The sequence below is a fragment of the Paenibacillus sp. MMO-177 genome (assembly GCF_037147795.1).
Lineage (GTDB): Bacteria > Bacillota > Bacilli > Paenibacillales > Paenibacillaceae > Pristimantibacillus.
In genome coordinates, this window is sequence record NZ_JBBCUR010000002.1 from 173015 (window position 1) to 288357 (window position 115343).

Below are 115343 nucleotides of genomic sequence, written 5' to 3' on the forward strand. Positions count from 1 at the left end.
ACTTGGATGGCGGCGTACGGTCTGCTGAACGGATTAAATGAAGTACGCGAAGTCGTCGAACATCCTGTTTACGGCGCGCATCTGCGCGAGGTTGTTTTTAAGGAGATTGTGCCATCCGTTCCGCTTCCGGAAGCGGAGATGAAGGTATATGCCGAGCAGGTAATCGAACGGTTCGCCAATCCTTATGTCAGGCATAAGCTGACGGATATTGCGATGAACAGTCTGTCCAAATTCAAGGTGCGCCTGCTGCCTACTTTAACGGCTTATTATGAGCGCACGGGCGATTTTCCGCCGTTTACCGTGAGGGCGTTTGCCTCCTTGCTTAAGCTGTACCGTGTAAGGCCTTCGGAGGGAGGCGGTTATGCCGGCAGCCGTCTGGATGGCAGCCAGCTGCTCATTCGCGACGATGCGGCTATGCTTGCGGAGCTCGCCTCCCTTTGGAGCAAGGCGGATCACGGCGAACTTAGCTTGAAAGAGCTGCTCGAGGAAGTTCTCGGCCGCGACGCATGGTGGGGAACGGACTTAAACGGTTTTACAGGTCTGGCGGACCGGTTAAGGGCCGAATATGCTCAATTGGAGGAACAAGCATGAGGAATGCAACGATCACTAACGCGACGCTGCTTCATCCGCAGGACGATGTAGTTATCGCTTTGAGGGATATCGAACCGGGGGAAATCGTCAGATGGCCTTCGGCCGACGGCAGCGAGCAATCGGCTGCGGTGGACGAGGCGGTGCCGCGCGGGCATAAAATTATGATTAAATCCGTTGAGGCCGGGGATCACGTTCATAAGTTCGGCTACTCGATTGGGATTGCCAAAGAGGATATAACGCCCGGCAGCTGGGTTCATACGCATAATCTCCGTACCGGATTAGGAGAAGTTCTGGAGTATGAATACAAGCCTAAGGCGGATTCGGTTAGGGCAGTGGTCAGTCCGTCTTGGCCTTCGACTTTCAAAGGTTATATTCGGGAAGACGGCGAGATCGGGATCCGGAATGAAATCTGGATTATCAACACGGTAGGCTGCATTAACAAAACCTGTGAGACGCTGGCCAAGCTTGCCGGACGACAGTTCGAAGGGCAAGGAATTGACGGCGTGTACCATTTTCCGCATCCGTACGGCTGCTCCCAGCTTGGCGATGATTTGACGGCGACGCAGAAGCTGCTATCCGCGCTTGTTCGGCACGGAAATGCGGCAGGCGTGCTTGTCATCGGACTCGGCTGCGAGAATAACCAGATTGAAGCCTTTAAGAAGGCGATTGGTGATTATAATCCGAACCGCGTCAAGTTCCTGAAATCCCAAGAGGTGGAGGATGAGCTGGAGGAAGGGCTGAAGCTCATCGAAGAGCTGGTCGAGTATGCTGGCGGATTTAAGCGTCAGGAGCTGCCTCTTGCGAAGCTGCGAATTGGCCTGAAATGCGGCGGTTCGGACGGGTTTTCCGGCATTACCGCGAACCCTCTCGTGGGCCGCATCGCAGATGCGATTACGGCATCGGGCGGTACGGCGCTGCTGACGGAAGTACCGGAGATGTTTGGCGCGGAGACGATTCTGATGGACCGCGCGGCGGATGAGCAGGTTTTCAATGGGATTGTTAACCTGGTTAATGACTTTAAGGGTTATTTTATCCGTCATGGGCAAGAGATCTATGAGAATCCTTCACCTGGCAATAAGGACGGCGGGATTACGACGCTTGAAGAGAAATCGCTTGGGTGCACGCAAAAGGGCGGCCATGCAACGGTAACCGACGTTCTCCCGTACGGGGAACCGTCGAGAAAACCGGGCCTCAACCTTGTTCAGGCGCCGGGCAACGACTTGGTATCGGTTACGGCATTATCCGCTGCAGGCGCTCATATCGTGTTGTTTACTACGGGACGCGGCACTCCTTTCGGCGGACCGGTGCCAACGGTCAAGATTGCGACAAATACCCAGCTCGCGGAACGGAAGAAGAACTGGATCGATTTCAACGCGGGTCAGCTGATTGAAGGCAAGCGGATGGAGGAGCTTCAGGAAGAGCTGCTTCATCAGATTGTCGAGCTAGCTTCTGGGGAGCGGGAGACGAACAACGAGCGTAACGGCTTCCGCGAGATTGCGATTTTCAAAGACGGCGTAATTCTATAGTTATTTCATGAACCGGGCTGCCGCTTAAACGGAGGGCCCGGTTTTCCGTTTTGAAGGCGGGTTGGAAGTCATGTATACTAGTAGGCACTTGCATATGATATTAGGGAGGCCTATTACGATGAGTCAGCGTTACCGCATTACTAGATCTTTGAAGGAAACAGGCAACGTACAAGATATGACGTTAGAGGAATGCAAGCTGTTGTTTGCGTCCAAGCCGGATTTCGAATACACCTCGGTCTTTACCGTAAAAGGCCCGGAGAGCACGATGTCCATTGATGGCGATTTCTTTATGTGGAGCTATGGGGAGCTTAAGATTCCTTTCCGGCTGTACAGCGGCGATCTCTATGTGGCAGTAAGCAATGAGGCGGTAGTTCCGAAAATGATAGAAATTGCAAGCGAGCTTGAAGCGGATATTGTGGAAGGTTAAATGAGCTAACAAAAAACCAACTCCTGTGCGGAGTTGGTTTTTTGTTGATTCAAGCTTGCGCATCGCCAACATAACGGTTACGGGCAGCACCCATGCCAAAGATAAAGATAAGCAGACTCGCGGCAATAAGCATGCCAATCGATACCGTCCAGTGATGGGTCATGTCGTGGATCATCCCGAATACTAACGGGCCGATAGCCGCCAGCAGGTAACCGACCGATTGCGCCATCCCAGACAGTTGTGCCGCGGCATGGGAAGTACGGGTACGCAGGGTGAAAAATAACATAGCGAGACTAAACGAGCCCGCGCCGGCAATCCCGATGAGCACCGACCATAACGGAACTAGTCCGTTACCGTCCAACATCAGTCCGCCTATGCCAACCAGGTACAGCATCGTTGTAATAATCACGAGTACGCGTTGGCTCTTCATCCGGCTTGCAATGATCGGAATGACAAACGTAAACGGCAGCATAGAGAACTGGATAAGCGACAGCATCCAGCCGGCCGTATCGCTTGTCATGCCGCGGCTGTTCAAGATTTCCGGAAGCCAGGCGACGAGATTGTAGAAGATAAAGGATTGCAGGCCCATAAATAAAGTAACCTGCCAAGCGAGAGAAGAACGCCAAGGTTTAGCTTCGCCTGCAGCAGAATTTGCTTGGGAAACCGCGGCAGCCGCCTGCCTTGTTTGGCTCATTCGAGGCAGCCAAAAGATGATGCCCACGGCGGTCAATACGAGCCAGCAGCTTAAAGCGCCTTGCCAGCCAAACCCCGCATCGCGGGCAAGCGGAACGCTAATGCCGGACGCGAGCGCGCCGCATAGGTTCATCGATACCGAATATATACCGGTCATTAAGCCGATTTTGTTGGAGAAATCTCTTTTTACAAGGCTAGGAATGAGTACGTTGCAGACGGCAATGGACAAGCCGATCAGAATCGTCCCGCCAAACAAGGCAAAGGAGCTTGAGATGGAACGGCATAACGTACCGATCCCGATAAAGATCAAAGCGAGAAAAATAACGCGTTCGACTCCGTAACGCCGGGCAAGCTGCGGGGCGAAGGGAGACATAAACGTAAAGGCGAGCAAAGGAACGGTTGTCAAAAGGCCGGCAACGGAATTGGAAATCCCGGTCGATTCGCGGATGTAGCTGACTAACGGTCCAACCGACGTAATAGGCGCCCTAAGATTGGCGGCTACGAAAATAATGCTTAAAGCGAGCAGCAGACCGGATGCTTTCTTAAGGTCAGCTTTCGCTATTTTGCTGATTTGTTCCATGTTGGTCTTGTCCTCCGGTGATGTCTTCATTCCGAACATACTGCTGTGTTTCTCCAATGTATTGCTGAACCATCTCTACTGCTTTGGCGCTGTCCTGATCCCTAATCGCCTGCAGCAGCTGTGCGTGGTTATCATAAAAGCCGTGGAACCGGTCCCTGTTAAACATGTCCACTAGAATAGGCGGCACGCTGTCCGATATATAGTCGTAAAGCTCGATAAGCAGCCCGTTGCGGGAGGAAGCGAATATGGCGAGATGGAACTCCATATCCCAATGGGCATAACCGTCGGCATCCGCCTTATGAATAGCCTCTTTACTCTGTTCCAGGCAATAAGCCATCCGCTCTAAATCCTCCTCATCCCGCCGCTGGGCGGAAAGACTCGCGGCTTCTTTTTCCAAGGCATGCCGGACCTCTAACGTTTCCAGCCAGCTGGATCGTTGGATCCGCTTCTTTAGTACGGGTCCAAGCGCGCTGGAAGAGCTCACATACGTTCCGTCTCCTTGTCTTGTTTTGAGTAATCCGGCATGGGTTAAGGCGCGGATCGCTTCGCGCAAGGTGTTGCGGCTGACTTGCAGCTGCTCCATTAGCTCAGGCTCCGGGGGGACTTTTGTGCCAACCGCCCATTGACCTGAAGCAATGAGGCCCTCGATCTGTTCCGCTACTTGTTCAACCAATGTTAGTCGCTTTGTTTGCTTCAGCATAGAGTATCTCCTTTTCAAACGTTCAAACGTAGGATGTTTGGTTATTTTACACCAGGAGAAGTCAGTTTGCAATAAAAAAAGACCATTTCCCGGCAGGGGAAACGGTCTGGCCTTTAATGAATTCTCGTAAGCTTCTCCGGGTTGGAGATGGCGTACACGGAACGAATTTTACCCGCTTTTTCATCGGGCTCGAAGAGATAGACTTTAACGGGCTTGTTATCCTGGATTTGCAACAGCCCTTGCTGTCCGCTAATGAGTACAGGCTGCCAGCTTCCTTCAAAGGCACCTTTCCTGGCAATACCCTCGATAAAAGCAATAATTCTATGAGGACCTATGATCGGATTAAGAGCAGAGCGTACGATACCTCCGCCATCGGTCAACATGACCGCATCATCGGTGAGAAGGTGGATGAAGCTGTCCAGCCGTCCGGTGTAAATCGCTTCGGAGAAGGACTGAACGAATCGGGTCATATTTTCATCCAGTGCTGCCTTATTTTCCTCGGCTAGTGAGGAAGAATGTCCGATCTTGGCAGAAGCGCGGCTGAAGATTTTCCGGCAAGCCGCTTCGGATTTTTCCAGCATGGCGGCGATTTCCGGATAGTCATAGCCGAAGGATTCCCGCAGGACAAATACGGCCCGTTCGGGCGGCGTGCAATTCTGAAGCAGAACAAGAAGGGCATAACCAAGCTGTTCATGCTGAATAACATTGTCAAGCGGCGAAGATTCCGGATTTCCTTCACTGACCGGCTCGGGCAGCCATGGTCCCGGATAGCTTTCGCGTTTGCGCGGAGCAGATTTCATCACATTTAAGACGCGGTTGGTGAGGAGCTTGACCAGATACGCTTTTGGGTGCGAAATGTCGATGCCATCAAGCTTGCTGACGGCAACGAACACATCCTGGACCGCGTCTTCGGCTTCATTCATCGATCCCAGCATCCGATAGGCGATTGAAGTAAGCAGCGTTTTATATTCCCGGTATAGCTGTTCAATATCCAAAGCGGTATCGCTAGCCGTCAAGATCTATCAACCTCCAAAATTTAACTATTATGATCATAGCGTAACGAACAGCAAGAAACCACCCTCATCCTGAGGAGTGGTTTCTTTGGCTTATGGCGGCAGCGCTTATCTCTCGAAGCAGCCAGGGAACATGCCTGTTGCAATCGCTACGCGGTTCCAGCTGTTAATTGCGTTAATGGCTAAGAGAAGCCCCACGTATTCTTCTTCGGTAAAATGCTTGCGGACCTCTGCGTACAGATCCTGCGGCACACCGGCATTCGATATAAGCGTTACAGCTTCCGTAAGAGCAAGCGCGGCACGTTCCCGCTCCGTAAATTGCGGAGCTTCCTTCCATACCGCAACCAGGTTGATCCGTTGCTCGGATTCGCCAAGTTTACGGGCATCGGCCGTGTGCATATCGAGACAGAACGCACAGCCGTTAATTTGGGAAGAGCGAATTTTGATCAATTCATACAGTGTTTGATCGGGATTCAACTGTTTAGCTGTGCCTTCGAGTTTCAGTAACGCTTGAAAAGCGGCCTGGTTAGCAGAACGATAATCCATACGTATTTTCATGATAGTTTTCCTCCATTTATCTCGAATGATGTTGGTTTCGATATCTAAGACAATTAAGTGGCCGGATTTGTGACAGGCGGGGAGAAAAAGATTTATTTATTTTGTTCCTCTTCCTCGAAATGATGGGCGGGGCGGGGCGGGGCGATGGGATAAATAAGAGGAAAAAACCGTGCTGGAGATGGTGGATCGGAGTGTGGGGCGGGCCGTTGGGCCAAATAAGAGGAAAAAACCGTGCTGCAGATGGTGGATTGGAGTGTGGGGCGGGCCGATGGGCCAAATAAGAGGAAAAAACCGTGTTGCAGACGGTGGATCGGAGTGTGGGGCGGGCCGATGGGCCAAATAAGAGGAAAAAACCGTGCTGCAGACGATAGATCATGGAGCGTGACGGGGTAGCGTGGCAAATAAGAGGAAAAAAACGTGCTGCAGACGGTGGATCGGAGTGTGGGGCGGGCCGATGGGCCAAATAAGAGGAAAAAACCGTGCTGCAGATGGTGGATCGGAGTGTGGGGCGGGCCGATGGGCCAAATAAGAGGAAAAAAACGTGCTGCAGACGGTAAACCATGGAGTGTGCAGGAACGGGACAGGTAGCGAGTTGCCCCTTTTGCGGCTCTTTATAAAAAATGCATTGACTTTCATCGCCAACCCGGAATACAATAGCACCAGTCATTTAGTAAATTAGTAAATTAGTAAACAAGTGAGTATAATCCGCCGATTAAACAAAATCATGAGGAAATTCGGAGCGAATGCTTCTAATCAAATGGCCCAATTATCGATAAACAATCAGAAAGAGGTGAGGACAGCAGCTTCCGTCGTATCGATACAATGACACTGCGGGATTATCACAACGTTCCTGCCGCCATTCAAAAAATCTTACTATTCACGAGGTATTTATTATGTTTTCCAATCGTTATGTTCGAACGATCATTTGTTCCCGGGTGCTGCTGCATCTCGGAATTTGGATTCGGAATTACGCGGTACTGCTGTATGTTACGGATCTGACCCATAACAATCCGCTTTATGTCTCGCTTATTTCGGTAGCGGAATTTGCGCCGATCTTCCTGTTCGCCTTGGTTGGAGGGACCTTTGCCGACAGATGGCAGCCAAAACGGACGATGGCAGGAAGCGATCTGCTCTCAGCGATCTCCGTTGGAGCTGTACTGTTTGCTCTAATAAATGGAGGTTGGATAGCCCTTTTGCTCGGCTCTTTTATTTCTGCGAGCCTGTCGCAATTTTCCCAGCCTTCCGCCATGAAGCTGTATAAACGTCATGTTCCGGAAGAACGGCTGCAGGGCGTGATGGCGATGTCCCAAACGCTCGCTGCGGTGTTTATGGTTCTTGGGCCGGTTATCGGCACGCTTATTTTTCTTAAGCTTGGCATTCATGTCTCCCTTATTTTGACGGCTGTCTTATTCCTCGGATCTTCGGTTATTCTGACAACGCTGCCCCGGGACGCAAGCGAACAGCAGACCAGCCTCAAATCCAGCTTTATGAACGAGCTGTCAGCAGGGATAAAATACGTCTGGTCGAATCAGGCTCTTCGAACCTTATGCCTTTGCTTCGCGGTGGTTGGATTTGCTTCCGGTCTGACGCAGCCGCTCCAAATCTTCATTGTGGTGGAGCAGCTTGGCCAAACGAAGACCTTTTTGCAATGGCTGGTAATGACAAACGGTGCAGCCATGTTGATTGGCGGCGCCGCGATTATGGGCATATCGAGAAAAGTAAAGCCGCAGCGGTTGTTTATCGCCGGCCTGCTCATTACAGCAATCTGCACGATCGGAATCGGAGCATCTACGATGATTTGGCTGACCATTCTCTTATTGATCGTAAGCGGATTTGTATATCCTGCCATTCAAGGGGGCATTCAAACGCTTATCGTGAAAAATACGGAGATGGCCTATATGGGCCGGGTATCCGGAGCGATTATGCCCGTTTTTATGGGAATGATGGTTATCGGCATGTCTCTATCCGGCTATTTAAAGGGCGCCTTTTCTTTGCTGGCTGTCTATGCTCTTAGCGGAGTGATCATTATTGCAGGCACTTTGCTGATGTTGAGACTTAGAGAGAAACAACCGGGCAGATAGATCGGAGAGTCCCGCACATAAATTCCTCATAAGCGTGCAAATTAAGGAAATCCAAATGCCGTTTGAGAGGAGCATCAACTTGACGTACCATAAAGAGCTGCCGCAGTTCCCCGAATCTTATTGGACAGCATCCCAGCATGAAAAGGGCAAATTTCCGAAGCTTGAGCAGAATGCGGAAGCCGATGTTGTTGTAGTAGGCGGCGGGATATCCGGTATAACAACAGCCTATTTGTTGAGTCAGGAGGGGCTTCGCGTTGCGTTGGTGGAAGCCGGGGAGATTCTGAACGGAACCACTGCCCACACCACCGCGAAAATAACAGCGCAGCATGATCTGATCTATGACGAGCTCATTCGCTCGGAAGGGAAAGAAAAAGCTTCTCTATATTACCGGGCCGCGAAAGACGCCATGCATTTTATCCAGGAGACAATCGAAAAGCATCAGATTGAGTGCGGTTATTCCGAACAAGACGCTTATGTCTACACCCACCATGTCGATTATGTCGTCAAGGTGGTAAATGAAGCGAAGGCTTACCAAGAACTAGGTATTCCCGGGGCATATCTGGATAAGGTTCCTCTTAACCTGCCTCTCTTTGGAGCCGTGCGGATGGATGGTCAAGCGCAGTTTCACCCGCTCAATTATTTATTGAAGCTTGTTCAGGAATTTCTGAAGGCCGGCGGCAAAATCTATGAACAGACGACCGCCGTAGACGTGGAGCATGTGGATACGCCAAAAGTCATGACTAGCGACGGACATCGGATTAGCTGCAAATACGTGGTTTCCTGTACCCATTTTCCGTTTTACGACGGCCAAGGCTTTTATTTTGCAAGAATGCATGCGGACCGCTCTTATGTACTTGGCTTACTGGTGGAAGACGAGTATCCGGGCGGCATGTATCTGAGTGCCGAGGATCCGAAGCGTTCCGTACGTTATGCTCCGCTCCCTGACGGGAATAAGCTGATTATTCTAGGCGGACAGAGCCATAAGACGGGACAAGGGATCTGCACGATTAACCATTACGACGAGCTGCGGAGATTCGCGGAGAATCAGTTCAAGGTCAAAGAAATTTCCTATCGCTGGTCTGCTCAAGATCTTGTTACGGGAGACAAAATACCGTTTATCGGGCGAGTTACGGCGGCTCATCCGGACGTCTTTATTGCAACGGGCTTCCGTAAATGGGGGATGACGAACGGTACCGCGGCTGCCCTTATTATCCGGGATCTTATTCTGGAGAGGGATAATCCGTATTTGGAACTGTTCACGCCATCCCGGTCACTGTCGTGGAAGACAGTTGGCAAGCTCATCTCGGATAACGCGGATGTTGCGAAGCATTTGATTGGAGGCAAGCTGGAGTATGTCAAGAAACGTCCGGAGCAGCTTGAGAAGGACGAAGGCAGCGTTGTTCAAATACACGGTCGCCGTGCAGGTGGATACCGGGATAAGGACGGTCAACTCTTTCTCGTCGATACGACCTGCACGCATATGGGCTGCGAGGTGGAATGGAACAACGGGGAACGGACCTGGGATTGCCCTTGCCATGGCTCGCGCTTCTCGATTACCGGCGAAGTCATCGAAGGACCGGCCGAAAAGCCTTTGGTACGCCTTTGATACAAACGAAAACCAGCTCTAATTCCTTGTCAAGGGAAGAGGGCTGGTTTTTTCGTGTTGTCTATTTGTCTGCAATAAAAGTAGCGCAGAGGTGCTCGAGTATCTCATTCGGAGTATAGCCGCGAACCTCCCGCTGGAACAGATAAGATTCGCTGCTTACGCCATTCAATAACATATCCGCTCGGAAGACGCTGTTTGGCTCTGACTTACCTGAAGCGGTAAGCATCTCGTCAAACAGCTGAACCAGGATCTCGTGCAGCTCGTGGTAGAGAGGGCCTTTCGTTCGGGTGCTTGGCCGGTTGGTGGAGGAGGAATCCTCTACGCCGCGCAGCAGCTGGGATTTCTTTTCCCGAAACTTGATAAACAAGCCAAGAATGCCTTTCAGCCGGGAGCTTGGGGGATCTGCTTGATTATCTTCCAGGTAAGCGTAAATATCCTCAAACAGAATGACCAGATTGTCTTTCATGAGATCCAGACAAAGCTCGCTCTTATTGCGGTACCGGCGGTATAAGGTGCCCGGTCCGATCTGTGCTTCGGCCGCTATCTGGTTCATGCTGACCTGTTCCACGCCATGCTGTTCGAACAATTGAAGAGCCGCATTTAGTATACGCTGACGGTTCTCGGCAGCATCCCGGCGTTCGGGCTTGGGAGGGAGACTCGTTGATTCTTCATTCATGACCGGATCACTTCCTATCTGCAAAAAATGATTTAGGCTCGGTTGACAAACGGAGAGTTCTCCGTTTAATATCAAGAGGAGAGCTCTCCGCTTAATATTATCATACCTGTAAGGAGTGTGTACAACCAATGTTGAACACGAAACGAAGCGCATTCGTAATCATGGACTTGCAGAACGGAATTGTATCCCGGTTTGCAGATAACATGGAGGTTATTCAACCTTTTCAGAAAGCTTTAGAGGCTGCGCGGAAACACGGGATCCCGGTTATTTTTGTCCGTGTTGGCTTTAATGAAGGATATCCGGAAGCAAGCCCCCGCAATAAGTCATTTTCGGTGGTTGCGCAGCGCGGCGGCATGACGATCCATGACGAAGCCACGCAGATTCACGAATCGGTGAAGCCATTGCCAGGTGAACCCGTTGTAACGAAGTTCCGGATCAGCGCTTTTGCCGGAAGCAATCTGGAGGTTATTCTTCGCGCGAAGCAAATCGAGAATCTCATTCTCTGCGGTATCTCGACAAGCGGAGTCGTGCTTTCCACGGTGCGCGAGGCAGCAGACAAGGATTATGCCATTACCGTATTGAAGGATGCTTGTCTGGATGCGGATCCCGAAGTACACCGCGTCCTTACCGAGAAGGTGTTCCCGCGTCAAGCGGACGTTAAGACGGTGGATGACTGGATTGAAGCCTTGGCTTAGAACATCAGGAGTCACAGGAATGAAGGAGGATGACAGGTATGCCGATTTGGAAAAGAAACCTGTTCGTCTGTTGGTTTGGCGTATTCGTCGCAAGCATCGGCATGAGTCAGATTGCCCCGGTATTGCCTTTGTACATTAATCATCTGCACGTTTCCGATACCCGATTGGTAGAGCAGTATTCCGGTTTAGCGTTTGGGATCACCTTTATTCTGTCCGCCGTGTTTTCCCCGATATGGGGAATCGCAGCGGACAAATACGGGCGGAAGCCGATGCTGCTGCGGGCAAGTCTCGGGATGGCAATCGTCATTTTTAGCATGGGCTTTGCCCAAAATGTATATGAGCTGATTGGCCTTCGCCTGCTGCAGGGGATCATAACCGGATACGCCTCGGCATGCACGGCGCTAATTGCAACGCAGACCGATAAGGCCCATGCCGGCTGGGCGCTCGGAACCTTGTCTACGGCGGGAATTGCGGGTTCCTTGTTAGGTCCGTCCATCGGCGGTTTTATCGAATTGCATTTCGGCATGCGGAATGTGTTCTTTATTACCGGAGCGCTTTTATTGTTTGCTTTTATCACAACCTTGCTGTTTGTTAAAGAGAAATTCACACGTGTTGATAAGAAAGCTCAGAAAATGAAGGAAGTCTGGGGCAGCATCCCCGAGAAGAACCTGACGATCACTTTGTTCGTGACGTATTTTGCCTTGACGCTTGCCATGTATTCCATTGAGCCGGTCTTAACCGTGTATGTAACAAGCTTAACGAGCAATACCGAGCATGTTGCCTTGCTAGCCGGGTTTATATTCTCCGCGTCCGGGCTGGCCAACATGATCGCCGCGCCAAGGCTCGGCAGACTTTCGGATAAGATTGGCGCTCACAAGGTGATGCTTATCGCTTTGATTGTCGCGGGACTGTTGTTTATACCGCAGGCATTGGTCCATCAGCCTTGGGAGCTTATGGTGCTTCGGTTCTTGCTGGGGCTGGCGGCAGGGGGACTAAATCCATCTGTTAATATCTTGATCAAAAAAATTACGCCGGATGCTCTCACGGGCAGAGTGTTTGGTTTTACGATGTCGGCGGGTTACCTTGGCATCTTTATCGGTTCGATTCTAGGTGGGCAAATATCGGCTTGGTTAGGCATACGGGCGGTCTTTTTAACAACGGGAGCCGTCCTGCTGCTGAATGCCTTGTGGGTCTACGCGAAAGCGTACAAGAAGCTTGATCTCAAAGCGGCCGAAAGCCGTTAATTTTTTTGTGAAAATGGGTTTACCTCGGATTCGTTTTTTGTTATTATAACTGCAATATGAAATGCAATGACGAGACGAGTAGGTAAATCAATTCTTTTCCAGAGAGCTCCGGCATGCTGAAAAGGAGTAAAGAATTATTTATTGAAGAAAGACTCTGAGCAGCGCATCGGAACCGGCAAGGGCGGGGATGGTGTGACAGGAGCTCCTGTTATAGAGCTAGAGTATAAGCATTCGATTGCAATGCCGTACTTGAAGAGGCTGATATGGCGACATATCCGCGAATTTAGGGTGGTACCACGGGTATTCAAATCTCGTCCCTGAGACTACGGTCTTGGGGGTGGGATTTTTTTATTTTCGCAGCAAGCAAAGGGATTTATACCGCATACATGTAAGGTATAAGGTACGGCATACAAAATCAGACTGAGAGGATTTGAAGAACAAATGTCACAAAAACTTAAAGTTGGTATCGTTGGTGGAACAGGCATGGTTGGCCAGCGCTTCGTGCAATTGCTGGATCAGCATCCTTGGTTTGAAGTAACGGTTATTGCCGCAAGCGCAGGCTCGGCAGGCAAAACGTATGTTGAATCTGTTCAGAACAGATGGAAGCTTGACACTCCAATCCCTGAAGCGGTTAAAAATATCGTGGTACAAGACGCTTCGAAGGTCGAAGAGGTTGCTGCAGGCGTAGATTTCGTATTCTGCGCGGTAGATATGCCGAAGAAAGAGATTCAGGCGCTCGAAGAGGCTTACGCGAAGACAGGTACGCCGGTCGTGTCCAACAACTCGGCTCATCGCTGGACGGCGGACGTTCCTATGGTTATTCCTGAGATCAATCCTGAACATCTTGAAGTCATTGAGGCACAAAGAAAACGTCTGGGCACAACAACCGGCTTTATTGCGGTAAAACCGAACTGCTCGATTCAAAGTTATGTGCCGGCGCTTCATGCTTTGCGCGAATTCAAGCCAACAACGGTTGTAGCTTCGACGTATCAAGCGATCTCCGGCGCAGGCAAGAACTTTACCGACTGGCCGGAAATGCTGGATAACGTCATTCCGTATATCGGCGGCGAAGAAGAGAAGAGCGAGCAGGAGCCGCTCCGCATTTGGGGCAGCGTCGAGAACGGCGAAGTCGTGAAAGCAAGCGCTCCGCTGATTACAACGCAATGTATCCGCGTTCCGGTGACGGACGGACACCTTGCTACCGTGTTCGTAAACTTCGAGAACAAACCGTCGAAGGAAGAAATCCTTGCGCGCTGGTCCGAGTACAAAGGCCGTCCGCAAGAGCTGGGTCTGCCAAGCGCGCCGAAGCAATTCATTACGTACTTCGAAGAAGAGAACAGACCGCAAACGAAGCTTGACCGCGACATTGAAAAAGGCATGGGGGTCTCTGCCGGCCGTCTGCGCGAAGATTCCCTGTACGATTTCAAATTCGTGGGTCTGTCGCATAACACGCTCCGCGGTGCAGCGGGCGGTGCCGTATTGATCGCCGAACTGCTCAAAGCGGAAGGTTATATCCAACCGAAATAATAGAGATGATTGCAGCAAGCTCCCCCAGAATCGCTGGTAAGGAGCTTGCTGTTTTGCTTTCTTAGAGAAGGAGGAGAATAACGAATGAAATGTGCTGTTTTGGATGATTACCAGAACGTTGCCTTGAGCATGGCCGATTGGTCTTCCGTTCAGGAACGTGTTGAGGTTAGGGTATACAATCATCATTTCGAAGATCAAGATGAGCTTGTTAACGCCATACAGGATTGCGAGATTGTTGTCATCATGCGGGAAAGAACGCCATTCCGCAAGGAGCTAATGCAGCGTCTTCCCAACCTGAAGCTTCTTGTAACAAGCGGTATGCGCAACGCTTCTATTGATCTGTCGGCAGCCGCAGAACAAGGGATTACGGTATGCGGGACAAAAGGGGGAGGAGAGGGCACTACGGAGCTGACCTGGGCGCTTATTCTTGGTCTCGCCAGAAAGCTGGTGCCGGAGAATGAAGCGGTCAGAAACGGCGGCTGGCAAAGCACGATTGGCGTCGATCTTCACGGCAAAAGGCTTGGATTGCTGGGACTTGGCCATATCGGAACCAACGTAGCAAGGATCGGACAAGCGTTTGGCATGGAGGTGATGGCGTGGAGCCAGAACCTGACCGCCGAGAGAGCGGCAGCAGCGGGCGTTACGCAGGCCGCTTCCAAGGAAGAACTGCTGGAGAGCAGCGATATCGTATCGATCCACTTGGTGTTAGGAGATCGTACTCGCGGTTTGATCGGCGAAAAAGAGCTTGAGCGGATGCGGCCGACAGCCTTTCTCATTAACACCTCACGCGGCCCTATTATTGATCGTGATGCCTTGCTGGAAGCTCTTCGCAGCGGCACAATCGCCGGAGCCGGAATCGACGTATTCGAGCGGGAACCGCTGCCTCAAGACGATCCATTCCGCTCGCTGCCGAACGTCCTTGCAACCCCGCATATCGGTTACGTAACGGAAGCGGCGTACCGCGGTTTCTACAAGGGCATCGTAGAAGATATCGAAGCGTATTTGGCCGGTTCGCCGGTACACGTTCTAGAACCTCGTTTTTAAAGTTTTTAATAGTAAGCCTACCCAGTTTATAGGGTAGGCTTTTTTTCTTCTCCCCATCTAGGTTAAGGCAAACGGAGCATTCAAATGATTCTGTAGAAGCGAAGCATATGCTCCAAGGAATCCCCGAGCAATGGCGATCGGAAGAACATTTGAAGGCGCAGTTTGCTCCTTAGCCTAATCCTACCTTTCATGAATAATATTTCACTAAATGGAAGAAAATTAGAAAACCTACTAAATCGGGCAGTAAGGAGATGACGATTATGGCAAATGACGCGAAAGACAAACCAAACCAGCCGCAGGACGAATCGCGCAGAAGGTTCCTTAAATATTCCGGTACGGCTCTTGGCGGGGTAGTGCTTGGCGGGGTCATCGGAGGACTTGTAGGGTCGAATCTGAAACAGACGGGGAAGGAAGTAACTCCGGAACCCGGCAAGTCGGGAACAGCACCTGAGGATAAAGACTATAACCAGGCGTTAATGTTCTTCAACCAGAATCAGTTCCTTACGGCGGAAGCTGCTGCAGAGCGGCTTTTCCCTAAAGATGATCTGGGACCCGGAGCGAAAGAACTCGGGGTAGCCTTTTATATCGACCACCAGATGGCAAGTGCCTACGGCACCAATGCCAGGGACTATATGCAACCGCCTTATTATAAAGCGGAAGCCACGCAGGGCTATCAGCTGGTTTTTAAACGTAGAGAGCTTATTGCGCTTGGGCTTGACGCAATGAATGACTACAGCTTTACGAAACATCAGAAGCCATTTGTGGAAATCACGCCGGAAGAGCAGGATGCGGTGCTGACGGCTTTCGAAACGGATAAGACGGAAATCAAGGATATTCCTGCCTCCAACTTTTTTGCTATGTTCCTTAATCTGACGCTCGAGGGAGCTTACTCTGACCCGCTTTACGGCGGCAATCGGAATATGGCGGGCTGGAAGATGAGAAATTTCCCTGGCAACCAGATGAGCTATACCGATTACATCGAAAAAGAAGAGTTTGTAAAAATGGAACCATTAAGCTTGCATGATCATCTTGAGCTTGGGTAGATAAGGGGTGAAGCAAAATGGCAACTAAACTTCCAAAGGTTCCCGTTGTAATTGTCGGGATGGGCTGGGTTGGCGGCATTATCGCTTCGGAGCTGACGAAAGCCGGTATTTCAGTTGTAGGTCTGGAGCGGGGCAAAAGCCGGGATACGCAAGATTATTACCATGTTCACGACGAGCTCCGCTATGCCTCGCGTTATGAGCTGATGCAGGATTTGTCCAAAGAAACGGTCTCCTTCCGCAACACAATAAAAATGAGAGCGTTGCCGATGCGGACGTACGGGTCGTTCTTGCTGGGCGAAGGTTTGGGTGGCGCAGGGGTTCACTGGAACGGTCAATACTACCGGTTCCTGCCTTACGACTTTGAAATTTACAGCAAGACGGTCGAGCGTTACGGCAAGAAGAAGATTCCGGAGAACATGACGATTCGGGACTGGGGCATTACGTATGAGGAGCTTGAGCCGTATTTCGTGAAATACGAGCAGATGGCGGGCATTTCCGGCGAGTCGGAACTGCCTCCGAATATCGGGAAGATGTCCAAGCCATTCGCAACAGGTCCGATGAAAAAGTCTCCGGGCATGAAGCTGTTTGAAGATGCTGCCAAAAAGCTTGGCTACCATCCATATGTTATTCCTTCGGCCAACTTGTCCGAGCCTTACAAAAATCCGGATGGCGTAGAGAGAGCGCCATGCCAATATTGCGGGTATTGCGAACGGTTTGGCTGTGAATACGGCGCAAAGGCGGACCCGGTTGTTACCGTCCTTCCCGTTGCCAAGCAAACGGGCAAGCTAGATCTTCGCATACATTCCAATGTGACACAAATCATTCACGACGGCAAGAAAGCAACCGGTGTTACCTACGTACATACGCCAACCGGAGAAGAGTACACGCAGCCAGCCGACGTCGTTATTCTCGCAAGTTATCTCTTCTCGAATGTAAGGCTCCTTCTGCTTTCCAAGCTAGGCAAGCCATATAATCCCGATACGGATACGGGTGCCGTCGGCCGGAACTATGCCTATCAAGTAAATGGTGCCAGCACCAGCGCCTTCTACGAGGACCGCGAATTCAACCTGGCAATGGGTGCCGGGGCTCTCGGTAGCAGTATCGATGATTTCAATGGCGATAACTTTGATCATAGCGATCTAAAATTTTTGCACGGCGCGAATATCAGGTTCACGCAGACGGGGCTGAGGCCGATTCAGTATCAGCCGGTTCCGGCAGGTACGCCGAAATGGGGAGCCGAGTTCAAGAAAGCGACGATTCATAACTCGAACCGTGTGTTATCGGTTACGGGACAAGGCGCAAGCATGCCGAACCGTTATCATTATCTGGACCTTGATCCGGAGTACAAGGACGCTTTTGGCTTGCCGCTTATCCGGATGACTTTTGATTTCGAAGATCAGGATCGCGAGCTTGTGAAGTTCATTGCCCAGAAAACGAAGGAAATAGCGGATCAGATGGGCGGAACCAAGACGGAGATCCATGACTCGATCAAGCAATACAATATCGTTCCTTATCAGTCTACCCATAACACGGGCGGAACGATTATGGGATCTGATCCCAAAACTTCCGTCGTTAATAACTATCTGCAAATGTGGGATGCGGAAAATGTTTTCATCTGCGGAGCTTCCAATTTCCCGCATAACAGCGGATACAATCCGACGGCTACCGTTGGCGCATTGGCTTACCGGACGGCAGAAGGCGTGCAGAAATATATGGATAAAGGCGGTTCACTCGTGTGAGCAAACAGACCGATACGATCGAAAGCGATCTGATCAGTCACTTGTCCGAGCTCCGCAAACGCTTAATTTTTGTGGCAGGCTGGTTTCTAGCCTCTTTGTGCGTGGGGCTGTATGCAGCGCCTAAAATATTGACTTTTGTCAAAGGACATCTGGGTAACATTGAGGTGGAATGGAGCGTCTTTGCCCTCTCGGACGGCATAGCCGTATACATGAAATGCGCGCTGCTCGTAGGGATCATTCTGACGCTTCCTTTCCTCATGTATCACCTGTGGGCATTTGCAAGACCGGGCATGACGGATGGCGAAGCGAAGAGCACCTTGATCTATGTGCCTACCTCATCATTGCTCTTCGTGAGCGGAGTAATGTTCGGTTATACTGTAGCTCTGCCGATGATGATCCGGTTCATGATCAAGCTGAACCAATCGATGGGCGCTCATGAGGTATATGGCATCCAGCATTACATGTCATTTCTCATTAGTTTCCTGCTGCCAATGGGGGTTGCCTTTGAAATGCCGCTGGCGATGACTTTTCTCACCCGAATCGGGATGCTGACTCCTGACAAAATGAAGCAGGTTCGAAAATTTGCGTATGTAGGCCTGGCGGTTGTGGGAACACTTATCTCACCTCCGGATTTTGTATCCCATTTATCCGTGACCGTTCCACTAATCTTGCTATTCGAGATCAGCGCTTTTATCTCGACGCGTTACTATAGGCGGAAGCTTGCTGTACAAACGACTTAACTGTGGAGGGACATTATGTTTAACAACGTAGGAATTTCAGGGCTGATTATTATTTTGGCTATCGCTTTGATCGTATTTGGACCGGCAAAGCTGCCGCAGCTTGGACGTGCCTTTGGCGATACGCTGCGCGAGTTCCGGAATTCAACAAAAGGCATTGCCGATGACGAGCCGGAAGTCAAATCCAACGTGATCGAGCTGGAACAGACGAAAAATTAAAATCTAAAGGAGACAGCTGCCATGAAAATCAAAAAGCTGTTTATGATTGCTGCTCTTGCCGTAACCGTAATGGGAGCGGCTGCGGGCTGCGGATCAAGCTCGAAGAACAACAATAATGCCAATACAGGCGCAACCAATAACGCGGGCACCGGTACCAATGCCGGCACAAACGCCGGTAGCAATGCGGGCAATGCTGCTGCAGGCGGCGGAGCAAAAGCCATTACCGTTAAAGCGAAAAACTTTGAATTTGATCAGCCGGAAATCCGCGTTAAGCAAGGCGACAAAGTAACAATTACATTAAATAACGCAGAGGGCTTCCATGGCTTCGCGATTCCGGATTATAACGTCGATATCAAAGAAAATAACGGCACTGCGACATTTACAGCCGACAAAGCAGGCGAGCATGAATTCCATTGCTCGGTGGTGTGCGGCGCAGGCCACAGCAAGATGGTTGGCAAACTCGTCGTTGAATAAGGTTAATTTAGGAAAAGCCGCGAATTCGCGGCTTTTTGTTTTGTTTTTGGAATGGTAAGATTGTTCTTACCGCAAGTTGGGGAGATTAGCACAGAAGGAATGGTTAATGTGAGTAATAATCAAATAACCTATGTTTATTGGGATACGCTGGCGCATCCCGTGTTATATAACCGGCCTATTTATCTGGTTGCAACAGATAACGGATTGGTACAGGTTACATTGCCCCGCGAGTCGACTTTGGAGAATATTGAAGCGTGGGTAATGAAAAAAATCCCCAAAGCAATCCTAATACAAAATCCGGAAAGAGTTGCTGTGTACAAGCTCCAGCTGCAGGAATATCTGGACGGCAAACGAAAGACGTTTACGGTCGCTTTGGATTTTCGCGGCACAGCTTTTCAAAACTCCGTCTGGCAAGCATTGTTTGAAATTCCGTACGGCGAGATGAGAAGCTACGCGGAAATCGCGGAAAGAATAGGAAATCCGAAGGCTGTTCGAGCGGTTGGCACGGCAAACGGCATGAATCCGATTCCGATCGTTGTTCCCTGCCATAGGGTAATCGGCAAGAACAATACGCTCACCGGCTTCAGGGGCGGGCTGCAAATGAAAGAGGAGCTGCTCCACTTGGAGGGCGTACAAGAGTTTGTGAATAAAGGACACGAGAGATACCGCTTCTGATGATTCATATTCGTGAAATAACAATCGCTCGGAAAATTAATCTTTATCTAACACTGGATAAATACCTCCTTAATACAGCTCCTTTATCATAACGATAGAACAAACATAAAGGAGCCGAATAAAGCGATGAAAACACAAAAAACAGAACCGGCAAGAATGCCCGAATACCGGATTAGCGAGAGCGAATCGATGCAATACAAGCTGCTGTATCAAATTCGAATGGGCAATATGAGCACAAGCGAACTGGACAAGCTGCAATTCCTTTGTATAAACGAGCTCCAACAGCTGCGCGGCGAACTGGATACGATGCTGCAAGAGCTTCGCGACATGAACAAGCAAATGCAAGGCAAGAATGATGATCATACGGAAAAAGAAAAGGTAAGCATCGCTGCTTAAGAAGCAATGATGCTTTTTTTATTTGTCTTTATAGGATTTAGGACATATGTCCTTTTTGTTTTCGCCGTCTCGTCGTTTAATTAGAAGAGCGAAATGAACGAGGAGGATGACGAGGAATGAGAGGCATTCTATATGCGGTGCTGGGCGGCGTATTTCTAACCTTGCAAGGGACGGCAAATGCAGCGATTGGCGAGCATCTTGGAACATGGCAGGCCGCCGTGCTGACGCAAGGGACGGGATTTGCCGCCGCGCTGCTGATCGTATGGCTGACAGGCGACCGGTCGTGGAAACAGCTTAAACAGGTGAAGCCGCGCTACCGATTTGGAGGAGCGTTTGCAGCTTTTATCATATTCAGCAACATTACAGCCTTTCATCATAACGGAGCAGCCATTACGGTCTCGTCCGTGCTGATCGCCCAGATCCTTGTTACTTTGGGAATGGAGAAAGCCGGTTGGTTCGGTAATGCGGCAATCCGGTTAAGAGCTCCGCAATGGATCGGCATTGCCCTAATGATAACCGGGATCTTATGTTTATCGTTCTGACAGGATAAAATATCCAATAGAAAGGGGTGCGGTAAGCTTGAAAGAAATTTTGGATGATGTCCGGATCGACCGTTATCTGGCCCAATATGCGTTGGACGAAGTATTCCCAAGCTCGTTAAGACAGCACTTGGCGTTATACCGGTTCGAGCCGGGCGATACGTTGTGCAAGCAAGGGGAAATACCGGAATATATCTTCTTTCTCCTGCACGGAAAAGTGAAGGTGTTCACCACCTCGGTTGACGGGAAGACGCTGCTCATTAATTTCACCTCTCCGCTTGGCGTGCTTGGAGAGATCGAATGCTTGAACGAGCTGGAAAATTTGAATACGGTATCGGCGGTAACGCCGGTGGAGGCTGTTGCCTTTCACAAGCGTTGGCTGCGGTTATATCGGGAGGAAGTGCCGTTCCTGCAATTTATGCTGCACCTTGTCACCGAAAAGTTTTATAACAAATCGGTGTCGCTCAGCTTTAATCTCTTGTATCCGGTCGAAGTTCGGCTTGCAAGTTATTTGCTGTCCGTAACGTCCCCGGAGGATGCAAGGGTCAGCACGGCTAATTTGAAGGATATGGCGAATCTTATCGGCACAAGCTACCGGCACTTGAACCGGATTATTCTTAACTTTGCCGGCGCGAACTTGATCGAGCGCAGCAGGGGTACGCTTGTCGTAAAAGACCGCAAGGGACTTGAAGAGGCTGCCGGAAGAAATATTTACGAGAATGGACACCGGAAGGGGCAGAAATGATGTTAACGGGTATATTACTGGCATTGATGGCGGGGTCGCTGGTCAGCGTACAGAACTTGTTCAACAATAAAGTCAATGCGGCTGCGAACTCGCATACAACGACGGCTCTGGTACTTGGAACGGGTTTTATCGCTTCGTTAGTCATGGGGTTGTTGTTTGAAGGAGCGGATATGCTGAGCTGGAAGCCGATGCCTGTCTGGTTCTGGTTCAGCGGCTTGCTGGGTATAGGTGTTGTCACCTGCGTCGTCAAAGGAGTACGGCTCCTTGGTCCAAGCTATGGAACCACCATCGTAATGGCTTCCCAGCTGCTCTGCGCATTATGGTGGGATTCGGCTGGCTGGTTTGGGCTCGAGCAGGTGCCTTTCACACCGCAGAAAGCGATTGGAGTAGCGGCGCTTCTGGCAGGAATTCTTTTATTTAAGTCGAAGCCTAAGGAGAATAAGCAGCTTTTAGAGATGCAACATGATTAAAGAAGCCGCGTTCCGCGGCTTCTTTTTATGCTAAGATAAGAGGATAGCTTATGGTAAGAGAGGGAAGTACATGCAGCAAGAGAACGTACAGCTTAGATTGGAAAGAGAAGAGAACAGCTTCCTTCAAGGGGTGAAGGACTGCGTACCAACTTTGTTGGGTTATTTAAGCATCGGTTTCGCGGCCGGAGTGGTTGGTCATACTTCGGGGTTAAGCGTGCTGGAGATTACTTTGATGTCGATCCTTATTTATGCAGGCTCCGCACAATTTATTATTGCCGGAATGGTAGCCGCGCAAGGGTCGATAGCGGCAATCGTGTTCACCGTATTTATCGTAAATCTTCGGCATCTGCTGCTTAGCGCGGCATTGTCTCCTTATTTCCGTCATTTGACGGCTTTTAAGACCATGATGATTGGCACGCTCCTGACGGACGAGACTTTTGGAGTAGCGATTAATAGAGCGGCAAATACAAGGGTACTCAGCGAATCATGGATGAACGGCTTGAACGTAACGGCTTATCTCAATTGGATTCTTGCTACGATGGCAGGAGCTTTTCTGGGGCAATGGATTACGAACCCGGAGAAGTTTGGGCTCGATTTCGCTTTGTCCGCCATGTTTATTGGACTGCTGGTCTTGCAATTATTGGGGCGCCAGAAGCTGTTCAGGGATTTGGTCGTTGTCGTAAGCGCGGTAATTATCGTTGTTGGAGCAAGTATGGTGACATCGGGAAGCGTGGCGATCATAATCGCAACCGTAAGTGCTGCAACAATAGGAGTGTTGATTGAACGATGGAAATAAGATGGGATATTCTTGCAATTATCATAGGTGCTTCGATTGTTACTTTTATTCCGCGGGTGCTGCCGCTGGTTGTGCTCAGCAGATTGCAAATTCCGGATTTGGCGATGCGATGGTTAAGCTATATACCGGTTGCGGTTATGGCTGCCTTATTAGGCAATGAACTGCTGATGACCGATGGCAAGCTTACATCATTTAAGGATAACATCGAATTGTTTGCCGCGCTGCCTACCTTCCTGGTGGCGATCTTTACGCGCAGCCTGCTTTGCACAATCATTACGGGCGTAGTAAGCGTCATGTTGTTACGGTTGATTATGTATTCCTGACACTCATAAAGGAGATGAGAACATGAATCTAACGATCAGGCAAGAAATGCCCGGCGATTACAGCAGAACGGAAATCGTAGTTCGGAAGGCGTTCGCCAAGCTGGAGGTCAGTGATCAAGACGAGCATAATTTGGTTGCCCGTATCCGGAGCGCAGACAGCTTTATTCCCGAATTATCTTTAGTCGCCGAATTGAACGATGAGATCGTAGGACATGTATTGTTATCCGGCATTACAATTCGTTACGGGGAAGAAGAGTCGGTTTCCCTTGCACTTGCGCCTGTATCGGTACATCCGGAGTACCAGGATAGGGGGATTGGGAGCAAGCTGATTCGCGAAGCTTTGCAGCGTGCGGAAGCTTTGGAATATCCATCGGTCATTGTTCTGGGGCATCCGGAGTATTATCCGAAGTTTGGGTTCGAAAAAGCAAGCAAGTGGGGAATCCGTGCGCCATTCGAAGTATCCGATGATGTATTTATGGCATTGGAGCTTAAGAAAAACAGCCTGAAATCCGGAGTAGTTGAATACCCGAGTGTATTCTTTTCCGGCTAGAAACGGGGTCTGCGTATATCGCAGACCTTATTGCATTTTCTCGTTAAATTAGGTCCTACGTACAGAAAACGGGTCTTATCTGCGAATTATTATCCAAGACAAAAGTAACAGGTTGTTGCAGCTAACTTGGAGGAAGGTATATGAGATCAGCGATTCATCAACAAAAAGCAAAAAAACGCGGATTATGGAAGAAACTCGTCCTTATTATTATGATCGCCGGCGTTATTGCCGCAGTAGTTGGAGTACTAGCATTTAAACTGCTGGTCGCTAGGCAGGATGTGTCCTTGCTGGAGGAGCCGCTGCCGGCGGCCACGATCATTTACGATCAGAATAACGAAGAAGCGCTTCGCATTTCGCCGAAAAAAGCGGAGGCCGTCAGCTATGACAGCCTGCCGGAGCAACTTATCGAAGCGGTAGTCGCCGTAGAGGACAAACGTTTCTTCGAGCATAAAGGAACGGATTTGCAAGGGATTGGCCGTGCGATGGTAACCAATCTGACAAACGGCAAGACGGTGCAGGGGGCAAGCACCATCACGCAGCAGCTGGCGAAAAACGTGTTTCTCAGCCAGGAACGGACCTGGACCCGGAAGTGGAAGGAGCTTCTGCTCGCCGAAAAAATCGAGGAAAATTACGATAAACAGCAGATTATAACCTTTTACTTGAACCAGATTTATTTTGGCGAAGGGGCTTGGGGGATTAAGAAGGCTTCCGAGGTGTACTTCGGCATTCCGGTGAACGAACTGTCGCTTACGCAGTCTGCGCTGCTTGCCGGGATTATCAAGGCGCCTTCGGCACTCTCGCCCTACAGCCATCCGGAAGAAGCGAAAGCCCGCAGAAACGTGGTGTTAAAGCTTATGAAGGATCAAGGCAAGATTGAACAAGCTACATACGAGGCTTCGGTAAAGGAGCCGCTTCATATTCAAAGCTCAAAGCCAAGCAGCAGCGACGCCATGAAATACCCGTATTTTATCGATCAGGTCATTCGCGAGGCAAGCCAGAAGTATGGGCTAACGGAAAATGAAGTGCTTCACGGAGGATTCCGGATCTATACGACCCTGGATACGAAAATGCAGGAGGCCGCCGAGCAAGTTTATTCGGAAGACAGCCTCTTTCCGGCGAGCAGCCCGGATCAGCTGATTCAAAGCGGTGCGGTGCTTGTAGATCCTAGAGACGGAGGGATACGGGCTCTTATCGGCGGCCGCGGCGAGCAGCCGTTCCGCGGCTTTAACCGGGCGGTGCAGTTGAAACGCCAGCCGGGCTCTACGATGAAGCCGATATCGGTGTATACGCCTGCATTGGAGCGGGGTTATTCTCCGGACAGTACCTTAATGGATGAACCGGTCAATTTCGGAGGTTATCAGCCTAAAAATGCGGGCGGGGGCTATCATGGCGAAGTATCGATCTATGAAGCTTTGATCCATTCTTATAATGTGCCTGCGGTGTCGCTGCTCAATGAGATGGGGATTGATGCAGGGATGGAAGCCGCCAAACGGTTCGGCATAGAGCTTACGGATGCGGACCGGACGCTGGGACTTGCTTTAGGCGGATTGCAGGAAGGAGTGTCGCCGCTGGCAATGGCTGAAGCTTTTGGCGTATTCGCGAATGACGGAACACGGATACCGGCTCATTCCATTACGCGGATCGAGTCGGCGGAAGGGGAAACAACAGCTGAATTCGATTCCAACGGCAGCGTAAAAGTGACGGAGCCCGCGATTGCCCGGACGATGACTGCGATGCTTGAAGGAGTCGTCAAGGAAGGCACAGGCGTAGCTGCAGCTCTTGGCGATCGTCAGGTAGCCGGCAAGACGGGTACAACCGAAATGCCGGGAACCGGCGGACAAGGGATGAAGGACAATTGGTTTGTCGGATATACGCCGCAGCTGGTTGGTTCGGTCTGGCTTGGTTATGACCATACGGATACCGATCATTATTTGACCACAACCTCGAAGGCCGCGGCAGCCGTATTCCAAAAGCTGATGAGCGAAGCTCTTCAAGACGAGCCGGTAATGGCCTTTGCGAAAGCACCGGGGATTCCGAAGAAGCCTAAAGAGAGCGAAAAAGCAACGGAAGAGAAAGAACATAAGAAGGACAAGGATAAGGAAAAGAAAAAATTAGAGAAAGAGAAAAAGAAAGAAGAGAAGAAGAAAGAGAAAGAAGATAAAAAGAAAGAGCATCAAGGCAAGGGGAAAGGAAAAAAAGATAAGAATGAGCATGATTGAGATCAAACAGCATTCGGATAAGGCCATTATTGTAGCCCATGAGATTTATGGGCTGAACAGACATATCTCATCGGTAAGTACGGCATTGGCTGCCCAAGGCTATGATGTGTATGCTCCGGACTTGCTCAATGGGAAGAAGCCTTTTGATTATGACCAAGAGCAAGAGGCTTACGGGAATTTTATGGAGCATGTCGGATTCGATCAAGCATCCGAAGCCATACTAAGATTAGCCGATCAGCTAAAGCCCCAATACCGTCAGGTATACCTGGTCGGATTCAGTATCGGGGCAACCGCATCCTGGATGTGCAGCATCAGCCCCGATATCTCGGCGGTGGTGGGCTATTATGGCTCCCGTATCCGGAGTTATAGGGAGATCAATCCTGCCTGTCCGGTGTTATTGTTTTATCCGGAGGTCGAGCCTTCATTTGACGTAGACCAAGTCATGGCTGAATTGCAGGTCAAGACGCAGGTTATTACCCGCAAATTCAACGGAAATCATGGCTTTGGCGATCCTTATTCCAAGAGGTACGTCCAAGCGTCGGCGGATGAAGCTTTTGCCCAGATGGTGGATTTTCTCAAATCCATTGGTTGAAATTCAAAAAAGGGTATGTTAAGATACCTGTAATTTAAGGATTGGGGATGAAAAAGATATGTAGGATTTTCTTGCGACGGTATACGAGAATAAAACGAACGATAACGATCTGTTTCGATTGTTTTATTTTTCTATGCGCAAGAGAGTTACTGCATCTTTTTCACTCAGGCGAATATCCCTTTCCGACCTATTGGATGGTTATCCAAGGGCTGGATTTGACGTATTCATTTGAGCTGTGGGAAAGGTAACTTTCTTGCAGCTCTTTTTGATTACTGGGGGAATTCATATGTCACTGATTAACGTATCGAATCTTACGTTTGCCCATGACGGCAGCTACGATAATATTTTTGAAAATGTCAGCTTTCAGCTTGATACGAGCTGGAAGCTGGGCTTTACAGGACGCAACGGCCGGGGAAAAACAACCTTTATGAACCTGCTGCTTGGCAAATACGAGTACAGCGGGCATATTTCGGCGAATGTAACGTTTGAGTACTTTCCGTTCCGGGTAGAGCATCCGGAATATCTGACGACGGATGTCGTAGAGGAGATTTACCCGGATTACCAGCAATGGGAGCTCATGCGCGAATTGACGCTGCTTCAGGTATCCGATGATGTCTTGTACCGGCCGTTCAATACGTTGTCGAACGGGGAACAGACGAAGGTGCTGCTTGCCGCTTTGTTCCTGAAAGAGAACAGCTTCCTGCTTATCGACGAACCAACCAACCACTTGGACATGAGCGCGCGGAAGCTGGTCAGCCAATATTTGAACGGCAAGAGCGGATTTATCCTCGTCTCCCATGACCGCACCTTCCTCGATCATTGCGTGGACCATATTCTCTCCATCAACCGAACGAATATCGAAATCCAGAAGGGCAATTTCACCGAGTGGTGGGAGAACAAAGAACGGCAGGATCAATACGAGCTGGCGGAGAACGATAAGCTGAAGAAAGATATTAAGCGGCTGTCGGATGCGGCGAAACGTACCAATAACTGGTCGCATGAAGTAGAGAAAACAAAGAACGGAACCAGAAATTCCGGCTCCAAGGTAGATAAAGGTTACATTGGACATAAAGCAGCTAAAATGATGAAGCGTTCGAAGTCGATGGAGCGGCGTCAGCAATCGGCCATTGACGAGAAGTCCATGCTGCTGAAAAATATCGAGTCTTCCGACAGCCTGAAGCTCGAGCAGCTCGTTTACCATAAGCCCCAGCTTCTGGAGCTGGAGCGGGTCTCGATTTATTACGGGGACAAGGAAGTATGCTCGGACATCAGCTTTACGATCGAGCAGGGGGAGCGTATCGCGCTTTCCGGCCGGAACGGCTCGGGCAAATCCAGTCTTCTTAAGCTCATCATCGGGGAAGATTTAACCTATACCGGGACATTCCGGAAGGGAAGCAACCTCAAGATCTCTTATGTATCCCAGGATACCTCCCACTTGCGGGGCAACTTGACGGATTACGCGAGAGAGCACGGAATCGACGAAAGTCTCTTTAAGGCTATTCTGCGCAAGTTGGATTTCTCCCGGATTCAGTTCGAAAAGGATATTTCCGCCTTCAGCGGAGGCCAGAAGAAGAAAGTCTTGATAGCGAAAAGCTTAAGCGAGAAAGCGCATCTCCATATATGGGATGAACCTTTGAATTTTATCGATGTCATCTCCCGCATGCAGATCGAAGAGCTTCTATTGGAGCATTCGCCAACTATACTATTTGTTGAGCATGACCGGGCCTTCTGCGAAAATATCGCAACCAAAATTGTTGAGTTGTAGCGGGGTAAAAAATAAGGCCGTCCTTCAGTTAAGAAGGGCGGCCTTGTTTGATGAAGGATAAAAAATAAAAGCCCCGTTTGGACAACGGGACGGATTTTACGATTGCGTATCAAAAAGAATCATGCTATAGTAATAAAACCTCTGCATGAAAAATTTATGTATGGGCGTAGATAGAACATCTTATCTACACTTATATAATATCATGCGGCGCATGCGGTTGTCAAATGTCAAACGTTTATTTTCGAGATTTTTTTAAAAAGTCGAGAAGGAGTGTGTTTATAGTTATGATGCAAAAAGAATGGGATCAGGAGCAAAGCCGTCTTCATGAAGTGAAAGATAAGCTGAAAGAAAAAATTGCGGAGCTCGAACCCGAAGTGGATCAGCTGTACGGTCAGGCTTCGAACATACGCAGGCACTTCTGGGAGGAAGTGACCGTCAACACGGCCTCGGATGAGGATTTCGAAGAAACGTTCTTCAGCATCAATCAGCAGGCCGCGTTATTGTCGGAGCGGGAGCGTACCCACGAGAAACGGCGGCAGCAATGGAAAAGCCTGAAACGGCTTCAGCAATCTCCGTATTTCGGACGCATTGATTTTAAGGAGGACGACATGATTGAGGCGGAACAGGTCTATATCGGATTGTCGTCTTTTCTGGCTTCGGACGGAATGAACTTCCTGATCTACGATTGGCGGACGCCGATCGCCAGCCTCTATTACGATTATTCACCGGGTCCCGCTTCCTACACGACGCCCGGCGGACAGATAACGGGAAATATGGAGCTTAAACGGCAGTACCAGATCAAGGATGGCAAGCTCCTTAATTTCTTTGATGCCAGCGTCACGATAGGCGATTCCATGCTGCAGCAGGTGCTTGGCCAAGGCGCCAATAACCAGATGAAAAGCATTGTAGCCACGATCCAGAAGGAACAAAACGCGATTATCCGCAATGATACCAGCCGGATGCTGATCGTGCAGGGAGTGGCCGGAAGCGGGAAAACCTCGGCTGCCCTTCAGCGTGCAGCGTATTTGCTATATAAACACAGGGAGCGGTTGACGGCTGACCAGATTGTTCTTTTCTCCCCCAATCCGATGTTTAACAGTTACGTTTCTACCGTTCTTCCCGAGCTTGGCGAGGAAAACATGCAGCAGACGACCTTCCAGGAATATTTGAACTACTGGCTCGGTGAGGCCATGAATCTGGAAGATCCGTTCGAACAAATCGAATATGTGCTGACGCAGGAGTCGGCGGTCGGATACGAAGCGCGGGTTGACGGTATCCGGTACAAAGCATCCGAAGCTTTCCTGATTGCGCTGCAGAAATACGCGGGATGGTTAAGCGAGGAAGGCATGTTGTTTAAGAGTATACGTTTCCGGGATCGCGAACTGATTACTTCGAAGCAATTATACGAGCAATTTTACGGTTATGACGCGTCTGTCCGCCTGGCTAACCGGATAATCTTGCTGCAGGAATGGGTATTGAAAGAGCTGCGGAAATTTGCGCGTAACGAACTGGCTGCGGAGTGGGTGGATAAAGAGCTTGATTACCTGGACAATGATCAGTACGTGGAGGCTTACAGCGAGATCTTGAAGAAGTTCCAGCGCGACGAAGAGCTGTTTGACGTTTCAGAACGTTATGCGAAAGCCCTGGACCGCGCCAACAAGTTTACGAATCAAGGCGAGGATCAAATCTTCGACTTCTCCGAACAGCAGGAAGACCTGCTGCGCCAGATGATCGTGAAGGAGCATTTCAAGCCTTTGCGCCGGATGGTGAAGAAAATGAAGTTCGTGGATGTAAACGGTCTTTACGCGCAGCTGTTTGACGAAGAGGGATCGGCCTACAGCCGAATGACCGAAGCTGCCGAAGTGCCTGCTAACTGGCCGGAGATTTGCAGGCAGACGAAGGAGAAGCTGGGCAACCAAGAGTTGTTTTACGAAGACGCAACCCCTTATCTGTTCTTGAAGGAATTAATTGAAGGCTCCCGGATGAATACGATTGTCCGCCATATCTTCGTGGATGAGGGCCAGGATTATTCGCCATTCCAGTATGCGTTCCTTAAGAAGCTCTTCCCGAATGCCCGCATGACCGTGCTTGGCGATTTCGGCCAGGCGATCTTTACCCAATCTTCCAAGTTGGGCGGAGGAGATTCTCCGCTGCTTAAGCTGTACGGGGAAGAGAACACCACTCTCATTCCGCTCTTGCAAAGCTACCGGTCGACGAAAGAGATCGTGGAGTTCACGCGGCTGATGCTCCCTGGCGGCGAAGAGATTGTTCCGTTCGAGCGTCATGGTGAAAAGCCGTTGATTACAACGGCTGGGAGCCGCGAAGCGCTGCTTCGCCAGCTTGTTCATGATCTGGAATCGCTCAAGGCGGAAGGTAACCGTTCAATCGCCGTTATCGCGAAGAACGCAGCCGAGAGCAAGGAAGCTTACGAGGCATTAACCTCATGCGGAATGGAATCTATTCGCCTGGTAACGACGGAAACTTTAACCTTCGAGTCCGGAATTATGGTTATCCCGGCTTATCTGGCCAAAGGAGTGGAATTCGACGCCGTCGCAATCTACGACGCATCGTCGGAGTCCTATAACCGCGAAAGCGAAAGGAAGCTGTTCTATACGGCGTGCACTCGCGCGATGCATCGGCTCCACCTCTACATTTGCGGGGAATGGGCGCCTTATTTGAATTCTCTGAGCAGTGAGCTATACGAGCTTCAGGTTTTGGAATAAGCATCGGCCAGTTCCGAGAAGTACCGGATCGTACAATCTCGAAAAGAAGCGGCAGCTTGAGTCAGGTACCGTCCCTTGGGCCAATGAAGCGAGATGGAACGTTCGCAATACCCTTCCTTCAAAGGGATGGTAACTACATCAGGTCCGGTTGAACCTCCCCAGGTGATGGCCGGAAGAAAAGCAAGGCCTTGACCAGCCCGAATGAGACCGCGGACAGTGGCCGGATCGTCGCTTTCGAACTGAATGCGAGGCGTGAAGCCGGCAAGCCGGCAGAAAGCGTCCGTTGTCTCGCGCAGCGATTTGCCGGGAGGGAGGCTGATGAATCGTTCCTCCTTCAATTCCTCCAGGCTGATCCGGTCGCGCTTCGCAAGACGATGCTCGGAAGGAAGCGCAACGACAATCTTCTCCCGCAGCAAGGCGACCGAATGACAGCCGGGAGGAGGAACGGCGCCGTCTGACAGGCATAAATCAAAGTCAAAAGCGTGTTCGCTTGGCAACGCATGCTGAAGCAAATGGAATTGCGTATCCGGCTTGTTCTTACGGTATTCGGCAAGGAGACCCGGAAGGAGATGAGAGGAGACGCGTACATCAAGCGTAATGTATTCGGAAGGAGACTCAACCAAATCCTGCAGCTCCCGCTTTCCATCCTCCAAAGATTGAAGCGCGATATCCACTTTGCTCAGAAAATGAATGCCATGCTCGTTAAGCCGGATTGATTTGTTGGTGCGCTCGAACAGCTTTACTCCCAGCTCCGCTTCGAGGGAAGCGATCGTTTTGCTAAGGGCAGGCTGGGAGATATGCAAATGCCGTGCAGCTTGCGTCATATGCTGCAATCGCGCGGTCGTCTGAAAATATTTCAATTGCAGGAGCTCCATTGGATTCACCTATTCTTTCTTTTTCGTTATAACCTGTAGTTTATAATTGCTATGCCTAAATATATATTAGAGTTCATGGATTCTCAAGACTATAATGGTCACATCACAATACGGATGGGAGAATGGCTCTATTGATTATTCAAACGTCATCTGGACACGTAAAAGGCGTTCAATTAAACGGATGTTATGCATATAGAGGGATTCCTTATGCTGCAGCACCGGTCGGAAAGCTGAGGTTTAAACCGCCTCAAGTCCCTCCGGCATGGGAGGGAGTTCGGGACTGCCGTTCTTTTGGGCCAATCGCACATCAGAGTGTAGACCCTAACCGTACTTTTCCGGAGCTTGCGTATTCGGAGGACTGTTTGAATCTGAATGTCTGGACATCCGGTCCTGGCAAGCAGCTTCGTCCTGTTCTTGTATATATCCATGGTGGCGGATTTATAGGCGGGAAGGGTGCGGACTGCGACGGCAGCCGCTATGCCGCGGAAGAAGATTTTGTATTCGTCTCGCTGAACTACCGGCTTGGAGCGCTAGGTTTTCTTGCCTTGGAGGAGATTCTTGGCGAGAAATATGCAACATCCGGAAATAACGGCATGCTGGACATTATCGCTGCGCTGCGCTGGGTACAGACCAATATTGCCGCCTTTGGCGGAGATCCTGCCCGCGTGACCGTGATGGGGAATTCCGCCGGTGCCAAGTGTACGGCAACCTTGTATACGATGAAGGCTGCCGAAGGACTGTTCCATCGGGCTGTAGCCCAAAGCGGGGCGACTCAATCCATAAGGGACAAGAAGACGGCCGCCTTAACGGCTAGCCGGCTTCTTCATGCGTTAGGGCTGAAGCCGGAAGAAGCGGAGCGGCTTCTTGAACTGCCTGCGGAGCAGCTGATCCAGGCTCAGATGAAGGTAGGACCGGACACGGCCGGCAATCTTCATATGTTTGGGCCCGTTGCGGACGGCATTCTTATTCCTATTGACCCCATCCGGTATCTCACAGAAGCAGAGAAGCTGCCGCCGCTCTTGATCGGATCAAACGAGGACGAAGCGGCATCGTTTATCTTTTATGATCCGGGCTTACAGAAGCCTGATGCAGACACGTTAAGTAGACTGTTTGGCGAGAATCAGCAGGAGGTATGGCATTCCTTCTTCCGTCATTCCGAGACGTTACCCGTGGAAAAGGCATGGAGCAAAGCGTTGACCGAGCATTTGTATGCGATTGGCTGCATGCAGCTCGCGCAAGCGGTTGCGGCTTCGGGAGCGCCGGTATGGATGTACAGGCTAACGTACGGAGGCTGGCTAGGAGCCATTCACGGTTACGAAGGAAGCTTGATTAACTTTGCGGAAAACCCAAAGCGTGATCTCTCCAATGAAGCAAACGATCCTTATTTCATTGCGGATGAAGCCGCAGGTCTAGCTGCCGGCATGCGCGCAGGGTGGAACGCGTTCATCCGCTGCGGTGACCCGAATACCCCTGAGCTGCCGGAATGGCCGGAATATGGTCCTAATCAATCCGTCATGATGCTTCAGCTGAATAGCTTTGTTCAAGAGAACTTAACGCCGCCAATAGGGATTTCCGTGCAGCATCAGGTTTGGAGGACGTAAGAGATGATATTTGTCGAAGTGACAGCCGCAATGCTGCTTCTAGGGCTACTGCTTGGATTTGTTGGGGCAGGGGGATCGGGCTTTATTATTGCGATCTTAACGGTTGCATTCGGTTATCCGATTCATACGGCGCTTGGCACGGCTCTTGCGGCTATGTTCTTTTCTTCGTTATCCGGGTCTGTCAGCCATTATCGCGAAGGCAATATGATTCTGAAGACCGGCGCCATTGTTGGCCTGGCAGGCGCGGCAGGCGCCTGGGTCAGCTCGGGCTGGTCTTCCTTTATTCCGGAGGACAAGTTAGGCTGGATGACTTCGGGCATGCTGTTCAGCTCCGGTCTGGCTCTCTGGTTCAGAATGGTCTATCAGGCTAAGCATGGCGAGAAAAGTTCGTCCGCTCCAGTGAAAACCAGCGGCATGAAGTTCTATGCGTCAGCTGTCTCAATCGGATTAGTTACAGGGGCATTGTCTGGACTGTTCGGGATTGGCTCAACGCCCTTTATCCAGCTTGGGCTTATGCTCCTTCTTGGCATGTCCATGCGTTTCGCGGCAGGAACGACAATGCTCGTTATTATGCCTATCGCATTAGCGGGAGGAGCCGGTTATTACTCTGTCGGCTATCTGGACATTCAACTGCTTATCGCCGTTGTGATCGGCACGATGCTAGGCTCTTATACCGGCGCGAAATTCACGAAACGCGTGCCGGCGGTTATGCTCAAAACCTGCATGGTGTTAACGCCAATGCTTGGCGCTGCGATTTTGCTCATTTAAAAAGGACTCCGGAAGGGTTGCATCGAACTCCTTATTATCCTAATGCGACTGAAGGGGGCTGAATTGCAAGTGAGCAAGAATACTGCGTTAATGGTTATCGATGTTCAGAACGGCATGTTTCTGGAGGAGTATCCCATCCACGAAGATGAAAGGCTGTTAAACCGTATTAACCTGCTTCTCGCCAAGGCGCGGGAAAGTCAGATTCCGGTTATCTATGTACAGCATAACGAAGAACAGGGAGCTCCGCTGGAGACTCATTCACAGGGATGGGAGATACACTCCGCCATCGCGCCGGCCCCTCAAGATCTTGTTATTCAGAAATACGAGCCGGATTCTTTCCACGAGACAAATCTTCAGGAGGAACTGACCGCCAGAGGGATTAATAAGCTGGTTCTGTCCGGTCTGCAGACGGACTGTTGCATTGACGCGACATCCCGCCGAGCGGTTGAACTGGGCTACGACGTGACGGTAGTAAAGGATGCTCACAGCACATGCGGACAAGGCTCCCGCAGCGCGGCGCAGATCATTGACGAGTACAACCAGTCATTTGCCGAACGGGTCAATCTCATCGAAACATCAGGGGTTGAATTTAATTAACTACGTTAATTATAGGTTGAATTTAGTTAATGGAGTTAATTATTAATCACACGAATAACAAAGGAGTCTGCCGAACAGATGGGTTATATCGAAGAAGTAACCAAGGACTTATATCATTACCTTCCTCCATTAACGGGCAAGGATGACCTGGATTCGTTCTGGAGCGCTACGATTGAACAGGCAAAGTCAGTGCCGCTTCAGCCGGAACGGACAGAGATAAATTATTCCAGCAAGCATGTCAAGGTATATGATATCGCGTTTAACGGCTTGGATGAGACAAGAATCCGCGGCTGGCTAATTGTCCCCGCCTTTCTGAAGCAAGAAAAATATCCGTGCCTTATCCATTACCATGGCTTCTCGGGAAGCCGCGGAGAGCCTGCCGGCCATATGCATTGGGTGATGATGGGCATGGCTGTTCTTGCGGTGGATTGCCGGGACCAGGGAGGCCCGACGGGCAACGGCGCCAGCTACACGCATGGCTTCCTGTCGAATGTCGCCAGCAAAGGCGTACATAACAAATGGGAATATTACTACCGTTATGCCTATATGGACTGTCTGAAGGCCGTCGATTTTGCATGCGCGCAGGCGGATATTGATGCCGACAAATTGATCATCGAAGGCGGAAGCCAAGGCGGGGCGCTCGGCATGGCGGTCGTTGCGCTGGACAACCGTCCGAAGCTCGCCATGGTGGATGTTCCGAGCAACAGCAATCTGGTAGCCCGCATTGAAGGGAATCACGGGGCGTTTGGCGCGGTAGCCGAATATTTGAAGCGGCATCCGGAACAAACCGATCTTGTCATGGACAACTTAAGCTATTTCGATACGATGAATCTGGCACATCGGATTGCTTGCCCGGTGCTTGCCTCGGTTGCTCTTAAGGACGAGACTTGTCCGGCCCAAATGTATTTTGCCACCTACAACCGCATTCGGACGGAGAAAGAGATCGTCATTTATCCGTTTAACGGGCATGAGGGCGGAGGCGGCAGGCAGACCGAGGTAAAACTGGCCTATCTAGCAGAGCATTTCAGCGAATGGTTTGAATAAAGGAAAGCAAAAGGAGCTTACGACCGACGATATCTCGTTGGCATAAGCTCCTTTTTTGTTTATGGCAAAGTCGCGAGATACGGCTTCACGGTTCTGGCCAATAAATAACTGCTTGATGCGTCCCAGTTAATCGACCAGGTCATCGCGCCGCGGAAATCCGGATATTTCGCTACCGGTTTATACGTGCCGCAATCACTGCCGGTAGCCAGACATTTAACCGCCTGGTTCACAACCGACGGAGCGACATAACCGCCGCCTGCCGCCGATGTGGTAGCCGGTACGCCGATACCGAGCTGCGATGGGGCAACCCATTGCAAAGTGAGGTCGGAAAGGGCTGTCAGGAAATCAACGGTTCCTTGGGAGTAACATTTGCCGTCACGGCCCAGCATGCAGCCTGAATTATAGTACTGAACATTAATGACCGAAGTAATGTCCTTCAGGTTGTTATAGAGCTGCATATATGAAGTATTCGCATTCTGCATATCAATGGTTTGAGGCGCCATGGTCAGAACAAATCCGGAGCCGACTTTTTGCTGAAGCTGTCGGACCGCGGAGGTGAGATTCGATACATTCATGCCATTCTCCAGGTCGATATCGATGCCGTCAAAACCAAACTGGGTGATGAGAGCGTACATGCTGTCCACAAAGTTCGTTACGTTAGGCGAAGCGCTATTCAAGTTAATATTGCCTTTCTCGCCGCCAACGGACAAAATGACTTTTTTGCCTTGCGAATGCTTCTGGCTGATATCACTGATTAGGTTGGCGTTGGTATAGCCGCCAAGCGCCGAGGATAAGCTCGAATCCACGCTGAACGTGACTCCGCCGGGTTTGGCCTGGTCCATCTCGGCAAAGGAGACAACGATAATATCGTATTCGCTTGGCACATCGCCGAGCTTCACGTTAGTAGCGCCATTCACGAAGTTCTGCCAGTAACCGGTCAGCGTATGCTTCGGCAGACTGCCGCCTCCCGTATTCGCTGGACTTGTAGTGACGCTTAAAGTATTACTTGCTGCGGATACATTGCCGGCTGCGTCTTTCGCTTTGACCGTAAAGCTATAGGCCGTAGAAGCGGTGAGTCCCGTAACCGTAGCGGTTGTGCCTGTAACGGAAAGGGCGAGCGTGGCACCTCTATAGACATCATAGCCGGTTACTCCGACATTATCGGTGGAGGCATTCCAAGCGAGCGATACGCTGGTTGAAGTCGTTGCCGTCGATCGCAAATTGGCAGGGGCGGAAGGGGCTGTCTGATCGGAAGCCGGGGCCGAAGTTGTGGCATTAACCGCGGTGCTGGCTGCCGAGGAGTTACCGGCCGCATCCTTCGCTTTTACGGTATAGGAGTATGAGGTATTGGCGCTAAGTCCCGTGTTCGTAAAAGTAAGAGTGCTGCTGTTCGTGCTGCCTGCAAGCGTGGCTCCGCGATAAACATCATAGCCGGTTACACCGACATTATCGGTAGATGCATTCCAGGCTATCGTAATGCTTGATGAGGTGGTAGCCGTAACCCGGACATTACCCGGTACGCTTGGTGATGTCGTGTCTCCGCCGCCTTGGACAGGGCTCCACAAAGCAGGTACAACGGGCGGTTCCCAGCCTGTGAGGGAAGTGTGGCTCTGGATGCATTTGTAAGTCGTGCCGTTGTATGTAACGGTGTCGTTTACGGCATAGGACACATTTGGTGCCCAGGCACCTCTGTCCGCCGCATTTGCCGCCGTAGGAATAAACGTCAGCAGCATGGCAAGAGCCAAAACAAGGGATAGCAGTCTGCGGGTGAAGGCGTGATGAGGACTTACTTTGGTCATCATTAATTCCTCCTATTCATCCTGAACTATCTTGCAGGACTATTATGAAATGGCAAAGCGTTTCTCTCAAGGAGGAAAAACGTACGATCCCGGGATACTATTTCATTCGGAGAGTGACGCCATATGGTTACCCTGTATTAGCATTGGACCCATTTATTTGACAAGCTGTCTATTACTCGTGTTCTAGCCGCAGACGCAGGCTGGACGGCGGGCTTCTAATTAAATTTCTTAAATAAAGAGTTGCAAGCCGTTAGGTTTGCAACTTTTTTTCTGCTCAGATGATGCTATACTTATAAGACTGGAATTTTGCGATAAACCGACAGTCATGAGGTGTAGTAGGATAATGAACGAGAATGATCTTAGAATCATAAAGACGAAGAAGGCTTTGCATGAGGCTTTGCTTGCCTTGCTAAAAAAGCAGACATTGGAGTCCATCTCCGTCTCCATGCTGTGCCGGGAGGCCGGCGTCAATCGGGGAACCTTTTATTTGCATTACAATGATGTAGGAGCATTGTTCGACGAGCATCTGAATAGCTTGCTCAAGGATTTGGAGGAGTCTTATTACGAGCCTTACCGGCAAGTGGCCGAATTGAATCACAGCTTGCTCGACCCTAGTTCCATCCGGATTTTCCACCATGTGAAGAAGTACCAGCCCTTCTATGAAATCGTGTTTGACAAAAGATCTTCTATTTCCTACTACTACTCTTTATTCGAGAAGATTAAGGCTCTTATCATTGAAAGCACCGGGCTAAGCGGGCAGAGCAATATGTTTCTTGTTGCTTATCAGGTGAATGCTATCATGGGGCTGTTGATTCAATGGAATGAGGAAGGCTTCAGCCAGACGCCTGAGCATATGAGCGGGCAGTTGAGCCATATTTTCAAAACGATGTATCAAGCTCCAGTCCATTGAAAGTGAAACCGCGGGGAACGCGGTTTTTTTTGTTTCCGCATTAAAAATAAATCGCTTGACTTTCCGCAGCGTTCCTACGGGGGCTTGACAGCCGTGTGATATAGTAAGAAGCGAATGAACGTTTCAGGGGAGGAAATAATGTTCCAATATAATGATCAAACCTATACAGGCGTTAACTTTGGTACGCAAGATTTAAGATTTGGCGAGCTGATCGGCTGCACGTTTGTCCGCTGCTCGTTCGCGGGCGGTTCATTGGAGGAGCTAAGTTCAATAAACTGCAGATTCGTCGAATGCGATTTCCGCGGCGCTATGCTAAACGGTTCGATTCATAAAGAATCTGCGTTCGAGAATTGCAATTTTAACGGGGCTAATCTGTTTGTGGTCAAATTTGACGCATGCAAAATGACGGGGTCGGACTTCACCAACTCCACGATGGACGGGATCAGCATCGTACAGGGAGATTGGTCATACACCAACTTGCGGCATGCGAGGCTAGTGAAGCAGGATCTGAGAGGAATCAAGTTTCATGAGGCGGATATGTCCGGCGCGAATTTGGAGAAAGCCGATCTGCGGGATTCCGATCTGTCGATGGCCGTGCTGGCCAAAGCGACGCTGCAAGATACCGACGTAAGAGGGGCAAAGATGGAAGGTGTGGATTTTAAATCTTTCTCGGTTGCAGGCTTGAGAATGGACCGTGAGCAAACCGTCTTATTTGCGCTATCGCATGGGGCAAAGATTAAGTGAATGTGAGGTGCACGCGCTACAGCAACAATTACCGCTTGCTTCTCGTTTAAAGAGTAATATCTGGCAATACGCTTTTTGGGGAGTGGCAGGAATGAAGAGAATAACCGTTTCGAAAATGCTCGTTATCGCCTTAACGCTTAGTATGGTGGCCATCCTTCTAAGCGTAATTGCATTGGGCTACTTGCTAAGCACGATTTAAAGTTGTTTTCTAACGAAGAATAAACCGCTTGACGGTTTATTCTAATCAAAGTTATTATAGACACATGAAGTCTGTGATTAGGAGCTTATCATCATGAAATATTCAAAGGCGACGAACTATGCTTTACACACCATGGCCTTCCTCATTGCCGCAGCGCCGGACAGACCGGTTGGCGTTCAGCAGCTTGCGGATAAGCAAGGCTTATCACCTACGTACCTTTCGAAGATTCTGACCAAGCTGGTAAAGGCGGGGCTGATTGAGTCGGCATCCGGAGCAAATGGCGGTTATCGTCTGAGAGGGAAGAAGGAAGACATTTCCTTTCTGGACGTTATTCATGCGATTGAAGGGACTACTTCGATCTTCGAATGCTGCGGCAGCGGAAATCCGGAATGCCATATTCACCAAGTAATGCTCACGGCTGAGGATGCCATGGAGCAGCATTTGAGAAATGCGAAGCTTGTGGATTTGATGAAATAAAGCTGCATTGTCTTGGCGTTTAATAGGGCAATGCCCTCTTTCTGCTCGAATCACAGATATTATGAGTCTATGAAGTCTACGATATTTATAAACAAGGAGGAACATTATGAGATACGATGTTGCCATTATAGGAGGCGGACCGGCTGGCTTAAACGCGGCACTTGTGCTGGGCAGGGCAAGAAAGACGGTTGCCATATTTGACAACGCGTTGCCAAGAAACAGGGTAACGCATGCTTCACATGGATTTATTACGAGGGACGGGGTTAAACCAGCTGAATTCCGGCGTATTGCATATGAAGAGGTGCTTGGTTATCCGACGGTCAAGCATTGGGAGATTGGCGTTACGGATATCCGGAGGTCCGAAGAAGGATTCGTCATAGGTACCTCGTCAGGAGATCAAGTGCAAGCGGGTAAGATTATCTTATCGGGAGGACTGAGAGAGGAGCTGCCCGAGATTAAGGACATCAAGGAGTATTACGGGAAAAGCCTATTCGCCTGCCCGTTCTGCGATGGCTGGGAGTTAAGAGATCAAGCGCTGGTTGTCATATCGGATCAACCGCATGCCTTTCATAAAATCAAGCTGCTCCAGAACTGGAGCCGCGATTGTATCGTATGCACGAATGGAACCGCTGAAGCTCTGGATGCTGAACAGCGTGAGCAGCTTGCAGCCAGAGGCATCCCTGTTATCGATACGCCAATCTCGTCATTGTCCGGTCAAAATGGCATGCTGGAGCGGGTACATTTTACGGATGGCACGTCAATTGAACGCAGCGGAGGCTTCATTGATCCGGCTCAAATTCCAAATCTCGATTATAGCGAGGCATTGGGTTATGAAACGAAGGATAACGGAGCTATTATCACGAATGAGATGGGTAAAACGACGGCTGAAGGCGTGTATGCCGCAGGGGATTCCGCTTATGTGATGCCTTCGCAATTGATTTATGCCGCTGCTTCCGGCAGCAAGGCTGCTATGGCCGTAATGGCGGATTTGACGGAAGAAAATTGGAAGCTGCTTTAAAGAGAGGATTGGGACATGACCGAATTTTGGGAAGCAAGCTTTGTTGAGCATCAGACGATGTGGGGATATGAGCCTTCGGACTCGGCTGTCCTTATCAAGGACTTTTTCCTCGAGAAGAAGGTGAAGGATATTTTGATACCCGGTATCGGGTATGGAAGAAACGCAAAGATATTTTTAGATAACGGCATACAGGTGACGGGGATCGAGATATCCAAAACGGCCATTGACCTGGCAAAAGAAGCCGGGCTGCCCATTCCGATCTTTCACGGTTCAGTAGCGGAAATGCCTTTTGATAACAAGCGGTATGACGGGATTTACTGTTACGCGCTTATTCATTTGCTGAATCGCAAGGAAAGAGAAAAGTTTATTAAGGATTGCTGCAATCAGTTAAAGCCGGGCGGTTATATGGTTTTCACTACGATATCCAAGGATGCTCCGATGTACGGAAAGGGCAAGCGGCTGGACAAGGACTATTACGAGATTATGGAAGGTCTTAAGATGTTCTTTTACGATGCGGAATCGATCCGTCAAGAGTTCGGGCATTATGGGCTGTTCGAAATAACGGAAATGGCAGAGCCTAACAAACACGCTCCCAATAAACCTTCCTTCCCTTTTCTGATGCTAAAATGTCAAAAACGATAATTGGCATGCGAAACGGCAGCCTTTGCTGTCGTTTTTGCGTTGCGGACCGTTATAATAGATAAGGTGGAAGGAGTGTAATCATGAAGGTTATTGTTATTGGAGCGGGGATTCTTGGCGCATCGACGGCTTACCAACTGGCGAAGTCCGGCGCCGAGGTTCTGATTATAGATCGCAAAGACATGGGACAAGCTACGGATGCCGCGGCCGGCATCATCTGTCCATGGCTGTCGCAAAGACGGAATAAAGCCTGGTACGAGCTTGTCAAAGGCGGAGCGCGTTATTATCCGGCATTAATTGCGGATTTGGAAGCAGAAGGCGAGACCGATACCGGTTACGCCCGGGTAGGTGCCCTCAGCATACATACGGATCCTGATAAAATCGAAAAAATGTCGGAGCGGGCTTACGCCAAGCGGCAAGATGCGCCGGAAATCGGCAGTATCGCTTCCCTTGACGAGAACGCAACTAGAGAAAGGTTCCCGCTGCTTGCGGAAGGTTATTCTTCCGTTCATATTGGCGGGGCTGCGCGGGTGGACGGACGGGCGCTTCGCGATGCGCTAATACGGTCGGCGATTCGAAACGGGGCGGAATTTATTGTCGGTGACGCTAGAATTGAATTCGAGTTGAACAAGGTTACGGGCGTAACGTTAGGTTCTACCTTCTACAGGGCAGATAAGGTTGTCGTATGCGCAGGAGCTTGGGCGGGAGCTTTGCTGCAGCCTCTTGGGTTGGATTTCCAAGTCAGCTATCAGAAAGCCCAAATTATGCACGTACAGCTGGAGAACAAGGAGCATCAGACCGGCAGCTGGCCTGTTATTATGCCGCCAACGGATCAGTATCTTCTTGCTTTTGACGAGCAGCGAATTGTTATTGGGGCGACTCACGAAAACGACATTACCGGTTATGATACTCGCGTAACGCCTGGAGGTATGCAAGAGGTTTTGAATAAAGGTTTATCCCTTGCTCCGGAGCTTGCAAACAGTACATTCCTGGAGATGCGCGTGGGCTTCCGGCCGTTTACGGCGGATTTCCTGCCGGTGTTTGGTGCCGTTCCGGGTTGGGATAATCTTCTTGCGGGTAACGGATTAGGCGCATCCGGCTTAACGGCAGGCCCGTTTATCGGCAGCCAGCTTGCGAAGCTCGCTTTAGGGATGGGGATTGAGCTGGACCCTGACCTTTACGAGATTCGAAAAGCGTTGGGACAGACTAGCGCTGAATAGAGGAAATGGAGTAAAGGCAGTCCGATGGACTGCCTTTTTTTGCGATTTTATTTTTATTTCGCTTGAAGGGTATGGTTGGCATGATATTCGCGGTAGATCGGGTTTTCGCCGCATATCATAAGGCCTTGGCCCCAGTTAACATGCGTGTCTAAAGTTGGGACATCCATCGGATCGCGGTATTGGAACAGAACGTTGCGGCGGTTGCGGGTACTGCGGTTAACGTCCGAGCCGTGAACCGTCAAGTAGTTGAAGAAGAGAACGTCGCCGGCTTTGGCAGGGCAAGGCGTCGCCATCGAGATCGGATATTCCCGGTGATCGAGGTAATGGCGTCCGACATGCGGCATCATGCCGTTCTTATGCGTGCCCGGAATAACGCAGAGACAGCCGTTCTCCATATCGGCGTCATCCAGGTGAACGCTTGCCGCCAGCATGGTGTGGCTTGCATGCGGGAAGTATGGCGCGTCCTGATGCAAAGGGAAAGCGGCGCCGTTTTCAGGCGGCTTTACAAGCATTTTGCTATGATGCAGTTGAACGTTAGGACCAATCAATTGGGATAACACAGCAGCCATATTCGGATGAATAGCCGCGCGCATGAATGCCGCATCATGGTATTGAACGTCATGGAATCCTTTCAGGACAAGCTTCTTCAGCTGCTCCGGCGGAAGGTAGTCGCCTTGCCAGGCTGCGTTAGAGTCAAACTTCGATTGAGCGGCCCGGTTCAGAATGCCGTCAATGGCTTTTCTCATGTCTTCAACCTCTTGCTGCGAGAATAAGCCTTGGACTAACAGATAACCATTTTCTTTGTAAAATTCTACATCGTTTTGAGTAATCAATTTTATTCGCTCCTCTGCTTGAATGTTTGGTAAGCGATTACTTATACTCTGATTATAGGATTGTTGGTATCAAGTGTATTTAGCTAAAAAAGCCATCCTTTTAAGAATTTGCGCCAGGATGTGATGAGATGAATATAGAAGCCATTGAGAACGGCAGCCGTTTTCTAAACGAAATGCTCACGAAATGCAAGGCAAGCGGACTTGCTTTTAAGGTCCACTATTGGGATTTGCGGCCGCTGCATTACAGCAATCACATCCATAAGCATTCCTACTATGAAGTTTGCTACGTGCTGTCGGGCGAAGGCGAATACCAGGATGAGGATACCGTCTACGGCCTTGAGGCGGGGACGTTGTTCGTATCCCGGCCCGGTGTCTGGCATCAGATCCGCAGCGAGAACGGGATGGGGCTCATGTATGTGGCTTACGAGCTCGACCCCAATGGCTCGCGCGAAGAAGAATATCACCGCTATGGCATTAACCTGGAGTCGGGTAACGTGGTATTTAAGAATGTGGATTATACGCGCTCCATCCATTACTGGCTTGGGTTGTACCATCATGCTTCCTGCCAGCCCTACAATGAAATTGAAGACCTGGCAACAATGGCCGGCATGCTGCTATCGAGTCTCGTCCAGCCGTTTGGTCCGGATGGAAATATTCCCGTGCCAAGCCCGGCGAGATCGACGGATTCAACCCGTTATGCGGTTCTGCGCCAGTCCAAGCAATACATTAGAGACAATCTCTCTCGGCCGCTCAAGATTGAGGAGGTTGCGGATTACATGAATCTGTCGACCAGGCAGCTGTCCCGCTTGTTTCAAATGGACGGCGGAGACACGTTCCTGACTTATTTGCGTAATGAGCGTTTAAAGCATGCGGAGGTTCTATTAAAAACCTCTATTGCTTCTCTCAAGGAAATTGCGGCGGATTCCGGTTTTCAATCCGTTCATTATTTTACGAACGTATTTACGGAACAGATGGGGATGCCGCCCGGCGAATACAGGAGACGGCATCTGGACTAACTTTTAAGAAAACTTGAGTTCCCTTAACAGGATTAACCGGTACGGTAGAAATGTTCATAGGGATTACAACCAATAGGAAGGGATTGTTGATATGAACGCGTATAACACGGCTTCAGACATTGCAAACCCAAGTACAGGTCACTCGCTAGCCGATATTCCGGCACATGACCCGTTTATAGTAGCGGATAAGACTACGGAAACCTATTATTTGTATACGGGCGGCGGCCCAAGAATTCATGGCATGGATCGTTATGGCGTACTCACTTATAAAAGCAAGGACCTTGTCAATTGGGAAGGACCGTATGTGGTGTTCACGATTCCGGACGGAATATGGGCGAATCCGAAGCATGGCGCATGGGCGCCGGAGGTTCATGCTTATAATGGCCGATATTATCTCTTTGTTACTTTACATAATAACGACAAAAAGCTCGAAGGACAGGGGAACGGCGGCTATCCGCTTCAATGGCGCGGGTCCGTAATCGCCGTATCCGATTCTTTGGAGGGGCCATTCGAGATCATCAAGCGGGATGCGCCGGTTCCGCCGGAAGACCTTATGACGCTGGATGGCACCTTGTATTTGGATGAAGATGGGAAGCCATGGATGGTTTACTGTCATGAGTGGGTGCAGACGGCGGATGGAACCGTTGAAGCGGTGCGGTTAACCGATGATTTATCCGACCGGGCATCGGATCCGGTACATTTATTCAACGGCTCGGATGCCCCTTGGGATAATGGCGAGCATAAGGAAGACGGAGTGCCGTCCGTATATGTGACCGACGGTTGCCAGCTGTACCGAACGAAGGAAAACCGGCTCGTCATGTTATGGTCGACCTACGATAAAGGCAGCTACGTTCAGACGATTGCAAGGTCGACAACCGGCAAGCTGGAAGGACCTTGGGAGCAGCTGGAGCCGCTTGTCTTCGCTGACAGCGGACATGGCATGTTCTTTCAGACCTTTGACGGGGAATGGAAGCTAATTCTTCACTCTCCGTTCAAGATGCCCGATTCCCGCTGCAAGCTGTATGATGTGGTGGATGACGGGGATTCGTTCCGAATGAAGTGATCACTTATTCAATACAGCATCGCGATATTGCCGGGGGGTAACCCCGGTTTTTTTCTTGAAAAGACGGTAGAAAAACTTCATGTCCGCATATCCGACGGCACCCGCGATATCTTCAACGCTGCCATGACCGGTGGTCAAGAGGCGACAGGCCGCGTCCATGCGGATGCTCTGCACGTATTCGATCAGGCTCATCCCGGTGTGGCGGCGGAACAAGCGGCTGAACTGCCGTTCGCTAAGCTTGGCTTGGGCAGCGAGTTCGCCAAGCTTAAGCTCAGACGCATAATGTCGGTCAATATAAGTGATGGCTTCGTCAACGCTTAACCATTGCGGCCGGTCGCCGGCCGGGGAAATCATCTGCAGCTTATGCCGATAGAGTCCGGTTAGTATCCTCATGACAAGCGAGGCAAGCACAGCCATATAAGCCGGCGGCTTCGCGGCAAATTCCTGATAGAGCTCGCGGAACATCGCATGATACTCGCCGGTAGAATCCTTGATAGAGAACCAGGTCAAACTCTCATCCGTAAAACAGTCCAAAATCTCCGTGGCATAAGGGAACCCATCCCGCAATTCACTCATATAAGTAGCCGGCAGCAAGCAGTTGTAGACGATAAGAGGCCGGTCTTTTTTAGGCGTTTTTGGCCGGAAAACATGGCTCTGCCCGATGGGGATAAAAAATAACGTTCCATGCTCAACCGGAACGGCTTCGCCGGCAATATAATGAACGCCGGCACCTTCGCTGACATAAGTAATCTCGACGAATTCATGCGAATGCTCATCCATGTCAAAGTTCTCATAAGCGCGGTTTACGTAAATCGGAACGCCAGGCTCGAAAAATGACGCGGCAGACATGACATAGCTGCTTCGTTTAATGCTCATCGTCCATGCTCCTTTTACTCGATCAAAGTATCTGTCTCTATCGTACGAAACCGTTTGCAAGATGTCCAGATCCACCTATGAAAATGTCCGGATCATCCCCTGAATGTCGCTCTCTCTTGCCATACAATCAAGTTAATGATGCTGCTAAAGCATACAAGATTGCCGGAAGGGGAATTTCGTATATGACTTTGTTGCAAGTAAACCATTTGCGTTGTGAATATCAGCATAATCCTATCGGACTCGGAGCTATGTCGCCGCGAATCAGCTGGCAGCTTCAATCGGGTGACGTTCATGTGATGCAGCTCGCTTTTCAGATTCAGGTATCCTGCGGATTGGACGGGTTTGATGAACTGGAGCTGGTCTGGGATACCGGGCGAGTAGAATCTGAGCAGTCGACGCTGATCGAATACGGCGGACAGCCTCTGCAGGCACGGGGTCGTTACTATTATCGGGTCAGGGTATGGGATAACAAAGGCAACGAGTCGGAATGGAGCGAGGCTGCTTATTGGGAAATGGGCCTGCTCCGGACCGCGGATTGGAAAGCGTCCTGGATTACGCCTGACGCATCCTCTATTGATTCACAATCGGAGAAGATATTTATGCTCCGCAAAAGCTTTGCAGCACGCCATAACATCAGCCGCGCAACCTTGTACGCGACTTCGCTCGGACTATACGAACTTGAGCTGAACGGCAAGCGGGTTGGCGACTGGGAGTACACTCCTGGCTGGACGAGTTACTTCAGCAGGCTCCAAGTACAGGCTTATGATGTAACGCAGCAGCTTACGGCGGGGAGCAATGCAATCGGAGCTTCTCTCGCGAACGGATGGTACAAAGGCGACTTGGCTTGGAACAATCAGAATAGCATTTACGGCAACACTCGTGCCTTGCTCCTTCAGCTTCATATTGACTACGAAGATGGAACGTCGGAAGTAGTCGTAAGCGATACGTCTTGGCGAGCGGCTACCGGTCCGATCCTCATGTCGGAGCTGTATCATGGCGAAACCTATGACGCTCGCTTGGAGATTAAGGGCTGGTCGGAGCCAGACTTTAATGATCAGGGCTGGGCGAATGTAACGGAGCTTGCTCGATCGAAGGATATTCTGGTCATGCAGGAAAATGAACCTGTCAGAATAACCGAAAAGCTGAAGCCAATCGCTCTTATTCATACTCCTTCCGGCGAGACCGTGCTTGATATGGGGCAAAACATGGTCGGACGCCTGCATTTCCGCATCGAGCTGCCGGCAGGTACGGAGCTGTCGATTCAGCATGCCGAGGTGCTCGACCGGGAAGGCAACTTCTATATCGGCAATTTGCGTAAAGCGAAGCAGACGGTCCGATATATTTGCAAAGGCGGGGAAGAGGAATACGAGCCGCATTTCTCGTTCCAAGGATTCCGTTATGTGAAAATCGATGGCTGGCCGCAGGATGTTGCGCTTAACCTGGATCAATTCACCGGACATGTCCTTCATACGGATATGGAGGCAACGGGTGCTTTCGAGTGTTCTAATCCTTTATTAAACAAGCTTCAGCAAAATATTATCTGGGGACAACGAGGCAATTTCCTCGATGTTCCGACGGACTGCCCGCAGCGCGACGAACGGCTTGGCTGGACGGGCGACGCCCAAGTCTTTATCCGTACCGCTGCATTCAATTATGGCGTGGCGCCGTTTTTCGCCAAATGGCTGCGCGACCTGAAGGCAGACCAGCGAAGCGACGGAGGAGTGCCGTTCGTTATCCCGCATGTGCTGGACGAGAATTCTCACTCTTCCGCAGCTTGGGGCGATGCCGCGGTCATCTGTCCATGGACGGTGTACCTCAGTTACGGAGATAAGCGCGTGCTTGAAGAGCAATATGACAGCATGAAGGCATGGGTCGAGTACATTCGCAAGCAAGGGAGCGACGAATATCTCTGGAATACCGGCTTCCACTTCGGCGATTGGCTTGGCTTGGACGCCAAGGAAGGGGATTATGTCGGCGCAACGCCAAGAGATCTGATCGCAACCTGCTATTATGCCTATTCCACGCAACTTTTTGTCAAAACAGCCGAAGTGCTTGGCCGCACGGACGATGCGAAGGACTACGGCGAGCTGTACAACCAAATCGTAGCGGCCTTCGAGCGCGAATTTCTTACCCCTAACGGTAGGCTTGCCGCTCATACGCAGACCGCTCACGTTCTGCCGCTGATGTTTGGACTTGTAGAAGGCTCGGTGCGCGACAGGCTGGCAAAAACGCTGGCGGACTACGTAACGGAGCAGAAGTTCCATCTGACGACAGGTTTTGTAGGGACGCCTTATTTAAGTCATGTCCTGTCCGAGAACGGCTATCACGACGTGGCGGTTAAGCTTGTACAGCAGGAGGATTACCCGTCCTGGCTTTATTCCATTCACCAAGGGGCAACAACGATTTGGGAACATTGGGACGGCATTAAAGCGGACGGTACCTTCTGGAGCGACGATATGAACTCCTACAACCATTACGCTTACGGCTCTATTGGGGAATGGCTGTACAGGGTTGTCGCCGGACTTGATCTGGATGAGTCGCAGCCGGGCTATAAGCATATTATTTTCCGTCCGCGAACGGATTCCGGCCTAACTTATGCGAAAGCTTCCTATAAATCGGTTTATGGTTTGATCCGCAGCGGTTGGAATACAGGAGTGGACGGGGCTGTAAGCTACGAGTTCGAGCTGCCTCCTAATACGACAGCGGAAGTGAGATTGCAAGATGCTCAGCCTGACGCCATCTCGGTCAATGGCGCCGACCTTCGCACGGCTGAAGGGGTTCTTGCTTTCCAAGAGAAGGATGGAATGCTAGTGCTATCGCTTGGCTCCGGCATTTACCGTGTTCAAACCTCAGCCAAAGTAACGGTATAAAAATAGGAGGGTGTCCCAAAAGTCATGAACATGACTTTTGGGACACCCTCTGTTTTTGATAATCAGCCTTTCTGAACATGAATTTGCTTGGCAACGCGTTCCCCTAATTCGGTTGAAGCTTTGCTTAAATAACCGAGTACGATTGATTGGGTTTCCTCGCATGCTGCCGAGAGATCTCCTGCAAGATTGCTGACGAGATGATCCTTCTGTACCGGCTGCAGACGATCATAATATTGACCGGCTTGGGAGAAATCATCGGACTTTGGAATTTCGGACCTTACAAGATGCCCTTCTACATACCGGCCATTGCCGCTGGTCTGCATGGAGCCCGGTGTCCAGTTCGCCTGATGATTGATCGGCACCTTGCGGAAATCCGGCCCGATCCGGTGACGCTGGGAATCTGCGTATATATTCGAACGTCCTTGCAGCATTTTATCATCCGACAGCTCGGCGCCGTCCAGCAGATTCGAAGGGGAGAAGGCTAGCTTTTCAACCTGCTCCTGATAATCGTCCGGATTCTGATTCAGGACAAGCTTGCCGACCGGCAGAAGCGGGAACTGGTCCTCATCCCAAATTTTCGTATCGTCGAGCGGGTCATAAGGAAGGCTCGCCTCGTCCGCAGGATCCATCAGCTGGACGTATAAACCGTACTCTACCGTTTTCCCGCAAGCCAGCGTATCGTATAGATCCTGACCGGCGTAATCCGGATTCTTGCAGCTAAGTTCGGCAGATTCCACGGCATCAATGGTTTGGACACCGGCATACGGAAGCCAATGATACTTGACGTAAGTACGGACGCCTTGCGCATTTCTCCAGACGTACGTATTTACGCTATGACCCGGGATGTGGCGGAGACTCTTAACCGTCCCGGCATCGGAATACAACCATACGATAAAGTGAGTGGCTTCCGGCGCCCTTGCGATAAAGCTCCAGAACCTCTCGGGGTCAATTAAATTATTGACAGGCGAAGGCAAGAAAGCCTGTATGGATTCCGGAAAACGAATAGGGTCTCTGATCAGAAAGACGGGGATATGGTTGAAAACCAGGTCGAAGACACCTTCATCGGTATAAAATTTGGTTGCAAATCCGCGCACATTGCGGGAGGTATCCGGGGTTCCCTTGTTGCTGACCGCAAGCGAGAACCTGACCGTAACGGGAACTTGATAACCAGGCTTCTGCAAGAAACAGAGCTTGGTATGGGCGGCCATGGAATGAACCGTCTGAAAGTAGCCAAATGCGCCCCAGCCCTTGACATGAACGGGTCTTTCGAGAATTTTGTTATGTATAAAGGTCTCTAACGTTTCGTGCAGCACGCTATCTTGTTTCAGAATCGGGCCGCGAGCGCCTACGGTTTGTGAATGGGGTGCGGCCGGACTGTCAATGGCGCTCCATTGGGACGGAGATAAGCCATGATGATGTTTGTTTTTTGCTGGCTTCAGCTCATGCATCGCGGCATTGTTCTCAGAGGAACCTCGGTTATTGTCCATCATATACCTCCATAATAATCAATCTCTTGCCACCTTTATGTCTATTCTCGCGAGTGGAGTAAAATTCGTTCGGGCTATTAACTATTATCGGTTACATTGGATAGAAGGCGGATGGAAGATTTTTTTCTCCCCAATCGGGCATCTAGTCTCCCGGGATATGTTATGATTGGACAACAAGCGGACAGGCTTATATGGAGGTAATAGACAAATATGGCGAAAGCTAAGGTGCCCAAGCGTCCAACGAGAGACGAATTTGTATTGGAAGAGATAGGAAATCAGTTAAGCGAAGCTTTCTATGAAACATCTACGATTGTCCTCACCGTATGGGGCAGGGAAGAACCGGTTCAAGGCGTTATTACGGCGATGGATTCAAGGACAGGCAGAGTCCATGTCGAGACTTCATCGGGACTGGACAAAGTCCCTTTTATGGATATTATGAATGTTAGTTATCCGAGGAATTAAAAAATTCTCAAGAAAATAACGAGCGTGCCGTCCCGTATGACGAGCACGTTTTTTCTTTTTGCGTTAAGGGGGGAATTGACATTACCGGCGAAGAATAAGTTATCTGAACGGCCTTGCCGATTGATGTGACCGCTTTCAAAGCTGCTGTATTTCTATCACTCACTTTCCAGGAGGGCATTATGAAAATCCAAAGCTATGAATTATTCCAAGTTCCGCCGCGTTGGCTGTTCCTGAAGATTGAAACGGATGAAGGAATTACGGGATGGGGCGAGCCTATCGTGGAAGGACGAGCAGAAACGGTAAAAGCTTGCGTTCACGAGTTGATGGAATATTTGATCGGCAAAGATCCGATGCGGATTGAAGATCATTGGTCGATGATGTATCGTTCGGGATTTTACCGGGGAGGCCCCATTCTCATGAGCGCGATCTCAGGAATTGACCAAGCCCTGTGGGATATAAAAGGGAAATTTTTCAACGCTCCAATCTACCAGCTGCTGGGCGGCGCCTGCCGCGATACGATGCGCGTATACTCTTGGATTGGCGGTGACCGGCCTGCCGAGGTGGCGGAAGAAGCCAAGAGAATCGTTGCCGCAGGATTTACCGCGGTAAAGATGAATGGGACGGAGGAGCTTCAATATATAGATTCTTATGACAAAATCGACGAGGCTGTTGCCCGCATAGCGGCCGTTCGGGATGCGGTTGGATCATCCGTTGGAATCGGAATCGACTTCCATGGGCGCGTCCATAAGCCTATGGCCAAGATTTTGGCCAAGGAACTAGAGCCGTACCGTCCGATGTTTATCGAGGAGCCTGTCTTGCCGGAGAATAATGAAGCTCTTAAGGAGCTTACCAAGCATACGTCGATTCCGATCGCGACCGGCGAGCGGATGTTCTCGCGTTGGGACTTTAAGCAGCTGCTCTGCGATGGGGCAGTGGATATTATCCAGCCGGATTTATCGCATGCAGGCGGAATTACGGAATGCAAAAAGATCGCCTCGATGGCGGAAGCCTACGATGTGGCGCTTGCGCCTCACTGTCCGCTTGGGCCAATCGCGCTGGCCGCTTGCCTGCAGGTGGATGCGACCTCCCATAACGCTTTTATCCAAGAGCAAAGCCTTGGCATTCATTATAACGAGACCGGAGATTTGCTGGATTATCTGATGGATCCGGCCGTATTTGAATACAAGGACGGGCATGTGACGATCCCGCAAGGCCCGGGACTCGGAATTGAAATTAACGAGGAGCATGTAAGACAAATGGCTGCGGTCGGGCATAACTGGAGAAATCCGGTGTGGCGCCACCGGGACGGCAGCATTGCAGAGTGGTAGAACCCGGAACATGCTACGATTTGGATAATACCTTATTGGACAATACTTATAGCAAAAAATAAATTAGCAAAAGAGACAGCCTGCTCCGGCTGTCTCTTTTGCTTCCTATTGATCCTGCTCGCTCCAAGCCCGGTAGATGCGGCATACTTCGCGGAACGACTGTTTTGGTTTGCGGTATTCGTTGACCAATCCCTTGTTATTGAAGCTTCGCGCCCGGTCGCGGAAATGTCTGCCGCTGCTCTTCAGATCGCCGCGGATATCCGCAAATTGCCAAATATAAGTGCCTCCAATGCGGGGATCCTCTCTGAATATGCCAAGCGCTTCGGTGACAATATGCGCCTGATAATCCTCGCTGAACAGTCTTGGCTCCCAGCCTACATCGCCAAAGATCCCGGCGCCGCCGAATTCGGTCATTAATACCGGTTTATTTCCCGCTCCCAATAGTTCTGCCCGCATATGGAATTGTTGAAGCATTTCCCTGAAGCCTTCAACCTGGCCTTCATACCAGCCGTAATATTTGTTGATGCCGATGACATCGAACAGCGGAAGCAGAACATCCTCGAGCGGATGCATGGTGGCATAGGTCACAAGTCGGCTGGAATCCAGCGTCCTCACGAGCTCGACCATCCTCTTGGTCAGCTCGTAAGCGTCTTGGGTTCTAGAGTCGATCTCGTTATGAACGGACCAGAAAATAACCGAAGGGTGATGGATATGCATTTGAACCATTTCTTCCAGCATCGACAGCGCACGCTCCTGAAAGAGAGGTTCGCAGACGGTCTCGTTGGGAAGAGCAGCTCCCCAAATCGGAATCTCGCTCCAAAAAATGATCCCGTTCTCGTCCAGCAAATCCAGCCAATACGGACTTTGAGGATAATGAGAGCCGCGAACCGTATTGCAGCCAAGCTCAAGAATGATATCCAGATCCTTCTGCATGAGCTTGGGAGGGAAGGCGAAGCCCCATTCCGGATGCTCCTCATGCCGATTAATGCCTCTTAGATAGACGGGTGCACCATTGATTAGTATTCGGTGATCCTTTGTTTCGATTTTGCGGAAACCAATGCGTTCATACTTGTCGTCTTGATCAATGCCAGCACGGAACAGATAGAGCTCCGGCTGGCCAGGGTTCCACAACCGGACATCTTTCCATTGCAATTCGAATTCAAGCTCTTTCGTTTGTCCGGCTCCCACATGAACTTGTTCAGAACAGATAGCTTGTTCGCCTTCGGATAGGGTGAAAAGAGCGGTTCCATCGGCTTGCATAAGCGAGCAAAAACGGACTTGAACCTTGATGTCGGCAGCAGCTCCATCCAGCTCATAATTTATAGCGAATTTATCGATATAGATATCCGGTAAAGTCTGTAGCTCAACCGAGCGAATAATTCCGCCGTAATGGAACCAGTCGACGACTTCGGTCGGAATGGTCAAGCGGTCAAGCGTGCTGTCTGTCCGGACAATCAGATCATGCTCTCCGGCAGGCAGGGAAGGGAGGATAAATTCGAACGCTGTATACCCGCCATAATGGTAACCAAGATGTTGTCCATCGAGATAGACATCGGCATGGCCTAATACGGCATGGAATATAAGCCGGAAATGCTGAGTATCTTCGGTCCGCAGCTTTTTCCTATACCAGGCTATACCCTCGTAATCGTACAAATGAAGTTCGTTATTCCAGCAGGAAGGAACATAGAGAGATTTCTCGGAATGTGGAAATCGCTCGAACCACTTTTCTTGCTGTCCCGTATTTTCAGGATCTTTAACAAAGTCCCATGGCCCGTCTAACAGCGTTGTTTTACGAATATGATGCTCCGGAAAAGTACGAATCAATGCGGATCCTCCTTAAGCTTCGGCTATTCATAGCCGGCGTGGTCATCGTCTGATACTATGGTTAATATAGCATGACGAATCGGGCAGCTGAATGGAAGAAACCGAGATCCGAATGTCATTTTCGAGCCTGTTAATCTAAGGAACGATTCTAGGAGGTTATGCAGGATGGCAGACCTGAGCCAAGCAACAAAACATCTTGTTGTCCATATCCACCTCATTCTCGATAAATCAACGTATCCCGGCTGGAAGGATATTCGCAACCTTGTTAATGTGCATAGCTTCTATTGGATTCATGAAGGGAGAGGGACATTCGTAACAAATACCGAGCATCAGGTTCAAGCAGGCATGCTGGCGTACTTGAGGCCGGGACTGGAGATGTCCATGCGCTCGGACCCGGAGGCGCCGCTTCGTATGACCATGGTGCTGTTCGATTGCGCGGAGCTTGAATACGAGGCGGTATGGAAGAATGCGATGCCGGTTGGTAAATTGAGTTTCCCTTTTCTAAGCCGATACGGAGATTCGCAAGCTGAAGAGCTTGGCGCGTGGTTCAGAGAAATCAATCAGAGCTGGGCTGCGCGGATAGCGGATGGCTCCAGCGTTCCCGAATCTCAGCTGCTTCTGTTACTGAACAAGTTGCAGCACGGCAAGGGGCCCGATTGGAATATCGACGAGTCGGGCGTTTTTGCTTCTTATGAGAAGATTAAACAAACGATGGAGAGCAGCTACAAAGAGAATCTGCGAATCGAACAATTGGCCAAATCGTACAGCATTTCTCCTTCTTATCTTCGCAAGATGTTTCTGAAGCATACAGGTATGGGACCCAAACAATACTTGGATCAAATACGCAACCGCCAGGCATGCGGTTATCTTGTCTTTACCGATTATCCCGTCAATCAAGTCGCCAAGCTGTGCGGGTATTACGAGGAATATCATTTCAGCAAAATGTTCAAACAGCATAATGGCGTGTCGCCGAGCCAATATCGGATAACGAAGAGGGCGGAGACCGGTACGATCCATAAAGAAACGTAACCGATCGTTTTGTTTTGTGCTCGAAATTAACAGCGTTATGATCTCTAACGAAACTGGATATCCTTATTTAACGAAAAGCAGCTGTCTCTGGAATCTAACGAAACGTCATAACGTTATTTGCCCTTTTCCGGCATCATAATGCTGATAATCGGTAAATAGCGATACCAGGTTTCGTTAGAATTACCACACCGCCTATTTCAAGCAAATAGCGATACGTAGTTTCGTTAGCTGTTGTTTGGAAAAATAACGCCATCGGTATTCCCCGATGGCGTTACAGTCCTCTTATTCTTCCTCTTGCTCCACACGCAGTACGAGAAGATTGGAGAAAATGGTAAGCCTCCGCAATAAATCATCAATTCTGAAGCTGACAGAAGCTTGGTTCTCGATCTGCTCATCAGGCGGCAGGAGCGACTGCTCGGCGCCGAATCTGACGGTCAGGGACTGTCCGGGCGACAAATTACCAAGAGGTATGCCTTGTGCCGGATCGGCTCCGTTTACGCTTTTTCCATTAATATCCACGCTGTTTGAAATAAATAGAGTACCCTCTTGAAGCACATCGTGAAGGATCGCATCATTAATCGGCAAATCGCTTACATTAGTTACCGTTATCGTAAATCTAACCTTGTCGCTTACAAAAATCGTAGCGGAATCGGCGCTTTTTGTTATGACAAGAGGTGCTCCAATGACCCGCAGGATCGCATCGGCGCGTACAAGGCCGATTTGAGTAGATTCCGCCAATATCGTATTAACGATTGGAGTACCTGGGACTGCATTTTCCGGAACTGTGAAAGGGAGGATAAGCGTCAACGCTTCGCCAACGTCCTGCGATACGACGGTACCCAAAATACCAAGCAACGGATCGGTGACCCGGATGTTCGTCAAAGGAACATTACCCGTGTTTTGCCCGCGCATACGGAAGAAGACGGTTTCTCCCGGCAGTGCGAATGGCGGAAAGACGGTCTTGGCGATTTCCAATCTTGGATCCGCCGGAATAGTCACATTGGCGGATGCGGTAACGGGAGGAGTCTCATTCGAACTTAGAACGGCCGTATTGGAAAGAACGGTCCCGCCGCGGGTATCCGCGGGAATGGTAAAAGTCCGGGATAGCTGAATAGAGAATCCGGGTGGAATGGTATCGGCCGTCTCGTCAATTCCCAGCAATTCATCTATGAAGCGCAAATTAGTTAGCGATGTGTTTGAATTATTTTGGATATGAAAGGTGAAAGTTACCGTGTCTCCGGCTAAAGCGACTGAAGGCTCGACGCTTTTGGACAGATTAAGCACGAAATCTGGTTGTACGGTAAGCGTAGCGGTCGAAGAAGACTCCCCCGTCTCGGTTGATGTTGCGGTTGCCGTATTGGACAATACGGTTCCAGCCGGAGCGATTGGCACGATAAACGGAAGCGGAATGACATAGACGGAACCAACCGGCAGCGCTGGAATAGTAGAGTTAAAACCTAGAATAGCGTCCGTTACGATGACATTGGTTAATTCCACATTTCCCGTATTTTGAACGCGAATGATGGCTGTAACCGTCTGACCTGGCGGTGCCTCTGACGGCTCAATTACTTTGCTGATTTGAAGCGATGCGGTCGGATCTACGGTAACCGTCGAAATTCCTGCTTCGGGATTGGACTGATCGGAGGTCGCAACCGCGGTATTCACAATGACTGTACCCGGCAGGAGGCTTGACGGCACAACGTAAGGGAACACAAGCGTCCGGCTCTCTCCAGGGTTAAGCGTACCGATATCGCTGGCTACCCCAATGGTATCATCCCTAAGTACAACACCTGTCAATACAACCGTCCCGGCATTAGCAACCGTAATGGTATAGGTAACGGTGTCGCCGGGGGAAACAATTAACCGATCCGGTGTTTTGGTAACGGTCATAACCGGCGGCAGCGGATCTACAAGTACATTTGCAAAGGTGTCTATCGTATCGGTCTGATCGGATGCGGCTGTACTGCGATTTTGAATAACCGAGCCGATCGGCGTGCTTGCCGGAATGACAAAGGAAGGCGTAAAGGATTGAGATGCTCCTATTTCAAGAGTTGGAATAACGATATTCAGGCCAAGTTGATTATCCTGGACAATGACATTGGTCAGCGGAACATTGCCGGTATTCGAAACCGTTATAGTATAAGTGACTGCAGCGCCGGGAAGCGCGTTTTCCACGCTTGGTGTTTTCGTAATCGAGAGCTCGGGAACTCCCACTACCGTCACATTGACGGATTCTTCTTGAGGCGAGGTTTCTGTTGAAGTGACTATAACGGTATTATTGATGATTGTTCCTGCTGAAGCTGTTGGAGGAATAAGGAATGGGATGGTCTCGATTATGGTCACCCCAGGCTCGAGAGCGGCAATCGTATTGATATAGCCGAGCAGAGAATCGGTAATAACCACATTGGAGAGCGCGGAGTTACCGGTATTTGTAACGGTGAACGTAAAATTGACCGTACTTCCTGCGATGGCTTGCGACTGATCGGCAGATTTGGTGATCACTATGGAAGGTTCCGGAATCAATATTTCCAGAGAAGCAACATCGATGTCCGTTACCGTCAATGATTCGAACGTACCCGATACCGCAGCCGTGTTAACGAACGGGTTTACGGACAAATCGGGGACGACAAACGGGAAGCTGACCGTTCTCTGTTCTCCAATCCCCAAAGTGCCAATCACTTCGTCTAAACCAATCAAAGGATCGGTTAACCGAACATCGGACAAAACGGTATTACCCGTATTTGCAACGATCAAGGTGTACGTCACTTGATCCCCTCGGGCAGCCTGCGGCGGTGAAACCGATTTCGCGAGCGAGATACCTGGCTGTCCCAGCACTTTCACAACGGCATCCGACTGGGCCGGTCCAATCTGGTCCGTCGTAACGGTTGCGATATTCACAATGGTCTCGCCCTGCAGGGCGTTATCCGGAATGATAAAAGGAACCGTAATGATGATCGAGTCTCCCGGATCTATCGCCTCGTATATCTGGTCAACATTCAGTGCGGGATCGGTAATGCGGATATTCGTGAGTCTATCATTACCCGCATTTGTTACGTTTATCGTATAGATTACGGTTTCTCCCGGAGAGGCAACCTGAGGATTAACCGATTTGACCAGATAAATTTCCAGAATTGGCGGAACGACTATCGTTGCGGTATCGGATACAGGCGGTGCTTCGTTAGACGTAGCAACCGTCAGGTTGTTGAAGACGGTGCCAGCTAAAGTGCCGGGGGGAACAAGGAACAGTACATTAAAGGAGCGTGATTCGCCGGCAGCAAGCGATGGGATTACTTCCGTAAAGCCAACAAGATCATCCTTAACGACAACATTGGTAACGGCAGCATTGGACAGGTTAGTAACGGTGATCTGATAGGTAACCGTGTCGCCGGGAGGCACTGACAGACGGTCGGATGATTTCGAAATAGACAGCTGGTAATCAGGGAGCACGATCACTTCGGCTTGGTCCTGAACCGGGAGCGTTTGATCCGATATCGCGAATACCGTATTAACGATAATGGAGCCAGCTGGCGTTCCGGGCGGAATAACGTACGTGGCATGCAGCTCCACAGTCGATTCAGGAGGAAGGAACGAGATAATATCGACCAGACCAAGAAGCGAATCTTCAATATGAACGTTGGTAAGCGGGAAAGGCGCCGGATTTTTGATCGAGAAGGTATAGGTGATGATCTGCCCGGGCAATGCTTCCGTTGGCTCTGCGGTTTTGTTAATAAAGATTTCAACAGCCTTCTGGACAAAAACAATATAATCCTCTACTTCCCCGTCTGTTGCAGGCCCTAAGCTTCGGGTATCTGCAAGCTGTCCCGGCGGATTCGCATTCACCAGCGTATCGGTTGTTAGACGCAGTCTAACAAAGGTATGGTCCAGGATTGGCGTCACGCCAAAAGCAGGGAAGAAATGAAGCTCATAGGTTTGAGTGCCGGGAATCGAAGGGATCGTCAATACAGGAGAAGCCTCATCTTCTTGGAAGATGCCATCCCCGTTAAAATCTACCCACGCATACAGATTAGCCGATGTACCCGTTGTATTCGTCACGGTCACCGGGAAGGAATAGAAGCCTAAGTTTCCAACCAATATGGGAAGAGGAACGTCAACGCCATCGTCTTGAATGCCTTGCGTCAAGTCGTCGCCGGTTGCATCGAAGTTCTGATGGGCATCCGTCTCAGCCGTAACTCTAGTTCCCAGAAACAGGTTGTTTACAAGCCCATGACGGGGACCATCTGAGGAAAGCAGCGTTGAATAGTTGTCCGGCCCATTGCCCGCAGCAACATCCGGCGCATCGCCAAAGTCCAGATTAATGGTTGCTAGAGCGCACATAGTGGCATCGTTGAAGGACGATGTCACCGTTGAAGAGAAACGGCTCGCCATTGCTGTGTTGCCGGAAACCGTGTAACGGTAGATGTTGCCGTCACTATTCGATATGGCATAAATCGTGCCTGTTGCATCTAGGGCAACCGCTCCAAATGGACCAGTATTCAAAGGCGTAGTTGCAATATTCGTAATTGCTCCCGTGGTTGGAACAATTCGCTGCATCAGTCCGGCTGGTGTAATGGCATACAAGTTACCATCCTGCGGCCGATACACCCAGTCGCTGGAGTTGAGCGCTCGGCTCAAAGCTACACCGAAGTTGCTGGTCTGCTCAAGAAAGCCGTTTGCCGGATTGACCAGCTTCATAAATGTCGCGGAATTCGGCCGAAGATCAATGACATAGAATCTCGTTTCATTATTAACAAACAAATAAAGGAATCCGTTCAAGTCAAATGTTCCGACATTATAAGTGTCTAACGGAAGACCTGGCGGCAAAGGAGATAAGGTTATGACATTCCCGTTGTTGTCTACGCGGACGATGCGGTTATTTAATTGATCATAGCCATAGATGTAATTATCCAACGTATTATAGCCAATGCCGTTAATATCGACAGGCGGGCTGACGGTACCTTGGACGACGGCTGAGCCCGTAACGATATTAATGTTGTACCAGACAGAAGGACGGCCGGAGAACTGAATCATGCTCGTGGTGCAGCCTAAAGGGTTATTAATCGTGTCATGACTGAAGTTATTGCCGCCGAGCACGGCGTTTCCCGTAACCTGAGCCGCTGTAACGGTTAGCGTTACCTTGCGGGGTCCATTGGACATTGTAAAACCTGCAGGCTGGGAAAAAGCAACCGGGGGACAGGATGCTCCCGGATTGCCGACGGTCTCATACACCGTGTACGTACCCGCTGCAGTGATCGAGAAGCTGTAGCTGCCCGCCGCATCGGTTTGCACAGACGTGCAGGTACCGCCGGTACTGCTGAACAAGACGACAAATACACCTGGTATTCCGGGTTCTACAGCGGTAAATACCCCGTCATGGTTCAAATCGTTAAAAACAATTCCCGTAATTGTAGCTGGCATTGCGAGTTTGAATACCTCCTTCTATAGAAAAGATGGTTACGGCAGATTATCTTTAAACCAACATTGTATATAAATATTCTTCAAACTTGGCCGGTAGAAGAATTTTCGACAGCGGTCCTGCCTGTCCGATGGAAATAGACACTACACAAACGTCTGGAAGAAGGGTATACTTGCTCCAACTTCTTATCCTGGAGGAAAGCTAGGGAGGGCTGCAGACATGTTGCTGGATGAGAGATATCTTACGTTATATGAACGCTTCGGAGGCGAAACGGAGCCTGTTGAGGTTGCACTTGAGGAATTATCCGAATTGTTATACTGCACGCCGCGCAATGCGAAGCTTATTCTGAAGAAACTGCAAAGCGAACAGCTGATTGATTGGCTCCCGGGAGTAGGCAGAGGCCACCGGTCCAAAATCGTATTTCATGCCGCAAAAGAACCCTATTTATTGGAGTTTGCCACTCATACAGCGGAACAAGGGGATTACAAGAGCGCTTTTGATCTTATTACGCAATACGGCAACGGCACGAATGCCAGAATCAAGTTTCTGGAATGGCTCGACAATCAATTCGGCTATAAAAAAGAAGAGACGGGAGAAGGGGAGCAATGCCGGGATTCACTCATCTTTCCCGTATTAAAAGCACCCCTGACGCTTGATCCGGCCGATCTGCTTTACTCATTTGATTCCCACCTGATTCGCCAAATTTTTGACCGGCTGTTAAGGTTTGACGAGCAACTGGGGAAGATTGTGCCGATGCTTGCCCACTCCTGGTGTTCAAATCCGGATGCAACGGAGTGGACGTTTTATCTCCGTAAAGGCGTTCGTTTCCATAACGGCCAGGAGCTTACCTCCAGGGATGCGCAGTTTACTTTCCAACGACTTCAGGGGGAAACGGCGAATAGCTGGCTGTTGCGTGAGGTTAAAAGCATAGAGACGATTGGTCCTCGCGTGCTGCGGATTAAGCTCAACCGGGTGAACCGGATTTTCGATCGGTTTATGTGCTCGGCTGCCGCAGCTATTATACCGTTCGAATTTGCCGGCATAGAAGAGGAGAAGTTTTGGAGGCAGCCGATTGGGACGGGGCCTTTCCAGCTTACGAAGTGGATGAACGGTCGAATCAGGCTGGATGCACATGATGCATACTTTCAAGGCAGACCATATCTGGACGAGGTGGAAGTCGTTATAATGCCCGAGGATTGCAGTCAAGAGATCGATAAACTTGCGAAGGTGCATCACAGTCTGGATACGATGAAGATGGACCGGGAAAGTACGCAGGAGGAGTGGCAAGAGATTGAGAAGATCTGCCAGGGCTGCGTTCTTTTGAATTGGAACGTTGCTGCCCAAGGGCCACAGCAGACCGAGTCCTTCCGCCAGGCTGTACGCCAGATCTTACACCCGCAGGAGATGATCAACGAGCTTGGCGGCGAAAGGGCGATCCCCGCGTTTGGCTTTAGGCCGGAGCAGAATGATTCGCAGGAGCTTGAGCCAATCCAGCCTGAGCAGATTCGCATTCTTTTGCATGAATCGGGTTACGGCGGAGAGATTTTACGCTTTGCTTTTCATCCGAAGTACGAGGAAGACGGCGCTTGGGTGATGAACCGTTTGGCCGATTGGGGAATTCAGACGGAGAAGCTGCCTTACGATTGTTTAATGCAAGCAGACTTTTGCATTTCCGGACTCGTATTTCCGGAGGATGAAGTATGCGAAATCGAGGCTTACGAGCATCGCGATTGCGTTATGAAGAACTTTATTGATTCGGAGAGGAAAAAGTGGATTATCGGTCGGATCGATGCAGCCGTAGCAGTCGAGACCATAAATGCACGACGCCGGATACTAAAAGAAATAGAAGAGCGACTCCGGCAGGAAGCGGTGGTATCCTTCCTGCACCACAGACGTTTAAGCACGTATTTGCATCCTTCCGTACGCGGGGTGAACTTGAACCCGCTAGGTTGGATCGACTTCAAGGATGTTTGGCTGGAGGAGCATGGCAATGAAGCGGGGATGGCATGGGATTTGTCAAAAACGTCTACACGGAACGGGTAGGAACATAAAGCTGTTACGCTAAGCAGTCTCGATACGCGAGGCTGCTTTTTTATGGAAAAAATTACAACAAAAAATTTGCGAAAATCTGCACTTATTTATCGATTTGTTGCGTCTGATAGATGTAGGAGCAATCGAATTGGTTGCACTGAAAAAATTTACTTCTAGTATTTACGCAGCCGTTGCATTTATAATGGGCTATCATCGAAAAGGTGAAGTCCGCAAAGAAAGGATGGAACTTGTGAAGAAATTTTTTGGTATTGTAGGTGTCTTTATACTGGTTTGGGCCATTCTATCGGGTATCTTTATGTTCTTTACAGATTCCGGATATCGTCTTAGGGCGATGGCAGCGGAGACCATATTATCGTCGCAGCACCGGCAGTGGGCAAAGTATACTTTTCTACCGCAAAGTGACTTGGACGCTATGCTTGAAAATATAAATAATCCCAATTACGTGAACAGCGCATCGGGATCAGGCGGCTTAGTGAACGTAAAGTCGGATAAGGATTTGTATGTGCATGTGGAGTCGATTGAGAGCTACACGAATCCAACGCATTACTATAAAGGAAAAGTCATCACAATCTCCAATCCGAATCGGGTAAAGCTGGTCAGTTCGAAGCTAAGCGACCATGGCGAACAAATCAATGTCATTGCGAAGCGGGCGAAAGCTCTTGCCGCTATTAACGCGAGTGGCTTTGTCGATTTGGATGGGCATGGCAATGGCGGAGCTTCTACCGGTGTCGTTATTGAAGACGGCGTTATTAAAAGCCCGAATAAGAACACGAAAGAATTTGTAGCCGGCATTACGAAAAATGGCGTGATGATTACCGGCAAGTACAGCGCGAATGAATTGGTTAAACTCGGGGTACAATATGCGGCAGGCTTTAAACCGCAGCTTATCGTAAACGGTCAAAAGATGGTTGATGGCGATGGCGGCTGGGGCTGGGGTCCGCGTACGGCAATCGGGCAAAAAGCCGATGGCAGCATCATCTTTGTCGTTATTGACGGCCGTCAAACCCGTTCGGTTGGCGCCAGTATCAAAGAAGTACAGGATTTGCTCTACGAGCGTGGGGCCGTAAATGCCATGTGCATGGATGGCGGTTCTTCGTCTTCGATGTATTTTAACGGCGATAACATTACGATTCCTTCTTCCCGCAATAATATTCCCCGTTATCTGCCGAATATTTGGGCTCTAATTCCGCAAGCTGGCGATACCCTTCACGTGGATGTGGATGGTGAAAAGGTAATTTCGTTTGAAGGAATCGGCCTATAAGGTGCCGGATCTTTAATTTGCGACCTCCCGATGGAATGGCGACATTCTACAGGAGGTCTTTTTATTATCAAAATCATTGAAGCTCACCATCGAATACTCTCCATAATGGTCTTGAACGATAGTTGCTATAATGGAACAACCACCGGAGAAGGAGCGATAAAAATGATAACACGAACCGTTGCACAACTGGAGAAATATATTGAATCGGTGCCTTTGCAATTAAGAGCTTGGTCTGAGGAAAAAATGGCTGCTCCGCGGGCTATAGGGAAATGGTCGGGACAGCAAATTCTTGGGCATCTTTGCGATTCCGCGATCCATAATTGCAGAAGGATCATAGAGGCTTCGTCTGCCGCAGGACCATATGTCATTACTCCGTATAACCAGGACAAATGGGTTGAAGCGCAGCAATACGCTTCGGCACCGGCCGAAGAGGTTATTGCTTTATGGGAAAGCTTGAACCGCTCGATGGTGAGAGCGATCTCGGCAGTGCCTGTTGATACGTTAACGTCATGCCATATTCTACTGCCTAACGGCGAGAGGCATACGCTCGAATGGCTGATAAAAGATTACCTTGAGCATTTGGAACATCATCTTAATCAAATATCTCCGGATTTAATTTCTGATGAACTCCTCAATTGATGAGGGGTTTTTTTACGCTATTCTAGAGATTTTTATTGTACATAACCTGACGCAGAATTACATTCTAAGGACACAAAAATGAGTGCATAAAGTTTTCGATAAGCGGTTGTGAAATTAATGTTTAGACAAACTCTATATATCTTTGTATAATGACTGTATAGGTTGTGAAAGCAGAGAAAGTTAACGATATGCACGATCTGATATGAATTCATTAAAGCAAAGTTTTATCTAAGATTATGCGCATTAAGAACAGAAAGGAAGTATCCATCATGTTTACGATTAAGCAAGTGTCTGCGATGCTGGATATCCCTGCTGTCACCCTTCGTGCTTGGGAACAGAGATATGGAGCTGTAACCCCGACCAGAACGGATACCGGTTACCGGCTGTTTACCGAGCAGGATGTCGAAGATTTGCGCTGGCTCAAAGCAATGACAGAGGAACGTGGTATGTCGATCAGTCAGGCTGTCATGTTGAAGAAGAGCCAGAAGAGCCAGAAGAGCAATCTTTTCAGGCTTGAAACGCACGATTCAACTGTGGCCGGTGTTAACCATGATAATCATGAACGGACGGTTAAGAATCTGTATGACCTCTTAAGCGCTTTCCAATCCCAGCAAGCAAAGGCGTTGCTGGATATGGGATTTTCGATGTTTGGTTACGAAACGATGATTATCAAGGTGCTGGTCCCTTTACTTATTAAAGTCGGCGATGAATGGGAAGCCGGTCGCGCGTCGGTTGCCCAGGAACATTTTATTACGCAATTCGTTACCCAGCGCTGCTATGGTTTTTTTCAACTTTTCCCTTTTGATGAAACGCTTCCTAAAGTGCTTGCCTTTTGTCCGTCTAGAGAGCAGCATCATTTGGGTTTAATGCTGTTTTCTTTATTTCTCAGGCAACGTGGAGTCGAGGTGCTGTACCTCGGTCCCGATACGCCGGAAAGCGGAATTGAACAGATCATCAGGGACCAACGAATAGAGGTTGTTGCGATTTCATTGTCCGATCAACGACTTCTATCCGATACGTTGGCTCTTATCGATAAGTTAAGAGAGAGGTTCGCAAACCTATCCTTCTCGCTGGGCGGCAGAGGATTCGAAGGTGTTAACGAGCCCTATAACTCCTGGTGCCAGCCGGGAGGCAATCTGGGAGAATGGGGAAATTGGGTTGATCGACTCTTGCTTGCTCGCAAGCCAACAGTATCGGAGAGTGGTTCTTAGCAAGGTTTTAAAGCGGGTGCGACGAGATTTATTAGGGGGAATAAAGCAAGATGACGACGAGCAATAGCCCTTGGAGAGAATCTTGTCGGTTGGAGAGATTGTTTTGAACAAGCTGAGCTGGACTAGAAACTGCGTGTTCGGAATTGGTACCTCGAATATTTCGGAGCTTAGGGGTACCAATCTTTTTCACTTGAGTGAGGTATAAAAGCAAGAAAAAATATACATAATTGTGCCATTTACTTATCTTCGGCGAGATGGCTTTAATCTAGCAATAATCGTCTGAATAATGCGACATATTTCCTCATCTAGCGGTGTTTTCTGCACATAAAAAACGATTAGGTGCCTGTAGAGGATCAGAAGGGGGAGAGTGGTTTATGGACACAGAGCAAATGAGAGCTGACTTTGCTTATTGCGAAACAATCATTAAAAAACATTCTAAAAGCTTTTATTACGCATTTTCGCAGCTGCCGCCGGAAAAAGCCAATGCCGTCTATGCTATTTATGCTTTTTGCAGAACGGCAGACGATTGTGCAGATTCCGATCGACCACATTCGGAAAAGCTCGAGTCGCTGCAACAATTAAAACAAGAACTCGATTTATTCAGGGATCGGGCAGAGGTGGATCATCCCCTGTGGCGAGCGCTCAGGCTGGTTTTTACCAACTATGAGATGGACATTCAAGCATTCTACGACCAGTTAACCGGACAGTGGATGGATTTAAATTTTTCTATCCCTAGAACGATGGAAGAACTTGAAAGATACAGTTATTATGTTGCCGGCTCAGTAGGTTTAATGCTTTTGCCAGTCTTGGCTTCCAAAGCTTCTGCCGATTTGCGTCTATCCGCGATTGAACTTGGCATCGCCATGCAAATCACAAATATTTTGCGTGATGTCGGCGAGGATTTCCAAAAGAAGCAACGAATTTATTTGCCCGAAGAAGAAATGGCGCGCTTCCGGTATACACAGTCGGATCTACGACATGGTCTCATTACCGAGAGTTTTGTTAATCTGTGGGAGAGTTTGGCTAAACATGCAGATTCCTTGTACGACGATTTCTACAGGAGCATAAATCTATTTGATGCTGACAGCAGGATGCCTCTCTTTTTGTCTGTAGGCGTGTACAGAGGCATATTGGATGCTGTCAGGGGCAGCGATTATGACTGTTTCTCCAAGCGCAACTATGTATCGAAGGAAAAAATGACCATGATCAGCGCTGCCGTGGGCAACCGCTCCCAAATTGTCTGAAAGGTGTTGTTTGAATTGTCAAATGAAAAGAGCGTATTGATTATCGGCGGCGGGCTTGGCGGGCTATCCGCTGCCATATCTTTGAGACAAAGCGGCTATAACGTTTCTATATATGAACAAAACAATCATATAGGCGGTAAACTGAATCGGCTTGAGCAAGATGGTTTCGGCTTTGATCTTGGCCCTTCCATTCTGACAATGCCGCACATCTTTGAAAAATTATTTGAATCAAGCGGTAAAAAGATGACGGATTACGTTCCAACTGTAAAGCTGAACCATCAGTGGCGATCCTTTTTTCCGAATGGCAATATCATCGATCTCTATGAAGATATCGAAGAAATGAAAGCGAAGAATCAGACTCTGAGTGAGCATGATATGTCCGAGTACGAGAATCTGCTCCGATACTCCAAAAAGCTGTACGAGATGACGGAGCAAGGATACTTCAAGCATGGGGCTGACAATACCAAAGATATCGCGAAATATAATGGCGTCTTCAATGCTCTCAAGAACTTTGATTTGTTCTCCACGGTACATAAGTCTATTGCGAAACGAATAAGCAATCGCGATCTGCGAGATATGCTTTCCTATTTCATCAAATACGTTGGTTCTTCTCCTTACGATGCGCCGGCCGTACTGAACATGATGATTTATATGCAGCATAAGCAAGGATTGTGGTATGTTCCTGGCGGGATGCACCTGCTTGCCCGCGGTTTAGTGAAGCTGGCAGAGGAAACAGGCGTGGAGATTCATACGGGTAAACGAATTGTCCATCTAAAGAAGAAGGATGGACAAATCACCAATGCCTTATTAGAAGACGGGACTGAACTCTCGGCAGACTACTACATTTCCAATATGGAAGTCATTCCGTTCTATGAGCGTCTACTTCAGGAAGAGAAGCCTTTTATCGATCAATTGAAAAAGAAATATGAACCGGCAAGTTCGGGCCTAGTCATGCACCTCGGAGTGAAAAAAACATACCCGCAGCTCGCCCATCACAATTTTTTCTTTGCAGAAAATATGAAGCAGCAAATGAATAAAATATTTCACCGCCATGAGCTGCCGGATGACCCGATCATCTATTTGGTGAACGTCAATAAAACGGATCCCGCGCAGACCCGCGAAGGGTATGAAAATTTGAAAGTATTGCCCCATATTCCCTATATTCAGGATGAACCTCTTACACAGCAGGATTATGAGCGTTTTGCCGAATTGGTGCTGATGAAATTAGAAAAAATGGGGCTGGATGGATTGCGCGATAACATTGTTACCAAAGATTTATGGACCCCGGAAGACATTAAACGAATTTATGGATCCGACCGCGGAGCCATATACGGCACATTATCCGATCGCAAAAAAAATAAAGGGTTTAAGCATCCAAAGCAGAGCACGCTCTATGACAATCTTTATTTTGTCGGCGGAACGGTAAACCCGGGAGGCGGTATGCCCATGGTGACATTAAGCGGTCAACAGGTACGGGACAAAATCGTGCAGAGGGATATTTATCATGGGTGATCAGGATAGTACTGCTCTTCGTGCGTTATTGGAAAAGCAACAGGAGGCTATTATTCAATGCCAGTTCCCTACGGTGAAAGAGCGCACGAATACACTTCTTAGGCTGAAGCAGATGCTAATCGACCATGAAGCGGCATTTATCGAAGCGCTTGTTTCCGATATGAAAAGACCCGCTTTTGAAGCCTTTGCTTTCGAAATCGCACTTCTGTTGAATGAGATCGAGTATGTATGCAAGTCGTTGAAGCAATGGGCGAGATTCGAGCGATCCTATCAGTTCAAATTCGGCTACATAGAAGCGGTTCGCAAAAAGCGAAGTCCGTACGGCAGTGTTCTCATCATCAGCCCATGGAATTACCCGCTGCAGCTCGCCTTGATGCCAGCCATTAGTGCAATCGCTGCAGGAAACCGTTGCGTGATCAAACCATCGGAATACGCGCCGGCAACAAGCGAGCTGTTGCAACAGGTTGTCAGCCAAACGTTTCCGCCTGAAGTTTTAACTGTTGTGACGGGGGATAGGCATCTTGCCAAGCAATTAACGACGATGCCATTTGATCTCGTGTTTTTTACAGGAAGCCAAGAGACAGGAAAGGCCGTATCGCAGCAGGCAGCCGAGCAGCATATCCCCGTTATTTTGGAACTCGGCGGCAAGAACGCTTGTATTCTGGATGAATCGGGTTTTTCGCCTGAAGCTATCCGGGAAATCGTCTGGGGAAAATTTCTGAATGCAGGCCAGACCTGCATTGCGCCGGATACGTTATTCGTACATGAGTCCGTGTATGAAAGAACCCTCTCCGAAGTTTCCTCGGCATTACTAGCATTTTATGGGGAGTTCCCAAGCGATAGCAGGGACTACGGCAGGATTTGTCATGATCGACACTTTCAAAAACTGCTGCATTTTTTCGCGCAGGGCAAGGTTCGGTGTGGAGGCGCTTTTGATGCGGATGATTTATTCATCGCCCCGACCGTATTAACAGACATACAACCAGAAAGCTCGATTATGCAGGAGGAGATTTTTGGCCCTATCTTGCCTGTTATACCTTTTCGCGATCTGAAAGACTTATTAGATCTGAAGGCGATTCAGCGTGATGCATTGGTCGCCTATATGTTTAGCAAGAATAAGCAACACATTGAATGGGTCAAAAACTACATGCGATCAACTACTGTCAGTGTGAATCAAGTCATCCATCATGGGGCCAATCCCAGAGTTGCTTTCGGTGGCGTGGGGCGCAGCGGACATGGCAGCTATCATGGTAAAGCGGGCTTTCAAAGTTTCAGTTATGAGAAAACGGAATACAAAGCGTATCGCTACTTCCATGTGTCCGATAAATTTCCGCCGTACTCGGATCAAGACATGCGCATTGTGCACAAGTTTAGGAAATGGCTGTTGTAATGGAACAATAGAGATCGTCTAGGAGGATTGCCGTGCCCTATTTATCATTTCCTATCTTTTGGACTGTTAGCATCGACATATTCGCTTGGGCTTTTTTTCATGTCATCGTTTCCGTCTTTTGCTTGAAGCTTCCTTTGTCTTATTTTCTGAAAGACAGTGTCTGGTACCGGCTTTTCGCTTGGGAGAAGTCTGGAAGGCTATGGCAACAGTTATTTCTCGTAAAAAGATGGAAAGGGCGTCTGATAGACGGTACGGCGATTCTAAAAAAAGGGTATGGTAAGAAAAAATTGCATGGTACCCACATAAGCGACTTGAACGAATTCGCCGCAGAAACCAAACGCGCGGAGCTGACCCACTGGTTGTCGATGGCGCCTGCTCCGTTATTTTTCTTATGGAACCCTATTTGGGTGGGCTGGTTCATGATTCTGTATGCGGTGGTGTTTAACTTGCCATTCATTATTGTGCAGAGATACAATCGCGGGCGAATAGAGGCCATTACATCAAGTGCGAATAAAACGGGAGTGAGGGCATTCTCATGAGCAAGAAGGTCATTGTTATTGGCGCAGGCGTCGCAGGGCTGGCTAGCGCTATCAGACTACAGCATGCCGGATATCAGGTCGAAATCTATGAGAAAGAAGCCTCTCCGGGCGGGAAAATGAACCGGATTGAGACGGATGGCTACAAATTTGATTTGGGGCCAACGATCGTCATGATGCCGGAACTGTACAGGGAAATTTTTGAACTTTGCGGCCGGAATCCGGATGATTACATCCCCATGGAGAGATTAGACCCGATGTATCGGGTTTATTACAAAGATATTCCTGACGAGCCTTTCGATATTTCCTCCAATCTTGTGCAATTGACGAAGACGATAGAAAAAATTAGCGAAGAGGATATGGAGGGCTTCTTTCTCTATCTGCACGAAATTTATAAACGATTTATGGTCGCCAAGCACAACATTATCCAAAGACCTTTCCGTAAATCCCGAGATTTCTATAACTTCTCGATGCTGAAGAAAGCGTTAAAACTAAAAACTTTCGACACGGCAGATCGTTTTATGAGCAAATATATGAAGAATGAACGGTTAAAGCAGATGATAAGCTTTCAGACCTTGTACATTGGCATTTCGCCGTTCAAAAGTCCATCGTTTTACACCATGATCCCGATGATACAATTTATGTATGGCGTCTGGTTTATTAAAGGCGGCATGTATACCATGGCTCTGGCTATGGAAAAGCTGTTCAAAGAACTGGGCGGGACCATTCACTATAACAAAAGTGTGCAGGAAATAGACTTACATAACGGTAAAGCAACAGGCATTCTTGTAGACGGGCAGAAAGTCCCGGCGGATTTCGTTGTATGCAATGCAGACTTCCCGTATGCCATCAAAAACTTGGTGAAAGACCGGGTGGCAAAAGGGAAATTCACGGATAAAAAGATTGATAAAATGAAATACTCCTGCTCTTGTTTTCTTCTATACTTGGGCATGAATAGAAAATACGAGGAAATCGAGCACGTTCATAATTTTATTTTTACCGAGGATCTGAAAAAAAATCTGCATGACATTTTTGCCGGGAATAAACTGACCAATGGATCGTTTTATGTTTATATCGCTTCCAAAATGGATGCTTCGCTTGCCCCAGAGGGTAAAGACGGTTTATACATTCTGATGCCGGTTTCCCATGTTGCCGCGGCGAATTACGAATGGAATGAGGAGACGATTCAGGATTACCGTTCCTATATTCTAAACACCTTAAAGAAGATTCGCGGTTTTGAGCATATAGAGCAGGAGATCGTCACTGAAACTTGCATTACGCCACGCGATTTCGAGTCCAGGTTCAATGCCTATAACGGTTCCACTTTCGGCCTGATGCCGATCTTGTCTCAAAGCAACCATATGCGTCCGCAAAGCAAGGCCAAGCATTGCGACAATCTGTACTTTACCGGAAGCAGCACGCATCCGGGCGCGGGTGTTCCGATCGTGTTATTATCGGCTAGAATTACCGCACAGGAACTGATACAGGATGACCAAGGGATTATATTCGACTATTCCGGGAAATGAAGCAGAGATCCATGCGATTCTTGTTCTACCTTAAGGAGGGAATGCAGTGCCCGTTTCAGAATGGATCAATCTTGCAATTGGAATACTGGCTCTTCTGGTCGGAATTGTCATGTTCTGGTCTTTCCCAGTTATTAAAGGCATCGATACGAACGCCGATTTTCCGTTGCTGTCCATCATTATTCCTGCCAGAAACGAAGCTGGTCGGATTTCCCCGTTGCTGCGTTCATTACAACAGCAGCATTACCAGTCATTCGAGGTTCTTGTAGTTGACGATCATTCGACAGACCAGACTTCAGCGATCGCCAGAAGATACGGTGCCAAGGTTTTGCAAAACAAAGCGGTAGAATCAGGGTCAGGGAAATCGAGGGCTTGTTGGCATGGAGCAGAGCATGCCGCAGGGCAGTGGCTCCTGTTCTTGGATGCAGATACATCTCTCATTGATGCGGACAGCTTGCTTAAGTTACTCGGTTTCTACCAACGAAGAGGCGCTAGAGGGATTCTATCCTTGCAGCCATATCATACCGTGCATCGGTTATATGAGAATCTATCGGCCATTTTTAACGTAATCGTGATTGTTGGAATGAATACTTTCACATGCTGGGGGGCTCGATTTAAAGCAGCCGGTTCTTTTGGCCCTTGCATTATATGTAATAAAGAGGATTATTTTTTGACAGGGGGGCATCGCAAAATCCAAGGCGCCGTGATGGATGATCTGGCACTGGGACAGGCTTTCATGGATAACAACCTTCCTGTCTATTGTATCGGGGGGAGCGGTGTAATCAATTTTCGCATGTATCCGGAAGGTTTGATAAATCTTATAGAAGGATGGTGCAAAAGCTTTGCCGTTGGTTCAAAGTCTACCCATCCGGTCGTGATGCTAATGACCATCCTTTGGATTACAGGTGGTTTTATGAGCACTGCGGCGCTCATTTCCTCTATTACGGCATTCCATAAAGGTGCCATGGTGCTCAGTGGTCTGTTGTACACGGCGTATGCTTTACAGACGATGCTATTTGCACACAGATGCGGCAATTTCAATCGGGGCATCTTCTTGGTGTATCCGTTATTGTTTTTATTCTTTGTGACCATACACGTATATTCCCTTTTTCGAGCACATGTTCTGCATTCGGTAAACTGGAAGGGCCGTAAAATCGATGTATAATGCGCTTGCTTTGTTAATCCATGTAGATAACTCGATGGACGGATTCGACAGCGAGTTGGGTCGTCCGGACACGATTTGTCTTTGCATTGAGTTCCCACTTGTTCCCGCACATAGAAGCGGAAGGTGAGCAGGGCAAACAATAAGCCTACAGGAATGTTAACGGGCACACTAGTACAACATTGAAAAGGCTACCGATTTGATTGGGCAGCCTGTTTCAGGAAAGTTTCAAACAAAATGCACGAAAAAAAGACAACCGGTCATCCTAATTAAGTTACAGGATGGCTATGGTTGTCTTTTTTTGCATAAAAAATAATTTAGCCAGTTTGTTTTTGATATTAAGGAACTATTGGTTTGTGCTTTAGTGGGGAGGATAACACGATGAGTGTGGTTGAATCACCAAATGCTCCCAATTCATTGATCGTAGCTTCCAGTGTTAGCAGTGATTCTGTGACCAATTTAACAAGAAAATTGTATTGGTGACCGCTTATACGATGCAGTTCGACCACATCGAGCGATTGCTCACAGAATTCCACGAATTGGTTGCATCCTTTCGTATAGAACAGAACGAAAGCGGCAATCGGCTTGTTGATTTTTTCCGGTGCGACTACGGCACGATATTGGTTGATGATGCCCTTCTCTTCCAGCTTGCGTACTCGTTCAGTAACAGCGGGTTGCGATAAGGAGACGGTTTTTCCCAAATCCGTCATCGAGATGCGTCCCTGTTCTTGCAGCAAGAGTAAAATTTGCTTATCCAAGTCTTCCATTAGGAAGCCTCCTTTATTTTTAAGGTGAATTTTAATAAAGTAAAAGATTTTCTTGCGCATATACTTAAAATTACTTGAAAACTGTATGGTAGATATCTGCTTAATTATATAAAATTTATTCAATAAAATGAAATTCGACAAGGAGGGAAATTAAATGAATTATAAAGAATTACTACAGCCTGTGCGCATCGGGAACTGGCACCTTCGTACGCGCATTGCGATGGCACCTATGACACGCAGTTTTGCGGATGATACAACAGGTATCGTCGGTGAAGATGTTGTCGCGTATTATAAGCGCAGGGCTCAAGACGGGATTGGTTTAATTATCACGGAGGGCATTACACCGTCGCCAAGAGGAAAAGGAACCTTTGGAGTTCCTGGCCTATTTACAAAAGAACAGGCGAATGGGTGGCGTAAAGTCACGGATGCGGTACATGAGGAAGGGGGCACAATTATCGCGCAGCTATGGCATGTCGGCAGGCTCACACATCCCGATTTGACTGGAGGTCTTGCGCCGCAAGCACCGTCAGTCGTGCAAGCGGAGGGACTTGTGCATAGGCTTAGGAAGCCTTTTGCATTACCTGAGGCAATGACAACCCAAGAAATAAAGGAGGCTGTCCAACAGTATGCTCAGGCGGCGAAGTACGCTGATGAAGCAGGTTTCGATGGCGTTGAACTCCATGGAGCACATGGATACTTGATCGATCAATTTGCTTGGGAGGTTACGAATCGCCGGACCGATAGCTATGGGGAAAGAACGGGGCGGCTTAGGTTCATGAAAGAAGTCCTTGCGGCTGTTGGAGCAGCGATTGGCGTGGATCGCGTTATCGTTCGCTTCTCTGAATTAAAAGATGATCAACCCAGCTACCGATGGCAGGATCCAGAAGCCGAAATTGAAGCATATCTCAAGGTGTTTCGCGAGGAAGGCTTGCGCGTGCTCCATCCTTCCACGAATACGTTCAACCAGCCACTGGCTGAGAATTTGACTCTGCATCAGCTTATACGTAAACGCTGGGACGGTAATATAATAGGCGTTGTCGGTCTAACCCCAAGTTCTGCGGAGGATGCGATACGTGCAGGTATTATTGATGTAGCTGCATTTGGAAAGCCATTGTTAGCTAACCCGGATTTTGTGAGTCGGCTTCGGAACGATCAACCGTTCATCCCCTACGAATCGAAAATTCATTTGAAAGAGCTGCTTTAAACCGATCGTAAAAAAGCCAACTATGGAGCGGAAGACGCCGGAGCGTAGATTCGATTACACAAGGTCGGGGGAAAGCGAAGGGGAATTTGCGATAAATACTACAGTTACTGGTTCGATAACGGATTTGAAGAATGCAGTTGCTTGGTTAGAAATCAAATATTACAGACTTAATGAACTTACCATTGTTGATTTCACCGGAATACTTAATAGCATACTGGGTCTTTTTAAAAATACTACAAAATAAACGCATTTAAATATTGGTATAAGGCTAATCACAAGTAATATTAAATATTGATACTGGCAGGCAGTTGAACTCTGATCAGCTGCTTGCTTTTTAGTTTTTTAACCACTTTTTATTAGTTAAATTACTTATGCAATCAAATTTGTTTCGTTTATGAACTGACACATTTGTGTCGTCAGAATTTTACCGGAATGTGCACGAAGCACAATTTATACAATGTCTTTTAGTATCTAATCTATATTTGATGTTAGTAATATTGACGCGAAAATGACAATGACCTATATTACCTCTAAGCTTTCTGTATGAAGTGTCTCATTCGTTCGGAAATTGGGGGAGGGTCTTGTCATGAAAAAGCTCATCATGGTTGCGGCGGCAGCTTTGCTAATCTTTACGGCTGCATGCTCGAAGGAAACAAAGACGGATTCAACGGTTGCAGGCGCTGACACTGGCGGAGACAAAACGAAGCCAAGAGTTGCTTTTGTCTACCTTGGCGTTCCTGGGGACGGTGGCTGGACTTACGAGCATGATCAAGGACGCAAAATGATGGAAAAAGAGCTGGGCATTACCGCAACTACGGTCGAGAACGTACCGGAAGGGGCGGATGCGCAGCGCGTATTCGAAGAACTTGCGGAGAAGAACGATATTATCTTTGGCACAAGCTTTGGCTACATGGATGCGATGGTTGCTGTAGCCAAGAAGCATCCCAACGTAAAGTTCCTTCACGCCAGCGGCTATAAAACGGCGGACAATCTCGGCACATACCTGGGCAAGGAATATCAGAGCGCTTATCTTGTAGGGATGGCGGCAGGCAAAATGACGAAAAACAATCGTCTCGGCTATGTAGGGGCTTACCCGATTCCCGAGGTGATTTATACGATCAACGCGTTTACGCTAGGCGTGCAAAGCGTTAATCCGGAAGCGAAGGTAGACGTCGTGTGGAGCAATACGTGGTTTGACCCAACGGCCGAGCGTCAGGCGGCAACAAGCTTGCTCGACAAAGGAGTAGATGTCTTGGCCGCCTATCAGGATTCGCCAGCCAGCATTCAGGCTGCTGCCGAACGCGGGGTATGGGGAATCGGCAATGACTCGGATATGAGCAAATACGCGCCGGATTATTATATCTCCAATCCGAAGTGGAACTGGGGTCCTTATTACGTGCAGACGGTTAAAGCCGTTATGGACGGCACCTGGAAGTCCGAAAGCTATTTCGGTTCCATGAAGGACGGCATTACGGACATCGCGCCATTTGGCAAGAACGTGCCGCAGGATGTCAAAGACCTGGTTGAAGCGAAGAAGAAAGAGATTCTAGCCGGAAGCTTCGATGTGTTTAACGGACCTATCGCCGACCAAGGCGGAACGGAGAAAGTGCCGCAAGGCAAAGAGATGACCGTAGACGAGATTTTGAACATGAACTGGTTCGTCAAAGGCATTGAAGGAACGATACCGCAATAGGCCAAGGGCAGAAAGGGAAGTGGCTGGCATGATTAGGAAAGATCCCGTTCTCGAGCATGAATGGCATCCGGTGGCGATTGCCTCCGATGTCAGCGACACGCCTAAGCAGGTCATTGTACTGGGAGAGAAAGTCGTTATTTTCCGCACGAGTCAAGGCGTTAAAGCCATGAAGGACTTATGCATTCACCGCGGTGTCCCGCTGTCGCTTGGACGCGTGGACAATGACGAGATCGTCTGCGCTTACCATGGCTGGCGGTATGACGGTGACGGGCGATGCGTCTGCATTCCGGCATTGCCTAAATCGCAGGCCATCCCGCTCAAAGCGAAAACGCACACTTATTTGTGCCAGGAGCGGTACGGTTTTGTCTGGGTCTGCCTTGGAGAACCAAGAGAAGAATTGCCGCCGCTTGAAGGAAAAGTGGAGGAGGGGCTTTTGCCGATTTGGATGGGACCTTATCCGGTTCAAGCATCGGCTCCGCGCGTGATCGAGAATTTCCTGGATGTCTCGCATCTGATGTTTGTTCATGAGGGCCTGCTTGGCGACAGTGAATTCGCCGAAATTAACGACTACAATGTACATCATATTGACGGGGCGCTTGTTACGGATGAGATTGTCGTCTACCAGCCCGACCCTGACGGACGCGGAATCGGCGTCGACAACCGTTATATCTATGAGATCTATTCGCCGTGCTGCGTCAAGCTGGTGAAGGGCAGCGAAGGCTCAGACGAGATCTTTCATCTATTCCTGATCGTACTCCCGGAGACGGAAACGACCTGTACGGCGTTTATGCTGCAGCTCCGCAACTATGCGCCGGAGGTTCCGGATCAGGTTTTTATCGATTTCCAGAATACGCTGCTCGAGCAGGACAAACGAATTGTCGAAGAGCAAAAGCCGGAGCTGCTGCCGCTGGATCTGCAGGCGGAGCTGCATCTCAAATGCGACCGCGTCGCCATCGCTTACCGGCGCAGATTGAAGGAACTAGGCGTGACGATCGGAACAGAATAAGTCCGAATGACAGGAAAGCCGCGTGTATCGCGGTTTTTTTGTTTTCCGCAATTTATGTTCCTTATTGACATATGGGGCAGCGGACTTTATACTCCACTTATTAAAAGTGTTTTAATAAGTGTTTGCTAAAAGGAGAAGGAGCATGTCATCACACACGCATAATACGGTTCAAGTGAAAAAGATGAACGTAGAGCTGGTTAAAAACGCATTAAAGGCGCAAGGGATTGCGACAAAAGCATCGATTGCCGGACTAACCAAACTTAGCGTGGCTACCTGCGGGACGATTCTGAACGAGCTGCTCGCCGTAGGCGAGATTATAGAGCTTGAGCCGGACGGGGCAAACAGCGGAAGACCAGCCAAACAATATAGGTACAATGCTAATTTTGGCTGCGTGATTTGTCTGCTTGTCCGGACGGAAGGCGGCATCCATTCCATCAGCTACAGTATAGTGAATTTGCTTGGAGAGACGATTAGCGAGACAACGTTGGAGCTGCCTCGCATCGACACGGATGTTATTGATCGGCTAATTGAGGACTTGATCAGCGACAATGAGAATGTTCAAGCCATCGGTATCGGAATTCCTGGCGTCGTTCACCGTGGAGTGATTGGCGTATGCGATGTGCCTGATCTTGCCGGGCAGCCTGTAGGAACGTATCTGGAAGACAAGTACGAGATCCCGATTACGATCGAGAATGACATGAACATGACAGTCTACGGCTTCTACCATCTTCAGAATTTTGAAGAGGATAAGACGTTTGCGGTTGTGACGTTTCCGAAGAATCATTTTCCGGGGGCCGGGTTTATCGTCGACGGCCGGATTTTGTCAGGCAACACGACATTTGGCGGCGAGGTTTCTTTCCTGCCGTTTGGCATTTCGCGCGAGGAGCAGCTGCGGCAGCTGCATACGGAAGAAGGCTTTATCCGGCTGGCGGTTATGACGTTAGCCTCGATTATCGCCATCATTAACCCGGTAACCATCGCGATAACGGGCGAGCTGCCTAGCGAGTCACAGCTTAATTCTCTGCGTGGAGGATGTCTGAAGGATATACCGGAGGAGCATATGCCGCAGCTTATTATTCAGAACAATACGCATCGGGAGTATATGACCGGCCTTGTTACAGCTACGCTGGAAAGCCTTACCTACCGGCTGCAGGTCACAGAGAAAAGATAACAAGTCAGGAGCACGCGAACAGTGGAAAAAAGTATAGGCAAGTTCAACAAGATTTATGCCATGCAGCTGGCGACCATATTTATCGGATTCATTATTTTCGGCTTTTCGGAAAATATTAAGGGTCCGGCTATACCGCGCATCCAACTCGACTTTATGCTGAATGAATCCCAGCTCGGCACCTTATTATCCTTGAACGCCTTAGGTTATTTAATAGCCTGTTCCTTTACGGCCTATTTGACGAAACTTTGGGGGATCAAATGGGTTACCGTTGCCGCTTTCGCCTCTATGGCCTTTTCCGGCATTCTAATTTTCTTCTCCCATCATTACCCGATGTTCTCGGCTTCTTATTTCCTCATGTATATCGGTAACGGGATGCTAGAGATTGGCCTCGCTATTCTAAGTGCCCGGATTTTCGTAAGAAATACGGGTATGATGATGAACATGACGCATGGCTTCTATGGCTTAAGCTCGACGGTTGCGCCGCTGATCGCAACAGGCCTGATGAAAGTGACATTTGCCGGGCATACGCTGGACTGGCGCGGAATGTACCTGGTGATGCTGATGTTATCCGTGATTCCGATTGTCATCGCCATGTTAAGCTCGTTCCCGGGGGATGATATCTCGCATGAAGATCGCGTTCCTCTAAAGATCTTGCTGAGAGACCGGGTACTATGGTTAATGGTGCTTGTCCTGACGTTTGGCGTTGTATCGGAGCTTGCCGTTGGCGGCTGGCTCGTCAACTTCCTGGAGAAAGCTTATAACTGGGATACCGTAAATGCTTCCGGCATGTTGTCTATTTTCTTCTTATGCTTTGCGCTGGCCAGGCTGCTGCTTGGTCCGCTGACGGACCGGATAGGCTTCGTATTATCGCTCATCATCTTTTCCGGGTTTTCGGCATTATGCACCTTTACCGCTATCGCTGGCGGGGAGAGCGTCGCGTTCCTGTTTGCCGCTTCAGGTATCGGAATCGCAATGATCTATCCGACGGTAATGGCTTTTATCGCAAAGCGATACCCGAAAGGAAGCGATACGGCCATCACCTTTACGGTCACCATGATGGGATTGGGCAGCGTAATCGGCAATTACCTGATCGGCGGAGTTACTGAGCTCGTCAAGCATACGGTCGGCGAAAATTCGCCAAACAGCTTGCTTCGCGGTCTTCAAGCCGGTTACGGCTTCATTGGGTTATGCGCGGCATTATGCGCAATTACCGGAATTATTCTCTATATTCATTTGTCCAAAAGGAAAGAAATCATTTAAGATAGAAAATTTAAAATAGAAACGCCAATATCCAAGCCAATAGGGCAGGAGATTGGCATTATTTTATATATGGAATCGCAGCTGCACAACTGTTTAGCATAAAATCCGATCTTCTACACATGATCTTGATACGCGTGGTTACGCCATAAATGAAGAGAGAGGGGACAGAGCCCCGTGATAATCAATTCGAATTTTGAAAAGTATGAAGCTTTTATTCGTGGATTGCCGGTTAAGACTCGATACGCCCCTGATGACTTGCTGGTTCCGGAATTATGCGTATTACGGGAAGGGCCAATAGAGATGTATTATGCTCCGCACAACGATTACAGCAATCCCTTAGCCCAAATAATGATCGTAGGCCTCACTCCAGGCTGGAATCAAATGGAGATCGCTATACGAACAGCGAAGCTGGCTATGCTGGAAAACAAATCCGCGCAAGAAATATGCAGGGAAGCAAAAATGGCTGCGCGATTTGCCGGGTCCATGCGAAGCAACCTGATCCAAATGCTGAATGAATTAAGTTTGCATACGTATTACGGACTTGCGGACAGCAAAGCATTCTTTGAAGATGATTTCCCTCTGCTTCAGACAACTTCTTTGCTTCGTTATCCCGTCTTTGTTAACAAGAAAAATTACAGCGGTCATAATCCCGAGCTTTCGAAAAACGCCTTGCTCTACAACTATGCCTATCAATTAATTAACAGTGAGCTTCACGCCTTGTACCATACCCCGCTTATTATTCCATTAGGGAAAGCGGTGGAAATGGTATTCAAGCGATTGCTTGGCGAAAAAAAGATCGGCGAGAAGCAAGTTTTATGGGGATTTCCTCATCCATCCGGCGCGAACGGCAATCGTCTGCGACAATTTGAACAATCAAAAATGGAAATGGAGAAGATGATTAGAAACTTTGCATTGCTGCAACAATAGCTCCCGCTAATCCGTTTACATATTAAGGAAATCATTCGGATAATGGGGGAGTAATTTGGATCTAATCTTACATACGTTCATTCATGCCGCAGCAGGTGCCTGTACAGCCTATTTGATTGGTGGAGCATCCGCCAATTCTATTGGGAGGCGCGCCTTGTTGCTCCTGTTCGGTGCGATTGCCGGGCTGGCGCCGGATTTGACGAAGTTATTTGGCGATTTGTTGTTTCACTCCGTCTTTTTGGTTCCGCTCATCGGTTGGATATTGGCTTACGTTTATTCCATGTTCCAAAAGGAACTCTCGTTCAAGCGGATGTGGCTGACGTTTATGATTAGTGCCGGCACTCATTTGCTGATCGATTATATAGGCAACGGAGTGGCTTTGTTTTATCCGCTTATTGGTCATGAATACGAATTCAGTGTGATCGATCGCGATGATCCATTTGTTTTATTCCCGATGCTGCTATCCCTGATTATCGGTCTATGGATTCGGAAGGGCAGGTATTTGGTACTTGCCGGCGTCATGACCTCCATTGTATATGCGGGAACTCTGACTTATTCCAAGTTAGATCTGGAGCACAGCTTGAAGAATAGGTACGGGCAAGACCATATGGAGTCCTTGCTGACCTATCCGGATCATTCGAGCAGGCATTGGAGATTTATGCTTCGGACGGAGTCGGCTGCCGTGTTTGGCCGCGCATCTCTGTTGGGGAACCGAATTGTAGTTGATAACGAATCCAGTTTTAGCGATTTGCGCGCGGAGAAAGCAGAGGCTGACGCCTCGTCCGTAACCGTTACCGGGACGATGACGTTATCCAGAAACGATATGTTTACGATTATGCAAAAGTCTTATTTTATCGATATTGAGCTGGTAAACGGAACTTATTCCGAAGATTGGTCTCCGGGGCCGTTCATGGGGCCGAATTGGAGCGGAGAATTTCATCTCGTGTTGAGAGATGACATTGGCAATGAGCTTAGCAGCGCAACATTAAACGATTTTTATACGGATCCGCTGTTGTTTAACGCTACGTTTGATCTATCGTTTGATGATTATAACGGAGACGGGAACCCGGATTTTACGATAGGGCAGTATGGAACAAGCAACGGGAATTACTATAAGCTATTTACTCTGACCAGCGGCAACGAGTTTAAGGAATTAGACACGGGAGGAAGGGATGGCATGTTTATTAGCGCGGACGATTCCATGTATTCCACTCATCTGAATAAGATAGGCGAGGCTTCGTTCCAAACCGCTTACTACGATAATTCCACGGGTCAACACGTGAAGAGCATATTTACATGGGATGGAGAAAGATTTGTGAAACATTGAGAGAAAGGGAGGCATAGAAGTGCCTTCTTTTTCTTTTGGGCGTGCGAATACTCTATCATATTTGAAATCATAGGCTCATACATTAGTTGGTGGTTTCCTAAAACAGGAAGCTGCGTTAATTTTGCCGAAGTTAATAGAACTCCTTAAAGTCTGTGAGGTAGATTTATGACATCGTTAACGGAAGCTTATGTAGATAGCTTGGCTCCCAATGCGGGAGCGATGAAGAACGGCCGGGATCTTGTCAAGAAAAACAGCTTCCCGGTGCTTCGAAGAACGGAGGACGGTACCCTGCTGTTTGGCGAATGCAAAGGAAGCGGCAAGGAACCGTACCGCTGCTCGGTTGATTTTGTGCAGCCGGATAATCCGGTGTCGCGCTGTTCTTGCCCAAGCCGGCAGTTTCCCTGCAAGCATACGCTTGGCTTAATGTATGCTTACGCGCTAGGTAAGCCTTTCGAGCAGGCAGAGCTGCCTAAGGATATCGCGGAGAAACGGGGCAAAGCGGAGAAGCGCGATGAGAAGAAGAAGGAATCCGAAGCAGCTGTGGCAAGCGGTGCCGCCCCACCCAAACGCAAGGTAAACAAGTCGGCGCTGGCCAAGAAAATCAACGTACAGCTGGAAGGTCTTCAACTAGTAGAGAAAATGGTGCTGCAAACCGTTCAAGGCGGGCTAGGCAGTCTAAGCAAGAAAAATATCCAGCTTCTCGAAGATCAAGCGAAGGAACTGGGCAATTACTATATTCCCGGCGTGCAGGCGGAGTTAAGGGGGCTCATCCTGCTATTTGGCGAGGAAGGAAACCGTGAAGCGGTTTATTCCATGGCGATTGAGCAGCTAATCCGGATCCATTCTTTGGTGAAGAAGGGGAAAGCGTATTTGGAGCGGCGTTTAGCGGAACCGGATATGCCGTTAGACACGGAGTCAACGCTTGAGGAACAGCTTGGCCACGCTTGGCAGTTAGCCGAACTGAAAGAGTATGGCCGCACGCGGCAATCATCAGAGCTGCTGCAGCTTTCCTTCTTGTCGTATACCGATCAGGCAAGAGGAGAATACGTCGATGCCGGATGGTGGGCCGACCTGCGGGACGGAACGGTTCATGCCACTCGCAATCTCCGCCCGTTCAGGGCTGCCAAGCAGCTTAAAGAAGAGGATACCGTGCACGCCGTTGTGCAAACGGATGAGCTGTACCAGTATCCAGGCGAGATCAATGCCCGCGTAAGGTGGGAAAAGGGGACGTTCCGCGATGCCGCCGAGTTGGATTACAAGGCGGTAAAGGATGCAGCTAACGGATCCTTTCCGGATGTGATTAAACAAGTCAAGAACATCATTAAGAATCCTCTCGCTAACCGCAATCCGGTGGTGCTAATCGCCTACCATACCATCGAGAAGTCCGGAGAAAGTTACTTATTCCGGGATAAGCAAGGCAAGCCGATTCCGGTTACCTCGGACATGATCGCTACGCCTGCGCGACTGGAGACGGTTGTGCCGTTATTGCAGGAAAAGGAGCTGCGGGATCAAGCCGCGCTGGTCATGTTCCGGCATGACGTGGACAGCGGACGTCTGTCGGCGCAGCCGATGAGCATCATCACGGATAGCCGGATTATTCGGCTGTTGTATTAGAGGAGTGACTTCCATGAGCGTAGATCTGTTGCTTGACCTTCAGGCAGAGTTGCGAAGATTATTTATTGCCGGCAGCAGCCTGGCCGAGGGGGATATCCGGTTATCGAAGCTGCTGCCTTCCTTGCAGAAAGCCGGGGAAGCCGCACCGGTAATCAAACGGTTGGCGGATACAACGGAGGGACTTATTCAGGCTCCTCGTGCCGAAAGCGCCTCGAAGCTGCTGGAGCTGGCCACGCTGCTCAGCGCGGTCCTGCACACGCAGGGCAAAACCGATATTGCGGGAGAGACACAGCCTGTCAATAGCGTAGGACTGCTTCTCCCCACGGAGGTAACCTTCAGGAGATTGCATCCGCTGCTCGAAGCCTTAACAACGAAGGGCTCGGGCAGACTGGAGCAGATCCGTCAGGCTTATGAAGACCGGAGCTTCCTGGATCTTCGGGCACTGCCCGCTTTATGCAGTGCGCTGGACGATGTTTATTCCGAAATTCCGGAGTTCATACAGCAGAAAATACTGCCTGAGTTCGGGCAAGCGGCTGTTCCTTTACTTCAGAGCCAGCTTAACCTGCAAGGCGGCAAAGGTGATGCAAGACGTCTTCAGCTGCTTCATCGCCTGCTAGGCGAATCCGCGCTGGAGCTCGTTCAGGAAGCCGGCGCATCGGGCGCGCCGGAATTGAAAATTGCGGCGATCGAGCTGCTCAGCGGCTACGAAGGCCAAGAGGGCTTCCTGCTTGAGCAAAGCCGGGAAAATAGGAAAGAAGTCCGCGAAGCGGCTTATTATGCCCTTGCGCGGCTGGCATCCGAGCCTTGTCAGGACCGCTTGTTTGAGGCTGTCGCTTCCAAGGATGCAGAGCTTGTTATACATCCGATCCGCAAATGTTCAGCGCTTACGCTTCATAAGCGAATCATCGCACACGCGGAGGAACAGCTGGACCGTTATTCTTCATGCGAAGGCAAGGCGAAAGACGCGGCACTGCAGCAGCTCTATACCGATCTGCGCTGCTTGAACGGCCATGCCCATGAGCTCGCCGAGGCAGCCTTCCCGATGCTCGGCAAACTGATGGCAACCGATGAATTTATGACCGCCGACGCTGGCGGCGTGCAGGACACCGCCGCAGAGCTTCTGCTGGCGCTGGAATCGGAAACCGCAGACCGGTTCGCGATTGGTCTTCATTCCGCCTATAAAGGCAAATTTATCGGATACAGCTTCCGCGCGGCCTTTAGGCAATTGTCTCCGGCGGAGCTCTACGACCGGTATGCGGATGCCATTAAGGGACGTTCAGCGCCCGCTAAGCTGCTGCAGCAAGCGATTCAGCAAATTGTTCACGAACAGCTGGCAGGCAGTGACGAGCGTGCCGAAGCCGTTCCGGAAGAGGCTTGGGATCGGCGTTGGGTCAAGGCGCTCGCCGCTCAGGATTTGACGGATCTGGTCTGCGTATTTACGAATCGGAATGACCAGGAAGTAACGTCTTATCTTGTATCTAAGCTGAAGGACGGCTCAAGAGTTAACGATTACCGGACGCAGCATGTGCTGCTGACGTTATTCCGCATCGGGTTCAAGGAAGCCCCCGAGCTGTTCATGGGGCTGCTTGAGAACAAAACCTCCCGCAGCTTCTATTACATAGATTGGCGGATGAAGCAGCTGTTCGCCTCGATGCCAAAGACTTATGCGCCTCGTCTGCGCGCGTTCGCGGAAGCTCTAACGTACGAATCGGTTAAAAATGAATTGCTGGAGATTGTCGAGGCATTGGAAGCGATGCCAGGCGATCAGGCAGGGGAGAGTGGAAAAGGAGAATGGCAATGGATCAAAAACAAAATGTATTAAGATTGCCGGCGGAGCAGCTGTATGCGCATGAGTTGGAAGCGTTGAAAGCGGCGGATAAAAATAACGAGAAGCCTGCCGGCTGGCAGCTTTCTCCTAAGGCTGTACTTACCTTCATTACCGGCGGCCAGGCCGGTAAGACCCCGATTACTCCGAAATATATCGGCAATAAGCGTCTGGTCGAGATGGCGATTGCCACTCTTTTGACGGACCGGGCGCTGCTCTTGATCGGCGAGCCGGGGACGGCAAAATCCTGGCTGTCGGAAAACCTGACTGCCGCGATTCACGGAGACTCGTCCAAGGTTGTGCAAGGAACGGCAGGCACAAGCGAGGAGCATGTCCGTTATTCCTGGAACTATGCGCTTCTGCTTGCGCAAGGGCCGTCGGATCAAGCGCTGATCCGCAGCCCGATTCTACGTGCCATGGAAGGCGGAGGAATCGCCCGCTTTGAAGAGATTTCCCGCTGCGCATCCGAAGTGCAGGACGCTTTGATCTCTATCCTGTCGGAGAAGACTATAGCCATTCCCGAGCTTGGCAGGGAAGTGCCAGCTGAACGCGGCTTCTCCATTATTGCTACCGCAAATACAAGGGATCGCGGCGTAAACGAGATGTCGGCCGCCTTGAAGCGGCGCTTCAATATTTTGGTGCTGCCGGCACCTTCAAGCCTGGATACCGAGATCGATATCGTGCGCCGCCGGGTAAGCGAAATATCCGCGAACTACGAGCTGCGAGCCTCGCAGCCGGACGACGAGGCGATTCGCAAGGTTGTGACGATTTTCCGCGAGCTCCGCAGCGGCCTGACGCTTGACGGCAAAGAGAAGGTAAAGTCGCCAAGCGGCGTAATCTCGACAGCCGAAGCAATCTCGCTGCTTACGGGCAGCATGGCGCTAGCCGGAAGCTTCGGAACAGGAGAACTGACCGACGAGGATATCGCAGCCGGGCTGCAAGGGGCGATCGTGAAGGACGATGCAAAGGATCAGCAGGTATGGAAGGAATATCTCGATAACGTGATGAAAAAACGGGGGGCGTCATGGCGAAGCCTGTACAACGCGTGCGCGGAGATGAACGGTTGAGCGGACCGCATTATTTCGGCATCAGGCATTTGTCGCCGGCAGGCTCCTATCATCTCCTCGCCCTGCTCGGGGAGGTGAAGCCGACTGCGGTATTAATCGAGGGTCCAAGCGACGCGGGTATTCTTGCCGAGCAGCTGACGGCCTGCGGCGTAGTTCCGCCGGTGGCCATGCTTGCCTATACGGACTGTCTGCCCGTACGTACGCTTCTGTACCCGTTCGCCGACTATTCCCCGGAATATCAGGCTCTGCTGTGGGCTAGAAACCATAACTGCCATTCGGAATTTATCGATTTGCCGACGGAGGTATCTCTTGCCCTTGCTGACGCGAGAAGGGACATGACACCGGATCTGTCGGATGGCAGCGTTCACGAAGCCGAGGCTCCTGCTGATCTCTATAGCAGAATTGCCGAGCTGTCCGGCGAAACGGATTACGAAGCGTATTGGGAGCGGCATTTCGAGCATCGTCTGCAGCCGGACAGCTACCGAAGCGCGATCCGAACGTATGCGGAGGAGATGCGGGAGCTAACGGATCAGGACGAACGGCAATTGACACCGCGCGGTTACGCTTACAACGAGATCCGGGAAGCCTTCATGCGCCGAAAAATTCTAGATACGATTAAAGCCGGTCATGATCCGGATAAGATCGTAGTGGTCAGCGGCGCTCATCATACTTCGGCTCTCGCTTTAGGGCTGCCGGCGATGACGGATGCCGAGATCAAGAAGCTGCCCCGAGTATCGTCTAAGATGACGCTAATGCCGTATTCTTACTATAAGTTATCTTCGCATTCCGGCTATGGGGCGGGGAATCAGGCGCCAGCCTACTATTCGCTTCTGTGGCAATGCATGAAGCAAGGGAAGATGACGGAATTGCCGGCTTTATATTTGTCCTCCGTTGCCATGCAAATGCGGGAGCAAGGAACATGGCGTTCGACGGCTTCGGTCATAGAGGCTGTGAGAATGGCGGAAGCGCTGGCGTTTATGCATGACGGCGTGCTGCCGACCTGGAAGGACTTGCGGGACGCGGCCACCGTGCTTTTCGGCTTTGGAGAATTTTCATCTGTCGCAGAAGCGCTTGCGAGAGTGGATATCGGCACGGTAATCGGCAGCTTGCCGGAAGGCGTAAGCCAGACACCGGTACAGGATGATTTGAACCGCGAGCTCAAACGGCTGAAGCTGGATAAATACAAGACGCTTGTTGCCGCAGGCCTGGAGCTGGATTTGAGGGAAAACAGGCGGGTGAAATCCGAGGAATCCGCATTCCTTGATTTGAACCGTTCGGTATTCCTGCACCGGCTGGCGGTACTGGGAATCCGCTTTGCCCGCAAGCAGCGGGTTAGTCAGACGGACGCGACCTGGGCGGAGCATTGGGTGCTGCAGTGGTCGCCGGAAGCCGAGATCGAGACGGTCGAATCCACCCTAAAAGGGGAAACGGTTGAGCTTGCAGCCGCTTATGTTATTCATGAAGAGCTGCTGGCCTGCACGAACATCGCCGATGCAGCCAAGCTGATCCGCAAATCCTGCGAATGCGGGCTGCCGCATGTCATGGGGCAGGCGACCGGTGCTTTGCAGCGCCTAGCCGTTGATGCCGGAAGCTTCGAGCAAATTGCCGAGACGGTGCAAGAACTGTCCGTCCTGCTGCAGTATGGCTCTATCCGCAGGATCGAGACGGAGACTTTGGAGCCCATTATGCAGCAGCTGTTCCTGCGCGGTACCCTTATGCTTCAGGATGCAGCCGGCTGCAATGACGATGCGGCCGCCGCGATGGTAACCGCTATTCAAGCGATGGATGCTGCGGCGGAAGAGCATTACGAGAGCGTGGACGGGGCGCTTTGGATGAAGAAGCTGAAGGAGCTTGCGGCCAGGGATGACCGCAACGCCAAGCTGTCCGGGTTCGCCTTTGCAATCGTACTCGAGAAGAACGAAGCCGGCGAAGAGGAATGCGCGAGGGAAGTATCGCGCCGTCTGTCGCCGGGTATTCCGGCGGACATTGGTTCCGGTTGGTTCGAAGGCATGTCTATGCGCAACCGTTACGCGTTATTGTCGAGAGATTATTTATGGCGTCAGCTCGATGAATACGTGAATTCGCTGGAGGAAGAGCCATTCAAGCGCTCGCTGGTATTTCTGAGACGCGCCTTCGGGGGGTTCGAGGCTAGGGAGAAAGCGGCAATTGCCGAGCTGCTCGGCGATTTGTGGGGAAGCGGAGCGGAACAGACCGGGGAAGCCCTTCAACGTCCGCTTAACGACGATGAGAAGGAGCAGCTGGATGAACTTAACGACTTTGACTTTGGAGATATATAGCCTATGACGACAATGGATCCGGAACAAGTCAGACGCTGGAGGCTTATTTTAGGAGCTTCCGCCGAACAAAAGCTGCAGGGAGCAGGCAGTCCGCAAGGAACACCTCTATTAAGCGATGAGGATTTGCTGATGGATGCAGCCTTGGCGACTATATATGAAGGAGAAGGGACGGGTTCGGGAGCCGGGTTTAGCAGCCAGGGTAACGGCAATACTTCCAGATCCCGGTCTGCCGGTCTCGGGGCATCGTCTCCCAAGTTAGCCAAATGGCTTGGCGATGTGAGGCATTTTTTCCCGCCGGATGTGGTGTCCGTCATTCAGGCCGATGCCGTAGAACGCAAGGGGCTTACTCAGCTGCTATTCGAACCGGAGCTGCTGTCCCAGGTTAAGCCCGATATCGGGATGGTCGCCATCTTAATGTCGCTTCGCGGCCAAATTCCGGAGCGTACGAAAGAGACCGCGCGGGCACTCGTGCGGGAAGTCGTGGACGATATCATGAAGCGCCTCGAGCAGGATCTTACCCGCGCGGTTACCGGCGCTTTAAACCGGAGGCGGCATTCTCCGCTGCCTTCTTTAAGCGGTCTCGATTGGGGGGCGACGATCCGCAAGAATCTGAAGCATTACGATCAGGAACGCGGGCTGCTTATCCCGGAGAAGGTCTATTTCTTCGACCGCGCGCGGAAAAGCAAGGAATGGACCGTCATTCTCGATATCGATCAGAGCGGATCGATGGCCAGTTCCGTCATCTATGCGTCGCTTGTTGGTTCGATCTTGGCAAGTATGCCATCCCTTGAGACAAAGGTTGTTGCCTTTGATACCGAAGTGGTGGATCTGAGCGAGCAGTGCGCCCATGATCCGGTAGATATGCTGTTCGGCATCCAGCTTGGCGGCGGGACCGACATTAATAAGTCGCTCCAATACTGCGAACCGTTTATAACCGAACCGAAGAGATCGATCTTTATTCTCGTCTCCGATCTCTATGAAGGCGGCAACCGGACCGAGATGATCCGGCGGTTGAAAGAGCTGCATGAGTCCGGCGTAAAAACCGTATGCCTGCTTGCCTTATCGGATGACGGCGTTCCGTCCTATGACGAATCGGTCGCGAAGAAGCTGGCGCAATACGGCATACCGTGCTTCGGCTGCACGCCGGATAAATTGGCGGAGCTGATTGAGGGCGCTTTGAAAGGAATGGACCTGCAGCAGCTTGCCGACCGGATGAGGCCGTCCACGAAAGGCAAATAATCGTTTAACGAAAGGGCTGTCCCGTTAGTCATTAAATGACAATAGGACAGCCCTTTATATTTAGACAGTTTAGTACATTACGCTCTATCCTTAATTTCACATTGCTCTTGCTTGCTCACAATGAATTAGAGCGTACATTGGATTGCGTACAGCATAATAGGACGTTTTTGCTTGGTAACTCGATTTACAATGGATTGTCTCCAGCGTAATGAGCTCAACTTGGACGATAGTGTCTCGTTCTGGACCTATATACTGGAGTGAATCCAACGTAGCCTCCGGTCTTTTTCTTTTTGCCTGATTTCAATGTAGGATATCCAACGTACAGATGGTTGCCTATAGTTGTTTCTTCAGGGAGCGAAGCCTTATGAGACACCCTTATTAATTTTAGTTTACATAAAATTATTTATGTTAACTTCATGTGTCATGGCAGCGGTATCGTGCGCCTAAAGCTTTTCCAACTAATGGTGTTAGTCAACATAAGGGTTATGAAATAGAAGAGAGTAGAGACGACAATGGAAGTGACCATGCTCCATAACATCGACCATCCTTCGTAGGTGAAGAATGCCATGGAATAGCGGCCGAAGAGTGCCATGAGCACCATGCATAAGCCTACCTTAATATAAGGCTCTACCGGCCAATAGAAGCCGATGGAGCTGGAGATGGAGAAGAAATTAAGCATCATCTGCAGAACCATGCCAATTCCGATGCCAAACGCAACCCCAACAATGCCGAACTGGCTGCCGAATACAAAGATGGAGACGGCTTTGAAGGCTGTGGAGATCACAAAGTTCCATAATGCGGCATTTGTCCGGCCAAGTCCCAGAAGAATGGCATGCAGCGGCGCGTCGAAATAATGGAAGAAGAACATCGGAGCCAGGATCTGCAGCAGCATCCCCGCATCGGGAGCCCCGTAAATTACGGATGTTAGTGGCGTTGCCCACTGAAATAAAATAACGGTTGCCGGCGCGCCGATTAAGAGACCTACAATCATGGCTTGGTTCATTCGTTCGTGTATGAGCAAAGTGTTCTTGCTGACCGCCGCTTCGCTGATGGCAGGAACTAGCGCGGTTGACAGAGAATTGGTTATAAAGCTGGGCATAAACAGCAGCGGGAACGTGTAGCCGGCCAGCAAGCCAAACTGCTTGGTCGCCATAGCCGTGCCGATACCTGCCATTGCTAGACTGGTCGTAATAAGCAGAGGCTGAAAGGCGCTGTATAACGAATGAATAACGCCTTGGCCTGCCGTTGGCATTCCCAGGTTAAGCAGCTCGTTAAGCGTGCTTCTTCCATGCTTGATATGGTTCCTCCACGTTTCCCCCGCGGCTTTCCGCTCGCCGTAAAGCTTATAGCTGGCAGCCAGGAATAGAAGACTTATCATTTCGCTAATGACGGAAGCAGCCATAGCGCCGGCCGCTGCATAGGCAACGCCATACGGCAGAAGCAAGTGGACAAGCGCCAATACGCAAGCGATTTGGACCGTATGTTCAAGGACATCGGATGCGGCAATTGCCTTCATCTGCTGCATGCCGCGGAAATAGCCTTTCAAGACAGCGGAGATCGCTACAATCGGAGCAATCGGCGTAATTGCAAGCATTGCTAGATAAGCTCTCTGATCGCTTAACAGAACCGAAGAGATCCATTCCGAAAAAATGAGCGAGAACGTCGTCAGCGAAATGCTGAGAACGGATGTGATCGCAAGAGAAACATTCAGAATTCGCCTGATCTTGGCGCGGTCGCCTTGCTCGTTCGCTTCTGCGACCAGCTTGGAGATGGCGACGGGCAGTCCCAGCTCCGTAATCGTAATGACCAGCGGAACAAGCGGATGCGCCATCATAAGAAGGCCAATCCCTTCCGCGCCTAGCGCGCGGGCGATGTACATGCCGCTGATAAAACCGAGAATACGGTTGATGAAAGCCGCAACGGATAAAACCAACGTACCTTTTACGAATGATGATTTAGGATGTGCCATACTTTCCTCCCGGAAAAACGCTTGAATACTTAAGTGTATTCACCGTTTGGAAAAGCATGCGAACAAGCTGCTTGCATGTCGGGAGGCTTTTTTGGAAGGAGCAATAACCGTGAATGAATTGGAAATCGCCATACAACTAAGAGAATCGGGACAATTAGAGGAATCCAAGTCCATGCTGCTGACATTGACCGAACGATATCCGGCAAATCCGAACGTCTGGTATCAATGCGCATGGGTGCATGATTCGATGGGACTGGAGAACGAAGCCTTACCATTTTATCGGAAATCACTAGAGCTTGGCCTTAGCGGCGAGGACCGGCAAGGCGCATATTTGGGACTCGGAAGCACTTATCGGACATTAGGATTGTACGCCGAGGCGCAGTCTGTTTTCCGGGTAGCGATAAAAGAATATCCGGAAAATCGGGAGTTTCAAGTCTTTTATGCGATGGTGCTTTACAATCTGAAGGAGCATAGCGCGGCGATGGAAATCTTGCTGAAGCAGCTCGCAGAGACAAGTGGGGATCAAGGCATTCAATCCTACCGAAAAGCTTTACTCTTCTATGCGGATAAATTGGACCAAAGATGGGATTAAGGGACGAAATTCCGGTTTCAAGCAAAACGAGCCTTGACTTGGAGTTAACTCCAAGTGAGATAATGGGATCGACTAAAAGGAAAGCAGGGGATATGGATGGAATACGTGAAATTAGGAAATACAGGATTGGATGTTTCCCGCCTTTGTCTTGGCTGCATGAGCTTTGGTGAGGTCGAGCGTTGGAATCATCCGTGGATTCTGGATGAAGAGAACAGCCGCCCGATTATTAAAAAAGCATTGGATCTCGGAATCAATTTCTTTGATACCGCCAATATTTATTCGACCGGAGCAAGCGAAGAAATTGTCGGTCGCGCTTTGAAGGATTACGCTAACCGGGATGAAGTGGTAATTGCAACGAAGGTATTTTTCCGCATGCAGCCTGGCCCGAACGGCGCAGGCCTTTCCCGTAAAGCGATTATGAACGAAATCGATAACAGCCTTAAGCGATTGGGTACTGACTATGTAGATTTGTATCAGATTCACCGCTGGGACTACAATACACCGATTGAAGAGACGATGGAAGCCCTGCATGACGTCGTCAAGGCAGGCAAAGCAAGATACATAGGGGCCTCCGCCATGTATGCCTGGCAGTTCCAGAAGGCGCTTCATGTTGCGGAGCAGAACGGCTGGACCCGATTCGTTGCGATGCAGAATCATCTTAACCTCATGTACCGGGAGGAAGAACGCGAGATGATGCCTCTGCTCAAAGAGGAGAAGATTGGCGCGATTCCGTATAGCCCGCTTGCATCCGGTAGATTGGTTCGCGATTGGGGTACCGTTACGCATCGCTCTGAAACCGATCAGGCTCAAAAGATGAAATATGACGCATTCGCCGAGCAGGATCGCGTTATTGCCGAGCGTGTTGCCGAGATTGCGAAGCAGCGCGGCGTTCCACGCGTTCAGGTAGCCCTGGCATGGCTGCTGCAAAAGGAACAAGTGACGGCGCCGATTATCGGCGTAACTAGCATGGCTCAGCTCGAAGAAACAATCGGGTCGATCGAGCTTGCGTTAACGCCGGATGAGGTAAAATACTTGGAGGAAAAGTATGTTCCTCACCGCGTTGTTGGCGCGTTGTAAGTGAGAAAAGCTGGTTCCCTTGTCGGAGCCAGCTTTTTTGCGAGTATTTATAAAAGCCTCTACATTGCCGGAAAGCTGCTCTGGGAATACATTGTTAGAAGAACCATCCATCTTTCTTCGTCAAGGGTTATCGCATAAAATAGAAATGACTAGGAAACTCGGGGAAAAGGGTGGTGGGGACGGCCATGAAGATCCAGATCCGGAACTTAAGCAGCAGCTCGACGCCAACGATTTTTCATCAGCATTCGATGATCGACTCCATTCGAGATTTCAATCTTACCATTGAACCCGGCAAAATTTACGGTTTAGTCGGATCCATTGGCAGCGGAGGTTGGCTCCTCAGTTATTTTTTAGCCGGGAGAGAGGAATTGCTGTCGGAATGTCTGGATTTGTCCCACTCGATCATAACCTTGGACGATGATCCCGTAAACAATGATATCTTGAAAAATATTTCTTGTTATGTAGGCGAGGGGGTCGCCGAGTTTCCGTATTGCAGGTTTAAAGCCTATCCCGGTCCTCTTACGTGGAGAATAAAAAAGGTACGGTCGGTCGCCGACCAGATTAAAGAGGGAATTAAGCGAAGCGGGAATCCGTTAACCCTGGAGCAAATCGCCGAGCTGTTCGAATTATCCGGATTGGATAAACCAAAGCGATATCAAGGCCGAATTTATCGCCCCCTCGAGTTCAACAGCGGCGAGCGATGGAGAGCTTCACTTGCGATTGGCTATGCCTTTCAGAAAAAGTTGTATTGCGTCCCTTGGATCGAACCTCATGGACTCTTTCATATCCTAGGACCGCTTGGGAGAAAACTGCTAGGCATCCTTAGAGACTCCGGTGCGTCAATCATCGTCCCCGTAAGCGATGAGAAATATATGACGGGTTTGGCTGATGAAATTGTTTATTTGAAGCCCTATGATTTATGGAAAGAAAATCAAACGGATGAAAACGCCATACGTACTTAGAAAGGCAACGGCCCAGCAATGTGGCTGTTGTCTTTTCTTTTGCAATGTTTTAAGTCATTGTCGTGCATTGTCATTATTATGTTGCATAAAAGATGATTAAGGCATACAATGACTTATATAATGTTGCATAACGGCTTAGAAATTTGAGAATACCCGGAAGAGGTGGAAAAGAGTTATGTTTCAGGAAGAACGAATCAATGCGATTATGGAGCATTTAAATCAGCATAAGCGGATCGATATTAAAGATATTTGTCAGAAGTTCGAAGTATCCCGCGATACGGCACGCCGGGATCTGCTGAGAATGGAGGAGCTTGGTCTTATTCTCAGGACGCATGGGGGAGCTGTTCTGCCGAAGAAGTCCAGGGAGATATTCGAGTACAAGGATCGGCTTGTCAAAGATTCCGACGTGAAGCGCGATATCGGACGCCTTGCCGCATCGATCGTAAAAGACGGCGACTTTATTATGATGGACGCTTCAACAACGGTCCAGTTCACCGCCGAGCATATTACGGCAGAAAGATTGGTTGCCGTTACGAACTCCATTGACATTGCAGATGCCTTATCGCGGAAAAATGACGTAAGGACGTACCTGCTCGGCGGGGAGCTGAATATCAAACACCGCTTCCTGTTTGGTCAGGCGACCATCGATAGTTTGGCCCATTATCAGGTGGATAAATTATTCCTTGGCGCATGCGGAATAACGGCACACGGTTTATCTTATCCCGATGTGGAGGATGGGGTGGTCAAACGCGAGATGATCAAGAAAGCGAATCAGGTCATTCTTTTGGCAGACCATACGAAATTCGGAGAACAGATGTTTTATAAAATCGGAGGGTTAGACGCCATTGATCTCCTCATCACGGATCAGCAGCCTGACCGGGCTATGATGGAGAAGCTTGCGGAGCATCATGTAGAATTACGCGTCGTATCGGAGGAGGATTTGGATGATTAAACTTATAGTCAGTGATTTGGACGGCACGCTGCTGGATACAAGCAAACAAATTGCCGAGCGGGATCGTCTCGCGGTAACAAAAGCTTATGAGAGCGGACTCGATCTATGTATTGCATCAGGCCGGATGAATGCCGAGATTAAGGTCATTATGGGGTCATTCCCGAACCAATATCATGCCGTTGGTCAAAACGGGGCAACTGTCCGTCTAAAAAACGAGCGTCTGCTTGGAGCGATGGATTTTGCGCCCGAGCTATCCTTGCGGTTGCTTCAAGCTGTTCCTAGCGAGGAATTCATAAGCTTTGTTCATTGCACCGACGACTCTTACTATGCAAGGGCTCATAATGAAGTTTCCCGTTCCTACGAGAAACGGATTATGTCGGAAAGCTCTGTGCTTAACGAGCTGGAAGAAGCTCTGGCAAACGATGAATTTCGTTGCAGCAAGCTCGCCTGCTTCGGAGAATTAGGCAAGCTGAGCAAGCTGGAAGCACGATTGAACCGTCAGTTCCCCGGTCAGATTGAGACATTTATCAGCGATAATGATTGTTTGGATATTATGCCGCTTAACGTCTCAAAAGGTACTGGTTTGTCGCTCCTCATTCGGGAACTGGGAATTGCTCCGGATGAGATCGCATGTATCGGCGACTCGTTTAACGATCTTTCGATGTTTGCTTTAACACCGCACAGCTTTGCAATGGTCGAAAGCCCTGATGAAATCCGCGAGCAGGCGAGTACGGTTGTTCATTCTGTTGCCGAGGCTATCCATCATATTATGGCCTACAATACCATGTCAGTCACGAATATCTCTATTCTTCGGTCCGACGTGGGTATTGGTCATCATACTCGCCGTACTGAATGGATGCGGGTTTGGAATGACTCAAACGGCGTTAGGCACTTATTTGCTGGAGATTAGCGATCAAGCTGCGGTTACGATGAGTCGTCTGGAGGTTGCTTTTGGAGCTGGCGCTTTATTCATGCCGATGATCTCAAGCGTATTTATAACGCAAGCCGGCTGGGAGTGGTCGTTTGGCGTAATTGCGGTTCTAGCTCTGGTTAATCTGCTGTTCTGGAGTAGAAAAGCAATGAACGCCGCGGCAGTCGTTTCATCATCCGGTCATTCCTTATCCGCAACCGTCGTTGCAATAAAGACTAAAAAAGCACCGCTTCCCTTAGCGTTGCTTGCTTATTTTATCGGGTTTGTATTCCTCTACGTCGGTCTGGAAACAAGTCTCATTAACTTCCTTCCGTCGATATTCTCCGAGCATTTCGCCATCCATACGTCAAATGCAAGTCTGTCGGTTACTTTATTCTGGGTCGCTATGATTATCGGAAGGTTCTTCTCCGGTTATCTTGCCGAGAGGATTAAGTACAACCGTTTCTTGCTCCTCAGTGCATTAGGTGCCGGGCTTAGCCTTGTTTGCATACCTTCTGTAAGGCATCCAATCGCCGCGTTTGCTCTTGTCCTGTTAACCGGTCTGTTCTTGTCGGGTATCTTTGCCATTCTTATTGTATATGCGAACAGCATAATCTCGGGGCACACGAAGCAGATCACAAGCATACTTATCGCTTGCGGAGGAATGGGCGGGGCGGTACTGCCACTGGCAATCGGGTGGAGTATGGACCGGATCTCAACATCCAGCACGTTAATCATCCTCGCCGCTTGCTCGTTCTTGCTATTGGTCTGTCTATATAGGATTGGAAGGATTGTAAAATCGAAAGCGGCTGAAGCAGCCATAAAAAATAATATAAATGCATAGCGGATTGAAAAATCGGGTTACCTGTTTTATCCGGGCGGACAGGCCGAATACTTGCGTGTTCACTGATGAGCAGAAAAAGCCGCGAATCGCGGCTTTTTTTGTTCCAATTTTACCAACAGGTGATAGAATGGCAATAACGAATGGAAAAACAAGGTAGCCATGTTGCTTAAAGGTGGAGATGTCATGAAAGGATCGGTTTTGCTTACGGCATTTTTTCTGCTTGAGCTTGCCGCGTTTGTCGTGTTTGGTTATTGGGGTTATCAGCTGCAGTCCGATAAACCAATAAGCATTTTATTGGCTGTCGTAACTCCTCTTGTTCTCGCCGTTCTGTGGGGGATGTTTCTATCGCCGAAAGCAACCGTGGCCATCTTCTCTTACCCGGTAAGAACAGCGTTAAAGTTAGTCGTCTTTTTAGCAGCTTCTGGCGCATTATATTCAACCGGGCGCGAGAAGCTGGGTCTTGCATTTCTGATCGTATCCGTCATCCTTATTGCGGCAGTATTTCTTTTGGATCTGCATAGAGTGGATGCCACGAAGGGATAAGAACGCCTTACTGTTGGGGGAAAATGCCCGCCTGAGGCGCGTATGAGCGCGAAATACCTCACAATTAGTGAGGCATTACTGAGAAGGGCACTCCCCAATCCTCAAACCGTATGCACAACCTGGTCGATAATCCCGTATTCAAGCGCTTCCTGGGCGGAGAGGAAATAATCGCGGTCCATATCTTTCTCGATTTTTTCAAGCGGCTGGCCTGTACGGTCGGCAGCGATCCGATTCAACCGGGCTCTTGTATCTAGAATCCGCTTCGCGCTGATCGCGATATCGCTGGCTTGGCCTTGAGCGCCGCCATGCGGCTGGTGGATCATGACCTCGCTGCTAGGCAGAGCAAACCGTTTGCCTTTCGCCCCGCTTAGAAGCAGAATCGCTGCAAAGGAAGCGGCCATTCCTACGCAAATCGTATGGACCTCGGGTTTGATATACTGCATCGTATCATAGATCGCAAAGCCGGCGGTTGTTGAGCCACCGGGAGAGTTAATGTACAGGCTGATTTCTTTATCCGGATCCTCCGCCGCAAGAAATAAGAGCTGGGCAACAATACTGTTCGCGACCTGGTCATCGATGGCTGAGCCAAGGAAGACAATCCGGTCCTTCAACAGCCGGGAATAAATATCATAGGAACGTTCTCCTCGATTGGACTGTTCAACTACATAGGGGATAAAGCTGCTCATCGTAATCCCTCTTTCCTTTGTTTGATGTCTTACAATTCGGCAAACGAAAAGGGGATGCCAAAAGGTACGCTGAAAAATAAATTTGTTCACGAGTATCTTTTTCGAGACTTCACTCGTTTACTGAAATAAGGATGCGTATAATAGGAAGAGCGGAGGTGTCCGATATGACGGAAGCAACAATGGAAAAACAAAATATAGAAATGCATCGGCTGCAACAAGTGCTCGACCGCTATTGCCTGTCTTTAACCAAATCCCGGGTTGAAGCAGAAGATTTATCGCAGGAGACATGGGTTAAGGTCATGGATTCGGCGCAGCTTACGGAGCATGCCAATCCTGAAGCTTATTTGCTTCGAATTGCCCGTAATACCTGGATAGACCGGGTAAGACGGAAGACGACCCATGCACGGATGTTGGAATCCGTCCGAGGAACGGCGGTGCACTCTACCATGCCGGACGAGAGCCGAATCGGAACGGAATTAGTCATGCAGGCTCTTATGACTTTCCTGTCTCCGCTTCAGCGGACGGTCTTCCTGTTGAGGGACGTAATCGGGTACTCGGCTCAGGAGACGGCATTACGATTAGGACTAACACCTGGCGCGGTAAAAGCTGCTTTGCACCGAGCTCGTGCGGCTTTACCGCCGGTCAGGAAGGCTGTTCTAGAAGGTACGCTGCCTGTTCCGAACGACGAAGGGCTGCGTGAAGTCTTGCGAGCGCTTGCCATCGCCTATGAAGGCGGCGACCTCGAAGGAATGCTGACCCTTGTGCAGCAAGATGGGCTTGAGCCGGCCCCTGCAATTGCGGTTCTGCAAGGCAGAAGGCTGCGGGCAGCCTCGAATCAAGCTCGCCATGGCGGCTCCGTACCGTCAATGATGCTGGCCGCCTAATGAAATATTGAAGGAAAGTACGAAGAAGAGGGTGTCCCGTAAGTCATCAACATGACGATGGGATACCCTTTTCGTGTTCGGATTAAATAGCAACCTACGCATTGTACTGGGCGAGTGAAAGCCAGAACTCCAGTCTGACTTTGGGCAAACCTGCTCACCGTACGTTGGATTTACGCCAGTGAAATCAGGTTATAAAGGTGACTTGAAGGTGCTCCATTGGAGTTGCTGCTGGCCGGCATGATCCGCAAACGAATGCTCGCAGCTTCTAGATTAATGCGTTAGCACAGGCATAGGGGTTTGAATATGGTCCGCATAACAATTAGCTTCCCGCTCGAGCCATTCGTCTGTCGAAGCATCTACGGCATAACTTACGAAGGCAGGGAGATAAGTACCGCCGCATTTGGTAATGGTACGTTCGATCGGACGCAAGAGCTCGCTGATCGTGAACTGATTGTCTCCGCCGGAACGGTAAGAATTATCCGTTCCGCCGGTAGTCGTGGCGATAAGAAACTCTTTGCCAACCAGACGGTTACCCCCTGGGCCATATGCCCAGCCTGGTTTCATTACATCGTCGAACCATTTTTTCAATAATGGCGGACAGCTGTACCAGTAGAAGGGGAATTGCAGAACAATCCTGTCGTATTGCAGCAGTAGCGCTTGTTCCTTCTCCGTATCGATGTCCCAATCCGGATAGAGCTCATACAGCTTGTGAATATGAACATATTCGCGATTCTTGTTAAGCCCCTGCAATAAAGCTTTATTAGCTCGGGAGTTATTCAATTCGGGATGGGCAACGATAACCAGAATTTTCATGCGGATCTTCCTTTCAAATGAAGTATCCCCATTATTGAACAAGATGGCGAAGCTGAAAAGTACGCTCTTTTTCCGTACTTAGTACGGTTTACCGTACCATATTGCCGTTGCGAAAGGCTCTGTTATAATAAATACCATCTGAGAGCTATGCGGGACGGAGGAGAACAATGAATCACGAGCGCCACAGGCCTGCCTCCACGGAAGGAATAATTGCGACCCTTCAGGTCATAGGAGGGAAGTGGAAGCCGTTAATTTTGTTTATCTTGTTATACGAAGGTACGAAGAGGTTCGGGGAGCTAAGGCGGATGCTGCCGAATGTAACGCAAGGGATGCTGACCAACCAGCTTCGGGAGATGGAGAAGGATGGACTTATTGTCCGAAAAGCGTATCAGGAGGTCCCGCCCAAAGTGGAGTACCAATTATCCGAGCATGGCCATTCCCTTGGATCTGTCCTTACGGACATGTGCGGATGGGGCTTCAAGCATCTTGCCTTTATGAACAATGCCCTTAAAGAAGAAGAGCAGGAAAAGGAGCTCCCTTCCTATTTATCGCAAGCGGATACCTGAAGGTATCCGTTTTTTGTTTATAGGGAGGATATGCGGAAATTCGCGTGGAATTTATTGGATGGAGCATATGGCAAACATCAATTACACAACATAGAGGAGGATCAGCATTGAATGTTACGCATTCCGTGAGTAACCCTACCAGACTGAAAAATATTATCGTTTTTTCAGTGGCATGTCTGATTTGGTTGTTTATGGTTATCCACTATTGGAGGGATTATTCAAGTAGAGGCAGGACGGAAGTTCTTATTTTGAATTCGAACTCTATAATTTTCCTTATTTATTTCGCCCTCTTAATAGTAACCGTACTTAGAGCATTAAGGAAACCAACTGTGCTGTCCATAAATGAGAATATAATAATGGTAAATGGTCATGCCCTACCGGCTCAAGAGATAAAAGTAATCATGAAAATGGGCCATTTCAATTCTGTTATTGGCATTAAGCCAAAAGGGAAGAAAATAGTTCCCCTCCGTCTGTGCTTCCGTTTCGCTTCGAATGAAGATCAAGGTATAATGGATCTGAAAGAATGGGCAGCAGCTAACAACATAAAGATGGTCAATAAAGAGTTTATGTCTTGGTTATAAGGGTTAGAGTCGCTCGGGCAGCGGCTCTTTTTTGCTTCACTGACTCCCGCATCATTACTGAAAAATAAGCGGGGCGTCAGTGTGAGGAGGTTTTAATCATCTCCGGTTTGAGTTACGATATCTAATGGAGTCACTACCGATGGCAATCGCCATCCCATACGGAGGAACAAAAGTGGAAAACTTTGCATGCCTATATATCATTCGCGGTGAACCCTACAGGGCGGGAACCATCGTGAATTTGAATGAGGATGAAACGACGGTTGGCCGGTTATCCAATCAGTTGACTCCGGACGTAGCCTTTACCAATCCGTTTATTTCGCGTCAGCATATCGTCATTCGGAAAGAACTCGATAAAGCCGTGCTGTACGATAAAGGAAGCTTGCACGGAACGGAGATTAACGGCGAACGGGTGAAGCCGCATCGTCCGTATCCTTTGAACAATTTCGACATCATCAAACTGGCGAACGGGATGAGCGTGCTGCACTTTTCCTACGTATTCGCCGACCAGACGCTGGAGCTTGAACCGCTAAGCATGACGAGACAGCTGGAAATTCCGGGAATGCCGCTGACGGTTCATTGGGAGAAGAGAGAATGCGTGGTCGAAGGGCAGCGTATTCCGATGTCGGAAAAGGAGTATCTGCTGATTCGGCTTCTTCACGAGAACGCGAACCGGCTTGTGCCTCTTGAAGTCATTAAAGCTACGGTATGGCCTGAACGGCTTGCAGGAGAAGAAGGTATCCCGGATGTGTCGCTGGATGAACTAAATGCTTTGATCTACCGGGTACGCAAAAAATACGGCAAAGACACCTTCCTGATAAGCGCAGTGCGCGGCAGCGGCTACGTGCTCGAATCGGAGATCGTATCTTCCTGACGAAAGTAGGAGAATTCCTTCATGAAATATATACAGACAGAGTATTCAGGACAGCTAAACGGAAAAGTACATATTCCTGGAGCGAAGAACAGTTCTCTTGCGCTGCTTGCCGCAGCGTGTTTGGCGGATGATATCGTCACGCTTGAGGGAATTCCCCTCATCGATGATATAAGGATGATTGAGGGAATAAGCCAGGATATCGGAATGGAGCTGAAGCAAGAGGGAGGGCAAATGATTCTTGACCCCCGCTGGATTCATAGTGCCGTGATCGATCCGGGCAAGTCCTCTAGCTACCGGGCATCGTATTATTTTGCAGGTGCCTTGCTGGCCAAGTTCGGCAGAGTAACGATCGGATTCCCCGGAGGCGACAATTTCGTCTCGAGGCCGATTGATCAACATATTAAAGTGTTCCAGGCGCTGGGTGCCCAGGTACATATGTTCCAGGATTATTACGTTGTAGAAGGCACGGAGCTTAAAGGCGCGGATATTTACTTCGATATGGTCACATCGGGAGCAACGATTAACGCGATTCTGGCAGCTTCCCGGGCAAAAGGGCGGACGATCCTGCATAATGCGGCGGTGGATCCGGAGGTTGTGGATACGGCAGCTTTCCTGAACCGGCTTGGCGCGAAAATTTACGGAGCGGGAACGAATCGGATTCGCATTGAAGGCGTTTCTTACTTGAATGGAGGAAGACATACGGTAATTCCCGACCGGTTAATTGCCGGAGCTTTTCTGATGGCTGCAGGTATTAACGGAGGGCAGGTTACCGTTGAAGATGTCATTCCCGAACATCTCGGCTCCTGTCTCTCCAAGCTGGAAGAAGTAGGGCTCGATATCGAATGCGGCGAGAATCATATTACGGCTTACTGTTCCGGTCCATTAAGAGCAACGAGGATCCGCACAGGCATGTATCCTGGTTTTGCAACGGATTTACAGCAGCCCATGACGGCCCTTTTGCTGCAAGCGAAAGGCAAGAGCATCATTACGGAACGCGTTTACCCGATGCGGTTCGCCCATGTACCGCAGTTAAGGCGGCTTGGCGCGGATATCGAGCTGCGGAAGGAAAGCGCGTTTATCCGCGGCGGAAATCCGCTGCAAGGCGGCTGGGTGCACGCAACCGATGTGCGCGCCGGAACATGCTTGCTGTTGGCCGGTTTAGCGGCAGAGGGAAGCACCTATATGACTGGCGTTGAGCATATTGAACGCGGCTATGAAGACGTCATTGGCAGCTTCCGTGCAATCGGTGCGAAGCTTTCGATCCATGAACGACCAGATACGATGATTGCTGAAGACAGAATCCTGAGCTAATTAACAACAACGCAGAAGCCTCTAACGAATTCGAGTTAGAGGCTTTTTTAGTATAGGCTATAGACGAAGAGGAGTGGATTCCAATGGGTTCCCGAATGATGCATTATTGTATTACATCCGAAATCAATAAACATATTTATTCGTCGCAAGAATCCCGGATTCATCTGGGAGGTCTTGCACCAGACTTAACGCATCCCGTATTCGCACCTAAATCAGTCACCCATTTTGTTCAGATCGACAGTGAGGGCAAGAAGAGGACGGATTACGAGTTTTTTGCTGCGAAATACAAGGAGAACTTCGGAGATTCTTTTTATGTCGGCTATTTAAGCCATCTTGTAGCCGATCACATCTGGTACGAGACGATGTACACGAAACTGATCAAGGCACTCCCGGAGGAAGAGAGACAAGCGGCGATAGACAAGGGCTACCGTGATTTTAGAAGACTAAACAAACTATTGTTAGCCGATTACCCATTGTCTCCTCCCACGGAAACCCCTGCCATTGACAATGTTATGATCGACGGCTTGTATCCGGAGTATTTGCCGGTTATTACGCAGCAGCTTATTAACGACTTCCATATCGAAGAGTCCGTTACCCCAGACGATCTAGAGATCTATAGCTTGGACGCAATCCTGAAGTATATCCGGTTATCCATCGAGGAGACGCTCAACGTCCTCCGTACCAGATTTTTGATCCAACGATAAAGAAACCTAAGCCATACGGAAAATGAATGGAACGTCTTATGGCAGCTTTAAACTCTATAGGTTACATAATATATATTATGTAAATTTCTATTTTGATAAACGAAGTGCAATAAAAGGGAAGAGAGGGCTTTAGAAAAAAGGATTGACACGAGAACACCTGTTCTTTATTATATGAATGTATGTTTTTCCAATTCTTTGAAGGATAATCAGAAGTAATGGCTCGAAGAAATACTTATTAAAGGCATCCAAAATTCTAGACTATGCAACGAAACAATGTTATGTTACGATATCATTCGTAAGAAGCAATGGTTTACATCGGTTTTATATGGTTCGAAGAGGTTTTTATCCTATTCGAACGGAACATTGTTTCGACATGGTTGTGAAAAGAACTTATGTTAGAAGAAAGGTTGCGTGTAAATTGGCAGCAAACAAAAAGAGCAACGTAGGGATTGTTATCGCTGGTCTGTTGCTTAGCATTCTGATGGCGTCGATGGACAATACGATCGTCGCTACGGCGATGGGGAATATCGTCGCTGAATTAGGCGGACTCGACAAGTTCGTTTGGGTAACATCCGCTTATATGGTAGCGGAAATGGCAGGAATGCCGATCTTCGGCAAGCTGTCCGATATGTATGGCCGGAAGCGGTTCTTCCTGTTCGGCATTATTATGTTTATGGCGGGTTCCGTATTATGCGGAACAGCAGGTTCGATTACCGAGCTCGCTCTTTTCCGAGCGGTTCAGGGGATCGGGGCAGGGGCTATGATGCCTGTTGCCTTCACGATTATGTTTGACGCTGTGCCGCTGGAAAGCCGGGGAAAAATGGGCGGCATGTTCGGAGCGGTATTCGGGATGTCCTCGATCTTCGGACCGCTGATCGGTGCGTATATTACGGACAACTTTGCATGGGAATGGGTATTCTATATCAATCTCCCGCTTGGCATTATCGCGCTTTGCATGATTGGTTTCTTCTATAAGGAATCGATGGAGCACTCGAAACAGCCAATCGACTGGTATGGAGCGGCTACTTTAATTGGTGCCATTGTCTGCCTAATGTTCGCTCTTGAGCTTGGCGGCAAGACCTACGCATGGGACTCCGTTCAAATTCTTGGCATGTTTGCGGGCTTTGCCGTATTGGTTGTTACATTCTTGATTGTAGAGACAAAGGTTCAAGAGCCTATCATCTCGTATGCGCTCTTTAAGAACCGCCTGTATTCAACCAGTATCTTAAGCGCTTTGTTCAGCGGCGCAGCGTTTATTGTCGCTTCCGTGTTTATCCCGATCTTTATCCAAGGGGTGCTCGGCGGTTCGGCAACCAACTCCGGTCTTGTTCTGCTGCCGATGATGCTTGGCACGGTGGTAACGGCTACGTCCGGCGGTTTCTTGATGACCAAGATGCCATACCGCAATATTATGGTGGCGACGTTTATTATCCTGGTAATCGGCTCGATCCTGACGACTACGCTAACAGCAGATTCATCCCGATTTATCGTAACCATCTATATGATTCTGATTGGTCTTGGCATTGGCGCATCCTTCTCGGTACTCGGCAATACGGCCATTCATGGCTTGCCCGCAAGACAACGGGGGACAGCAAGCTCAACGCTTAACTTCATCAGATCGCTTGGAATGACAATCGGCATCACGATTTACGGAATTGTGCAGAGTAATCTGTTTACAAGCAAAATGACCGATGCGTTTGCAGCGGGAGGGCAAGCCGCTCCTGAAGGCAACATGCAATTCAAAGATCCTCGAGAGATTCTGGCACCGGAAGCGCGTGACCAAATTCCGCCTGAGGTACTGGACAAAATCGTCCACTCCTTGGCCGGTTCGATCGTAGGAACTTTTGCGTGGGCGATCATTCCGGCTATACTCGCCTTGCTTGTTTCGTTCTTTATGGGCCGCAGTAAACTTGATCCTAATGCAGACATGGAACAGCAAAGCTATGGCGGACATTAATTTATAGTTTGAGAAGAGGGTAGTCGCATAGGCGGCTGCCTTTTTTGGTCTTCCGTTTTTAACCAATCTGGTTAACATAAAATATATTACGTAATCTAAAAAAAGCTAACCTGCGATTATGCGCTGCGGATGGAGTTAAATAAGCCATATGAGCGCCTTTTACTCTAATTATATGCTATAATTAAGTGCGCAAAATCAGAGTTTTGCGCACTTTCATTTGAGAGCCATTTTGTTATACATAAGGTAGGGGAATACGCGTTGAAAAAGCAGCATGAATTGGAAGAGTTGTACGGTAAGCTCATTCAAGCCTTTCGCATTTGGATGAAGCAAGCCGGATATACGGATACCACGCAAAAAGAATATATGAGGGAAGCTTACGGCTATTTGGAATCCCTCGAAGGGGCAGCCGCCGAACAAGCCGGGAAGATGCATGTCATTTCGTTTCTTATATCGAAGCAGCGAGGGGCAGGAGACCGTGCGAGAAACCGGACCTTATCGGCAATCCGTTCTTTCTATACGGCGCTGATTGATTTCGAGATGGCTGTTCGTAATCCGGCAATGGAAGTGAAGAAGTCTAAGACAGAGAAAAACAAGAAGCCGGTCTATCTGGAGGAGGATGAACTCGCAGCGAGTTTATCCTGTATAGAAGGGAGATACCGCTCCCGTAATATAGCCATTTTTCTGCTGATGAGTTACTGCGGTCTTCGGGTTGGCGAGGTTCACCGTTTGAACCGGAGCGATTTTAACCCTGTGAGAGGAACGATTGAGGTATTTGGTAAAGGGCGGAAGTGGAATGAGATTCCGGTGCCGGAAGAGCTCGCTGCCATTCTTACCGAAGTTACGCAGGACCGCATCACGCCATATAAAGAGCAGGAGGATGCTTTCTTCGTCTCGCAGAAGGGAAGGAGGCTGTCGATTCGGCAAATTCAGAAGATTGCCGGGCAAACCTTTGAAGCATTCAAAAGCATTTATCCCCGAGCGGCGAATAAAAAGCTCTCCTGCCATAAATTACGCCATACCTTTGCTACGATTCTGCTGAAAAATGGAGTAGATATCCGTGTCGTCAAGGAGCTGCTTGGACATGCCTCTATCGAAACAACGATGATCTACACCCACGTGAATGACGATCAGAAGAAGGAAGCGATGGCAACGATCCGACTGCCGGTAAACCTTTAGCTTTGCAGCTGCGGTACTCGTGTGGCGTGGTTTTGCCAGTAGTTCATTACGTCTTTTGTCGTTGCGGCCATGCCGAAATAAGTATCCACGGTTTTCACCGTCATGTCATGCTCTTCTTGAGAAAAAGCAGCGCATGCATCTTTCATAAGAATGATGTGATAATCCCTCATAAACCCGTCTCTAGCGGTGGATTCGACACAAAGATTTGTGCTTACGCCCGTCATGATCAATGTTTCGATCTTTAACGTTTGCAGGACGGATTCCAGTCTGGTATGAATAAACCCGCTGTAACGGTGCTTTTTTACAATAATGTCTTGCTCGGTCGGGGACACATTGAAGAACTCTGCCCCCCAGCTGCCGGTATGGCAAATCGGGTTCACGCCATCCTTGAAACGGGAAACCCAAACCTCGGAGTCTGTAGCTTTTTCGTGATTAGTCTGCAGGAAAATAACGGGGACACCATGCTCCCGGGCAGAGTCCAATAGAGCTTGCAAGTCGGGAATCATTTTGCCTGCGGCGCTCACGTCAATACCGGTTTTTGCGATCGCTCCTTTAGGGTGACAGTAGTCATTCTGGACATCAACGACAATAACCGCAGTATTTTTCTGATCAAGTCTTTGCTTTAATTTATCCATTGCTTCGCACCTGCTTATCTTTTTTTGGATAAATTAGTTTTCCGGGGAAAGATTGTTTTTATCCATACGCTTTACAGTCGAGCAGACGACAAAGAGCCGCTAATTTGCGGCTCTTTGTCTATTAAGAACGGAAATTCCGGGAATAATAACCTTCAGTCTAGCCGTCTATAGGGGGAACCATATGAATTTACAATCGGGTACATATTACTGGCCAACAACCTTGCCGGATGCTCCGTCATATCCTGCTATACAAGAGGATACCGAATGCGATGTTGCGATTATCGGGGGAGGAAGCTCAGCGGCACAGTGCGCTTATTATTTCGCTGAACGGGAATTAAAAACGGTTGTGCTGGAAAAGGGGAAAATTGGCGCAGGAAGCACAAGCACCAATACGGCCATTATTCAATATTCAGGGGAGAGGATGTTTACCTCGCTCATTAACACCTTCGGAGAAAAATACATCGCAAAGCATTTGAAGCTGTTGAAACAAGCGATTGACGATATTGAAACAGCCTCCCGGCGCGTAGAAATGGATTTTGAATTCCGCCGACGCGATACGCTTTATTCCGCGAGCTGTCCCGAGGATGTTGAACGCTTGCGTCTTGAATACGAATTCATCAAGAATCATGGCATGGAAATAGAATTTTGGTCGAAAGAAAAGATTGAAGCCCATTATCCGTTCAGCAGGGAAGCGGCTATTTACTCTTACCGGGACGGTGAACTGAATCCGTATAAATTCACTCATGCCTTATTCCAAAATGCTGCGAAACAGGGAGTTATGGTTTATGAGCATTCGGAAATGAACGGTCATCACTATGACGGAGATCTTCAACGCATGATTATTACCACCAAGAACGGCTATAAGGTTAAAGCGCGTTATGTTATTTTTGCTGCGGGATACGAGAATATGGACATTCGCAAAGAGAAGCAAGCATCCTTCGTAAGCACTTATACGGTAACGACGCAGCCGGTAGCCGATTTCTCAACCTGGCATAACCGAACGTTGCTTTGGGAGACGGCACGACCTTATATCTATATCCGTACAACAGCAGATAATCGCGTAATTATAGGCGGTCTCGACGAAAATACGATGTATCCGGACGACAGGGACAGCAAGCTGATTCATAAAACTTCCTTGTTGCTCGAGGAGTTTAACCGCAGGTTCCCGGATATTCCCGTTGAATCTGCTTATTCCTGCGCGGCATTTTATGGCGGGATGGTGGATGGTCTCCCTATCATAGGGAAATACGATGAATTCCCCAACAGCTACTTCCTGCTTGCTTATGGCGATAACGGGGCGGTATACAGCCAGCTTTTATCCAAAATCATCACACAGGAAATTGCGGAAGGATATAGCCCGGATTTGGCACACTATTTGCAAGATCGACCGCTTCTTAGTTAATAGTCCTAAAAAACAGAACTTTTCTTAATCGTAATATTGACGATTAAGAAAAGTTCTGTTATTGTTGCTTATACGTAATGATTACGTTCAACGCAAGAGGTTGAACTTTTTATTTCGATTATAATCGTAATAATTACGGAATATGACGCTTGAGTGTGTTTGGATACATAGAAAGGATGATGATTTTGCTGCTTGCCTCTCTTCAGGACGTAACTTTTGGGTATGGAGATGTTCCTTGTCTGGAAATGGCGAACATCGAGATTCACTCGGGAGAATTTATTGCGGTTACCGGCCAGAACGGTGCCTCCAAATCCACCTTGCTTAAGCTTGCTTTGCAGCTGCTCAAGCCTTGGCAAGGGAATGTGAACTTATCCCCGATGAACGCTGACGGCGACAAGCTTGTTGTGGCGTACGTCCCGCAGCAAATAGCCGCATTTAACAGCGGATTTCCTAGTCAAGTTATCGAGTTTGTACGCTCCGGCCTTTACTCGCAAAGCCGCAATTGGCTTAGAAGGATAAGGCCGGAGGCTAAACAAGCCGCGGAAAAAGCGATGAGAAGCATGGGCGTATGGGAGCTTCGGAATCGCCGGATTGGAGAGCTCTCGGGTGGGCAGAAGCAACGAATTTGTATCGCCAGGGCGCTGGCTATGTCGCCTGATTTGTATGTTCTGGATGAGCCGACAACCGGTATGGATAAAGAAAGCCGCAAAGATTTTTACCAGCTTATGCGGGAGCAAATCGATCAATATGGCAGGACGGTCGTCATTGTGACTCATAACCTGTCTGAGTTGGACGGTATGCTGGACAGGATCATATCACTTGAGAGAAGAGAGGAGGGAGGCTGGAAATGCTGCACTACGACTTCATGCAGCGGGCATTTTTCGCCGGCGGAATCATTGCATTAATGGCTTCGGCGCTTGGCGTTTATTTGCTCCTGAGAAGGCAGGCCTTAATGGCCGATATGCTCTCGCATGTATCTTTGGCGGGAGTTGCTGCAGGTACATACCTTGGGATCAATCCATCCCTATCGGGGTTTATCGTAGCTGTCATTGGCGCTATTGCGGTGGAATACGTCCGTAAAGCCTATAAAACGTATAGCGAGCTTTCCGTTGCCATTATTATGGTCGGCGGTCTATCTTTGTCTGTCATTCTAATGACGATGAATAAGACGGTAAACAAAAGCTTCTCCTCTTATTTGTTTGGCTCCGTAGTCGCCGTCAACCGGATGGAGCTTATGATCATGCTCGCAGCCGCACTAATTGGCGCTTTGTTTTTTTTCTTGCTGCGAAGACCGCTCTATATTGTTTCCTTCGACGAAGAATCGGCCAGAACAAGCGGAATTCCCGTTCAGTGGATTTCCTTTGGATTCAGCATCGTTACAGGCATGATCGTAGCCGCAGCAATGCCGATTGTAGGCGTATTGCTCGTGTCGGCGCTTATCATATTACCGGCTGCTCTGTCCGTCCGAATCTCTTCAAGCTTCACTGCGGCGATACTTGTGTCGATGGGCATCGGCCTAACCGGGACGTTTACGGGCTTAACCGCGTCCTACGAGCTAAGTACGCCGCCCGGAGGCACCATTGCTTTTGTACTTTTGCTGTTTTTAGTAGCAGGTTTGGGCTTGAAAAAGCTGATGACGCTTGGATCCAAGAGATCCAGCATGGTTATTCGTCCGGAGCTGCCCGTATCCCGCCGCCAAAGAGCCGCCGCGGATACCGAGAATTGGTCTTAGTCCTAATGTCCATGAGATTAGGCAGAGATATAAATCAAATGTGGAGGTACGTTTTATTATGAAATCCTGGTTGAGAAAATCGATTGTGCTTGGTACTGGATTATCTTTAATCCTGGCAGGGTGCGGCAATCAAGCGAAAGAGGCAGCAAGTACAGAAGGCAAGCTGAAGGTGGTTACAACCTTTTACCCGATGTATGAGTTCAGCAAGCAGGTTGCAGGCGACCATGCGGAAGTTGTTGCCCTAATCCCTTCCGGAGCCGAGCCGCATGACTGGGAACCAAGCGCAAAAGATATGGCCGCCATTAAAAATGCGGATGTGTTTGTCTATAACGGGATCGTTGAAGGCTGGGCCGACAGCGCTTTATCCAGTGCAGCGAACGAGCAGCGTGTAGTCGTGGAGGCAAGCAAAGGCATATCCTTGATGGAAGGAGAAGAGCATGACCATGAGCATGGCGAAGAAGAGGAGCATTCTCATGAGGAGGAGACGCATCTGGATCCCCATGTTTGGCTTGATCCGGTACTTGCCCAGCAGGAGGTAAGGGCGATTCAGGCTGCATTGGAGCAGGCGGATCCTGGCAACAAAGAGGATTATAAGAAGAATGCGGATCAATATATCGCGAAGTTGCAAGAGCTGGATCTTTCTTTCAAGGAGGCCTTGACTAACGCCAAGCATAAAGAGTTTGTAACTCAACATGCGGCATTTGGTTATTTGGCGAAGCAATACGGACTCACTCAAGTTCCAATTGCCGGACTATCGCCGGAGCAAGAGCCTTCTCCGGGCGAGATGGCGGAGGTTGTTAAATTCGCGAAGGAGCATCAGGTTCAGACGATTTTCTTCGAAACGCTGGTTGATCCAAAGGTCGCTCAAGTTGTTGCAGACGAGATTGGCGCGGCAACGGCCGTGCTTAACCCGCTGGAAGGGCTGACCGTGGAAGACATTAAGAATAACCTGGATTACATCGGCGTCATGACCAATAATCTTGAAGCATTAAAGAAAGCGCTCAACGTATAGTTCGAAGAAGAAAAGGCAGACACGCTGGGAAGAAGCCCGGCTTTTTCTACCACCATTAATCGTAATGATTACAGAAAAGGAGATGAAGATATGAATAAAATACCGGTCACCGTGCTAAGCGGCTATTTGGGCGCAGGCAAAACCACGGTCCTCAATCATGTTCTGAATAACCGGCAAGGCATGAAGGTTGCGGTTATCGTGAACGATTTAAGCGAGGTAAACATTGATGCAGGACTTATCAAAGAGGGAGGCGGTCTTTCGCGTACTGACGAGAAGCTCGTGGAAATGTCGAATGGCTGTATCTGCTGTACGCTCCGGGAGGATTTGCTCCGCGAGGTGGAGCGATTAGCATTGGATGGACGATTCGATTACATATTAATTGAGTCGACCGGCGTAGGCGAGCCTGTTCCTGTCGCCCAGACCTTTACTTATATCGATGAAGAGCAAGGAATCGATTTATCCCGTTTTTGCCAGCTTGATTGCATGGTAACGGTTGTGGACGCTAACCGGTTTTGGCATGATTTCTCCTCCGGCGAGTCGCTGCTCGCACGCAGTCAGGCTGTAGGAGATGACGATACGCGGGAAGTCGTGGATCTGCTGATCGACCAGATCGAATTCTGCGATGTATTGCTGCTTAACAAGTGCGACATGATCGAAGAGGATGAGCTAGTTGAATTGGAAGGCGTGCTAAGAAAGCTGCAGCCTCGTGCCAAGCTGATTCGAACCGTTAATGGCCAAGTTAATCCGGCAGAGATTTTAAATACAGGTTTATTCGACTTTGATGAAGCAAGCCAGTCGGCCGGCTGGGTGAAGGAGTTATCGAAGCCGGAGCATACTCCTGAAACGGAGGAGTACGGAATTTCATCCTTTGTCTATGAGCGCGTTAAGCCGTTTCATCCCGGAAGATTGAAGAAATGGCTGGAAAATTGGCCGGAGGAGGTAGTGCGGGCCAAAGGGGTCATGTGGGTCGCTTCCAGGAACAACATCGGTCAAAATATAAGCCAGGCAGGCCCGTCCATTCAATTTGGTCCGTCCGGTTATTGGATTGCAACGCTTCCTCAAGCGGAACAGGAAATGTACCTCCGGGAGTATCCTGAGCTGCGTGACAGCTGGTCTCCACAGTATGGGGATCGGATCAATAAAGTCGTGTTTATCGGTATAAAGATGGACCGGGAATCCATCAATGAAACATTAGACAAATGTCTCTTAACGGAGTCCGAGATGCTGGAAGACTGGTCTCGATTCAAAGATACGCTGCCGGATATTCATTAGATTAGGAGGAAGCCAACCATTATCGATAATGGTTGGCTTTTTTACGGAAGGAGAATGGAGAACGCATGAATTTAAAGAGTGGATAGGGTAAAATGGAATGATAACGCGGAAAAGGCAGGTATCCAAAATGAAGATAGAGTTTACGAAGGTCCAAACGGCAGAACAAATTGCGGAGGTTGCCCGCTTGGCGGAGCAAATCTGGCGAGAGCATTACGTAGCCATGATTACAATCGAGCAGATTGATTATATGATTGATAAGTTTCAATCCGTATCAGCCATAACCGACCAGATTCAGAATCAGGGATACGAGTATTACCTGCTGCAGCAGCAAGACGGCACTGCCGCCGGCTATATATCTATTCGAGTGGACAACGGAAAGCTGTTCTTGAGCAAGTTTTATGTATCGAAGGCCCATCGAGGCCAAGGTTACGCCAGTCAAGCGATGCAGTTTATTGAGCAGCTGTGCAAAGAGCGCGGATTAAGCCATGTTTGGCTGACGGTTAACCGGGATAACGCATCCAGCATCGCGGTTTATGAGAAGAAGGGCTTTATTAACGTACGTGAGCAAGTCGCAGACATTGGCAATGGCTATGTTATGGACGATTTTATTATGGAAAAGGAAATTGCACTCGCGTAAGATCGGAGGTTCTCTCTTGCCTGTTATCGTACAAACTCTTTTTATCCATGCGCCAATTGAGGTTTGCTTTGATCTTTCCCGCAGCATTGAGACTCACATGGAGTCCGCATCGCAAACCAAGGAACGAGCGGTGAAAGGCCGGACAAGCGGGTTAATCGAACTAGGGGAGACCGTCACCTGGGAAGCTGTACATTTTGGAATTCGCCAGCAGCTCACGGCAGTTATTTCGGAATACGAGCGGCCCTACCGGTTTGTGGATGAAATGGTCAG

At 49.4% G+C, this 115343-nt stretch carries 103 protein-coding genes and 1 other annotated feature (2 of these 104 running past the window's edge); of the genes, 86 read left to right on the forward strand and 17 right to left on the reverse strand.

Annotated elements, in window-relative coordinates; all coding sequences use genetic code 11:
- From WFK81_RS06435 to WFK81_RS06445, 3 genes are all read left to right on the forward strand, one after another.
- Positions 1-591 carry the 3' end of a tagaturonate reductase gene (locus WFK81_RS06435; RefSeq protein WP_336785632.1) on the forward strand. It extends 918 nt beyond the left edge of the window, so only the last 591 of its 1509 coding nucleotides appear in the window; its start codon lies beyond the left edge, outside the window; its stop codon occupies positions 589-591.
- Positions 588-2117, forward strand: a complete 1530-nt coding sequence (locus WFK81_RS06440; RefSeq protein ID WP_336785633.1) for a UxaA family hydrolase — start codon at positions 588-590, stop codon at positions 2115-2117. The genes WFK81_RS06435 and WFK81_RS06440 overlap by 4 nt, the downstream gene beginning before the upstream one ends.
- Positions 2118-2235: 118 nt before the next feature.
- Positions 2236-2544: a hypothetical protein gene (locus tag WFK81_RS06445; protein WP_336785634.1), complete on the forward strand. Its 309-nt coding sequence runs from the start codon at positions 2236-2238 to the stop codon at positions 2542-2544.
- A gap of 49 nt (positions 2545-2593) precedes the next feature.
- On the opposite strand, the gene WFK81_RS06450 is transcribed toward WFK81_RS06445, so the two are convergent.
- The 4 genes from WFK81_RS06450 to WFK81_RS06465 all read right to left on the reverse strand — a co-directional run bounded on the left by WFK81_RS06450 (position 2594) and on the right by WFK81_RS06465 (position 6088).
- Positions 2594-3817: a CynX/NimT family MFS transporter gene (locus WFK81_RS06450; RefSeq protein ID WP_336785635.1), complete on the reverse strand. Its 1224-nt coding sequence runs from the start codon at positions 3815-3817 to the stop codon at positions 2594-2596.
- Positions 3786-4517: a FadR/GntR family transcriptional regulator gene (locus WFK81_RS06455; RefSeq protein ID WP_336785636.1), complete on the reverse strand. Its 732-nt coding sequence runs from the start codon at positions 4515-4517 to the stop codon at positions 3786-3788. Before WFK81_RS06455 ends, WFK81_RS06450 begins: the two co-directional genes overlap by 32 nt.
- Before the next feature lie 113 nt (positions 4518-4630).
- Positions 4631-5533, reverse strand: a complete 903-nt coding sequence (locus tag WFK81_RS06460; protein WP_336785637.1) for a sigma-70 family RNA polymerase sigma factor — start codon at positions 5531-5533, stop codon at positions 4631-4633.
- 105 nt (positions 5534-5638) lie between these two features.
- A complete protein-coding gene (locus WFK81_RS06465) occupies positions 5639-6088 on the reverse strand; it encodes a carboxymuconolactone decarboxylase family protein (protein WP_336785638.1) in 450 nt (149 codons plus the stop codon).
- An 893-nt stretch (positions 6089-6981) separates the two neighbouring features.
- On the opposite strand from WFK81_RS06465, the gene WFK81_RS06470 reads away from it, so the two are divergent.
- Both WFK81_RS06470 and WFK81_RS06475 read left to right on the forward strand, forming a co-directional pair.
- The gene (locus tag WFK81_RS06470; RefSeq protein WP_336785639.1) at positions 6982-8169 is read left to right on the forward strand and encodes an MFS transporter; all 1188 of its coding nucleotides are present in this window, start codon (positions 6982-6984) and stop codon (positions 8167-8169) included.
- 55 nt (positions 8170-8224) lie between these two features.
- Complete coding sequence (locus tag WFK81_RS06475) at positions 8225-9775, forward strand: FAD-dependent oxidoreductase (RefSeq protein WP_336786429.1); 1551 nt, start codon at positions 8225-8227, stop codon at positions 9773-9775.
- A gap of 61 nt (positions 9776-9836) precedes the next feature.
- Here the strand turns inward: WFK81_RS06475 and WFK81_RS06480 are convergent, their stop codons facing one another.
- Positions 9837-10451 carry a TetR/AcrR family transcriptional regulator gene (locus tag WFK81_RS06480; RefSeq protein WP_336785640.1) on the reverse strand — a complete coding sequence of 205 codons (615 nt, stop codon included), beginning with the start codon at positions 10449-10451 and terminating at the stop codon, positions 9837-9839.
- A 128-nt stretch (positions 10452-10579) separates the two neighbouring features.
- Here WFK81_RS06480 and WFK81_RS06485 point away from each other — a divergent pair, with 128 nt between their 5' ends.
- From WFK81_RS06485 to helD, 21 genes are all read left to right on the forward strand, one after another.
- Positions 10580-11146 carry a cysteine hydrolase family protein gene (locus WFK81_RS06485; RefSeq protein ID WP_336785641.1) on the forward strand — a complete coding sequence of 189 codons (567 nt, stop codon included), beginning with the start codon at positions 10580-10582 and terminating at the stop codon, positions 11144-11146.
- A gap of 38 nt (positions 11147-11184) precedes the next feature.
- On the forward strand, positions 11185-12390 hold the full coding sequence (locus WFK81_RS06490; RefSeq protein WP_336785642.1) for a multidrug efflux MFS transporter: 1206 nt from the start codon (positions 11185-11187) through the stop codon (positions 12388-12390).
- A gap of 57 nt (positions 12391-12447) precedes the next feature.
- Positions 12448-12712: a binding site (T-box leader), on the forward strand.
- A 119-nt stretch (positions 12713-12831) separates the two neighbouring features.
- Positions 12832-13917 carry an aspartate-semialdehyde dehydrogenase gene (gene asd, locus WFK81_RS06495; protein ID WP_336785643.1) on the forward strand — a complete coding sequence of 362 codons (1086 nt, stop codon included), beginning with the start codon at positions 12832-12834 and terminating at the stop codon, positions 13915-13917.
- An 84-nt stretch (positions 13918-14001) separates the two neighbouring features.
- Positions 14002-14961: a D-2-hydroxyacid dehydrogenase family protein gene (locus WFK81_RS06500; RefSeq protein ID WP_336785644.1), complete on the forward strand. Its 960-nt coding sequence runs from the start codon at positions 14002-14004 to the stop codon at positions 14959-14961.
- A 260-nt stretch (positions 14962-15221) separates the two neighbouring features.
- Complete coding sequence (locus WFK81_RS06505; RefSeq protein WP_336785645.1) at positions 15222-16004, forward strand: gluconate 2-dehydrogenase subunit 3 family protein; 783 nt, start codon at positions 15222-15224, stop codon at positions 16002-16004.
- A gap of 17 nt (positions 16005-16021) precedes the next feature.
- Positions 16022-17743 carry a GMC family oxidoreductase gene (locus tag WFK81_RS06510; protein ID WP_336785646.1) on the forward strand — a complete coding sequence of 574 codons (1722 nt, stop codon included), beginning with the start codon at positions 16022-16024 and terminating at the stop codon, positions 17741-17743.
- A complete protein-coding gene (tatC, locus tag WFK81_RS06515) occupies positions 17740-18483 on the forward strand; it encodes a twin-arginine translocase subunit TatC (RefSeq protein ID WP_336785647.1) in 744 nt (247 codons plus the stop codon). The genes WFK81_RS06510 and tatC overlap by 4 nt, the downstream gene beginning before the upstream one ends.
- 15 nt (positions 18484-18498) lie before the next feature.
- Positions 18499-18699 (forward strand): twin-arginine translocase TatA/TatE family subunit, encoded by a 201-nt coding sequence (gene tatA / locus WFK81_RS06520; protein WP_132309276.1) that lies wholly within the window; start codon positions 18499-18501, stop codon positions 18697-18699.
- A gap of 21 nt (positions 18700-18720) precedes the next feature.
- A complete protein-coding gene (locus WFK81_RS06525; protein ID WP_336785648.1) occupies positions 18721-19173 on the forward strand; it encodes a cupredoxin domain-containing protein in 453 nt (150 codons plus the stop codon).
- Positions 19174-19272: 99 nt separating this feature from the next.
- Positions 19273-19848, forward strand: coding sequence for a methylated-DNA--[protein]-cysteine S-methyltransferase (locus tag WFK81_RS06530; protein ID WP_336785649.1), 576 nt, complete (start codon positions 19273-19275; stop codon positions 19846-19848).
- 126 nt (positions 19849-19974) lie between these two features.
- Entirely contained in the window at positions 19975-20244 is a 270-nt protein-coding gene (locus WFK81_RS06535; protein WP_336785650.1) for a hypothetical protein, read from the forward strand.
- A gap of 116 nt (positions 20245-20360) precedes the next feature.
- A complete protein-coding gene (locus WFK81_RS06540) occupies positions 20361-20786 on the forward strand; it encodes a DMT family transporter (protein ID WP_336785651.1) in 426 nt (141 codons plus the stop codon).
- A gap of 37 nt (positions 20787-20823) precedes the next feature.
- Positions 20824-21528, forward strand: a complete 705-nt coding sequence (locus tag WFK81_RS06545) for a Crp/Fnr family transcriptional regulator (protein ID WP_336785652.1) — start codon at positions 20824-20826, stop codon at positions 21526-21528.
- The gene (locus WFK81_RS06550; protein WP_336785653.1) at positions 21528-21998 is read left to right on the forward strand and encodes a DMT family transporter; all 471 of its coding nucleotides are present in this window, start codon (positions 21528-21530) and stop codon (positions 21996-21998) included. The genes WFK81_RS06545 and WFK81_RS06550 overlap by 1 nt, the downstream gene beginning before the upstream one ends.
- 70 nt (positions 21999-22068) lie before the next feature.
- Positions 22069-22794 (forward strand): AzlC family ABC transporter permease, encoded by a 726-nt coding sequence (locus WFK81_RS06555; RefSeq protein WP_336785654.1) that lies wholly within the window; start codon positions 22069-22071, stop codon positions 22792-22794.
- Positions 22785-23117 (forward strand): AzlD domain-containing protein, encoded by a 333-nt coding sequence (locus WFK81_RS06560; protein ID WP_336785655.1) that lies wholly within the window; start codon positions 22785-22787, stop codon positions 23115-23117. The genes WFK81_RS06555 and WFK81_RS06560 overlap by 10 nt, the downstream gene beginning before the upstream one ends.
- Positions 23118-23139: 22 nt before the next feature.
- Complete coding sequence (locus WFK81_RS06565; RefSeq protein WP_336785656.1) at positions 23140-23667, forward strand: GNAT family N-acetyltransferase; 528 nt, start codon at positions 23140-23142, stop codon at positions 23665-23667.
- Between the two features lie 140 nt (positions 23668-23807).
- A complete protein-coding gene (locus WFK81_RS06570; protein ID WP_336785657.1) occupies positions 23808-25886 on the forward strand; it encodes a transglycosylase domain-containing protein in 2079 nt (692 codons plus the stop codon).
- A complete protein-coding gene (locus WFK81_RS06575) occupies positions 25879-26478 on the forward strand; it encodes a dienelactone hydrolase family protein (RefSeq protein ID WP_336785658.1) in 600 nt (199 codons plus the stop codon). Before WFK81_RS06570 ends, WFK81_RS06575 begins: the two co-directional genes overlap by 8 nt.
- Positions 26479-26764: 286 nt before the next feature.
- Positions 26765-28243 carry an Lsa family ABC-F type ribosomal protection protein gene (locus WFK81_RS06580; protein ID WP_336785659.1) on the forward strand — a complete coding sequence of 493 codons (1479 nt, stop codon included), beginning with the start codon at positions 26765-26767 and terminating at the stop codon, positions 28241-28243.
- 284 nt (positions 28244-28527) lie between these two features.
- Positions 28528-30966 carry an RNA polymerase recycling motor HelD gene (gene helD, locus WFK81_RS06585; protein WP_336785660.1) on the forward strand — a complete coding sequence of 813 codons (2439 nt, stop codon included), beginning with the start codon at positions 28528-28530 and terminating at the stop codon, positions 30964-30966.
- Here the strand turns inward: helD and WFK81_RS06590 are convergent.
- The gene (locus tag WFK81_RS06590) at positions 30951-31826 is read right to left on the reverse strand and encodes a LysR family transcriptional regulator (protein ID WP_336785661.1); all 876 of its coding nucleotides are present in this window, start codon (positions 31824-31826) and stop codon (positions 30951-30953) included. The two genes, helD and WFK81_RS06590, sit on opposite strands and share 16 nt — an antisense overlap.
- Before the next feature lie 137 nt (positions 31827-31963).
- Here WFK81_RS06590 and WFK81_RS06595 point away from each other — a divergent pair, with 137 nt between their 5' ends.
- From WFK81_RS06595 to WFK81_RS06610, 4 genes are all read left to right on the forward strand, one after another.
- A complete protein-coding gene (locus WFK81_RS06595) occupies positions 31964-33442 on the forward strand; it encodes a carboxylesterase/lipase family protein (protein ID WP_336785662.1) in 1479 nt (492 codons plus the stop codon).
- 3 nt (positions 33443-33445) lie between these two features.
- Positions 33446-34210, forward strand: coding sequence for a sulfite exporter TauE/SafE family protein (locus WFK81_RS06600; protein ID WP_336785663.1), 765 nt, complete (start codon positions 33446-33448; stop codon positions 34208-34210).
- Between the two features lie 69 nt (positions 34211-34279).
- Positions 34280-34807 carry a cysteine hydrolase family protein gene (locus WFK81_RS06605; protein WP_336785664.1) on the forward strand — a complete coding sequence of 176 codons (528 nt, stop codon included), beginning with the start codon at positions 34280-34282 and terminating at the stop codon, positions 34805-34807.
- Between the two features lie 78 nt (positions 34808-34885).
- Positions 34886-35851: an acetylxylan esterase gene (locus tag WFK81_RS06610; RefSeq protein ID WP_336785665.1), complete on the forward strand. Its 966-nt coding sequence runs from the start codon at positions 34886-34888 to the stop codon at positions 35849-35851.
- A 59-nt stretch (positions 35852-35910) separates the two neighbouring features.
- Here WFK81_RS06610 and WFK81_RS06615 read toward each other — a convergent pair whose 3' ends face one another.
- Entirely contained in the window at positions 35911-37584 is a 1674-nt protein-coding gene (locus WFK81_RS06615) for a fibronectin type III domain-containing protein (RefSeq protein WP_442956043.1), read from the reverse strand.
- Between the two features lie 409 nt (positions 37585-37993).
- Between WFK81_RS06615 and WFK81_RS06620 the strand changes: the two genes are divergently transcribed.
- From WFK81_RS06620 to WFK81_RS06645, 6 genes are all read left to right on the forward strand, one after another.
- Positions 37994-38560, forward strand: coding sequence for a TetR/AcrR family transcriptional regulator (locus tag WFK81_RS06620; RefSeq protein ID WP_336785667.1), 567 nt, complete (start codon positions 37994-37996; stop codon positions 38558-38560).
- A 138-nt stretch (positions 38561-38698) separates the two neighbouring features.
- On the forward strand, positions 38699-39304 hold the full coding sequence (locus tag WFK81_RS06625; RefSeq protein WP_336785668.1) for a pentapeptide repeat-containing protein: 606 nt from the start codon (positions 38699-38701) through the stop codon (positions 39302-39304).
- Positions 39305-39596: 292 nt separating this feature from the next.
- Positions 39597-39980: an Rrf2 family transcriptional regulator gene (locus WFK81_RS06630; protein WP_336785669.1), complete on the forward strand. Its 384-nt coding sequence runs from the start codon at positions 39597-39599 to the stop codon at positions 39978-39980.
- 106 nt (positions 39981-40086) lie between these two features.
- Entirely contained in the window at positions 40087-40998 is a 912-nt protein-coding gene (locus WFK81_RS06635) for an NAD(P)/FAD-dependent oxidoreductase (protein ID WP_336785670.1), read from the forward strand.
- 15 nt (positions 40999-41013) lie between these two features.
- A complete protein-coding gene (locus WFK81_RS06640; protein ID WP_336785671.1) occupies positions 41014-41640 on the forward strand; it encodes a class I SAM-dependent methyltransferase in 627 nt (208 codons plus the stop codon).
- 77 nt (positions 41641-41717) lie between these two features.
- On the forward strand, positions 41718-42857 hold the full coding sequence (locus WFK81_RS06645; protein ID WP_336786430.1) for an NAD(P)/FAD-dependent oxidoreductase: 1140 nt from the start codon (positions 41718-41720) through the stop codon (positions 42855-42857).
- A gap of 53 nt (positions 42858-42910) precedes the next feature.
- On the opposite strand, the gene WFK81_RS06650 is transcribed toward WFK81_RS06645, so the two are convergent.
- A complete protein-coding gene (locus WFK81_RS06650) occupies positions 42911-43690 on the reverse strand; it encodes a phytanoyl-CoA dioxygenase family protein (protein ID WP_336785672.1) in 780 nt (259 codons plus the stop codon).
- A gap of 128 nt (positions 43691-43818) precedes the next feature.
- On the opposite strand from WFK81_RS06650, the gene WFK81_RS06655 reads away from it, so the two are divergent.
- Together WFK81_RS06655 and WFK81_RS06660 are read left to right on the forward strand one after the other, a co-directional pair.
- Positions 43819-44706: an AraC family transcriptional regulator gene (locus WFK81_RS06655; protein WP_336785673.1), complete on the forward strand. Its 888-nt coding sequence runs from the start codon at positions 43819-43821 to the stop codon at positions 44704-44706.
- Between the two features lie 91 nt (positions 44707-44797).
- Positions 44798-45769 (forward strand): glycoside hydrolase family 43 protein, encoded by a 972-nt coding sequence (locus WFK81_RS06660; protein WP_336785674.1) that lies wholly within the window; start codon positions 44798-44800, stop codon positions 45767-45769.
- On the opposite strand, the gene WFK81_RS06665 is transcribed toward WFK81_RS06660, so the two are convergent.
- A complete protein-coding gene (locus tag WFK81_RS06665) occupies positions 45770-46645 on the reverse strand; it encodes an AraC family transcriptional regulator (RefSeq protein WP_336785675.1) in 876 nt (291 codons plus the stop codon). It abuts the gene before it with no gap.
- 182 nt (positions 46646-46827) lie between these two features.
- Between WFK81_RS06665 and WFK81_RS06670 the strand changes: the two genes are divergently transcribed.
- Positions 46828-49515, forward strand: coding sequence for a family 78 glycoside hydrolase catalytic domain (locus WFK81_RS06670; protein WP_336785676.1), 2688 nt, complete (start codon positions 46828-46830; stop codon positions 49513-49515).
- A gap of 62 nt (positions 49516-49577) precedes the next feature.
- Here the strand turns inward: WFK81_RS06670 and WFK81_RS06675 are convergent, their stop codons facing one another.
- Positions 49578-50963 carry a catalase gene (locus WFK81_RS06675; RefSeq protein ID WP_442956044.1) on the reverse strand — a complete coding sequence of 462 codons (1386 nt, stop codon included), beginning with the start codon at positions 50961-50963 and terminating at the stop codon, positions 49578-49580.
- 249 nt (positions 50964-51212) lie between these two features.
- Between WFK81_RS06675 and WFK81_RS06680 the strand changes: the two genes are divergently transcribed.
- Together WFK81_RS06680 and dgoD are read left to right on the forward strand one after the other, a co-directional pair.
- On the forward strand, positions 51213-51464 hold the full coding sequence (locus WFK81_RS06680; protein ID WP_336785678.1) for a YolD-like family protein: 252 nt from the start codon (positions 51213-51215) through the stop codon (positions 51462-51464).
- A 179-nt stretch (positions 51465-51643) separates the two neighbouring features.
- Positions 51644-52792 (forward strand): galactonate dehydratase, encoded by a 1149-nt coding sequence (dgoD, locus tag WFK81_RS06685; protein WP_336785679.1) that lies wholly within the window; start codon positions 51644-51646, stop codon positions 52790-52792.
- A 105-nt stretch (positions 52793-52897) separates the two neighbouring features.
- Here dgoD and WFK81_RS06690 read toward each other — a convergent pair whose 3' ends face one another.
- The gene (locus tag WFK81_RS06690) at positions 52898-54616 is read right to left on the reverse strand and encodes a glycoside hydrolase family 2 TIM barrel-domain containing protein (RefSeq protein ID WP_336785680.1); all 1719 of its coding nucleotides are present in this window, start codon (positions 54614-54616) and stop codon (positions 52898-52900) included.
- Between the two features lie 165 nt (positions 54617-54781).
- Here WFK81_RS06690 and WFK81_RS06695 point away from each other — a divergent pair, with 165 nt between their 5' ends.
- Complete coding sequence (locus tag WFK81_RS06695) at positions 54782-55645, forward strand: helix-turn-helix transcriptional regulator (protein ID WP_336785681.1); 864 nt, start codon at positions 54782-54784, stop codon at positions 55643-55645.
- 282 nt (positions 55646-55927) lie between these two features.
- Here the strand turns inward: WFK81_RS06695 and WFK81_RS06700 are convergent, their stop codons facing one another.
- Complete coding sequence (locus tag WFK81_RS06700; RefSeq protein ID WP_336785682.1) at positions 55928-61060, reverse strand: DUF7507 domain-containing protein; 5133 nt, start codon at positions 61058-61060, stop codon at positions 55928-55930.
- 217 nt (positions 61061-61277) lie between these two features.
- Here WFK81_RS06700 and WFK81_RS06705 point away from each other — a divergent pair, with 217 nt between their 5' ends.
- The 10 genes from WFK81_RS06705 (at position 61278) to WFK81_RS06750 (ending at position 73591) form a co-directional block, all read left to right on the forward strand.
- Positions 61278-63101, forward strand: coding sequence for an SgrR family transcriptional regulator (locus WFK81_RS06705; protein ID WP_336785683.1), 1824 nt, complete (start codon positions 61278-61280; stop codon positions 63099-63101).
- A gap of 238 nt (positions 63102-63339) precedes the next feature.
- The gene (locus WFK81_RS06710) at positions 63340-64371 is read left to right on the forward strand and encodes a phosphodiester glycosidase family protein (RefSeq protein ID WP_336785684.1); all 1032 of its coding nucleotides are present in this window, start codon (positions 63340-63342) and stop codon (positions 64369-64371) included.
- A 162-nt stretch (positions 64372-64533) separates the two neighbouring features.
- Positions 64534-65010 (forward strand): DinB family protein, encoded by a 477-nt coding sequence (locus WFK81_RS06715; RefSeq protein WP_336785685.1) that lies wholly within the window; start codon positions 64534-64536, stop codon positions 65008-65010.
- Between the two features lie 269 nt (positions 65011-65279).
- Complete coding sequence (locus WFK81_RS06720; protein ID WP_336785686.1) at positions 65280-66221, forward strand: MerR family transcriptional regulator; 942 nt, start codon at positions 65280-65282, stop codon at positions 66219-66221.
- A 374-nt stretch (positions 66222-66595) separates the two neighbouring features.
- Positions 66596-67465, forward strand: coding sequence for a phytoene/squalene synthase family protein (locus tag WFK81_RS06725; protein WP_336785687.1), 870 nt, complete (start codon positions 66596-66598; stop codon positions 67463-67465).
- Between the two features lie 15 nt (positions 67466-67480).
- Positions 67481-68977: a phytoene desaturase family protein gene (locus tag WFK81_RS06730; RefSeq protein WP_336785688.1), complete on the forward strand. Its 1497-nt coding sequence runs from the start codon at positions 67481-67483 to the stop codon at positions 68975-68977.
- Entirely contained in the window at positions 68970-70367 is a 1398-nt protein-coding gene (locus tag WFK81_RS06735; protein WP_336785689.1) for an aldehyde dehydrogenase family protein, read from the forward strand. The genes WFK81_RS06730 and WFK81_RS06735 overlap by 8 nt, the downstream gene beginning before the upstream one ends.
- Before the next feature lie 32 nt (positions 70368-70399).
- Positions 70400-70906: a glycosyl-4,4'-diaponeurosporenoate acyltransferase gene (locus WFK81_RS06740; RefSeq protein WP_336785690.1), complete on the forward strand. Its 507-nt coding sequence runs from the start codon at positions 70400-70402 to the stop codon at positions 70904-70906.
- The gene (locus tag WFK81_RS06745) at positions 70903-72429 is read left to right on the forward strand and encodes a phytoene desaturase family protein (RefSeq protein WP_336785691.1); all 1527 of its coding nucleotides are present in this window, start codon (positions 70903-70905) and stop codon (positions 72427-72429) included. The genes WFK81_RS06740 and WFK81_RS06745 overlap by 4 nt, the downstream gene beginning before the upstream one ends.
- Before the next feature lie 46 nt (positions 72430-72475).
- On the forward strand, positions 72476-73591 hold the full coding sequence (locus WFK81_RS06750) for a glycosyltransferase family 2 protein (protein WP_336785692.1): 1116 nt from the start codon (positions 72476-72478) through the stop codon (positions 73589-73591).
- 335 nt (positions 73592-73926) lie between these two features.
- Here the strand turns inward: WFK81_RS06750 and WFK81_RS06755 are convergent, their stop codons facing one another.
- Positions 73927-74355 carry an Lrp/AsnC family transcriptional regulator gene (locus WFK81_RS06755; RefSeq protein ID WP_336785693.1) on the reverse strand — a complete coding sequence of 143 codons (429 nt, stop codon included), beginning with the start codon at positions 74353-74355 and terminating at the stop codon, positions 73927-73929.
- Positions 74356-74509: 154 nt separating this feature from the next.
- On the opposite strand from WFK81_RS06755, the gene WFK81_RS06760 reads away from it, so the two are divergent.
- The 12 genes from WFK81_RS06760 (at position 74510) to WFK81_RS06815 (ending at position 90985) form a co-directional block, all read left to right on the forward strand.
- Positions 74510-75559, forward strand: a complete 1050-nt coding sequence (locus tag WFK81_RS06760; RefSeq protein ID WP_336785694.1) for an oxidoreductase — start codon at positions 74510-74512, stop codon at positions 75557-75559.
- A gap of 586 nt (positions 75560-76145) precedes the next feature.
- Positions 76146-77252, forward strand: coding sequence for a BMP family ABC transporter substrate-binding protein (locus tag WFK81_RS06765; RefSeq protein WP_336785695.1), 1107 nt, complete (start codon positions 76146-76148; stop codon positions 77250-77252).
- A gap of 28 nt (positions 77253-77280) precedes the next feature.
- On the forward strand, positions 77281-78258 hold the full coding sequence (locus WFK81_RS06770) for an aromatic ring-hydroxylating dioxygenase subunit alpha (protein WP_336785696.1): 978 nt from the start codon (positions 77281-77283) through the stop codon (positions 78256-78258).
- A gap of 142 nt (positions 78259-78400) precedes the next feature.
- Positions 78401-79429 carry an ROK family protein gene (locus WFK81_RS06775; protein WP_336785697.1) on the forward strand — a complete coding sequence of 343 codons (1029 nt, stop codon included), beginning with the start codon at positions 78401-78403 and terminating at the stop codon, positions 79427-79429.
- Between the two features lie 60 nt (positions 79430-79489).
- Positions 79490-80689, forward strand: a complete 1200-nt coding sequence (locus WFK81_RS06780) for an MFS transporter (protein ID WP_442956045.1) — start codon at positions 79490-79492, stop codon at positions 80687-80689.
- Between the two features lie 174 nt (positions 80690-80863).
- Positions 80864-81616 carry a hypothetical protein gene (locus WFK81_RS06785; protein WP_336785699.1) on the forward strand — a complete coding sequence of 251 codons (753 nt, stop codon included), beginning with the start codon at positions 80864-80866 and terminating at the stop codon, positions 81614-81616.
- Positions 81617-81671: 55 nt separating this feature from the next.
- Positions 81672-82943, forward strand: coding sequence for a metal-dependent hydrolase (locus WFK81_RS06790; RefSeq protein ID WP_336785700.1), 1272 nt, complete (start codon positions 81672-81674; stop codon positions 82941-82943).
- A 165-nt stretch (positions 82944-83108) separates the two neighbouring features.
- Positions 83109-84557: an SWIM zinc finger family protein gene (locus WFK81_RS06795; RefSeq protein WP_336785701.1), complete on the forward strand. Its 1449-nt coding sequence runs from the start codon at positions 83109-83111 to the stop codon at positions 84555-84557.
- 13 nt (positions 84558-84570) lie between these two features.
- A complete protein-coding gene (locus tag WFK81_RS06800; protein WP_336785702.1) occupies positions 84571-86379 on the forward strand; it encodes a hypothetical protein in 1809 nt (602 codons plus the stop codon).
- Entirely contained in the window at positions 86355-87449 is a 1095-nt protein-coding gene (locus WFK81_RS06805) for an AAA family ATPase (RefSeq protein WP_336785703.1), read from the forward strand. Before WFK81_RS06800 ends, WFK81_RS06805 begins: the two co-directional genes overlap by 25 nt.
- Positions 87407-89746, forward strand: a complete 2340-nt coding sequence (locus tag WFK81_RS06810; protein WP_336785704.1) for a DUF5682 family protein — start codon at positions 87407-87409, stop codon at positions 89744-89746. The genes WFK81_RS06805 and WFK81_RS06810 overlap by 43 nt, the downstream gene beginning before the upstream one ends.
- 3 nt (positions 89747-89749) lie before the next feature.
- Positions 89750-90985, forward strand: a complete 1236-nt coding sequence (locus tag WFK81_RS06815) for a VWA domain-containing protein (protein ID WP_336785705.1) — start codon at positions 89750-89752, stop codon at positions 90983-90985.
- 421 nt (positions 90986-91406) lie between these two features.
- Here the strand turns inward: WFK81_RS06815 and spoVB are convergent, their stop codons facing one another.
- Positions 91407-92954, reverse strand: coding sequence for a stage V sporulation protein B (spoVB, locus tag WFK81_RS06820; RefSeq protein ID WP_336785706.1), 1548 nt, complete (start codon positions 92952-92954; stop codon positions 91407-91409).
- 109 nt (positions 92955-93063) lie between these two features.
- Between spoVB and WFK81_RS06825 the strand changes: the two genes are divergently transcribed.
- The 7 genes from WFK81_RS06825 to WFK81_RS06855 all read left to right on the forward strand — a co-directional run bounded on the left by WFK81_RS06825 (position 93064) and on the right by WFK81_RS06855 (position 98834).
- On the forward strand, positions 93064-93546 hold the full coding sequence (locus tag WFK81_RS06825; RefSeq protein ID WP_336785707.1) for a tetratricopeptide repeat protein: 483 nt from the start codon (positions 93064-93066) through the stop codon (positions 93544-93546).
- A gap of 96 nt (positions 93547-93642) precedes the next feature.
- On the forward strand, positions 93643-94623 hold the full coding sequence (locus WFK81_RS06830) for an aldo/keto reductase (protein ID WP_336785708.1): 981 nt from the start codon (positions 93643-93645) through the stop codon (positions 94621-94623).
- Between the two features lie 185 nt (positions 94624-94808).
- Positions 94809-95585 (forward strand): hypothetical protein, encoded by a 777-nt coding sequence (locus WFK81_RS06835; protein WP_336785709.1) that lies wholly within the window; start codon positions 94809-94811, stop codon positions 95583-95585.
- 175 nt (positions 95586-95760) lie between these two features.
- Positions 95761-96537 (forward strand): DeoR/GlpR family DNA-binding transcription regulator, encoded by a 777-nt coding sequence (locus WFK81_RS06840; protein ID WP_336785710.1) that lies wholly within the window; start codon positions 95761-95763, stop codon positions 96535-96537.
- The gene (locus WFK81_RS06845) at positions 96530-97447 is read left to right on the forward strand and encodes an HAD family hydrolase (protein WP_336785711.1); all 918 of its coding nucleotides are present in this window, start codon (positions 96530-96532) and stop codon (positions 97445-97447) included. Before WFK81_RS06840 ends, WFK81_RS06845 begins: the two co-directional genes overlap by 8 nt.
- Entirely contained in the window at positions 97365-98291 is a 927-nt protein-coding gene (locus tag WFK81_RS06850; RefSeq protein WP_336785712.1) for an MFS transporter, read from the forward strand. The genes WFK81_RS06845 and WFK81_RS06850 overlap by 83 nt, the downstream gene beginning before the upstream one ends.
- A gap of 183 nt (positions 98292-98474) precedes the next feature.
- Positions 98475-98834, forward strand: coding sequence for a YrdB family protein (locus WFK81_RS06855; protein WP_336785713.1), 360 nt, complete (start codon positions 98475-98477; stop codon positions 98832-98834).
- A 101-nt stretch (positions 98835-98935) separates the two neighbouring features.
- On the opposite strand, the gene clpP is transcribed toward WFK81_RS06855, so the two are convergent.
- Positions 98936-99520 (reverse strand): ATP-dependent Clp endopeptidase proteolytic subunit ClpP, encoded by a 585-nt coding sequence (gene clpP, locus WFK81_RS06860; RefSeq protein WP_336785714.1) that lies wholly within the window; start codon positions 99518-99520, stop codon positions 98936-98938.
- Between the two features lie 164 nt (positions 99521-99684).
- Here clpP and WFK81_RS06865 point away from each other — a divergent pair, with 164 nt between their 5' ends.
- On the forward strand, positions 99685-100404 hold the full coding sequence (locus WFK81_RS06865; RefSeq protein WP_336785715.1) for an RNA polymerase sigma factor: 720 nt from the start codon (positions 99685-99687) through the stop codon (positions 100402-100404).
- A gap of 270 nt (positions 100405-100674) precedes the next feature.
- On the opposite strand, the gene WFK81_RS06870 is transcribed toward WFK81_RS06865, so the two are convergent.
- Complete coding sequence (locus WFK81_RS06870; protein ID WP_336785716.1) at positions 100675-101217, reverse strand: NAD(P)H-dependent oxidoreductase; 543 nt, start codon at positions 101215-101217, stop codon at positions 100675-100677.
- Between the two features lie 167 nt (positions 101218-101384).
- On the opposite strand from WFK81_RS06870, the gene WFK81_RS06875 reads away from it, so the two are divergent.
- From WFK81_RS06875 to WFK81_RS06905, 7 genes are all read left to right on the forward strand, one after another.
- Positions 101385-101783, forward strand: coding sequence for a winged helix-turn-helix transcriptional regulator (locus WFK81_RS06875; protein ID WP_336785717.1), 399 nt, complete (start codon positions 101385-101387; stop codon positions 101781-101783).
- A gap of 356 nt (positions 101784-102139) precedes the next feature.
- Positions 102140-102364 (forward strand): hypothetical protein, encoded by a 225-nt coding sequence (locus WFK81_RS06880; protein ID WP_336785718.1) that lies wholly within the window; start codon positions 102140-102142, stop codon positions 102362-102364.
- Between the two features lie 139 nt (positions 102365-102503).
- A complete protein-coding gene (locus WFK81_RS06885) occupies positions 102504-103235 on the forward strand; it encodes an FHA domain-containing protein (protein WP_336785719.1) in 732 nt (243 codons plus the stop codon).
- A gap of 21 nt (positions 103236-103256) precedes the next feature.
- Positions 103257-104546, forward strand: a complete 1290-nt coding sequence (gene murA, locus WFK81_RS06890; protein WP_336785720.1) for a UDP-N-acetylglucosamine 1-carboxyvinyltransferase — start codon at positions 103257-103259, stop codon at positions 104544-104546.
- Positions 104547-104629: 83 nt separating this feature from the next.
- Positions 104630-105250 carry a hypothetical protein gene (locus WFK81_RS06895; protein WP_336785721.1) on the forward strand — a complete coding sequence of 207 codons (621 nt, stop codon included), beginning with the start codon at positions 104630-104632 and terminating at the stop codon, positions 105248-105250.
- Positions 105251-105623: 373 nt separating this feature from the next.
- Positions 105624-107207: an MDR family MFS transporter gene (locus tag WFK81_RS06900; RefSeq protein WP_336785722.1), complete on the forward strand. Its 1584-nt coding sequence runs from the start codon at positions 105624-105626 to the stop codon at positions 107205-107207.
- Between the two features lie 258 nt (positions 107208-107465).
- Positions 107466-108383 (forward strand): tyrosine-type recombinase/integrase, encoded by a 918-nt coding sequence (locus WFK81_RS06905; RefSeq protein WP_336785723.1) that lies wholly within the window; start codon positions 107466-107468, stop codon positions 108381-108383.
- On the opposite strand, the gene WFK81_RS06910 is transcribed toward WFK81_RS06905, so the two are convergent.
- Entirely contained in the window at positions 108380-109018 is a 639-nt protein-coding gene (locus WFK81_RS06910; protein ID WP_336785724.1) for a cysteine hydrolase family protein, read from the reverse strand. The two genes, WFK81_RS06905 and WFK81_RS06910, sit on opposite strands and share 4 nt — an antisense overlap.
- Positions 109019-109199: 181 nt before the next feature.
- On the opposite strand from WFK81_RS06910, the gene WFK81_RS06915 reads away from it, so the two are divergent.
- The 7 genes from WFK81_RS06915 to WFK81_RS06945 form a co-directional block, all read left to right on the forward strand.
- Positions 109200-110420, forward strand: coding sequence for an NAD(P)/FAD-dependent oxidoreductase (locus tag WFK81_RS06915; protein ID WP_336785725.1), 1221 nt, complete (start codon positions 109200-109202; stop codon positions 110418-110420).
- Positions 110421-110605: 185 nt separating this feature from the next.
- Positions 110606-111325 (forward strand): metal ABC transporter ATP-binding protein, encoded by a 720-nt coding sequence (locus tag WFK81_RS06920; RefSeq protein ID WP_336786431.1) that lies wholly within the window; start codon positions 110606-110608, stop codon positions 111323-111325.
- On the forward strand, positions 111262-112152 hold the full coding sequence (locus WFK81_RS06925; protein WP_336786432.1) for a metal ABC transporter permease: 891 nt from the start codon (positions 111262-111264) through the stop codon (positions 112150-112152). Before WFK81_RS06920 ends, WFK81_RS06925 begins: the two co-directional genes overlap by 64 nt.
- 58 nt (positions 112153-112210) lie before the next feature.
- On the forward strand, positions 112211-113164 hold the full coding sequence (locus WFK81_RS06930; RefSeq protein WP_336785726.1) for a metal ABC transporter substrate-binding protein: 954 nt from the start codon (positions 112211-112213) through the stop codon (positions 113162-113164).
- A gap of 90 nt (positions 113165-113254) precedes the next feature.
- Positions 113255-114436: a GTP-binding protein gene (locus WFK81_RS06935; RefSeq protein WP_336785727.1), complete on the forward strand. Its 1182-nt coding sequence runs from the start codon at positions 113255-113257 to the stop codon at positions 114434-114436.
- Between the two features lie 127 nt (positions 114437-114563).
- Positions 114564-115073: a GNAT family N-acetyltransferase gene (locus tag WFK81_RS06940; RefSeq protein ID WP_336785728.1), complete on the forward strand. Its 510-nt coding sequence runs from the start codon at positions 114564-114566 to the stop codon at positions 115071-115073.
- A gap of 16 nt (positions 115074-115089) precedes the next feature.
- Positions 115090-115343, forward strand: partial view of an SRPBCC family protein gene (locus tag WFK81_RS06945; RefSeq protein WP_336785729.1) — the 5' portion only. It continues 205 nt past the right edge of the window; the window shows 254 of its 459 coding nt (coding positions 1-254); the start codon lies at positions 115090-115092; its stop codon lies off the right edge, out of view.

What these genes read in the sequence shown, in the direction of transcription:
- WFK81_RS06625 (WP_336785668.1), top strand. Translation starts at nt 38,699, where the DNA reads ATGTTCCAATATAATGATCAAACCTATACAGGCGTTAACTTTGGTACG.
- WFK81_RS06775 (WP_336785697.1), top strand. Translation starts at nt 78,401, where the DNA reads ATGTCATCACACACGCATAATACGGTTCAAGTGAAAAAGATGAACGTA.
- WFK81_RS06665 (WP_336785675.1), bottom strand. Translation starts at nt 46,645, where the DNA reads ATGAGCATTAAACGAAGCAGCTATGTCATGTCTGCCGCGTCATTTTTC.
- clpP (WP_336785714.1), bottom strand. Translation starts at nt 99,520, where the DNA reads ATGAGCAGCTTTATCCCCTATGTAGTTGAACAGTCCAATCGAGGAGAA.
- WFK81_RS06600 (WP_336785663.1), top strand. Translation starts at nt 33,446, where the DNA reads ATGATATTTGTCGAAGTGACAGCCGCAATGCTGCTTCTAGGGCTACTG.
- helD (WP_336785660.1), top strand. Translation starts at nt 28,528, where the DNA reads ATGATGCAAAAAGAATGGGATCAGGAGCAAAGCCGTCTTCATGAAGTG.
- WFK81_RS06485 (WP_336785641.1), top strand. Translation starts at nt 10,580, where the DNA reads ATGTTGAACACGAAACGAAGCGCATTCGTAATCATGGACTTGCAGAAC.
- WFK81_RS06855 (WP_336785713.1), top strand. Translation starts at nt 98,475, where the DNA reads ATGAAAGGATCGGTTTTGCTTACGGCATTTTTTCTGCTTGAGCTTGCC.
- WFK81_RS06895 (WP_336785721.1), top strand. Translation starts at nt 104,630, where the DNA reads ATGGGTTCCCGAATGATGCATTATTGTATTACATCCGAAATCAATAAA.
- WFK81_RS06815 (WP_336785705.1), top strand. Translation starts at nt 89,750, where the DNA reads ATGACGACAATGGATCCGGAACAAGTCAGACGCTGGAGGCTTATTTTA.
- WFK81_RS06880 (WP_336785718.1), top strand. Translation starts at nt 102,140, where the DNA reads ATGGTAAATGGTCATGCCCTACCGGCTCAAGAGATAAAAGTAATCATG.
- WFK81_RS06695 (WP_336785681.1), top strand. Translation starts at nt 54,782, where the DNA reads ATGGCAGACCTGAGCCAAGCAACAAAACATCTTGTTGTCCATATCCAC.
- WFK81_RS06440 (WP_336785633.1), top strand. Translation starts at nt 588, where the DNA reads ATGAGGAATGCAACGATCACTAACGCGACGCTGCTTCATCCGCAGGAC.
- WFK81_RS06615 (WP_442956043.1), bottom strand. Translation starts at nt 37,584, where the DNA reads ATGCTGCTGACGTTTATTCCTACGGCGGCAAATGCGGCGGACAGAGGT.
- WFK81_RS06840 (WP_336785710.1), top strand. Translation starts at nt 95,761, where the DNA reads ATGTTTCAGGAAGAACGAATCAATGCGATTATGGAGCATTTAAATCAG.
- WFK81_RS06705 (WP_336785683.1), top strand. Translation starts at nt 61,278, where the DNA reads ATGTTGCTGGATGAGAGATATCTTACGTTATATGAACGCTTCGGAGGC.
- WFK81_RS06575 (WP_336785658.1), top strand. Translation starts at nt 25,879, where the DNA reads ATGATTGAGATCAAACAGCATTCGGATAAGGCCATTATTGTAGCCCAT.
- WFK81_RS06500 (WP_336785644.1), top strand. Translation starts at nt 14,002, where the DNA reads ATGAAATGTGCTGTTTTGGATGATTACCAGAACGTTGCCTTGAGCATG.
- WFK81_RS06765 (WP_336785695.1), top strand. Translation starts at nt 76,146, where the DNA reads ATGAAAAAGCTCATCATGGTTGCGGCGGCAGCTTTGCTAATCTTTACG.
- murA (WP_336785720.1), top strand. Translation starts at nt 103,257, where the DNA reads ATGAAATATATACAGACAGAGTATTCAGGACAGCTAAACGGAAAAGTA.
- WFK81_RS06940 (WP_336785728.1), top strand. Translation starts at nt 114,564, where the DNA reads ATGAAGATAGAGTTTACGAAGGTCCAAACGGCAGAACAAATTGCGGAG.
- WFK81_RS06675 (WP_442956044.1), bottom strand. Translation starts at nt 50,963, where the DNA reads ATGCATGAGCTGAAGCCAGCAAAAAACAAACATCATCATGGCTTATCT.
- WFK81_RS06560 (WP_336785655.1), top strand. Translation starts at nt 22,785, where the DNA reads ATGGAAATAAGATGGGATATTCTTGCAATTATCATAGGTGCTTCGATT.
- WFK81_RS06680 (WP_336785678.1), top strand. Translation starts at nt 51,213, where the DNA reads ATGGCGAAAGCTAAGGTGCCCAAGCGTCCAACGAGAGACGAATTTGTA.
- WFK81_RS06570 (WP_336785657.1), top strand. Translation starts at nt 23,808, where the DNA reads ATGAGATCAGCGATTCATCAACAAAAAGCAAAAAAACGCGGATTATGG.
- WFK81_RS06635 (WP_336785670.1), top strand. Translation starts at nt 40,087, where the DNA reads ATGAGATACGATGTTGCCATTATAGGAGGCGGACCGGCTGGCTTAAAC.
- WFK81_RS06910 (WP_336785724.1), bottom strand. Translation starts at nt 109,018, where the DNA reads ATGGATAAATTAAAGCAAAGACTTGATCAGAAAAATACTGCGGTTATT.
- WFK81_RS06780 (WP_442956045.1), top strand. Translation starts at nt 79,490, where the DNA reads ATGCAGCTGGCGACCATATTTATCGGATTCATTATTTTCGGCTTTTCG.
- WFK81_RS06720 (WP_336785686.1), top strand. Translation starts at nt 65,280, where the DNA reads ATGTTTACGATTAAGCAAGTGTCTGCGATGCTGGATATCCCTGCTGTC.
- WFK81_RS06830 (WP_336785708.1), top strand. Translation starts at nt 93,643, where the DNA reads ATGGAATACGTGAAATTAGGAAATACAGGATTGGATGTTTCCCGCCTT.
- WFK81_RS06640 (WP_336785671.1), top strand. Translation starts at nt 41,014, where the DNA reads ATGACCGAATTTTGGGAAGCAAGCTTTGTTGAGCATCAGACGATGTGG.
- WFK81_RS06620 (WP_336785667.1), top strand. Translation starts at nt 37,994, where the DNA reads ATGAACGAGAATGATCTTAGAATCATAAAGACGAAGAAGGCTTTGCAT.
- WFK81_RS06805 (WP_336785703.1), top strand. Translation starts at nt 86,355, where the DNA reads ATGGATCAAAAACAAAATGTATTAAGATTGCCGGCGGAGCAGCTGTAT.
- WFK81_RS06480 (WP_336785640.1), bottom strand. Translation starts at nt 10,451, where the DNA reads ATGAATGAAGAATCAACGAGTCTCCCTCCCAAGCCCGAACGCCGGGAT.
- WFK81_RS06760 (WP_336785694.1), top strand. Translation starts at nt 74,510, where the DNA reads ATGAATTATAAAGAATTACTACAGCCTGTGCGCATCGGGAACTGGCAC.
- WFK81_RS06885 (WP_336785719.1), top strand. Translation starts at nt 102,504, where the DNA reads ATGGCAATCGCCATCCCATACGGAGGAACAAAAGTGGAAAACTTTGCA.
- WFK81_RS06935 (WP_336785727.1), top strand. Translation starts at nt 113,255, where the DNA reads ATGAATAAAATACCGGTCACCGTGCTAAGCGGCTATTTGGGCGCAGGC.
- WFK81_RS06870 (WP_336785716.1), bottom strand. Translation starts at nt 101,217, where the DNA reads ATGAAAATTCTGGTTATCGTTGCCCATCCCGAATTGAATAACTCCCGA.
- WFK81_RS06735 (WP_336785689.1), top strand. Translation starts at nt 68,970, where the DNA reads ATGGGTGATCAGGATAGTACTGCTCTTCGTGCGTTATTGGAAAAGCAA.
- WFK81_RS06505 (WP_336785645.1), top strand. Translation starts at nt 15,222, where the DNA reads ATGGCAAATGACGCGAAAGACAAACCAAACCAGCCGCAGGACGAATCG.
- WFK81_RS06595 (WP_336785662.1), top strand. Translation starts at nt 31,964, where the DNA reads ATGGCTCTATTGATTATTCAAACGTCATCTGGACACGTAAAAGGCGTT.
- WFK81_RS06835 (WP_336785709.1), top strand. Translation starts at nt 94,809, where the DNA reads ATGAAGATCCAGATCCGGAACTTAAGCAGCAGCTCGACGCCAACGATT.
- WFK81_RS06535 (WP_336785650.1), top strand. Translation starts at nt 19,975, where the DNA reads ATGAAAACACAAAAAACAGAACCGGCAAGAATGCCCGAATACCGGATT.
- WFK81_RS06550 (WP_336785653.1), top strand. Translation starts at nt 21,528, where the DNA reads ATGTTAACGGGTATATTACTGGCATTGATGGCGGGGTCGCTGGTCAGC.
- WFK81_RS06865 (WP_336785715.1), top strand. Translation starts at nt 99,685, where the DNA reads ATGACGGAAGCAACAATGGAAAAACAAAATATAGAAATGCATCGGCTG.
- WFK81_RS06715 (WP_336785685.1), top strand. Translation starts at nt 64,534, where the DNA reads ATGATAACACGAACCGTTGCACAACTGGAGAAATATATTGAATCGGTG.
- WFK81_RS06455 (WP_336785636.1), bottom strand. Translation starts at nt 4,517, where the DNA reads ATGCTGAAGCAAACAAAGCGACTAACATTGGTTGAACAAGTAGCGGAA.
- WFK81_RS06875 (WP_336785717.1), top strand. Translation starts at nt 101,385, where the DNA reads ATGAATCACGAGCGCCACAGGCCTGCCTCCACGGAAGGAATAATTGCG.
- asd (WP_336785643.1), top strand. Translation starts at nt 12,832, where the DNA reads ATGTCACAAAAACTTAAAGTTGGTATCGTTGGTGGAACAGGCATGGTT.
- WFK81_RS06660 (WP_336785674.1), top strand. Translation starts at nt 44,798, where the DNA reads ATGAACGCGTATAACACGGCTTCAGACATTGCAAACCCAAGTACAGGT.
- dgoD (WP_336785679.1), top strand. Translation starts at nt 51,644, where the DNA reads ATGAAAATCCAAAGCTATGAATTATTCCAAGTTCCGCCGCGTTGGCTG.
- WFK81_RS06470 (WP_336785639.1), top strand. Translation starts at nt 6,982, where the DNA reads ATGTTTTCCAATCGTTATGTTCGAACGATCATTTGTTCCCGGGTGCTG.
- WFK81_RS06770 (WP_336785696.1), top strand. Translation starts at nt 77,281, where the DNA reads ATGATTAGGAAAGATCCCGTTCTCGAGCATGAATGGCATCCGGTGGCG.
- WFK81_RS06800 (WP_336785702.1), top strand. Translation starts at nt 84,571, where the DNA reads ATGAGCGTAGATCTGTTGCTTGACCTTCAGGCAGAGTTGCGAAGATTA.
- WFK81_RS06745 (WP_336785691.1), top strand. Translation starts at nt 70,903, where the DNA reads ATGAGCAAGAAGGTCATTGTTATTGGCGCAGGCGTCGCAGGGCTGGCT.
- WFK81_RS06525 (WP_336785648.1), top strand. Translation starts at nt 18,721, where the DNA reads ATGAAAATCAAAAAGCTGTTTATGATTGCTGCTCTTGCCGTAACCGTA.
- WFK81_RS06555 (WP_336785654.1), top strand. Translation starts at nt 22,069, where the DNA reads ATGCAGCAAGAGAACGTACAGCTTAGATTGGAAAGAGAAGAGAACAGC.
- WFK81_RS06580 (WP_336785659.1), top strand. Translation starts at nt 26,765, where the DNA reads ATGTCACTGATTAACGTATCGAATCTTACGTTTGCCCATGACGGCAGC.
- WFK81_RS06490 (WP_336785642.1), top strand. Translation starts at nt 11,185, where the DNA reads ATGCCGATTTGGAAAAGAAACCTGTTCGTCTGTTGGTTTGGCGTATTC.
- WFK81_RS06795 (WP_336785701.1), top strand. Translation starts at nt 83,109, where the DNA reads ATGACATCGTTAACGGAAGCTTATGTAGATAGCTTGGCTCCCAATGCG.
- WFK81_RS06530 (WP_336785649.1), top strand. Translation starts at nt 19,273, where the DNA reads ATGGTTAATGTGAGTAATAATCAAATAACCTATGTTTATTGGGATACG.
- WFK81_RS06755 (WP_336785693.1), bottom strand. Translation starts at nt 74,355, where the DNA reads ATGGAAGACTTGGATAAGCAAATTTTACTCTTGCTGCAAGAACAGGGA.
- WFK81_RS06845 (WP_336785711.1), top strand. Translation starts at nt 96,530, where the DNA reads ATGATTAAACTTATAGTCAGTGATTTGGACGGCACGCTGCTGGATACA.
- WFK81_RS06725 (WP_336785687.1), top strand. Translation starts at nt 66,596, where the DNA reads ATGGACACAGAGCAAATGAGAGCTGACTTTGCTTATTGCGAAACAATC.
- tatA (WP_132309276.1), top strand. Translation starts at nt 18,499, where the DNA reads ATGTTTAACAACGTAGGAATTTCAGGGCTGATTATTATTTTGGCTATC.
- WFK81_RS06540 (WP_336785651.1), top strand. Translation starts at nt 20,361, where the DNA reads ATGAGAGGCATTCTATATGCGGTGCTGGGCGGCGTATTTCTAACCTTG.
- WFK81_RS06565 (WP_336785656.1), top strand. Translation starts at nt 23,140, where the DNA reads ATGAATCTAACGATCAGGCAAGAAATGCCCGGCGATTACAGCAGAACG.
- WFK81_RS06445 (WP_336785634.1), top strand. Translation starts at nt 2,236, where the DNA reads ATGAGTCAGCGTTACCGCATTACTAGATCTTTGAAGGAAACAGGCAAC.
- WFK81_RS06915 (WP_336785725.1), top strand. Translation starts at nt 109,200, where the DNA reads ATGAATTTACAATCGGGTACATATTACTGGCCAACAACCTTGCCGGAT.
- WFK81_RS06900 (WP_336785722.1), top strand. Translation starts at nt 105,624, where the DNA reads ATGGTTGTGAAAAGAACTTATGTTAGAAGAAAGGTTGCGTGTAAATTG.
- spoVB (WP_336785706.1), bottom strand. Translation starts at nt 92,954, where the DNA reads ATGGCACATCCTAAATCATCATTCGTAAAAGGTACGTTGGTTTTATCC.
- WFK81_RS06475 (WP_336786429.1), top strand. Translation starts at nt 8,225, where the DNA reads ATGCCGTTTGAGAGGAGCATCAACTTGACGTACCATAAAGAGCTGCCG.
- WFK81_RS06450 (WP_336785635.1), bottom strand. Translation starts at nt 3,817, where the DNA reads ATGGAACAAATCAGCAAAATAGCGAAAGCTGACCTTAAGAAAGCATCC.
- WFK81_RS06465 (WP_336785638.1), bottom strand. Translation starts at nt 6,088, where the DNA reads ATGAAAATACGTATGGATTATCGTTCTGCTAACCAGGCCGCTTTTCAA.
- WFK81_RS06930 (WP_336785726.1), top strand. Translation starts at nt 112,211, where the DNA reads ATGAAATCCTGGTTGAGAAAATCGATTGTGCTTGGTACTGGATTATCT.
- WFK81_RS06510 (WP_336785646.1), top strand. Translation starts at nt 16,022, where the DNA reads ATGGCAACTAAACTTCCAAAGGTTCCCGTTGTAATTGTCGGGATGGGC.
- WFK81_RS06670 (WP_336785676.1), top strand. Translation starts at nt 46,828, where the DNA reads ATGACTTTGTTGCAAGTAAACCATTTGCGTTGTGAATATCAGCATAAT.
- WFK81_RS06700 (WP_336785682.1), bottom strand. Translation starts at nt 61,060, where the DNA reads ATGCCAGCTACAATTACGGGAATTGTTTTTAACGATTTGAACCATGAC.
- WFK81_RS06610 (WP_336785665.1), top strand. Translation starts at nt 34,886, where the DNA reads ATGGGTTATATCGAAGAAGTAACCAAGGACTTATATCATTACCTTCCT.
- WFK81_RS06630 (WP_336785669.1), top strand. Translation starts at nt 39,597, where the DNA reads ATGAAATATTCAAAGGCGACGAACTATGCTTTACACACCATGGCCTTC.
- WFK81_RS06810 (WP_336785704.1), top strand. Translation starts at nt 87,407, where the DNA reads ATGGCGAAGCCTGTACAACGCGTGCGCGGAGATGAACGGTTGAGCGGA.
- WFK81_RS06655 (WP_336785673.1), top strand. Translation starts at nt 43,819, where the DNA reads ATGAATATAGAAGCCATTGAGAACGGCAGCCGTTTTCTAAACGAAATG.